Annotated in this window: 69 protein-coding genes, 1 tRNA gene, 1 pseudogene and 2 riboswitches (1 of these 73 cut by a window edge); of the genes and pseudogenes, 42 read left to right on the top strand and 29 right to left on the bottom strand. The window is 70.0% G+C overall.

Translation table 11 applies throughout. From position 1 onward, the window contains the following. Window positions 1-181 precede the first annotated feature (181 nt). From HNR28_RS06885 to HNR28_RS06865, 5 genes are all read left to right on the top strand, one after another. Window positions 182-1,111: a restriction endonuclease gene (locus tag HNR28_RS06885; RefSeq protein ID WP_151025348.1), complete on the top strand. Its 930-nt coding sequence runs from the start codon at window positions 182-184 to the stop codon at window positions 1,109-1,111. Between the two features lie 8 nt (window positions 1,112-1,119). Beyond that, the gene (locus HNR28_RS06880) at window positions 1,120-1,878 is read left to right on the top strand and encodes a sensor histidine kinase (RefSeq protein WP_151025349.1); all 759 of its coding nucleotides are present in this window, start codon (window positions 1,120-1,122) and stop codon (window positions 1,876-1,878) included. Further along, window positions 1,866-2,390, top strand: coding sequence for a response regulator (locus HNR28_RS06875; protein ID WP_151025350.1), 525 nt, complete (start codon window positions 1,866-1,868; stop codon window positions 2,388-2,390). The genes HNR28_RS06880 and HNR28_RS06875 overlap by 13 nt, the downstream gene beginning before the upstream one ends. A 611-nt stretch (window positions 2,391-3,001) precedes the next feature. Next, on the top strand, window positions 3,002-4,276 hold the full coding sequence (locus HNR28_RS06870; protein WP_151025351.1) for a RelA/SpoT domain-containing protein: 1,275 nt from the start codon (window positions 3,002-3,004) through the stop codon (window positions 4,274-4,276). 344 nt (window positions 4,277-4,620) lie between these two features. Next, the gene (locus tag HNR28_RS06865) at window positions 4,621-4,758 is read left to right on the top strand and encodes a hypothetical protein (protein ID WP_170288520.1); all 138 of its coding nucleotides are present in this window, start codon (window positions 4,621-4,623) and stop codon (window positions 4,756-4,758) included. A gap of 165 nt (window positions 4,759-4,923) precedes the next feature. On the opposite strand, the gene HNR28_RS06860 is transcribed toward HNR28_RS06865, so the two are convergent. Beyond that, window positions 4,924-5,202: a hypothetical protein gene (locus tag HNR28_RS06860; RefSeq protein WP_151025352.1), complete on the bottom strand. Its 279-nt coding sequence runs from the start codon at window positions 5,200-5,202 to the stop codon at window positions 4,924-4,926. A 187-nt stretch (window positions 5,203-5,389) separates the two neighbouring features. Here HNR28_RS06860 and apbC point away from each other — a divergent pair, with 187 nt between their 5' ends. The 13 genes from apbC to HNR28_RS06795 all read left to right on the top strand — a co-directional run bounded on the left by apbC (window position 5,390) and on the right by HNR28_RS06795 (window position 23,995). Continuing rightward, the gene (apbC, locus tag HNR28_RS06855; protein WP_151025353.1) at window positions 5,390-6,475 is read left to right on the top strand and encodes an iron-sulfur cluster carrier protein ApbC; all 1,086 of its coding nucleotides are present in this window, start codon (window positions 5,390-5,392) and stop codon (window positions 6,473-6,475) included. Then, window positions 6,475-8,397, top strand: a complete 1,923-nt coding sequence (locus HNR28_RS06850; RefSeq protein WP_151025354.1) for an autotransporter assembly complex protein TamA — start codon at window positions 6,475-6,477, stop codon at window positions 8,395-8,397. The genes apbC and HNR28_RS06850 overlap by 1 nt, the downstream gene beginning before the upstream one ends. Further along, window positions 8,394-12,089, top strand: a complete 3,696-nt coding sequence (locus tag HNR28_RS18365; protein ID WP_244978203.1) for a translocation/assembly module TamB domain-containing protein — start codon at window positions 8,394-8,396, stop codon at window positions 12,087-12,089. The genes HNR28_RS06850 and HNR28_RS18365 overlap by 4 nt, the downstream gene beginning before the upstream one ends. Before the next feature lie 79 nt (window positions 12,090-12,168). Next, the gene (dcd, locus tag HNR28_RS06840) at window positions 12,169-12,732 is read left to right on the top strand and encodes a dCTP deaminase (RefSeq protein WP_151025543.1); all 564 of its coding nucleotides are present in this window, start codon (window positions 12,169-12,171) and stop codon (window positions 12,730-12,732) included. Between the two features lie 5 nt (window positions 12,733-12,737). Beyond that, window positions 12,738-15,002: an arginine/lysine/ornithine decarboxylase gene (locus HNR28_RS06835; protein ID WP_151025542.1), complete on the top strand. Its 2,265-nt coding sequence runs from the start codon at window positions 12,738-12,740 to the stop codon at window positions 15,000-15,002. Window positions 15,003-15,062: 60 nt separating this feature from the next. After that, window positions 15,063-16,466 (top strand): BaiN/RdsA family NAD(P)/FAD-dependent oxidoreductase, encoded by a 1,404-nt coding sequence (locus HNR28_RS06830; protein WP_322789931.1) that lies wholly within the window; start codon window positions 15,063-15,065, stop codon window positions 16,464-16,466. Between the two features lie 168 nt (window positions 16,467-16,634). Beyond that, window positions 16,635-17,819, top strand: a complete 1,185-nt coding sequence (locus HNR28_RS06825) for a CaiB/BaiF CoA transferase family protein (protein WP_151025293.1) — start codon at window positions 16,635-16,637, stop codon at window positions 17,817-17,819. A 140-nt stretch (window positions 17,820-17,959) separates the two neighbouring features. Continuing rightward, a riboswitch (glycine riboswitch) is annotated at window positions 17,960-18,056 on the top strand. A gap of 12 nt (window positions 18,057-18,068) precedes the next feature. Further along, a riboswitch (glycine riboswitch) is annotated at window positions 18,069-18,173 on the top strand. 41 nt (window positions 18,174-18,214) lie between these two features. Continuing rightward, window positions 18,215-19,297 carry a glycine cleavage system aminomethyltransferase GcvT gene (gene gcvT, locus HNR28_RS06820; RefSeq protein ID WP_151025294.1) on the top strand — a complete coding sequence of 361 codons (1,083 nt, stop codon included), beginning with the start codon at window positions 18,215-18,217 and terminating at the stop codon, window positions 19,295-19,297. A 75-nt stretch (window positions 19,298-19,372) separates the two neighbouring features. Beyond that, window positions 19,373-19,744, top strand: a complete 372-nt coding sequence (gcvH, locus tag HNR28_RS06815) for a glycine cleavage system protein GcvH (protein ID WP_043684187.1) — start codon at window positions 19,373-19,375, stop codon at window positions 19,742-19,744. A gap of 66 nt (window positions 19,745-19,810) precedes the next feature. After that, a complete protein-coding gene (gene gcvP, locus HNR28_RS06810) occupies window positions 19,811-22,690 on the top strand; it encodes an aminomethyl-transferring glycine dehydrogenase (protein WP_151025295.1) in 2,880 nt (959 codons plus the stop codon). 167 nt (window positions 22,691-22,857) lie between these two features. Next, window positions 22,858-23,307 carry a MerR family transcriptional regulator gene (locus tag HNR28_RS06805; protein ID WP_151025296.1) on the top strand — a complete coding sequence of 150 codons (450 nt, stop codon included), beginning with the start codon at window positions 22,858-22,860 and terminating at the stop codon, window positions 23,305-23,307. After that, window positions 23,261-23,668: a carboxymuconolactone decarboxylase family protein gene (locus HNR28_RS06800; protein ID WP_151025297.1), complete on the top strand. Its 408-nt coding sequence runs from the start codon at window positions 23,261-23,263 to the stop codon at window positions 23,666-23,668. Before HNR28_RS06805 ends, HNR28_RS06800 begins: the two co-directional genes overlap by 47 nt. A 111-nt stretch (window positions 23,669-23,779) precedes the next feature. Continuing rightward, window positions 23,780-23,995 carry a tautomerase family protein gene (locus HNR28_RS06795; protein ID WP_043684182.1) on the top strand — a complete coding sequence of 72 codons (216 nt, stop codon included), beginning with the start codon at window positions 23,780-23,782 and terminating at the stop codon, window positions 23,993-23,995. An 87-nt stretch (window positions 23,996-24,082) separates the two neighbouring features. Here HNR28_RS06795 and HNR28_RS06790 read toward each other — a convergent pair whose 3' ends face one another. Beyond that, entirely contained in the window at window positions 24,083-24,592 is a 510-nt protein-coding gene (locus HNR28_RS06790; protein WP_043684180.1) for a dihydrofolate reductase, read from the bottom strand. Window positions 24,593-24,754: 162 nt separating this feature from the next. Next, the gene (locus tag HNR28_RS06785; RefSeq protein WP_043684178.1) at window positions 24,755-25,429 is read right to left on the bottom strand and encodes a winged helix-turn-helix transcriptional regulator; all 675 of its coding nucleotides are present in this window, start codon (window positions 25,427-25,429) and stop codon (window positions 24,755-24,757) included. A gap of 80 nt (window positions 25,430-25,509) precedes the next feature. Here HNR28_RS06785 and HNR28_RS18360 point away from each other — a divergent pair. Then, window positions 25,510-25,965: pseudogene (locus HNR28_RS18360) on the top strand (YybH family protein); the annotation flags it as partial. Between the two features lie 36 nt (window positions 25,966-26,001). Continuing rightward, the gene (locus HNR28_RS18355) at window positions 26,002-26,487 is read left to right on the top strand and encodes a VOC family protein (protein WP_244978212.1); all 486 of its coding nucleotides are present in this window, start codon (window positions 26,002-26,004) and stop codon (window positions 26,485-26,487) included. A gap of 18 nt (window positions 26,488-26,505) precedes the next feature. On the opposite strand, the gene HNR28_RS06775 is transcribed toward HNR28_RS18355, so the two are convergent. From HNR28_RS06775 to hda, 7 genes are all read right to left on the bottom strand, one after another. After that, window positions 26,506-29,781: an error-prone DNA polymerase gene (locus HNR28_RS06775; protein ID WP_184142635.1), complete on the bottom strand. Its 3,276-nt coding sequence runs from the start codon at window positions 29,779-29,781 to the stop codon at window positions 26,506-26,508. A gap of 14 nt (window positions 29,782-29,795) precedes the next feature. Next, window positions 29,796-31,103 (bottom strand): Y-family DNA polymerase, encoded by a 1,308-nt coding sequence (locus HNR28_RS06770; protein ID WP_151025549.1) that lies wholly within the window; start codon window positions 31,101-31,103, stop codon window positions 29,796-29,798. Beyond that, window positions 31,045-31,851: a translesion DNA synthesis-associated protein ImuA gene (imuA, locus tag HNR28_RS06765; RefSeq protein WP_148304983.1), complete on the bottom strand. Its 807-nt coding sequence runs from the start codon at window positions 31,849-31,851 to the stop codon at window positions 31,045-31,047. The genes HNR28_RS06770 and imuA overlap by 59 nt, the downstream gene beginning before the upstream one ends. A 258-nt stretch (window positions 31,852-32,109) precedes the next feature. Beyond that, window positions 32,110-32,616 (bottom strand): 2-amino-4-hydroxy-6-hydroxymethyldihydropteridine diphosphokinase, encoded by a 507-nt coding sequence (locus HNR28_RS06760; RefSeq protein ID WP_052355915.1) that lies wholly within the window; start codon window positions 32,614-32,616, stop codon window positions 32,110-32,112. Window positions 32,617-32,678: 62 nt separating this feature from the next. Beyond that, the gene (gene pcnB / locus HNR28_RS06755; RefSeq protein WP_052355914.1) at window positions 32,679-34,091 is read right to left on the bottom strand and encodes a polynucleotide adenylyltransferase PcnB; all 1,413 of its coding nucleotides are present in this window, start codon (window positions 34,089-34,091) and stop codon (window positions 32,679-32,681) included. Between the two features lie 113 nt (window positions 34,092-34,204). After that, window positions 34,205-34,906 carry an HAD family hydrolase gene (locus HNR28_RS06750; RefSeq protein ID WP_043684173.1) on the bottom strand — a complete coding sequence of 234 codons (702 nt, stop codon included), beginning with the start codon at window positions 34,904-34,906 and terminating at the stop codon, window positions 34,205-34,207. Further along, a complete protein-coding gene (gene hda / locus HNR28_RS06745; RefSeq protein ID WP_052355913.1) occupies window positions 34,903-35,637 on the bottom strand; it encodes a DnaA regulatory inactivator Hda in 735 nt (244 codons plus the stop codon). Before hda ends, HNR28_RS06750 begins: the two co-directional genes overlap by 4 nt. Before the next feature lie 140 nt (window positions 35,638-35,777). Here hda and purM point away from each other — a divergent pair, with 140 nt between their 5' ends. Then, complete coding sequence (gene purM / locus HNR28_RS06740; RefSeq protein ID WP_151025470.1) at window positions 35,778-36,827, top strand: phosphoribosylformylglycinamidine cyclo-ligase; 1,050 nt, start codon at window positions 35,778-35,780, stop codon at window positions 36,825-36,827. Between the two features lie 64 nt (window positions 36,828-36,891). On the opposite strand, the gene miaA is transcribed toward purM, so the two are convergent. Together miaA and mutL are read right to left on the bottom strand one after the other, a co-directional pair. Further along, window positions 36,892-37,836: a tRNA (adenosine(37)-N6)-dimethylallyltransferase MiaA gene (gene miaA, locus HNR28_RS06735; RefSeq protein WP_151025471.1), complete on the bottom strand. Its 945-nt coding sequence runs from the start codon at window positions 37,834-37,836 to the stop codon at window positions 36,892-36,894. 126 nt (window positions 37,837-37,962) lie between these two features. After that, window positions 37,963-39,897, bottom strand: coding sequence for a DNA mismatch repair endonuclease MutL (gene mutL, locus HNR28_RS06730; protein ID WP_184142632.1), 1,935 nt, complete (start codon window positions 39,895-39,897; stop codon window positions 37,963-37,965). Window positions 39,898-40,020: 123 nt separating this feature from the next. Between mutL and HNR28_RS06725 the strand changes: the two genes are divergently transcribed. Then, window positions 40,021-40,665, top strand: coding sequence for a VTT domain-containing protein (locus HNR28_RS06725; RefSeq protein WP_043684166.1), 645 nt, complete (start codon window positions 40,021-40,023; stop codon window positions 40,663-40,665). A 49-nt stretch (window positions 40,666-40,714) separates the two neighbouring features. On the opposite strand, the gene HNR28_RS06720 is transcribed toward HNR28_RS06725, so the two are convergent. Genes HNR28_RS06720 through HNR28_RS06710 form a run of 3 tightly spaced genes read right to left on the bottom strand, consistent with a single transcriptional unit; the run spans window position 40,715 to window position 43,467 of the window. After that, window positions 40,715-42,082, bottom strand: coding sequence for an N-acetylmuramoyl-L-alanine amidase (locus HNR28_RS06720; RefSeq protein WP_151025476.1), 1,368 nt, complete (start codon window positions 42,080-42,082; stop codon window positions 40,715-40,717). Beyond that, window positions 42,049-42,555 carry a tRNA (adenosine(37)-N6)-threonylcarbamoyltransferase complex ATPase subunit type 1 TsaE gene (gene tsaE / locus HNR28_RS06715; RefSeq protein WP_151025477.1) on the bottom strand — a complete coding sequence of 169 codons (507 nt, stop codon included), beginning with the start codon at window positions 42,553-42,555 and terminating at the stop codon, window positions 42,049-42,051. The genes HNR28_RS06720 and tsaE overlap by 34 nt, the downstream gene beginning before the upstream one ends. An 18-nt stretch (window positions 42,556-42,573) precedes the next feature. After that, on the bottom strand, window positions 42,574-43,467 hold the full coding sequence (locus HNR28_RS06710) for an AEC family transporter (protein ID WP_043684162.1): 894 nt from the start codon (window positions 43,465-43,467) through the stop codon (window positions 42,574-42,576). A gap of 626 nt (window positions 43,468-44,093) precedes the next feature. On the opposite strand from HNR28_RS06710, the gene bcsD reads away from it, so the two are divergent. The 14 genes from bcsD to HNR28_RS06640 all read left to right on the top strand — a co-directional run bounded on the left by bcsD (window position 44,094) and on the right by HNR28_RS06640 (window position 64,291). Beyond that, window positions 44,094-44,552 (top strand): cellulose biosynthesis protein BcsD, encoded by a 459-nt coding sequence (gene bcsD, locus HNR28_RS06705; protein ID WP_148304982.1) that lies wholly within the window; start codon window positions 44,094-44,096, stop codon window positions 44,550-44,552. A 50-nt stretch (window positions 44,553-44,602) separates the two neighbouring features. Then, window positions 44,603-45,211 carry a BcsR/BcsP family cellulose biosynthesis protein gene (bcsR, locus tag HNR28_RS06700; RefSeq protein ID WP_184142629.1) on the top strand — a complete coding sequence of 203 codons (609 nt, stop codon included), beginning with the start codon at window positions 44,603-44,605 and terminating at the stop codon, window positions 45,209-45,211. Beyond that, window positions 45,208-45,984, top strand: coding sequence for a cellulose biosynthesis protein BcsQ (gene bcsQ, locus HNR28_RS06695; RefSeq protein ID WP_043684158.1), 777 nt, complete (start codon window positions 45,208-45,210; stop codon window positions 45,982-45,984). The genes bcsR and bcsQ overlap by 4 nt, the downstream gene beginning before the upstream one ends. Continuing rightward, complete coding sequence (bcsA, locus tag HNR28_RS06690) at window positions 45,984-48,161, top strand: UDP-forming cellulose synthase catalytic subunit (RefSeq protein ID WP_052355911.1); 2,178 nt, start codon at window positions 45,984-45,986, stop codon at window positions 48,159-48,161. The genes bcsQ and bcsA overlap by 1 nt, the downstream gene beginning before the upstream one ends. 53 nt (window positions 48,162-48,214) lie before the next feature. Then, window positions 48,215-50,593, top strand: coding sequence for a cellulose biosynthesis cyclic di-GMP-binding regulatory protein BcsB (locus tag HNR28_RS06685; protein ID WP_170288535.1), 2,379 nt, complete (start codon window positions 48,215-48,217; stop codon window positions 50,591-50,593). Window positions 50,594-50,616: 23 nt separating this feature from the next. Further along, complete coding sequence (gene bcsB, locus HNR28_RS06680) at window positions 50,617-52,986, top strand: cellulose biosynthesis cyclic di-GMP-binding regulatory protein BcsB (protein ID WP_184142625.1); 2,370 nt, start codon at window positions 50,617-50,619, stop codon at window positions 52,984-52,986. Further along, window positions 52,987-54,231 carry a cellulose synthase complex periplasmic endoglucanase BcsZ gene (gene bcsZ, locus HNR28_RS06675; RefSeq protein ID WP_151025473.1) on the top strand — a complete coding sequence of 415 codons (1,245 nt, stop codon included), beginning with the start codon at window positions 52,987-52,989 and terminating at the stop codon, window positions 54,229-54,231. It begins immediately after the preceding gene. Beyond that, on the top strand, window positions 54,210-58,259 hold the full coding sequence (locus HNR28_RS06670; RefSeq protein WP_184142622.1) for a cellulose biosynthesis protein BcsC: 4,050 nt from the start codon (window positions 54,210-54,212) through the stop codon (window positions 58,257-58,259). Before bcsZ ends, HNR28_RS06670 begins: the two co-directional genes overlap by 22 nt. A 21-nt stretch (window positions 58,260-58,280) precedes the next feature. Next, window positions 58,281-58,943, top strand: a complete 663-nt coding sequence (locus tag HNR28_RS06665; protein ID WP_043684155.1) for an SGNH/GDSL hydrolase family protein — start codon at window positions 58,281-58,283, stop codon at window positions 58,941-58,943. Window positions 58,944-58,953: 10 nt separating this feature from the next. After that, window positions 58,954-59,625, top strand: a complete 672-nt coding sequence (locus tag HNR28_RS06660) for an alginate O-acetyltransferase AlgF (protein ID WP_043684152.1) — start codon at window positions 58,954-58,956, stop codon at window positions 59,623-59,625. Between the two features lie 145 nt (window positions 59,626-59,770). Beyond that, window positions 59,771-60,436 (top strand): SGNH/GDSL hydrolase family protein, encoded by a 666-nt coding sequence (locus HNR28_RS06655; protein WP_043684151.1) that lies wholly within the window; start codon window positions 59,771-59,773, stop codon window positions 60,434-60,436. Window positions 60,437-60,473: 37 nt separating this feature from the next. After that, a complete protein-coding gene (locus HNR28_RS06650; RefSeq protein WP_043684149.1) occupies window positions 60,474-61,922 on the top strand; it encodes an MBOAT family O-acyltransferase in 1,449 nt (482 codons plus the stop codon). Between the two features lie 13 nt (window positions 61,923-61,935). After that, window positions 61,936-63,132, top strand: a complete 1,197-nt coding sequence (locus HNR28_RS06645; protein ID WP_244978202.1) for an alginate O-acetyltransferase AlgX-related protein — start codon at window positions 61,936-61,938, stop codon at window positions 63,130-63,132. Between the two features lie 274 nt (window positions 63,133-63,406). Beyond that, window positions 63,407-64,291 carry a polysaccharide biosynthesis/export family protein gene (locus tag HNR28_RS06640; RefSeq protein WP_244978211.1) on the top strand — a complete coding sequence of 295 codons (885 nt, stop codon included), beginning with the start codon at window positions 63,407-63,409 and terminating at the stop codon, window positions 64,289-64,291. Window positions 64,292-64,331: 40 nt separating this feature from the next. On the opposite strand, the gene HNR28_RS06635 is transcribed toward HNR28_RS06640, so the two are convergent. The 6 genes from HNR28_RS06635 to HNR28_RS06610 all read right to left on the bottom strand — a co-directional run bounded on the left by HNR28_RS06635 (window position 64,332) and on the right by HNR28_RS06610 (window position 71,078). Continuing rightward, a complete protein-coding gene (locus tag HNR28_RS06635; RefSeq protein ID WP_151025037.1) occupies window positions 64,332-65,609 on the bottom strand; it encodes a porin family protein in 1,278 nt (425 codons plus the stop codon). Beyond that, window positions 65,606-66,403: a WecB/TagA/CpsF family glycosyltransferase gene (locus HNR28_RS06630; RefSeq protein WP_151025036.1), complete on the bottom strand. Its 798-nt coding sequence runs from the start codon at window positions 66,401-66,403 to the stop codon at window positions 65,606-65,608. Before HNR28_RS06630 ends, HNR28_RS06635 begins: the two co-directional genes overlap by 4 nt. 62 nt (window positions 66,404-66,465) lie before the next feature. Beyond that, window positions 66,466-67,632 (bottom strand): nucleotide sugar dehydrogenase, encoded by a 1,167-nt coding sequence (locus tag HNR28_RS06625; protein WP_151025039.1) that lies wholly within the window; start codon window positions 67,630-67,632, stop codon window positions 66,466-66,468. Then, entirely contained in the window at window positions 67,632-68,570 is a 939-nt protein-coding gene (locus HNR28_RS06620) for a glycosyltransferase family 2 protein (protein ID WP_043684143.1), read from the bottom strand. The genes HNR28_RS06625 and HNR28_RS06620 overlap by 1 nt, the downstream gene beginning before the upstream one ends. Next, window positions 68,563-69,786, bottom strand: a complete 1,224-nt coding sequence (locus HNR28_RS06615) for a GNAT family N-acetyltransferase (protein ID WP_151025035.1) — start codon at window positions 69,784-69,786, stop codon at window positions 68,563-68,565. Before HNR28_RS06615 ends, HNR28_RS06620 begins: the two co-directional genes overlap by 8 nt. Continuing rightward, entirely contained in the window at window positions 69,783-71,078 is a 1,296-nt protein-coding gene (locus tag HNR28_RS06610; RefSeq protein WP_151025034.1) for a lipopolysaccharide biosynthesis protein, read from the bottom strand. Before HNR28_RS06610 ends, HNR28_RS06615 begins: the two co-directional genes overlap by 4 nt. Window positions 71,079-71,175: 97 nt before the next feature. Here HNR28_RS06610 and HNR28_RS06605 point away from each other — a divergent pair, with 97 nt between their 5' ends. Both HNR28_RS06605 and HNR28_RS06600 read left to right on the top strand, forming a co-directional pair. Further along, a complete protein-coding gene (locus HNR28_RS06605; protein ID WP_052355903.1) occupies window positions 71,176-72,117 on the top strand; it encodes a glycosyltransferase family 2 protein in 942 nt (313 codons plus the stop codon). A gap of 11 nt (window positions 72,118-72,128) precedes the next feature. Continuing rightward, window positions 72,129-72,875, top strand: a complete 747-nt coding sequence (locus HNR28_RS06600) for a polysaccharide deacetylase family protein (protein ID WP_043684139.1) — start codon at window positions 72,129-72,131, stop codon at window positions 72,873-72,875. Here the strand turns inward: HNR28_RS06600 and HNR28_RS06595 are convergent. Genes HNR28_RS06595 through HNR28_RS06570 form a run of 6 tightly spaced genes read right to left on the bottom strand, consistent with a single transcriptional unit; the run spans window position 72,826 to window position 81,805 of the window. Then, window positions 72,826-75,309: a capsular biosynthesis protein gene (locus HNR28_RS06595; protein WP_151024847.1), complete on the bottom strand. Its 2,484-nt coding sequence runs from the start codon at window positions 75,307-75,309 to the stop codon at window positions 72,826-72,828. The two genes, HNR28_RS06600 and HNR28_RS06595, sit on opposite strands and share 50 nt — an antisense overlap. A gap of 33 nt (window positions 75,310-75,342) precedes the next feature. Beyond that, window positions 75,343-76,707: an O-antigen ligase family protein gene (locus HNR28_RS18790; RefSeq protein ID WP_151024846.1), complete on the bottom strand. Its 1,365-nt coding sequence runs from the start codon at window positions 76,705-76,707 to the stop codon at window positions 75,343-75,345. 6 nt (window positions 76,708-76,713) lie between these two features. Next, a complete protein-coding gene (locus HNR28_RS06585; RefSeq protein WP_151024845.1) occupies window positions 76,714-77,688 on the bottom strand; it encodes a CpsD/CapB family tyrosine-protein kinase in 975 nt (324 codons plus the stop codon). Next, window positions 77,685-79,082, bottom strand: coding sequence for a GumC family protein (locus HNR28_RS18785; RefSeq protein WP_151024844.1), 1,398 nt, complete (start codon window positions 79,080-79,082; stop codon window positions 77,685-77,687). The genes HNR28_RS06585 and HNR28_RS18785 overlap by 4 nt, the downstream gene beginning before the upstream one ends. A gap of 57 nt (window positions 79,083-79,139) precedes the next feature. Then, window positions 79,140-80,117 (bottom strand): NAD-dependent epimerase/dehydratase family protein, encoded by a 978-nt coding sequence (locus HNR28_RS06575; protein ID WP_151024843.1) that lies wholly within the window; start codon window positions 80,115-80,117, stop codon window positions 79,140-79,142. Next, window positions 80,114-81,805 (bottom strand): GMC oxidoreductase, encoded by a 1,692-nt coding sequence (locus tag HNR28_RS06570; RefSeq protein WP_151024842.1) that lies wholly within the window; start codon window positions 81,803-81,805, stop codon window positions 80,114-80,116. The genes HNR28_RS06575 and HNR28_RS06570 overlap by 4 nt, the downstream gene beginning before the upstream one ends. Before the next feature lie 150 nt (window positions 81,806-81,955). Here HNR28_RS06570 and HNR28_RS06565 point away from each other — a divergent pair, with 150 nt between their 5' ends. The 4 genes from HNR28_RS06565 to HNR28_RS06550 all read left to right on the top strand — a co-directional run bounded on the left by HNR28_RS06565 (window position 81,956) and on the right by HNR28_RS06550 (window position 86,310). Continuing rightward, complete coding sequence (locus HNR28_RS06565) at window positions 81,956-83,365, top strand: undecaprenyl-phosphate glucose phosphotransferase (protein WP_084330713.1); 1,410 nt, start codon at window positions 81,956-81,958, stop codon at window positions 83,363-83,365. 207 nt (window positions 83,366-83,572) lie between these two features. Then, the gene (locus tag HNR28_RS06560; RefSeq protein WP_244978201.1) at window positions 83,573-84,265 is read left to right on the top strand and encodes a transglutaminase-like cysteine peptidase; all 693 of its coding nucleotides are present in this window, start codon (window positions 83,573-83,575) and stop codon (window positions 84,263-84,265) included. 10 nt (window positions 84,266-84,275) lie between these two features. Next, window positions 84,276-86,174 (top strand): LapD/MoxY N-terminal periplasmic domain-containing protein, encoded by a 1,899-nt coding sequence (locus HNR28_RS06555; RefSeq protein ID WP_151024841.1) that lies wholly within the window; start codon window positions 84,276-84,278, stop codon window positions 86,172-86,174. 61 nt (window positions 86,175-86,235) lie between these two features. Then, window positions 86,236-86,310: transfer RNA gene (locus tag HNR28_RS06550), tRNA-Arg, on the top strand. 5 nt (window positions 86,311-86,315) lie between these two features. Here HNR28_RS06550 and HNR28_RS06545 read toward each other — a convergent pair. After that, the gene (locus HNR28_RS06545) at window positions 86,316-86,807 is read right to left on the bottom strand and encodes an aminoacyl-tRNA deacylase (protein ID WP_151024840.1); all 492 of its coding nucleotides are present in this window, start codon (window positions 86,805-86,807) and stop codon (window positions 86,316-86,318) included. A gap of 23 nt (window positions 86,808-86,830) precedes the next feature. Then, window positions 86,831-86,911: the end of a site-specific tyrosine recombinase XerD gene (gene xerD / locus HNR28_RS06540; RefSeq protein ID WP_148304977.1), read on the bottom strand. It continues 822 nt past the right edge of the window; the window shows 81 of its 903 coding nt (coding positions 823-903); its start codon lies off the right edge, out of view — the gene reads right to left on this strand; its stop codon occupies window positions 86,831-86,833.

Below are 86,911 nucleotides of genomic sequence, written 5' to 3'. Positions count from 1 at the left end.
GTTTCGGGGCAATCTCCCAGAAAATGAGCCCCAGCGGGCTGTTTTTGGGGGATTTGATAGTCTGGAGTGGCTTTATTTTACAATAAAATCAATGAGTTATTTATAATTCAGGGCCGATAAAGTAGCGACTGCAAGTCGTGAGGCAAAGCAAAGAATCGTATAAACAGAAAGGACAGAATCGGTGTCATCTAAAGCCCTCACAGAACGTAAGCTCACCGACCTCACGCCGGGGGAGTTTGAGAATCTGACGTTCGATCTGATGATCGCGCGAGGGATGAAGAACGTGTCATGGAGAACACCGGGTGCAGACGGCGGCCGCGACATTGAAGGACTGATTGTCGCCAGTGACTTTGCGCAGGCACAAACATCAGAGCGATGGTTTGTTGAGTGCAAACGATATACCGGCTCCGTAGATTGGCCGACCATATATTCAAAAATCGCCTATGCCGATTCGAACCAGGCCGATGTGCTGCTCATGTGCACATCGGCACGCTTTACTCCGGCGGCCATCACTCAGGCGGACAATTTCAACGCCAAAAAACGAGGTATTGTGGTCCGGCTTTGGCCTCGTCACCAGATGGAGAGCATCCTTCAGCAACATCCGGATATTTCCATGAAATATGGGCTAACAGACGTCCCACTTGCGCCTACTGGATCCGCACTGCAATTGGCTTTGGCTCTGTCGAAATCGGTCGGTGCGCATTACTCGACTGTCATCTTCAACGATGGTACCCCCGACCCTATGCTCGAGTCAGCGCATGCTTTTGCTCTTTTACTGCAGCGAAGGATAGAAGATGTTGAACGCGAAAGGCGTTTCCGCCCGATTTATTTCGATTCAAAAGAATTTCAGATACACACATGCGACATTCATGCAGGTTTCTACAAAATCGACGAACCGGCTTTGAGCGCGTTTTCCAGTCAATTATCGGCGATCACCCGCGAAAGGCTCGTTATAGCTCAAGATGGGGAATATTCTTGCAAATTGATGGCTAAAATTGATCTAGAGGATACAATCAAGCGATATTCAGAAACATTCAATGCGATCGCATTGTGGGGCAATTTTGAGTATCGCGTCGATAAGTCCAGCATCTTGATTAGCCAAAGAAAATAAGGGCGGTTATGAACCAGGAAGCTATGATAGAAGAAACCCGAGGAAAAGATGTCGGGATGCTTTTTTTGGCCAACTTTGTTCATCAAGTGGTGAATCCACTGAACGGGGTAATAGGCACACTTCACAACATTACCGATGGAACATATAGCGGCACTGTGGTTGCCCAAAAAATTAACGCTTCGCGAGCCCAGCTTGAGCAATGTGTGACCCTGATTCGCAACCTTGCCTATCTTTCAGATTTTTTCTTCGAAGTTTCTGAAAAGGAGGTTTTGAGGCCTACGAGAGAGGTCGTCACCAGCGTTCTCCCCCAGGTTGTTATCGAAGCCTTACAGTTTTTTCAAATTTCCGCAGAACGCAAAGGGATGGAAATTCAACTCTTAGATTCTGCAACCCAGTACAGAATTAAAGCCAGACCGGAACTAATAAAACAGATATTTATTAACCTATTTGACAACTGGTTGAAATACGGACTACCAAACCAGGTGGTCTATGTCGACGTAAAGAAAAATAAAAACCACGACCTCATTATTGAAATAAGAGGCGCAAGCGTTGGCTTTGATAACAACAATGCAGAAAAGCTGTTCGAGATGGGCTTCCGCAGTAAAGAGGCGCAAGAAAAGGTTGCTCAAGGTTCCGGGATTGGCCTATTCATTTGCAAGGAAGTTGCAGAAAAAGTGCTCCACGGCACCATTTCTGCCTCGCACAAACATAAGGGAAGTATGACTACATTTCGATTGGCCATTCCGAGGGAAAAATGGGAACTTTGAAGCTACCAAACAAGTACGATCCCACGAGATTGCTCCTTGTAGACGATGAGCCAGAGTATATTTACTGGCTCATTGACTACATTAATTCCAAAGGACTCGAAGTTGCGCTTGCAACAAATGTAGCCGAAGCAATAGCCGCGGCCGACAAGACTCAATTTCGCGGTTATATAATTGACCTTAATATTCCCATTGGGGCATGGAAGCCGGCATTCTCAGTGTCCAAGGATCTGTACGAAAAATATAAAGGGTTTTATGCAATAAAATATGTTCGCACTCAAGGCAATATAGGAAAGAACGTCATTGCATATTCTGCTCACTATAATGGAGAGATAAAATCAGAAATTGGAACTTTATATTGCAACTATATCGCTAAGGGCCGAGCCGAAGAATTCAAGACTGGCATCAATGAAATATTGACGCGCCCTCTGCCTGAAAAATTTCAATTAGGGAGTACGCGGGAAAAGGTGACAGTGAAGAAAGCACCGAAGAAAAGCATAGCCGTCAAACCGTAGTCTGGCAGACTTTCCGCAGTTTGAACTAGACGTTCGCAGGAGGTCGTTGTGATGAGTGCCTAGTGTCAGGGGCGTCCGATTCCCGAACGGAGCGACGTTAGGCGTAAAGACTGCTTCAACTGAACAGTCGCGGCGCTGCACAGGGTGGCTTGTCGGCGCCTTATTCGAGACATGCTGTGGTCGTGAAGAGCAAACGTGGCCGTTATTGCTAGCGCCTCACCGTTCGCTCGTTCTTTGGGCTGAAAGACTGGAGAACGAGGGCAAGTCAACGGTGACCGAGGGGCTATCGCTTTGGTCACCAATCACGGCAATCAGAACGACGAATGTCCGGTCTGGAGCGACTGCATTGTCGCCTTTGGGTCGGAAGCAGCCTTTTACCTACGACTGCTTTCGACCCTAAAGAGACGTTCATGCATCTGCCACAAAGCTGTCACGAAACCCAGAGCATTCAGCGAGATAGCGGCTTTTATTCATGCGATAATCCGGGTTGCGACAATTAGATTCACCCTCAGACCAAATTATTTCATGAATCACTTGTCTGTCACATCAGAATGGCGACAAGCACGTCGGCGATGGATTTTTGCAAACCTTCCTTAGACATTTCAATCCCCATGAAGCTCACTAAGACAAGAATAGACAGGGTAGGCATTGCACTATCCAAAGGCGAGTTCCGCTCAGAAGAAGAACTACTTGAACTTGAGGGCATATTCGACGAGTACAGAAAGAGCCATCTTCAGCCGTTGTCTGAGACAACGATAGAACTGCAGCACTGGCTTAACTTATATGGCGACAGCTACTACATTGCGCAGCGCCTGAAGCGTAAACCTCAGATAGTCAGAAAACTCAATCGACTCAGCGTGCGGCTTACTCAATTGCAGGATATTGGTGGCTGCCGGATCATCGTCGAGAAAAATCAGGATGTTGACAGACTGAGAAAATATATAGAAGAGAAAATATCTAATCAGTCCAATTTCAATCTCATCCGCACCACCGATTACCGCGAAAAAGGGCGCGACGATACCGGCTACCGATCATTGCACCTAATATTTGAAAAAAACGGCATAAAACTCGAGCTTCAAATTAGAAGCAGAATTCAGCATTATTGGGCGGAGAGCATTGAGCGGACATCAGTGATCTATGGATACCACCTCAAGGAAAAAGAGGGAGATCAAGCCGTAATCGACTATTTCAAAAAATTATCGGATATTTTCTATGAAATCGAGGCAGGAAGAGAACCTCACGCAAGGGAAAAGCTTGAGCTAGATCAGCTTCGCATCAGATCTGAAGGGATTATCGAGTCATCAGATAAAAACAAGATCTTCGACAGCTACATCAATGAAGATATCATAAAAACTCTTGCCCAAAAAGAGGCTAGAAACAAACATGGACTTAACAACTGGATCATCGTTTTCGACTGGAATACTGGGGCATTTGTCAGCTGGGATATCATTAATAGAGACCCAGATGACGCCATATCGGCCTATGTTGAATACGAGAAAATGTTCCCCGCCTCGGAGGGCTATGAGGTAGTCATGATCGGCTCCTCAGATGTGGCCACGGTTCGACAAACCCACAGCCACTATTTCGGAATCGAAAGTTATGACAGCATCCTCGAGAACCTTGATCAGTCCATTATTGGCTTCTCCAAGAGAATAGACATTGACATTGGTGCCCGTCAAATCCTTATTGCGCTTCACAGGAAACGTCACTGGGGAAACAATCGAGTGCCTGCCAACATTCTCAAGAATCATCATTGCGGAAACATGATGACATTTGAATCTTCTTTGCGGGTTTTGCAAGAGAAGGAGCTTGTCACAAGCAAGTCCCCGAACGATCAGCTTTCGCTCAACATCAAGAAGAAGGCTGAAATCGAACAATACATATAAAAATTTCTAACTGTCGATTCAACGTGGACGCCAATATCGGCCATGCCTTCGGCATTTTTTTATGGCTTATGTTGATTCCCTGCGTGCTCTGGCGCTGATTCAGGACACTGACGGCCTCACTCGTATTCGCAGCAGACCGCCTTCGGACGCCGCTGAATTCCGACGCTAAAAGGTCTGCTCATCCTTACCGTCATTGGCCGTTCATGGCCGAAAGCAGCCGCTCACACGTCACTAGATTCACCTCCCACCAGCCCTACAATTTGACATAATCAAATAACACTGATATTTTATACAGCATCAGTGGCGGCGCACACTGCGCTGCCACGTTGCTTTTGGAGGAAACCATGACCACACCTAAACGTGTCGCCTGGAAGGATATCGTCGCGCCGCCGCTTGACTGGACGGCCCCAAAGATATCCGATCAAGACTCCGAATCCGGCGAGAATAAGCAAGACCAGAAAGAGCAGGGCTCCGACAAGTAAGCATCCTGTCGACTTGGCTGTGGGCGCGTTTTGGCGGCACGGCCCCTGAATGCGACGGCCCCTTCAGAAGCATTCTGAAGGGGCCGTTTCGATCACGACAGTGATCGTTCGTCTCAGCCTCTGAATTTGGCGTCTACAGGCAATGACGAGGGAGGCGCCCGTCAATCACGGAATCTCGCGCATCTCGATATCCGTCACATCCCGCTCCCGCGCGGGCTTGCCAGCGGTCCGGGACCAGGCGCCACCGCGCGGCGCCATGGACGGCCGGCGGCGTTCCGCCCAGTAGGCTTTCACGCCGAAGGGCCGGCCCTGCAGCCGGGCGACGATGTACAGCACGCCGATCGCCAGGGCGGTCGAGGCCATGAAGATGAAGGCCATCACCAGGCCGAAGAAGGCGAGGATCAGGAACAGGACGGCGCGCAGGGTTTGCTGGATCAGGTTCATAAGGCTTGGACTCCCGGAGCCGGAAAAGGTTGCGTGCGCGGCGCGGTCGGGCGCCGGGCGGACGAAAGCGGCAGCCGGCCGGATCCGGGAGGCGCGTCCATCACATCCATATTGGGGTCAATCGCCGGATTTCCAGGGGAATCCGCTATGCTTGTGGTTTCGACTGTCTTCACCCCGATCTCTCATCATGGCTACCACGATACAGGACATCCGCTCGATCCTGTCCAGGGTCATCAACCCCGATACCCGGAAAACGCTGGCGGTGACCGAGCCCGAACTGCGGATCGCCCCCGCGGGCGATGCCTTCGACATCACTGTAACCCTGGGCTATCCCTTGTTCAATGGCGAGCAGGCGCTGGCGGCCGCCATCCGTGGCGCGCTGGACGCGGCCGGCGTGCGCCTGGGCAGGCTCGAATTCCAGTCGCGCATCGTCGCCCACGCGGTGCAGCGCGGGCTGCGCACCCTCGACAAGGTGCGCAACATCATCGCCGTGGCCTCCGGCAAGGGGGGGGTGGGCAAGAGCACCACGGCCGTCAACCTGGCGCTGGCGCTGCACAGCCAGGGCGCCCGCGTCGGCCTGCTGGACGCCGACATCTACGGCCCCAGCGTGCCCATCATGCTGGGCCTGTCGGGCAAGCCGAAGAGCGTGGACGGCAAGAGCATGGAACCCATGATCGGCCATGGCCTGCAGGCCAATTCCATCGGTTTCCTGATGGACGACGACGGCCCGGCGATCTGGCGCGGCCCCATGGTGACGCAGGCCCTCACCCAGCTGCTCTCGCTTACGAATTGGAACGATCTGGATTACCTGATCGTGGACATGCCTCCGGGAACGGGCGATATTGCGCTTACCATGGCGCAGAAGGTCCCGCTCACGGGGGCGATCATCGTCACCACCCCCCAGGACCTGGCCCTGGCCGACGCCCGCAAGGGCCTGATCATGTTCCAGAAGGTGGATGTCCCGGTGCTGGGGATCGTCGAAAACATGTCCATACACGTCTGCTCCAACTGCGGGCACGCCGAGCCGATCTTCGGCCAGGACGGCGGCCGCCAGCTGGCGGCGACCTATCACCTGCCCTGGCTGGGCTCGCTGCCGCTGCAGCTCGACATCCGCCAGGAAACCGACTCCGGCCGGCCCAGCGTCGTCGCCTCGCCCCACGGCGAGGCCGCGCGCCGCTACCAGGACATCGCCCGCCAGCTCGCCATCCACGTGGCCGGCCAGCCGCTGGACGACTCCGGCTCACGACCCAGGGTCGTGGCACGCACGAGCTGATGCCCGTCGGGGAGTTTGAACGCACGATCCTCCGGCTGCGCCGGGCCCTGCTCGGCCTGGGGCTCGCGGCCTGCGCCCCGGCGCTGGCCGCGCCCCCGGAAGTGATCATCGATCCGGGCGGCGCTCCGCCCAAGGTGTTACAGGCCATTACCGATGCGGTCGGCGCCATCACGCGCCTGACCGAGGACCAGGACGTGCGCGAGGTCTCGCGCCTGCGCCGGCGGGCCTGGGAGGCGGCCCAGGCCGCCCTGCGGACCCAGGGCTATTTCGACGCGACCGTCACGCTGGACGTGTCGCCCGGCGCCGCGAACGGCGGCGAATTCTGGGACATCACGATCGACACCGGCGAGCGCGCGCGGGTGCGCCAGCTGGGCCTGCGCTTCGACGGCGCGCTCGCCGGCGAGGCCTACGCGGGCCGGCGCCGGTCCTTGCGCGACAGCTGGCTGCTCAAGCCGGGCATGCCCTTCATCAACGACGACTGGAGCCGGGCCAAGACCGAGCTGCTGGACGCGGTCTCGCGCCAGGAATTCTATTACGCCCGCTACGCGCAGACCCGGGCGGCCGTCGAGCCCGAGGCCGCCAAGGCCGATCTGGACGTCGCGCTCGACAGCGGGCCGCCGGTGCGGCTGGGCGAGCTGCAGATCATCGGCCTGAAGCGGGTGCCCGAATCCCTGATCCGGCGCTACGTGCGCTACGAGCCGGGCGAGCCCTACGACCAGACGCGCCTGGAGGACTGGCAGCAGGCGCTGCAGTCCACCACCTTCTTCCGCGGCGCCTTCGTCACCCTGGCCGACGGGACGGCGCCGGCGGCGGATGCGTCCGGCGATGCGGGCGCGGAGGTGAAGACAGGCGCGGAGGCGAAGGCGGGCGCGGAGGCGGAGACGGCCGCGGGAGCCGGGGCCGGCGCCGCCGCGACGCGCGTGCGTCCCGCGGGCGACGACCCCGTCACCCTGCCCGTGCGCGTCCAGGTGACCGAAGGCCCGGCGCGCTACGCCAGCGGCTCGCTGGGCGTGGACAGCGACCACGGCGTGCGGGTGGAAGGCCTGTACCGCCAGAACGTGGTCTACGGCCTGCCGGTCTGGATCGAGACCGGCGCGGGGGTGGACACCAAGCGGCAGCGCGCCTTCTTCGACGTGCACCTGCCGCCCGACATGGACGGCAGGGAGGACAGCTTCGGCCTGCTGTACGACCACTCGGACCTCGAGGGCCTGGAAACCAGCCGCACCGGCCTGGGCTGGAAGCGCAGCCAGACGCGCAAGGCGGCCGGCGACAGCCGCGTCGAATACGAGGTCCGCTGGGGGGCGCTGGTGGCCTACGACAAGACCCGCATTTCCGGCGACTCGCGCTACGAGGTCCCCAGCTGGGCGGCCACCTGGCAATGGCTGCGCCGCGACGTGGACTCGAAATACAACCCGCGCGAAGGCAATCTGGTGGAATTCGGCCTGGGCCTGGGCACGACCCTGGACGACGGCAAGGCCTTCTATCGCAGCAGCCTGCGCGCCCAGCGGTGGTGGCCGGTCGGCGAGCGCGACGTGCTGACCGTGCGCGGCGAGATCGGCAAGGTCTGGGCGCGCACCGACCGCCTGCCGCAGGACTTCTCCTGGCGCACCGGCGGATCGCGCAGCATCCGCGGCTACCGCTACCAGAGCATCGGCCTGGAGCGGGGCGACGCCATCATGGGCGCGCCCGTGCTGGGCGTGGCCAGCGTCGAATATACGCATTATTTCACCGACATCCTGGGCGCCAGCCTGTTCGTCGACGCCGGCGACGCGGCCGAGTCCTTCAGCCAGTTCGACTGGCATCTGGGCTACGGGGCCGGCCTGGCGGTGCGCACCCCGGCCGGGCCGTTCTTCGTGGACCTGGCCTGGGCGCAGAAGGACCGCCGCCTGCGCCTGCAGTTCTCCCTGGGGATCGCGTTTTGAAGACCCGCATCTGGCGCGGCCTGCAGGCCTTCGGACTGTGGGGGCTGCCGCCCATCGTGCTGGCGCTGCTGCTGGCCATGGCCTTCGCCGCCTGGTGCGTCGCCAGCCCGGCGGGCACCCGCTGGCTGCTGCGCACGGCGGCCAGCCAGCTGGGCGGCGAGGCCCATGGCGTGCGCGGCACGCTGGCCCGGGGGCTGTACGTCGAGGGCCTGGCGATCGCCCTGCCGGACGTGGACGTGCGCGTGGTGGGACTGCATCTCAAGGCGCTCTGGCCGGAACTGCTGGATCGCCGCCTGCACGTCAACGACCTGTCGGCCGCGCGCGTGGACGTGGACCTGCGCACCGGGCCGGCCGCCGCGCCCGCCGCCGACGAGCCCTTCCGCATGCCGGCGCTGCCGCTGGGCCTGCGGGTGGACCGGCTGGCGCTGGGCGGGCTGGGCCTGCGCATCGACGGCGAGCCGCTGCCCGTCGATCTGCTGTCCGTATCGACCGCCCTGACGCTGGATGCCCATACCGCGACCGTGACGCTGGACCACCTGCAGGCCGCGCACGAGGACACGCTGCTGCAGCTCGACGGCAGCCTGGCCCTGCGCGGGCTGGCGGCGCCCTGGCCCTTCGAGCTCAACCTGCACGGCTCCGCCCAGGACCGCAGCGCGCAGTCGCCGGTCTGCCTGCGGCGGCTGCTGGCGGCCCGGGGCGGCGCCCGCGAATCGTCCGGCGCCGGGCATCCCGGGGAGGACCCCTCCGGCGCGCACACTACCGCAGCCGAACCGCCCGAGGACGAATGCAGGATCGAGCTGGACCTGCGCCTGGCCGGCACCCTGCAGGCGCTGCACCTGCAGGCCAGCGGACGCGGCGAGGGCCTGGAACTGCGGGCCCGGGCCGAGATCCGGCCCAACCAGTCCTTCCCGCTGGGCGAGGCGCAGGCCGATCTGCGCCTGCCGGGCGGCACCCGCGTGACGCTCGACGTCTCCCCGCAGGCGCGCGGGGCGGACGGCCTGCGGCCGATCCGCGCGCAGTGGTCGGTGCGCGAGCTGCGCCCGGGCCCCTGGCTGCCGCCGGGCCTGGGGCCGGCGCTGCTCAACCTGAAGGGCGAGCTGCGGGCGCGCCTGGACGCCGGCCAGCGGCTGCAGGACCTGGGCCTGGACCTGGCCTTCGACGGCCCCAGCCAGTGGAACGGCCAGCCCCTGTCGGGCAGGATCCGGCTGGAACGGCTGTCGCGGGCGGATGGCGCGCTGTTCGATGCGCGCGCGGCGGCGCCGGCCGATCTCCTCGGCCTGCGGGCCGCGGGCCTGGACGTGGACCTGGCGCTGGGGCCGGACCGCATCCGCGCCGGGGGCGATGCGGCGGCGGACGCCAGCCGGCTCGCGCTGCAGGCCCGGCTGCCGGCCCTGGCGGCGCTGTGGCCCGGCCTGCCGGGCGGCGCGGAACTGGATCTCGACGTCTCCGGCCCGCTGGCCGACCACCGGGGGCGGCTGCAGGCCCGCTATGTGCCGGCCGACGCCCGCGACGGCGTCCCCGGCCGGGCGCCCATGAGCCTGGCGCTGGCCTTTGGCGGCGGCTGGACGCAGGCGCAGGGCTGGCGCGGCCAGCTCACCGCCCTGCGGGCCGAGCACGCCGGCCTGGCCCTGAACAGCCAGGCGGCGGTGCCGCTGGCGCTCGATGCCGCCGGCGGCTGGCAGGTCGGCCAGGCCGTCCTCGGGCTGGCGCTGGACGGCGAATCCCTGCTCAGCCTGCGCCACCAGGCCTCGGCGGGCGGGCAGGGCCATTGGGAGACGCGCGGCCGCATCGATCCCCTGACCATCACGCCGGAGCGCATCACCCGGCTGCAGGCCTGGCTGGGCCGCGCCGCCGCGCGGCAGGGCGGGGTGCGCACGCAGCTGTCCGAGCAGGCGCGGCGCAGCCGCCTGGACGCGAGCCTGGACTGGAACCTGAAATTCGACGACGCCCTGAGCGGCGAGATCCACCTGGCCCGCCAGGGCGGCGACCTGACCGTGCCCGGCGACGTGCCCATCGAACTGGGGCTGGAGGACGCCCGCCTCGACCTCGCCATCCGCCGGCTCGGCCCCGGCCTGAGCCGCGCCGATGCCGACCTGCGGGTGCGCACGCGCGAAATGGGCAGCATGCGCCTGCGCGCCGACACGCCGGTCCACGCGACCCCGGGCGGCGGCCTGGCCCTGCGGCCGCAGGACGAGCGCCACCTGCGCTTCGAGGCCCGTTCCGAGGACCTGGCCTGGGTGAACCTGCTGCTGGGCGGGGAAATGGAAGTCGGCGGCACCCTGCACGCCGACATCCAGGGCCGCAGCCGCCCGGACGGCAGCTGGACGCTGTCCGGCCCGCTGCGCGGCGACGACCTGCGCCTGCTGATCGCCGACCAGGGCGTGCGGCTGCTGGACGGCACCCTGCGGGCGCATTTCGACGGCACCCGGGTGCTGCTGGACCAGCTGCGCTTCCCGGCGGTGCGCCGGGTCGTCCCCAAGGAATGGCGCACCGCCACCTGGATCGCCGAGAATCCGGACGCCCAGGGCGGCGACCTGAACCTCACGGGCGCCTGGGACCTGATCGAGCGCCAGGGCGAGGCGGACGTCGCCTTCCGGCGCTATCCGATCCTGCAGCGCGCCGACCGCTACGCCATGATCAGCGGCAGCCTCCAGATCCGGGCGACCCTGCCGGAAATCCGCATCGGCGGCAAGATCACGGCCGACGCCGGCTGGTTCGACCTGGACATGCTCAACGCCATCCCGTCGCTGGACGGCGACGTGGTGATCCTCAAGCCGGGCGAGACGGCGGCCATGCTGGACTGCCCGGCCGATCCGCCGCCCGCCGCCCCGACGGCCGCCCCGCCGGCGGCCGCGGCCGCGCGCGCCGCGCGCCCCGCTGCGCGGCGCGCGGACGACGCGGCGCGCACCGTGCCGTGCCTGGACGCCTCGCCGCCGCTGGACCTGCGGGCCGACCTGACCGTGGACCTGGGGCCGCGCTTCTACCTGACCGGCTTCGGCCTCGATTCGGGCCTGATCGGCAGCATGGACCTGCACCTGAGCGAAGGCAAGCTGACCGCGCTGGGCCAGCTGCGCACCCGCGGCGGCGCCATCAACACCTACGGCCAGCACCTGCAGCTGCGGCGCGGCACCATCACCTTCCAGGGCGACGTGGCCAACCCCGTGCTCGACATCCAGGCCCTGCGCACCGACGTGGCGGTGCAGGCCGGGGTCCGGGTGGCCGGCACCGCCCGGCGCCCGCGCATCGACCTGATGTCGCGCCCCGAGGTCAGCGAGACCGAGAAACTGTCCTGGCTGCTGCTGGGCCACGGTCCGGACCAGGGCGGCGCGGACATGTCGCTGCTGTTCTCGGTGGGCAGCTCCTTCCTGTCGGGCGGCGAGCCGTTCTACAAGCGCTTCGGCCTGGACGAACTGAGCATGCGTTCGGGCGAGCTGGGCAGCACCGGCAGCGTCCTGCCGGTCGAGAGCGTGGTGAGCGGCCTGGACGCGGGCGCCAGCCCCATCGAGCAGCGTTTCGTCCTGGCCGGCAAGAACCTCACCGAGGACCTGCGGCTGAGCCTGGAGCAGGCGCTGGCGCAGACCGGCACCGTGGCGCGGCTGAGCTACCGGCTGATGCGCAACCTGCAGGCCGAGGTCACCACCGGCACCGTCAGCGGCCTGGCGCTGGTCTACCGCTGGTTCTCGATGGACTGATCGGCGCAGCAGGCGCGCCGGGCGCGCCGCGTGCTGTGGATGTGCCTTAAAATACCGCAACTTTGAACAGAGGGCGCCCATGAGCATCAAGAACGACCGCTGGATCCGGCGCGCCGCGCAGGCCGGCATGATCGAACCTTTCGAGCCCGGCCAGGTGCGCTCGGTCGACGGCCAGCGGATCGTCAGCTACGGCACCAGCAGCTACGGCTACGACGTGCGCTGCGCCGATGAATTCAAGATCTTCACCAACATCAATTCCACCATCGTCGACCCCAAGGCCTTCGACGAGAAGTCCTTCGTGGACTTCGAGGGCGACGTCTGCATCATCCCGCCCAACTCCTTCGCCCTGGCCCGCACGGTCGAATACTTCCGCATCCCGCGCTCCGTGCTGACCGTGTGCCTGGGCAAGAGCACCTATGCCCGCTGCGGCATCATCGTCAACGTCACGCCGCTGGAACCCGAATGGGAAGGCCACGTGACGCTGGAATTCTCCAACACCACCCCCCTGCCGGCGAAGATCTACGCGGGCGAGGGCTGTGCCCAGATGCTGTTCTTTGAAAGCGACGAGGTCTGCGAGACCTCGTACGCCGACCGGGGCGGCAAGTACCAGGGCCAGCAGGGGGTCACGCTGCCGCGCACCTAGCTGCCATGAAATTCCGCTTCCCCATCGTCATCATCGACGAAGACTACCGTTCCGAGAACGCCTCGGGCTTCGGCATCCGCGCCCTGGCGGCCGCCATCGAGGCCGAGGGCGTCGAGGTCCTGGGGGTCACCAGCTATGGCGACCTCAGCTCCTTCGCGCAGCAGCAGAGCCGCGCCAGCGCCTTCATCCTGTCGATCGACGACGAGGAATTCGACGAGGATTCCCCGGAGGACGTCGCCAACGCGATCAAGAACCTGCGCGCCTTCATCGGCGAACTGCGCTTCCGCAACGAGGACATCCCCATCTACCTGTACGGCGAGACGCGCACCTCGCAGCACATCCCCAACGACATCCTGCGCGAGCTGCACGGCTTCATCCACATGTTCGAGGACACGCCGGAGTTCGTCGCGCGCCACATCATCCGCGAGGCGCGCGCCTACCTGGACAGCCTGCCGCCGCCGTTCTTCCGCGAGCTGCTGGAATACGCCTCCGACGGCTCCTATTCCTGGCACTGCCCGGGGCACTCGGGCGGGGTGGCCTTCCTGAAGAGTCCCGTGGGCCAGATGTTCCACCAGTTCTTCGGCGAGAACATGCTGCGCGCCGACGTCTGCAACGCGGTGGACGAGCTGGGCCAGCTGCTGGACCACACCGGCCCGGTGGCCGAGTCCGAGCGCAACGCGGCGCGCATCTTCCACGCCGACCACTGCTTCTTCGTCACCAACGGCACCTCCACGTCCAACAAGATCGTCTGGCACGCCAACGTGGCCGCGGGCGACGTGGTGGTGGTGGACCGCAACTGCCACAAGTCGATCCTGCACGCCATCACCATGACCGGCGCCATCCCGGTGTTCCTGCGCCCCACGCGCAACCACCTGGGCATCATCGGCCCGATCCCGCTGGAGGAATTCGACCCCGAAAGCATCCGCCGGAAGATCGAGGCCAACCCCTTCGCGCGCGAGGCCGCCAACAAGCGCCCGCGCATCCTGACGCTGACCCAGAGCACCTACGACGGCGTGATCTACAACGTCGAGATGATCAAGGAAAAGCTCGGCTCGGAAATCGACACCCTGCATTTCGACGAGGCCTGGCTGCCGCACGCGGCCTTCCACGAGTTCTACGAGGACATGCACGCCATCGGTCCGAACCGGCCGCGCAGCAAGGACACGATGATCTACGCGACGCACTCCACCCACAAGCTGCTGGCCGGCCTGTCGCAGGCCTCGCAGATCGTGGTGCAGGACTGCGAGTCGCGCCAGCTCGACCGCAACATCTTCAACGAGGCGTTCCTGATGCACACCTCGACCTCGCCGCAGTACGCCATCATCGCGTCCTGCGACGTGGCGGCGGCCATGATGGAACCGCCCGGCGGCACGGCCCTGGTCGAGGAATCCATCCGCGAGGCCCTGGATTTCCGCCGCGCGATGCGCAAGGTCGAGTCCGAGTTCGGCAAGAACGACTGGTGGTTCAAGGTCTGGGGCCCCAACCGCCTGGTGTCCGAGGGCATCGGCAACCGCGAGGACTGGGTGCTGGGCTCGGGCGACGAATGGCACGGCTTCGGCGACCTGGCCGAAGGCTTCAACATGCTCGACCCGATCAAGGCCACGGTGGTGACGCCGGGGCTGGACATCTCGGGCACCTTCGCCGATTCCGGGATCCCGGCGGCGCTGGTCTCGCGCTACCTGGTCGAGCACGGCGTGGTGGTCGAAAAGACCGGCCTGTATTCCTTCTTCATCCTGTTCACCATCGGCATCACCAAGGGCCGCTGGAACACCCTGCTGACCGCCCTGCAGCAGTTCAAGGACGACTACGACCGCAACCAGCCCCTGTGGCGCGTGCTGCCCGAGTTCAGCCGCGCGCACAAGCGCTACGAGCGCATGGGCCTGCGCGACCTGTGCCAGAAGATCCACGAGGCCTACCGCCACTACGATTTCGCGCGCCTGACCACGCGGGTGTATCTCAGCGACATGGTGCCGGCCATGCGCCCGGCCGACGCCTACGCGCGCATGGCCCACCGCGAGGTCGAGCGCGTGCCGGTCGACCGGCTCGAAGGCCGCGTCACCGGCGTGCTGCTGACGCCCTATCCGCCGGGCATCCCGCTGTTGATCCCGGGCGAGCGCTTCAACCGCGACATCGTCGATTACCTGAAGTTCACCCAGGAATTCAACCAGCAGTTCCCCGGCTTCGAGACCGACGTCCACGGGCTGGCGTACGAGACCGACGAGCAGGGCCGGCGGCACTACTACGTGGACTGCATCCGCGAAGGCGCCTGATGCGCCGCCGCCCCGGTCCGCGCGTGAGGCGGGTGCCGTCGTGACCGGCGGGGTGGCCGCGTGAGCCGCGGCCGTTTCGACGCGGCCGTCGTGGGTGCCGGCGCGGCCGGCATGATGGCCGCCGCCGTGGCCGCGCAGCGCGGCCTGCGGGTGGTGCTGATCGACCATGCCGGGCGGCTGGCGGAAAAGATCCGCATCTCCGGGGGCGGGCGCTGCAATTTCACCAATCTGGGCGCCAGCCCCGCGCAGTTCCTGTCGCGCAATCCCGATTTCTGCCGGTCGGCCCTGCGGGCCTACGGGCCGGCCGACTTCCTCGACCTGCTGCGCGCGCATCGCGTGTCCTGGCATGAAAAGCACCGGGGCCAGCTGTTCTGCGACGATTCCAGCGAGTCCATCATCCAGGTCCTGCGCCGCGAGTGCGAGGCGGGCGGGGTGCAGTGGCGCATGCCCTGCGCGGTGCGGGCCGTGGGCCGGGAAGCGGACGGCTTCCGGCTGGACACCGACGCGGGGCCGATCCGGGCCGCCCGGCTGGTGCTGGCGACCGGCGGCATGGCGGTCCCGCAGCTGGGCGCCACCGACTTCAGCCTGCGCATCGCGCGCCAGTTCGGCCTGCGCATCGTCGAGCCGCGTCCGGCGCTGGTGCCGCTGACCTTCGACGCGGACCGCTGGCGGCCCTATGCGGCCCTGGCCGGCGTGTCCCTGGAAGTGCGCCTGTCGCACGAGGCCGCCGCGGCCGAAGGCGGCGTGCGGGACGCCGGTCCGGCCGGCGCCGCGGGGCCGGCCGCGTCATCGGGCCGGGGGAAGCGATCCCGCCGGCCGGCGTGCGCCGAGTTCCTGGAGGACCTGCTGTTCACCCATCGCGGCCTGTCGGGGCCGGGCATCCTGCAGATTTCCAGCTACTGGCGCCCGGGCGACCCGATCCGCATCGACCTGGCCCCGGGGCGGGACATGGGCGCCGTCCTGGTGGCGGCCAAGGCCGGCGGCCGCCAGACCGTGGCCGCCGCGCTGGCGCAGGCCTGGCCCCGCCGGCTGGCCGAGGCCTGGCTGGGCGCCGCCGGCGCGGCGGGCGATGGGGCGGGCGCCGGGGGCGGGGCGGGCATGGACGGGAGGTCGGCCGCGGGCGCCGGGGCGGGGCCGGGCGGCGGAACGGACGCGGACGATCTGGCGGGCCTGGGCGGCCTGCGTCTGGCCGACGCGCCCGACCGCCGCCTGCGCGTCCTGGGCGAGCGCATCCACGGCTGGACGCTGCGGCCCACCGGCACCGCCGGCTACAAGAAGGCCGAAGTCATGAGCGGCGGCGTGGACACCGACGAGCTCGACCAGCGCAGCCTGGAAGCGCGCCGCTGTCCCGGCCTGCACGTGGTGGGCGAGGCGGTGGACGTCACCGGCTGGCTGGGCGGCTACAACTTCCAGTGGGCCTGGTCCTCGGGCGTGGCCTGCGGGCGCGCGCTGGCGGCGGGCTGAGCGGGGCGCCCGGCGGGGCCGCCGCAATGCTGGACGGTTCGAGGCGGGTCGCGGCCGGACGGGTCGGGGGGCGGGCGGCCCGCGCCGGAGGGCGATAGAATCGTTCCGGCATCCAATGGATTCATGGTATCCATCGGACATCGCATCCATCGCCATCGGAGGACAGACATGCACAAACCCCTGGACGGCATCCGGGTGCTGGAAATGGGCCAGCTCATCGCCGGGCCGTTTGCCGCCAAGATCCTGGGCGAATTCGGCGCCGAGGTCATCAAGATCGAGCCGCCGGGCCAGGGCGACCCCCTGCGCAACTGGCGGCTGCTGCATCAGGGCACCTCGGTCTGGTGGCAGGTGCAGTCGCGCAACAAGCAGTCCGTGACCCTGGACCTGCGCCAGCCGGAAATCCAGGCCGTCGTGCGCCGCCTGGCGGCCGAATGCGACGTGGTGGTCGAAAACTTCAAGCCCGGCACCCTGGAATCCTGGGGCCTGGGCTGGGACGAGCTGCGCGCGGTCAACCCGCGCCTGGTCATGCTGCGCGTCTCGGGCTACGGCCAGACCGGCCCCTACCGCGACCGGCCCGGCTTCGGCGTGGTGGCCGAGGCCATGGGTGGCCTGCGGCACCTCAGCGGCGAGCCGGGGCGCACGCCGGTGCGCGTGGGCGTGTCCATCGGCGATTCCCTGTCGGCCCTGCACGGCGTCATCGGCGTGCTGCTGGCGCTGCGCGCGCGCGACCGCGACGGCGCGGGCCAGATGATCGACGTGGCGCTGTACGAGTCGGTCTTCAACATGATGGAAAGCCTGCTGCCCGAATACGCCGTGTTCGGCGAGGTCCGCCAGCCGGCCGGCAGCAGCCTGCCGGGCATCGCTCCCAGCAACGCCTACGCTTGCCGCGACGGCTACGTGCTGATCGCCGGCAACGGCGACAGCATCTTCCGCCGCCTGATGCAGGCCATCGGCCGCGAGGACCTCGGCAAGGACCCGGACCTGGCGCACAACGCCGGGCGCGTGGCGCAGGTGGAGGTGATCGACGGCGCCATCGGCGACTGGGCCGCGGCGCGCACCCAGGACGAGGTCCTGGAAATCCTCAACGCGGCGCGCATCCCGGCCGGGCGCATCTACGACATCGCCGACATCGCCGCCGATCCGCACTACCGCGCGCGCGACATGATCCTGGACCAGCCGCTGCCCGACGGCACGCCCTGCCAGGTGCCCGGCATCGTGCCCAAGCTGTCCGCCACCCCGGGCGGCATCCGCTCGCGCGCGCCCGCCCTGGGCGAGCACACCGACGCGGTGCTGGAGCGGCTGGGCGTGGACGCCGGCACGCGCGCCCGCTGGCGGGAGCAGGGGTTCATCTGAAGGTCCGGCGGGGCGTCCCGGGGGGCGCCGAAAGGGCGTTGGCGGGGCGCCCACGGAGCGTCGACAACTGCCAACGGGTGATGTCAACGGGTGATTGTTGAATCGCCCCGTTTCAGAGTATGCTTCACCCTTGCTGTCACCCGATGCGGGTGGGAGAGCGCCGCCCCGCGCATCGGGCGGCCGCCGAAGGCGCAATTCGCCCGGAATCGCTCAGGCACCCCGTACCATCCGCATGATGCCGTCATCGCATCGCAGCATTCTGGAGAGACCCGCTTCCCGATCCGGGCGCGGGCGCCGAAGGTGAACCCCCTGCAGTGCGGGGCAACTCTCAGGCAAAAGGACAGAAGGGCGCTGCCGGCATCCCATGCCGCTCCTTTTCCTCGTCCGGAGTTTCCATGCCCCAGCAAACCCCCCTGTACGAAACCCACGTCGCCCTGGGCGCCAAGATCGTCGATTTCGGCGGCTGGGACATGCCCCTGGCCTACGGCTCCCAGCTCGAAGAGCACCATGCCGTGCGCCACGCCGCCGGCATGTTCGACGTGTCCCACATGCTCAACGTCGACGTCACGGGCGAGCGCGCCCAGGACTACCTGCGCCATCTGCTGGCCAACGACGTGGCGCGCATCGCCGGCCAGCCGGGCAAGGCGCTGTATTCCTGCATGCTGCGCCCCGACGGCGGGGTGATCGACGACCTGATCGTCTATTTCTTCGCTCCCGAGCGCTGGCGCGTGGTGGTCAACGCCGGCACGGCGGACAAGGACCTCGCCTGGATGCGCGAGCAGGCCGGCGCCTACGGCGTGGCCGTCGCCCCCCGGCGCGACCTGGCCATGGTGGCCGTCCAGGGCCCCGCCGCGCGCGAGGCCGTCTGGTCCGTGCATCCGGAATGGAAGCCCGCCACCCAGGACCTCAAGCCCTTCACCGGCACGTTCATCGACGAGAACACCCTGGTGGCGCGCACCGGCTACACCGGCGAGGACGGCTTCGAGATCGTCCTGTCCGCCAGCGCCGTCAAGGCGTTCTGGGACGCCCTGGCGCAGGTCGGCGTGCGGCCCTGCGGCCTGGGCGCGCGCGACACCCTGCGCCTGGAAGCCGGCATGAACCTCTACGGCCAGGACATGGACGAGAGCGTCCATCCCCTGGAATCCGGCCTGGCCTGGACCGTCTCGCTCAAGGACGAATCCCGCGACTTCATCGGCCGCGCCGCCCTGGAATCCGCCTCGAAGGCGCGCGAGCTGGTCGGCCTGAAGCTGCTCGACCGGGGCATCATGCGCGGCCACATGAAGGTCCGCACCGCCCAGGGCGAAGGCGAGCTCACCAGCGGCACCATGGCGCCCACGCTGGGCTTCTCCGTCGGCCTGGCCCGCGTGCCGGCCGGCTCGGCGCCGGGCGACCGGGCCGAGGTCGAGATCCGCGGCAAGTGGCTGCCCGCCGAGATCGTGCGCCCGCCCTTCGTGCGCAACGGCCAGGCCCTGGTCTGAGCGCGCGTGCGCCCGCGATCCCTTTTCCCTTCTTCCATTCTCCACCACTCTCCACCACTGACAACGGGGTACATCATGTCCATTCCCAACGACCGCAAGTACACGGCCTCCCACGAATGGGTCAAGGCTGACGGCGATTGCTTCCTCGTCGGCATCACCGACGACGCCCAGGACCAGCTCGGCGACCTGGTCTTCGTCGGCGACGTCCAGGTCGGCGCGCATCTGGCCGCCGGCGACACCGCCGCCGTGGTCGAATCCGTCAAGGCCGCCTCCGACATCTACGCGCCGGTGGCCGGCGAGATCGTCGCCTTCAACGAGGCCCTGAACGACCAGCCCGCCCTGATCAACGAAGCCGCCTACGACCAGTGGATCTTCAAGATCAAGCCCGACAACGCCGCCGACGTCGACGGCCTGATGGACGCCGCCGCCTACGAGGCCCAGGCCTGATCCCCGGCGCGCCCCGCGGCGCGCCCTTCATTCCCTGATTCACTCGGATCCACCCCGGAGAACCCCATGCTGCGCGATTCCGCCACGCATTCCGAATTCATCGCCCGCCACATCGGGCCGTCCGAAGCCGACCAGCGCGCCATGCTGGCGGCCATCGGCGCTTCCAGCCTGGACGCCCTGATCCGCGAGGTCGTGCCGGAAAACATCCTGTCCGAAGCCCCGTACCTGGATCTGCCGGGTCCCTTGGGCGAGGTGGAGGCGCTGGCGGACCTGAAGGCCGTCGCCGGCCGCAACCAGGTCCTGCGCAGCTACATCGGCCAGGGCTACTACGGCACCTACGTGCCGCACGTGATCCTGCGCAACATCCTGGAGAATCCCGCCTGGTACACCGCCTACACGCCGTACCAGCCGGAGATCTCCCAGGGCCGCCTGGAAGCCCTGCTGATCTTCCAGACCATGATCACCGATCTCACGGGGCTGGACATCGCCAACTCGTCGCTGCTCGACGAGGCCACGGCCGCGGCCGAAGCCATGACCCTGGCGCGCCGCGTCTCGCGCGCCAAGTCCGACCGCTACTTCGTGTCCGTCCACGTCCATCCCCAGACCCTGGAAGTCCTGCGCACGCGCGCGGCCGGGCTGGGCATCGAGCTGGTGGTCGGCGACGAGGCCGACGGCCTGCCCGACTGCTTCGGCGTGCTGCTGCAGTATCCGCACAGCCTGGGCGGCGTGGCCGACTACCGCGCCCTGGCCGAGCAGGCGCATGCCGCCGGCGCCATCGTCGCCGTGGCCACGGACCTGCTGGCCCTGGCGCTGCTGGCGCCGCCGGGGGAATGGGGCGCCGACATCGCGGTGGGCTCGGCCCAGCGCTTCGGCGTGCCCATGGGCTACGGCGGTCCGCACGCCGGCTTCATGGCGTGCAAGGACGCCTACAAGCGCAACCTGCCGGGCCGCCTGGTGGGCGTCTCCCAGGATGCGCGCGGCGAACAGGCCCTGCGGCTGGCGCTGCAGACGCGCGAGCAGCACATCCGCCGCGAGAAGGCCACGTCCAACATCTGCACCGCGCAGGTGCTGCTGGCCGTGATGGCCGCCATGTATGCCGTCTGGCACGGCCCCCAGGGCATTGCGCGCATCGCCCGGCGCGTGGCGGCGCACACCGCCCGACTGGCCGGCGCCCTGCGCGCCATGGGGCTGACGGTCTGCAACGATACTTTTTTCGACACCCTGCATCTGGAAACCGGCGCCCGCACGCAGGCGGTGCTGGACGCGGCAGTCGACGGCGGCATGAACCTGCGCCGTGTGGACGACACCCACGTCGCCCTGTCGCTGGATGAAACCGTCGATGCCCAGGACATCGAGACCCTGATCGGCGCCCTGGCGGCCGGCATGGGCGTGTCGCGCGTCGCCCCCGACTTCTCGGCCGAAGCCGACGGCATCCCGGCGGCCCTGCGCCGCCAGGGCGCCATCCTGGCGCATCCCGCCTTCTCGCGCGTGAAATCCGAGACCGACATGCTGCGTTATCTGCGCGCCCTGGCCGACAAGGACCTGGCCCTGGACCGCACCATGATTCCGCTGGGCTCCTGCACCATGAAGCTCAACGCCACGGCGGAAATGATTCCCATCACCTGGCCTGAATTCAGCCACATGCACCCGTTCGCTCCCGCCGGCCAGGCGCAGGGCTACCAGGAAATGATCGAGCGGCTGTGCGCCGCGCTGTGCGAGATCACCGGCTACGACCGCGTCAGCCTGCAGCCCAATTCCGGCGCCCAGGGCGAATTCGCCGGCCTGCTGGCGATTCGCGGCTATCACCAGGCCAACGGCGAGCACCAGCGCAACGTCTGCCTGATTCCCGCGTCGGCGCACGGAACCAATCCGGCCTCGGCCCATCTGGCGGGCATGGACGTGGTGGTGGTGGCGTCCGATGACAACGGCAACATCGACATGGCCGATCTGCGCGCCCGCATCGCCGAGGTGGGCGACCGGCTGGCCGCGCTGATGATCACCTATCCGTCCACGCACGGCGTGTTCGAGACCACGGTCACGGAAATCTGCGACCTGGTCCACGAGGCCGGCGGCCAGGTCTACCTGGACGGCGCCAACATGAACGCCATGGTGGGCGTCGCCCAGCCGGGCCGCTTCGGCTCGGACGTGTCGCACCTGAACCTGCACAAGACCTTTTGCATCCCGCACGGCGGCGGCGGCCCGGGCGTCGGCCCGGTGGCGGTGCGTGCGCATCTGGCGCCCTACCTGCCCGGGCTGGTGGGCGAGGACGGCCGCCTGCCGGCGGGCCAGTCCGGCCCGGTGTCGGCCGCGCCCTACGGCTCGGCCAGCATCCTGCCGATCTCGACCCTGTACATCATGATGATGGGGGCTGAAGGCCTGCGCCGCGCCACCCAGGTCGCGATCCTGAACGCGAACTACCTGGCCGCGCGCCTGGCGCCGCACTATCCGATCCTGTACGCCGGGGCCAACGGCCGGGTGGCGCACGAGTGCATCCTGGACATCCGCCCGATCAAGGACGCCAGCGGCATCGGCGCCGAGGACATCGCCAAGCGCCTGATGGACTACGGCTTCCACGCCCCCACCATGAGCTTCCCGGTGGCCGGCACGCTGATGGTCGAGCCCACCGAGTCCGAGGGCCTGGACGAGCTGGACCGCTTCGTGGACGCGATGATCGCCATCCGCCAGGAAATCGCCGCGATCGAACGCGGCGAGCAGCCGGCCGACGACAACCTGCTGGTCAACGCGCCGCATCCCGCGGCCACGCTGCTGGTGCAGGACTGGACGCACCCGTATACCCGCGAGCAGGCGGCCTTCCCGCTGCCCGGCATGGCGGCGCGCAAGTACTGGCCGCCGGTCGCGCGGGTGGATAATGCCTGGGGGGACCGCAACCTCAGCTGCGCCTGCCCGCCGGTGGAAGCCTACGCCGCCGAGCCCGTGACGGCCTGAGCGCCGTTCCCGGCCCGGCCTTCACAGGCTGGGGCCGATCGCATTGCCCCACCCGGCGAGTTCCGCATTGCGCGGATCGCCGGGTTTTTTTGCCGCTGATCCGGGGCTCGATCTTTTCGATGCAAAGTGCTTGACTTAGAGTGCACTCAAACTTCTAGGATCTCTCCATGGAATCCCATCTGACCATTGACGATGTTGCCAAGCGCACGGGCCTGACGGCCCACACCTTGCGCTACTACGAGCGTGTCGGACTCATCGCACCGATCGGCCGCGCGTCTGGAGGACAGCGGCGCTATGTGGCATCGGACATGGCCTGGATCGAATTCCTGCTGCGGTTGCGGACGACGCACATGCCCATCGGCAAGATGCAGGCGTTCGCGAAACTACGTGGCGTTGGGGACGCGACGGTGCCGGATCGTCGCCGGATGCTGGAAGATCACTTGACGGAGGTTCTTTCGGAAATCGAGCTGATGCGCCGGTCCGCGGATGCCTTGCAGGCAAAGATCGAATACTACCGCTCGGTCGAACAGTCCCTGGCGTCGAATTCACTTTCCGATGAAGGACATGCTGATGAACATCGAAAACCGATACGAGCGCGGACTCGCCAAACTGCGTGAGATCGATGGCGCGGCCGGGCAACGTGTGCTGGACAGTCTGGAAGACATTGCCCCTGACTTCGCACGCTACCTGATCGAATTTCCTTTCGGGGACGTCTATTCCAGGCCCGGCCTCGATCTGAAAAGCCGGGAAATCGCGGTCGTGGCCGCGCTCACCGCGCTCGGCAATGCCGCGTCTCAGCTCAAGGTGCACATCCAGGGCGCGCTCAATGTCGGGGTCAGCCGCACGGAGCTGGTCGAAATCATCATGCAGATGGCGGTTTATGCCGGCTTCCCGGCCGCCCTGAACGGGTTGGCGGCGGCCAAGGAAGTGTTTGCGCAAGAGCGCGAGCCGGACGCGGTCCTGTCGCACACGGCCTGACGCGGGAGGGTACGGAAAGTGGCCTATCATGCTCATGTCCGGTACCGGGCCGCGCACGATTCGCGTGTGCGATCCGGCCCGTTTTTGTCACATCGTCACGGAGACCATGCCATGCCCTACGTCAACATCAAGATCACCCGCGAAGGCGCCACCGCCGAGCAGAAGGCCCGCCTGATCGAGGGCGCCACGCAACTGCTGGTGGACGTGCTGGGCAAGAACCCCAAGACCACCTTCGTGGTGATCGAGGAAGTCGATACCGACAGCTGGGGGATCGCGGGCGAGACGGTGACGACGATCCGGGCGCGCGCCAAAGCCTCCGGGCAGTGAATTCCCGGGCGGGGCGCAAGGCCCCGCGCGCCGGCCCGTATCCGGCGAATCCGAGCGGCATGCGGGCCGCGCGCGGGCGCTCGCCGCTCAGGCGGCCTGGGTCCCCGGGACGCGCCGGTAGGTGACGAAATCGTAGGCCAGGCCGTTTTCCGGCGGCTGCGGCAGGCGCTCGGTTTCCCGCCACTGCCCGGCGGGCAGGGGGGGGAACCAGGTGTCGCCGTCCAGGTCGGCATGGATTTCCGTGGCGATCAGCTCGTCGGCCAGCGGCAGGGCCAGGCGGAAGACCTGCTCGCCGCCGATGACGCAGACGAGATCGGCCTGCGCGCAGCTGGCCAGGGCGGCTTCCAGGGTGGCGTGGTGCTCGGCGCCGGGCGCGGCGAACGCCGGGTCGCGGCTCAGCACCAGGTTGCGGCGGCCGGGCAGCGGGCGCCCCAGCGACAGCCAGGTCTTGCGCCCCATGATGATGGGGTGGCCCAGGGTGCTGCGCTTGAAATGCGCCAGATCGGCGGGCAGGCGCCAGGGCATGGCGCCATCGCGGCCGATCACGCGGTTGTCGGTGTAGGCGACGACCAGGCGGATGGGAGGGCCTGGAGGCATGGCGGGGATTCTCCGTGTGGGCATGCGCGCCAGTGTAAACCACGCGCCTGAACGCCGCCGTCGCGGTTGATCCTTGCGCCTGAGCCAAGCCTGTGCGCCCGAATCATGCGTCTGGACCACGCGCGTGAACGGGCGCCGGCCCGCCGCGCGCCGGCGCGGCTGTCACCGGTCCGTGTCCGCGGGCTCCGGCACCCGGAAGCAGCCCAGGAAACGATCCAGCGCGGCCCGCCGGCCGGAGATCCGCGCCAGCCCCGCCTCGACGGCGTCGTCGGGATCCGCGGCGCCGTAGGCCAGGTGCAGCAGGGTGGTGGGGGACGTTTCCAGCGTCGCCTCGGCCGCCGGCTCCGCCGGCCCCTGGCGATGCACGTCCAGCCGGCCCGAGGCCACCCGGGCGGAGAAAGGCTGGCCGTCCAGGACCAGCAGGATCCGGGCATCCCGGCCCGAGGCCGCGTCGGGCGAGAACAGGGCGCGCATCGACAGCACCATGGCGTCCACGTTCAGGGGGGCGCCGCGCGCGAAGCCGGGCGAGCGCACGCCCCAGCGGACCAGCTGCAGCAGGATGGGTTCGAGTTCCCTGCCCCAGGGGCTGAGGTCGTAGGCCATGCCGCCGCCCGGCGGCGGCAGCCTGCGCCGGACGACGATGCCGGCCGCTTCCAGTTCGGCCAGCCGCTGGGTGAGCACGTTGGCGCTGATGCGGCCCAGGCCGGCCCGCAGATCGGTGAAGCGCTTCGGGCCGAGCATCAGCTCGCGCACGATCAGCAGCGCCCAGCGTTCGCCGATCAGGTCCAGGGCGTGGGCGGCGGCGCAGCCGTCGGCATAGCTTCTCTTGGTGCTCATGATCCTGGATTGTATCATGTAGTCCTAAAAAACAATTTATTAGTTATTTTTTAGGATTAAACAGTGATATAGTGCGCCGGATGGATAAGCCCTCGCCCGCGAGCCGCGATCCCCGCGGCCGTCGGACAGGCGACGGGCAACAGGAGACGGGAATGGAAGACAGGACGAAGAAGGACGAGGCGCAGGCCGGCATCCGGCGGGTGCTGGACGACTGGACCGCGGCCGTGGGCCGGCACGATCTGGAGGCGCTCGCGGCCTGCTACGCGCCGGACGTGGTCGGCTACGACGCCATCAAGACGCTGTGCTTCGCCGGGCGGGACCGCTACATGGCGCACTGGGAAGAATGCCTGCGGACGTGCCCGAACAGCGTGCGCTTCGCGTTCAGGGACCTGGACGTCCAGGCGGAGGGCGATCTGGGCTACGCGCACGCGCTGCTGGCCTGCATGGCCGAGGGAGACGCGGGCGGGGCCTGGAGCCGCATGACCACGGGCTTCCGGCGCGAGGCCGGCCGCTGGCGCATCGTCCACGAGCATTTCTCCTTCCCCTGCGATATGAAGTCCGGCAAGGCGCTCATGGGCCTGTCCCCCGACGCGGCTGCGGGACCGTCGCCGGTGCCCCCCGACATGCACGCCGTGACGCCGCACCTGATCTGCCGGGACGCGGCCGGCGCGATGGACTTCTACCAGCGGGCCTTCGGGGCGCGGGAGGCCATCCGGCTGGACGGGCCGGACGGCAAGCTGGTGCACGGCTGCCTGTGGATCGGCGGTTCCGCCGTGATGCTGATGGAGGAATCGTCGGTCTGCCAGGCCGACAGTCCCGACACGCTGGGCGGCACGCCGGTGTCCCTGCATCTGTACGTGCCCGACGCGGACGCGGCGTTCGAGCGGGCGGTGAAGGCGGGCGCCTCGGTGATGATGCCGCCGTCCGACATGTTCTGGGGCGATCGCTACGGCGTGGTCCGGGACCCCTACGGCCACCGCTGGTCCATCGCCTCCCATGTGCGGGACGTGAACCCCGAGGACATGCGGGCGGCGATGGCCCGGTCCGCCGGCGCCTGAGCCGGTCCGCTCAGTGGCTCAGTGGAAATCCCGGCTGCGGTTCGTGACCTCGGCCAGGCGCCCGAGCAGCGGCGTCAGGTCCACCAGACGCGCGGCGATCACGTTGCACGCCTCGCCCTCGCGCTGCCAGCGGCCGTACACCGCCAGCAGCCGGGATCTCACCAGGGCCGCGCGCTGGCGCTCGCGCACGTGTTTCCACACGATCACCTGCACCGTGCCGGTCTCGTCCTCCAGCGAGACGAAGACCACGCCCTTGGCGGTCTGGGGCTGCTGGCGCAGCGTGACGATGCCGCAGCAGCGCACCAGACGGCCGTCGGGCAGGTCCCGCAGTTCCTGCGCGCTGTGCAGCCGGCGCTGGCGCAGCAGGGGCCGCAGCAGCGCCAGCGGATGGCGCCGCAGCGTCAGCCCCGTGCTGGCGTAATCGAAGACGATCTCCTCGCCCTCGGGGGCGGGCGGCAGCGCCAGGCGGTCCTCGCGGATCGGCGCCGCGCGCAGCAGCCGCGGCGCGGTCTTGAGCGCCGCGGCCTCCCAGACCTGCTGGCGCCGGTGGCCGGCCAGGCCCGCCAGTGCGTCGGCGCCGGCCAGCCGGCGCATGTCGCGCTCGTCCAGCGCCGCGCGCCGCGCCAGGTCCCCGGCGTCGCCGAACGGCCCCTGCGCCCGCGCGGCCACGATGCGTTCGGCCGCCGCGCGCGGCAGGCCCGCGATCATGCGCAGGCCCAGCCGCACCGCCGGCGGCCGGGCCCGCCCTTCGATCTGGCCTTCGATCTGTCCTGCGGCCGGTTCTTCGGCCGGTTCTTCCAGCGTGCAGTCCCAGGCGCTCGCCAGCACGTCGGCCGGGCGCACCCGCACGCCGTGGCGGCGCGCGTCCTGCACCAGCTGCGCGGGCGAATAGAAGCCCAGCGGCTGGCTGTTGAGCATGGCCGCCAGGAACGCGGCCGGGTGGTGGCGCTTGATCCAGCATGAGGCGTAGACCAGCAGCGCGAAGCTGGCCGCGTGGCTTTCCGGGAAGCCGTATTCCGAGAAGCCCCGGATCTGCTCGAAGATGGACTGCGCGAAGGCCGGTTCGTAGCCGCGCGCCGTCATGCCGTCCACCAGCTTGGCGTGGTATTTCTCCAGGCCGCCCTTGCGTTTCCAGGCCGCCATCGAGCGCCGGAGCTGGTCGGCCTCGCCCGGGGTGAACCCAGCCGCGAGCACGGCGATCTGCATCACCTGCTCCTGGAAGATCGGCACGCCCAGGGTGCGGCCCAGGGCCTCGCGCAGCGCCTCGCTCGGGTAGCTCACCGGCTCGATCCCCTGGCGGCGGTTGAGATACGGGTGCAGCATGCCGCCCTGGATCGGGCCGGGGCGGATGATCGCCACCTCGATCACCAGGTCGTAGTAGCAGCGCGGCCGCAGGCGCGGCAGCATGCTCATCTGCGCCCGGCTCTCGATCTGGAACACGCCGATGGTGTCGGCCCGGCCGATCATCTCGTAGGTCCCGGCGTCCTCGGCCGGGATGTCCTGCATGGCGAAGTCGCGCCCCTGGCGCTCGCCGATGAACGCCAGCGCCTTGCGCAGGGCGGTGAGCATGCCCAGCGCCAGCACGTCCACCTTGAGCAGCCCCATGGCGTCCAGGTCGTCCTTGTCCCATTCGATGACCGTGCGGTCCTCCATCGCCGCGTTCTCGATCGGCACCATGCGCGACAGGGGACCGCGCGTGAGCACGAAGCCGCCCACGTGCTGGCTCAGGTGGCGGGGAAAGCCGATCAGCTGCCCGACCAGGCGCAGCAGCTGGCGCACCTTCAGGCTGTCCGGGGACAGGCCGGCCTCGGCCAGCCGCTCGGGGGAGATCTCGCGGCCGTCCCACCAGCGGTGGCCCTGGGCGAGCGCGTCCAGGGCGCCGGGCTCGAAGCCCAGGGCGCGGCCGACGTCGCGCAGCGCGCTCTTGAGCCGGTAGGTGATCACCACCGCCGTCAGAGCCGCGCGCTCGCGGCCGTACTTGCGGTACAGGTACTGGATGACTTCTTCGCGCCGCTCGTGCTCGAAATCCACGTCGATGTCCGGCGGCTCGTTGCGTTCCCGGCTGATGAAGCGCTCGAACAGCACCGCCATGCGGGCCGGGTCCACCTCGGTGACGCCGGTGCAGTAGCAGACCACGGAATTGGCCGCGCTGCCCCGGCCCTGGCAGAGGATGCGCCGCGAGCGGGCGAAGGCCACGATGTCCGCGACGGTGAGGAAGTACGGCTCGTAGTTCAGTTCCGAGATCAGCGCCAGTTCGTGCTCGATCTGCGCCCGGACCTTGGCCGGGATGCCGTCCGGCCAGCGCCGCCGCGCGCCTTCGTAGGTGATGCGGCGCAGGTGGCTGGCCGGGGTCTCGCCCGGCGGGACGACTTCCTCCGGGTACTGGTAGCGCAGTTCGTCCAGGCTGAAGCGGCAGCGCGCCGCCACGCGCAGGGTCTCGGCCAGCAGATCGGGCGGGTAGATCTGCGCCAGGCGCAGGCGCGAGCGCAGGTGGCGCTCCGCGTTGGGCTGCAGGCCGTGCCCGCACTGCGCGAGCGGCTTGCCCAGGCGCGTGGCGGTGAGCACGTCCTGCAGCATCTTGCGCGAGCGCAGGTGCATGTGCACGTCGCCGCAGGCGACCAGCGGAATGGCGGTCAGCTCGCTCACCTCGCGCAGCCGGTGCAGCCACATCTCGTCGTCCAGGCGGCGCAGCAGTTCCACGGCCAGCCAGCAGCGTCCCATGAAGCGGTCCAGCACCCAGCGCGCGACGGCGCGCAGCTGCGCGGGCGTGGCGGACCGGTGCGGCGAGGCCAGCACCACGCAGCCGGCCAGCGCTCGCGGGTCGAGGTCGGCCGCGCGCAGGCGGTAGGCGCCCTTGGTGGGGGATGCGCGCCGCAGGCGGGTGATGAATTCGCACAGATTGCCGTAGCCCTGGCCGTCGCAGGCGATCACGACCAGGGTGAACGGCGCCAGGGAAGCGTTGGCCGGTGCGTCGGCTCGTGCGCCGGTCGGCGGGTCCGGCCGCGCATCGGGCTGCAGATCGGGCTGCGAATCGGGCCGTGTCCCGGCTGGTGCGTCGGGCTCGACCTCGAACTGGCTGCCGGCCAGCAGCGTCAGGCCGTGCTCCTTGGCCGCGACGTGCGCGCGCACGATGCCGGCCATGGAGCATTCGTCGGCGATCGCCAGCGCCGTGTAGCCGAGCTGCCTGGCGCGTTCGACCAGTTCTTCCGGGTGGCTCGCGCCACGCAGGAAGGAGAAGTTGGTGAGGCAGCGGAGTTCGGCGTAGTCCGGCAGGGCGGGGGAGGCGCTGGCCATGGTTTCCTCGGGTGTCAGGCGAACATGCCGTGCAGATACCAGGCGGCGGCGTCCCCTGCCAGGCGCGTCTGGTAGATCCACAGCACCCCGGCCCGCCGGCTGAGCGCCACCCAGTAGTCGCGCTCGACGTGGTGGGTGGACGCATCGTCCTCGCCGCGGTGCCACCAGCCGCCTTCGACGCGGTGGGGGCCGGCCAGCAGCATCAGCGGCCCCTGGTGGACCGGCCGGTTTGCGCGCACCGCGAGCCGCAGCGGTTCGGGCAGGAGGAAGGTCGGCTGCGGCACGTCGGGCGGCGCCATGCGTTGCCGGGGCAGGGGGCGCGGCGCCGGCTGCCAGTGCTGCGCCCATTCGGCGCGGTGGTCCTCGCACAGCACGGGCCGACGTACGCGCTCGGGCCCCAGGCGCGCGGCGATGCGCTCCAGCACCAGGGCCAGCGATTCGCGCTGGCTGCCGGCGTCCGGCAGCAGCGAGTCGCTGCGCCCGGGCAGCGGCACGGCCTCGACCGCCTCCAGGGCCAGTTCGCCCACCGGGGCCTGCAGCGTCACGCGGGCCAGGTGTTCGGCCAGCAGCCGGCACAGGTGCTCGACCTCGCGCATCGGCTGCGCGGTGCGGATGGTCAGTTCGCCGCCGTCGCCGGCATCGCGCGCGCGCACGAAATCGTGCGCCCAGCGCAGCGTGAACGCGGTGATGCCCGCGTGCCGCGCGGCCAGCCAGCCGCACAGCTGCAACAGCAGGCGGCGCGCCCCGAACAGCAGCACCGGGGCCGTCTCCACCCGCGCCATCAGTTCCAGGCGCGCGTGGAAGGTCTCGGGCAGCGTGATCCAGCGGTGCGTCTCGGGCCGCAGGCCGTAGGCCTGGTCGAGCGCGTCCAGCAGGCCCTGGCCGAAGCGCCGGTTGAGGCCGCCGCGCGGCAGGCGCCGCACGTCGCCCAGGGTGCGGCAGCCGAGCTGGGCCAGCGTGAGATGGTGTGGCGCGACGGCCGACAGGACCGCCATCGGCAAGGCGTCCAGGACCTCGGGCAGGGGCCGGCGCACCCCGTTGAGCACCCCGGCGCGCACGCAGGCCAGCGCGGCCAGGCTGTTGGGCGCCCAGGCGATCGCGGCCATGCCGAGCGTGCGGCCTTCGGCGTCGATGCGCTCGTGCAGCGCCCGGCGCCCGCCGAACAGGCGCGTGCTGGCCTCCGCCTCCAGGACGACGGCTTCATCGGCGAGGGCGACGCGGGGGGTGAACTGCAGGGCCCAGGTCGCCAGCCCGTGAAGCGCCTCACTGGACGGCGGCGTTCCGTCGGGTGCGCAGGGCAATGACAGTGCCGCCCACAGCATCGGCGGGGTCCTCGCGGGTCAGCAGCCGGCTCGGATGCCGCAGCCGGGGCGTGATGAGGGCGGCCAGGCCGCCGGGCATCGAAGGCAGGACGAGCGGTTCGTCCTGCAGGGGGCCGCGGCGCTTGAGGATGTGCAGGCGCAGTTCCCAGTCGGGCCCCGGGTCCGCCTGCACGCGCAGCGGCGCGGCCGAGGATTCGTGCCGCGCCGCCGCGGGGCGGCACAGGAACGCGAGCCCTTCGCAGGATTGCGCGCAGACCTGCAGGCGCCGGACCTGCTCGGGCCGCGCCTGCGGCAGCCAGGCGACGACCGCGCCGCAGGCGTTGGCCTTGAGCAGCTGCTCGGCCGTCCACAGCCGCTCGGCCGGCGTGCGGGCATCGATCCACACGAAACAGCGTTCGTCCAGGCCTTCCTGCCGCAGGCCGGGCAGGTAGGGCGGGTGGGGCGGCCCGACGGCGACGATCTGCCCGCCGCGCGCGGCGACCTGGCGCAGCGCGGGCGCCAGCAGGCGCCATTCGACGGCGGCGGGCTGCGCGGCCAGCACTTCGGTGAGCGACTGCGTGGGCCAGCCGCCGCCGGGCAGCTCGCGGTCCAGCGGCGCCCAGCCGGTGGGGACCACCGCCGTGGCCTGGCGGCCGATCTCGGTGCCGCGCCACACGCCCCGCACGGCCAGCTCCGGCCGCACGGCGCCGGCCGCGTCCGGGGGCGGCGCGGTGGATGGGGCAGGCAGGAGGGCGGCGGAAGCGTTCATGGCGAAAATACTGATGGTATGTACAGTATTTTGCCATAAATCCGCGGCGGGCGTCTGGCCCGGGGAAGGGGGCCGTGGCCCGGCGCGTCGGCGTTCAGGCATGCCGGCGTTCGGGCGGTCCGGCGACATTCAGGCGGCCCGGCGACGTTCGGGCGGTCCGGCGACGTTCAGGCGGTCCGGCGGCGTTCGGGCGGTCCGGCGCGGCGGCGAGCGGCGGCCTGGGCGGCCGGGATTCCCGGCGAGGCGCCGCCGGCCGGATCAGTCCAGGCGCCGGATGGGCTGGTCCGCGCAGCGGGCCAGCAGGGCGGCCAGTCCGCCCTGGGCCAGCGTCAGGCCGGGCGCCAGGTCCATCAGGGGCCGCAGGACGAAGGCGCGTTCGTGCATGCGGGGATGGGGCACCGTCAGGGTGGGCAGGTCGATGGACTGGCCGCCGTACAGCAGCAGGTCCAGGTCCAGGGTGCGCGGGGCGTTGCGGTAGGGGCGCTCGCGGCCGTGGCGCTGCTCGATGGCCTGCAGCGCCGCCAGCAGCGCCAGCGGGGGCAGCGTCGTCTCCAGGGCCGCCACGGCGTTGACGTAGTCGGGGCCGGAGGAATCCACCGGCGCGGTGCCGTACAGGGGCGAGAGCCGCAGGCCGGCCACGCCCGGCACGGCGGCCAGCTCGGCGGCCGCCCGCCGCACGGTGCCGGCGGCGTCGCCCAGGTTGGCGCCCAGGCCGACGCAGGCCAGGACGGGCGCGGCGGGTTGGGACGGGGCGGAGGGGCTCATGGCGGCGGAGGCGCCGCGGCCGGCATGCGGGCCGGACCGGGCGTCGGGACGGCGGGGAGCGTTCAGGCGGCGCCGTCCGGCGCCACGGAGGCGGCCGGGGCGGACGCCGCGGACTGGCCGTCCACGCCCGCGCCCTGGGACGGGCTGCGCCGGCGGCGGCGCTTGCGGGCCGCGCCCGTGCCGGCGCGGCGGGCGCCCGCGTGGCCGGCCTGCCAGGCGTCGATCATCTGCGAGCGGCGCTCGTCGTTGCTGTCGGACAGGTCCATCCACCATTGGGCCAGGACGCTGTCGACCTCGCGCGCCTCGGCGCGCAGCTGCAGGAAGTCCACCGCGGCGCGGAAGCGCGGCTGTTCCATCATGCGCCAGATCGAGCGCACGGTGGCGCGCTCGAAGCGGGCCTGCATCAGCCAGATCTCGCGCATGTCGGCCTGGTGGCGGCGCTGGATGGCGAGCTTGTCCATCTGTTCCTCGATCACCGAATCGGCGGCGCGGATCAGGGCCTCGTTGCGCTGCATGCCCTGGGCGGCCAGGGCGGACCAGCGCTTCTGCACCAGCCGCCACAGCAGGGCGGCGAACAGGAAACTGGGGCTGACGGGCTTGCCCGCCCGCACCCGGGCGTCGGTGCGCGACAGGGCGATCTCCACGAAGGCCTCGCCGCCGTCTTCCTCGAAGATGCGGTCGATCAGCGGGATCAGGCTTTTCATCAGGCCCGAGCGGCGCAGCTCGTGCACACAGTCCATGGCGTGGCCGCAGGTCAGCAGCTTCAGCGTCTCGTCGAACAGGCGCGAGGCCGGGACGTGCTCGATGAGCGGCGCCAGCCGGCTGATCGGGGCCTCGGTGGCCGGGTCGATGCGCGCGCCCAGCTTGGCCTGGAAGCGCAGCGCGCGCAGCATGCGCACCGGGTCCTCGCGGAAGCGTGTTTCCGGGTCGCCGATCATGCGCACCACGCGGTTCTTCAGGTCCGCCACGCCCTGGTGGAAGTCGATGACTTCTTCCTTCAGGGGATCGTAGTACAGGGCGTTGATGGTGAAGTCCCGGCGCGCGGCGTCTTCCTCGTGCGTGCCGAATTCGTTGTCGCGCAGGATGCGGCCGTGCTCGTCGGTTTCCTGGTTGCCGGAGGACGGCGCGCGGAAGGTCGAGGTCTCGATGATTTCCTGGCCGAACACCACGTGCACCAGCTGGAAGCGCCGGCCGATGATGCGGGCGCGCCGGAACAGCGGGCGGACCTGGTTGGGCGTGGCGTTGGTGGCGACGTCGAAGTCCTTGGGTTCCAGGCCGACGATCAGGTCGCGCACCGCGCCGCCCACGATATAGGCGTCGAAGCCGTGCTGGTTCAGGACTTCGCAGACTTTGATGGCGTGCCGCGACACCAGGCGCCGGTCGATGCCGTGCTTGTCGCGCGACAGGCGCACCGGGCCGCTGGGCGGGGTCGCGAACAGGCGCGCGACGAAATTCTTGATGGTCTGCTTGAGCATGGCGCGTATTTTAAGGCTTTGTATCGCCGGTGTCCCCCGGCGGGGGAGATTCTGGGCGAACCGCCGCCGGCGGCCGCATCCCTCCCGGAATCCCTGGAAACCTCCAGGAACCCCTAGGATTTCGCATCCTTCAGGCCGCCGAACAGGTCGAGGATGCGCCAGCCCCGGACGGCGGCGGTCTCGCGCAGCGCCGGGCTGGGGTTGGTGGCCACCGGATGGGTCACGGCCTCCAGCAGGGGCAGGTCGTTCATGGAGTCGCTGTAGAACCAGGACTCGTCGAAGTCCTCCAGCTGCCGGCCCTGGTCCCGCAGCCACTGGCGCACCCGCAGGACTTTGCCCGCCTTGAAGCTGGGCGTGCCCTCGATGCGGCCGGTGTAGCCGCCCAGCGCGTCGCGCTGCGGAATGGTGGCGATCAGGTGTTCGATGCCCAGCGCGCGGGCGATGGGGGTGGTGACGAAGGCGTTGGTGGCGGTGACGATGGCGCACAGCCCGCCGCGGTCCTGGTGTTCCGCGACCAGTTCGCGCGCGGCGCGCGGGATGCCCGGCTCGACGATCTCGGCCATGTAGTCCAGGTGCCAGCGGTCGAGTTCGTCGGGCCGGCCCAGGCGCAGCAGGCCCAGCATGAAATCGGCGGCCTCCTCGGCCGACAGCGTGCCTTCGTTGTAGCGGCGCATCAGTTCGTCGTTGCGGCGGCGGGCCTCCGCTGGATCGCCGGCGCGGCCGGTGCGCGCCAGGAATTCGGCCCACTGATAGTCGCTGTCGAAGGGCAGCAGGGTGTGGTCCAGGTCGAACAGGGCCAGATGGGTCGGGGTCATGGGGTCCTCGGGAGGGCCGGCGCGTCGGCCAGCAGGTCTTTCAGCAGGGGCAGGGTGATGGGGCGGTGGCGCGCCAGGGAATACTGGTCCAGGCTGTCGATCAGCGCCGTCAGGCGGTCCATGTCGCGGTCGCAGCGGGTCAGGATCCAGTGCAGGACCTCGTCGGACAGCTGCAGCCCGCGTTCCCGGGCGCGGTCGCGCAGGGCCTGGGCGCGGTCCTCGTCGGACAGCTGCTCCAGGCGGTAGACCAGGTCCCAGCCCAGGCGGGTGCGCAGGTCCTCGCGCAGCGGCATGGCCAGGGGCGCGCGGTCGCCTGCCGTCAGCAGGGCGAAGGCGCCCGGCGTGCCGGCGGCGGTGCGCCAGCGGTTGAACAGGGCGAACAGCGCGGCCTGGGCGGCGGAATTGAGGTCGGCCACGTCGTCCACCGCCACCAGGGACAGGGCCTGGTCCTCGTCGGTGGCCAGGGCGTGCAGCCGCTGCGCCGGGGAGCGCGCGTCCAGGTAATGGCAGCCCGCGCCCTGCGCGCGGGCGCGCAGCAGGTGGCTGCGTCCCGAACCCACGCCGCCCCACAGGTACACGGCGCGCCCGGGCGCAAGCCCGCGCACGGCTTCGAGCGCGGCCAGGTTCGCGCCGGCCACGAAGCCGTCCAGCGACGGCATCGTGCCCGGCAGGATGTCGAGCAGCAGCTGCTGCGCCTGGGGCTGGGCGGGAGCGGAAGGGGTGGAAGGCATCGGGGCGTGCGTCGCAAGATGGCGTCCGGGCCCGCATCCGGGCCTGCGCCGTGCAGGCCCGATCATGCGAAGCGGAACTTCATCGTAAAATCAGGCGAATATCCAAACTTGCAATTCTTGCACATTCGGCGGTTTTTCTCATGACACAAGGCACCTCCCCCTCCATGACCTACCGCGACGCCGGGGTCGACATCGATGCCGGCGACGCGCTGGTCGACCGCATCAAGCCCCTGGCGGCCCGCACGATGCGGCCCGGCGTGATGGCGGGGATCGGCGGCTTCGGCGCCCTGTTCGAGGTGCCGCGCCACTTGCGCGAGCCGGTGCTGGTGTCCGGCACCGACGGCGTGGGCACCAAGCTGCGCCTGGCCTTCGAGTGGCAGCGCCACGACACGGTCGGCATCGACCTGGTCGCCATGAGCGTCAACGACATCCTGGTCCAGGGCGCCGAGCCCCTGTATTTCCTGGACTACTTCGCCTGCGGCAAGCTGTCCGTGGACACGGCGGCCCGCGTCGTGGGCGGCATCGCGCGCGGCTGCGAGCTGGCCGGCTGCGCCCTGATCGGCGGCGAGACGGCGGAAATGCCCGGCATGTACCCGGACGGCGAATACGACCTGGCGGGCTTCGCCGTGGGCGTGGTCGAGAAATCCGCGATCATCGACGGCGCCGGCATCCGGGCGGGCGACACGGTGCTGGGCCTGGCCTCCAGCGGCGCGCACTCCAACGGCTATTCCCTGGTGCGCAAGATCCTGCGGCACGCCGGCGCGCGCCCCGACCAGGACCTGGACGGCCGCCCCCTGGGCGACGTGGTCATGGAACCCACCCGCATCTACGTCAAGTCCGTGCTGGCCGCCCTGGCGGCCCACGGCGCGGCGATCAAGGGCCTGGCGCACATCACCGGCGGCGGCCTGCTGGAAAACGTGCCGCGCATCCTCAAGCCGGGCCTGTGCGCCCGCCTGCACCGCGACGCCTGGCAGTGGCCGGCGCTGTTCCAGTGGCTGCAGGCCCAGGGCGGCGTGGCTGACCAGGAAATGGCGCGCGTGTTCAACTGCGGCATCGGCATGGTGCTGGTGGTGGACCCGGCCCAGGCCGATGCCATCGCCGCCACCCTGCGCGCCCAGGGCGAAACCGTCCATGCGCTGGGCGCGATCGAAGCCCGGGCCGAAGGCGGCGCGCAGACGATCGTGGACTGATCCGGGGCGGGCCTTGCGCCCGTCCTTTAGGCGCCGGAGCCGGATGCCGGCTTCGGGTGCGCCTTCAATCCCCCAGCATTCGGGCGAAGTGCCGCGCTGTTTCCGCCACGGCACGGTCCGACAGGCAGTCCACGCCGGTCCGTTGCGGCAGGGACCGCAGCCAGGTGATCTGGCGCTTGGCCAGCTGGCGGGTGGCGGCAATGGCCTGGTCGATGGCCCGGTCCAGGGAGATGCGCCCGTCCAGATGGTCCCAGAGCTGGCGGTAGCCCACGCAGCGGATCGAGGGCAAGCCCGGATGCAGGTCGGCGCGGGCGTGCAGGGCGCGGACCTCGTCCAGCAGGCCCGCGCCGATCATGGCCTGGTAGCGCTGCGCGATGCGCGCGTGCAGGACGGCGCGGTCGGAGGGCTCCAGGCTGATGGTCTCGAAGCGCCAGCCGGGCAGCGCGGGCCGCGGCGGTTCGGCCAGCCAGTCGCTCAGGGTCCGGCCGCTGCCGCGCCAGACTTCCAGCGCGCGCTGCAGGCGCTGGCTGTCGTTGGGCGCCAGCCGGGCGGCCGTGGCGGGATCCACGCGCGCCAGTTCGGCGTGCAGGGCCGGCCAGCCGCGCGTCCGGGCTTCCTCGTCCAGGGCCAGGCGGATGGCCGGGTCCGCGCGGGGCAGGTCGTTCAGCCCCTCGCGCAGGGCCTTGTAGTACAGCATGGTGCCCCCGCACAGCAGCGGGATGCGGCCGCGCGCGCGGATCTCCTGCGCCAGCGCCGCCGCGTCGCGCGCGAATTCCGCCGCCGAATACGACTGCGCCGGGTCGCGGATGTCCAGCAGGTGGTGCGGCACCCGCGCCCGTTCCTCGGCCGTGGGCTTGGCCGTGCCGATGTCCATGCCGCGATAGATCGTGGCCGAATCCATCACGATGATTTCGATGGGCCAGCGCCCGGCCAGGGCCAGGGCGGCGGCGGACTTGCCGGAGGCCGTGGGGCCGGCCAGGCAGATCAGGACGGGGGCATTCGTGGACATGGGGGCATTATCGCCGACCCGCCGGGGCGGGCGCGGTGCTCGGGGCGGGGCAGGGGCGGGCAGGGGCGTGTCCCCCCGGCCGGGGGCGTCCGGCGCGCGGCATCCGTTGTCCGCTGTTCGCGTCGCCTACTGCCCGCGCATGAACAGCCGGTCCAGGTCGGCCAGGCTCCACTGGAACCAGGTCGGGCGGCCGTGGTTGCACTGGTCGGCGCGCTCGGTGCGTTCCATCTGGCGCAGCAGGGCGTTCATCTCGTCCAGCGTCAGCCGCCGGTGGGCGCGCACCGCGCCGTGGCAGGCCATGGTGGACAGCAGCTCGTTGCGCTGCTCGGTCAGCCGGGCCGAATGGCCGATGCGTTCGATGTCGGCCAGCACCCCGCGCGCCAGGGCTTCGATGTCGCCCCGGGCCAGCAGGGCCGGCACGGCGCGCACGGCCAGCGAGGCCGGGCCGGTGGCGCGGATCCGCAGGCCCAGGCCGTCGAGCGTGTCCTGGTGCGCCTGGGCGGTGGCCACCTGGATCTCCGTGGCGGTGAACACCACCGGGACCAGCAGTTCCTGCGCCGGCAGGGGCGCCTGGTCCAGGGCCTGCTTCAGGGCTTCGTAGACGACGCGCTCGTGCGCGGCGTGCATGTCCACCAGGACCAGGCCGCGCGCGTTCTGGGCCAGGATGTAGATGCCGTGCAGCTGCCCCAGGGCCATGCCCAGGGGCAGGTCGGGGGCGTGCGGGGCGACGCCTCCGGAGAGGCCGGCGTCTCCGGAGTCTCGCGTGTTTCCGGCGTCCTCCCCTCCAGCGCCTTCCCGTCCCGGAACGGCGGCATCGGCCGCGTCCAGCGGCTGGTACAGCTTGCGCCAGTCCTGGACCGGGACCCGGTCGTTCAGCGGGAAACGCTGCTGGACGGGAATCCGGGCGGGGTAGGGGGAGGCGGGACGGGCGGCGTGCGCGGCCCCGGAGAAGGCCGCGGGCGCGCCGCCGGACCGGGATGCCGCGGGGGCCGCGGCGCCCGGGGCCGTGCCCGGCCGCCATGCGGCGTCGCCCTCCGTCGGCGTGGGCGGCGCCTCGGCCGGGCCGTCCACGGCGGCGCCGCCGCGGCCCGCCAGGGTCTCGCCCAGCGCCTGGGCGACGTAGCGGTGCACCGCGCCGCTGTCGCGGAAGCGCACCTCGTGCTTGGCCGGGTGCACGTTCACGTCCACCCCGGCCGGGTCCAGTGTCAGGAACAGCACGAAGGCCGGCTGGCGGTCGCCGTGCAGCACGTCGGCGTAGGCCTGGCGCACCGCATGGGACACCGTGCGGTCGCGCACGTAGCGGCCGTTGACGTACAGGTACTGGCGGTCGGCCCGGCTGCGGGCGAAGGTCGGGCGCGTGATGCAGCCTTCCAGCGAGACCAGTCCCTGCTCGGTCGATACCGGCAGGCTCTGGGCCGTGAATTCGTCGCCCAGCACGTCGCGGATGCGGCCGTGGATGTCGGTCGCCGGCCAGTTGCGCTGGGGCTTGTCGTTGTGGAACACGCGCAGCGCCATGCCGGGATGCGCCAGCGCGATGCGTTCCACGGCGTCCAGGCAATGGGCGTATTCGGTCTGCTCGCTGCGCAGGAACTTGCGCCGCGCGGGGATGTGGTCGAACAGCTGGCGCACGTCCACGCGCGTGCCCACGGCGCCCGCCGCCGGCACGGGCCGCGCCTGGCCGGCGGCGAGCTGCCAGGCCTGCGTGTCCCCGGCGGTGCGCGAGGTCAGGGTCAGCTGGGCGACCGAGGCGATGGAGGCCAGGGCCTCGCCCCGGAATCCCAGGGTGGCCACCGATTCCAGCTCCGCCAGGGAGGCGATCTTGCTGGTGGCGTGGCGCTGCAGGGCCAGGGGCATCTGGTCGGGCGGGATGCCGTGGCCGTCGTCGGCCACCAGGATGCGGCGGATGCCGCCGCCATCCAGGCGGATCTCGATGGCCCGCGCGCCGGCGTCCAGGGCGTTTTCCAGCAGTTCCTTCAGCACGGAGGCGGGGCGTTCGATGACTTCGCCCGCGGCGATCTGGCTGATGAGGATGTCGGGCAGGGCGGCAATGGTTCGCATCATGAAAACGATTATAGTGAGCGCTGGCCCGGGGTTTCGCCCGGCCGGCCGGGCCGCGGGCGCGCCGCGTTCCGGTATGATCCCCGGCACGCCCTTTCCCATCATCTTTCGAGGTCTCGCGGCCAAATGGCTGAACTGTTCCAACTCGTCCTGCACATCGACCAGTACCTGGGGGTCTGGGTGGCGCAATACGGTGCCTGGATCTACCTGATCCTGGCGCTCATCATTTTCGGCGAAACGGGGCTGGTGGTGCTGCCGTTCCTGCCCGGGGATTCGCTGCTGTTCATCGCCGGGGCCTTCGGCGCCTCCGGCCTGCTGGACCCGGTCCTGCTGGGCGGCATCCTGATCGCGGCCGCGATCCTGGGCAACACCGTCAATTACCAGGTGGGGCGCTTCATCGGCCCGAAGGTCTTTTCGCGCGACTACCGCTTCCTGGACCGCAAGGCCCTGATCAAGACCCACGCCTTCTACGAAAGGCACGGCGGCAAGACCATCGTGCTGTCGCGCTTCCTGCCGCTGTTCCGGACCTTCGCGCCCTTCGTGGCCGGGGTCGCGGGCATGCGCTGGCTGACCTTCCAGCTGTACAACGCGCTGGGCGCCGTCGCCTGGATCGCCGGCCTGATCACCCTGGGCTATTTCTTCGGCAACGTCCCCATCATCAAGGAACACCTCAACACCATCGTGCTGATCGGCGTGGGGGCGGCCGCCGTGCCGGCCGCCGGCGGGGTGCTGTGGAAGCTGCTGCGCGGCCGCAAGACGGGCTCGGCCTGACGCCACGCCCGGCCGGGGCGCCGCCGGCGTCGGCGGGCCCCGGACGGTATCAGGCGCGCCGCGCCAGCGCGGGGTGCGCCGAGAAATAATCCTGGATCCCGCTCAGCACCGCGTTGGCGATGCGCTGCTGGTGCGCCGAGGTGCGCAGCAGCTGTTCTTCTTGGGGATTGCTGATGAAGGCGGTCTCGATCAGGATCGAGGGGATGTCCGGCGCCTTCAGCACGGCGAAGCCGGCGCGCTCGATGCGGTTCTTGTGCAGCTGGTTGATCTTGCCGATCTCGTTCAGGACCTGGGTCCCGACCCGGATGGAATCGTTGATCTGCGCCCCGGTGGACAGGTCCAGCAGCACCTTGGCCACCTGGGCGTTGTGCGCGCCCAGGTTCACGCCGCCGATCAGGTCGGCGTCGTTTTCCTTCTTCGCCAGCCAGCGGGCGGCGGCGCTGGTGGCGCCGTGCTGCGACAGCGCCCAGACCGACGAGCCGCGCGCCGAGGGCTTGATCCAGGCGTCGGCGTGGATGGAGATGAACAGGTCGGCCTGGACGCGGCGGGCTTTCTGCACGCGCACGTTCAGCGGCACGAAATAGTCGCGGTCGCGCGTCAGGTAGGCGCGCATGTTCGGCTGGGCGTCGATGAGCTTCTTCAGGCGGTGCGCGATCTGCAGGACGATGTCCTTCTCGCGCGTGCCGCGTTTGCCGATGGCGCCCGGGTCCTCGCCGCCGTGGCCGGGATCCAGTGCGATCAGGATCGGGCGGCCCGGGCGGGCGCCGGGCGTCGCGCGCGGCAGAGGCGGCGCGACGTCTTCGTCCGGCTGCTTGCGGGCGACCGGCGGCAGCTTCTGGCCTTCCACGGAGGGAATGGGCGCCTCCGTGGGGCTGTCCTGGGCGAGGTTTTCCAGGATGCCGGCGAGCGGGTCGTTTTCCGCGTCCTTCAGCAGCGCCATCAGCGGATCCTGCGCGACCTTTGGATACAGGTCGAGCACCAGGCGGTACTTGTACTCGCCGATGGGCTTCAGGGTGAAGACCTGGGGGGCGACGTCCTGCTTGAGGTCGAACACCAGGCGCACCACGCCGGGGCGGTTCTGGCCCACGCGCACGGTGCCGATGTAGGGGTCGTTGGGCCGGATCTTGGAGACCAGGTCGTTGATGGCGGCGCTCAGCCGCACGCCCTCGATGTCCACCACCAGCCGGTGCGGATGGTCGAGCGTGAAGTGCTCGGCCTTCAGCTCGGTGTCCATTTCCAGGGTCACGCGCGTGTATTCGTCGGCCGGCCAGGTCCGCACCGCCAGGATGGTGGCGGCCTGCGCCAGGCGCGGTACGACGGGCAGCAGCAACAGGGCGCAGCCGCCCGCGATCATCTTGCGCCGCAGGGGGGCGGCGGGGGCGCTCATCGGCGCGGCGGGTCCAGGTGCGTCAGCCATTGCTGTCCTTTTTCGCTGCAGGCGGTCAGTCGGGCATGCCGGCCGGCGCCGTCATATTCCAGGCGGATGTCGAGGTCCGGGGGCGGCAGCCGCGTGCCGGCCTGCTCGGGCCATTCGATCAGGACGACCGCGTGTTCGTCGAGCAGTTCGTCGAAGCCCGCGTCCCGCCATTCGTGTGCATCGCTAAATCTATAGAAATCAAAGTGATAGAAGTATAAGTTAGAAACGTTATAGCTTTCAAGAAGCGCGTAGCTGGGACTCTTGATCCGGCCGGTCACGCCGGCGGCCCGCAGCAGGGCGCGGGCCAGGGTGGTCTTGCCCGTGCCCAGCTCGCCGCGCAGGTGGATGCGTCCCCCGGCGGCGGGGCCGCCCGGGGCGCGGCCGCAGGCCAGTCCGGCCAGCCGTTGCGCCAGGGCAACGGTGGCGTCTTCGTCCGGCAGGGGCCAGTCGATGGAAGGAAGCGGGGGAGTCATGGTGGGGGCCTCCGGGATTCAGGTTGCGGCATCCAGCCACAGTGGCAGGGTCAGGGCCGACAGCAGCGTGCCGATCGACATGGTGACCGCCACCAGCCGGCCGTCGCCGCCCATGCGGGCGGCCAGCACGTGGGCCGAGGAAGCGGTGGGCAGGGCGCTGAACAGCAGCAGGACCAGCCGTTCGCCGGCCGACAGGCCCAGCGCCCAGGCCAGCGCCAGCGCGACCGGCGGCAGCAGGACCAGCTTGGCCGCCACCATCCAGGCCATCAGCGGCGCATGCGCGCGGCCGCCCTGCAGCGACAGGGTGGCGCCCACGCACAGCAGGCCGACGGCGATGGCGCAGGCGCCCAGGCGTCCCAGGGTGACGTCGAGCACGGGCGGGATGGGCACGCGCAGGAAGTTGCAGGCCAGCGCGGCCAGGGTGGCGAGGATGAAGGGGTTGCGCGCGATCTCGCGCAGGGCGCGCCCGCCGTGGCGGCTGGCCAGGGCATGCACCGCGCCGATGTTGCTGATGGGCACGGCGAAGCCCACGATCACCGCCATGGTCGTCTGCGCGCCGGGCCAGCCCAGGCCGCCGGCCAGGGACAGGGCGAGGTAGGTGTTGAAGCGGAAGGCGCACTGGGCGACCGAGGCGTGCGCCGCCGGATCCGGGCGCACCGCCAGGCGGCCCAGCCAGGCCAGGGCGATGCCGCCGAGCATCACGCCGACGGTGGCGGCCAGCAGCACCGAGGTGTTGCCCGGTTCCAACGGTGTGCGGGTGATCGAGTGGAACAGCAGGGCGGGGAACAGGATGAAATAGACCAGTTTTTCCGCGCCGGCGAAGAAGGCCTGGTCGAATCCCAGCCGGTGCAGCAGGACCCAGCCCAGGGCGATCAGCAGGAAGTCGGGCAGGATGAGCGGGATGACGGACATGGGCGGCGGTCGGGCGGGGCTGGTGTGAGATTGTACGTGGCCGGTGGAGCGGGGGTCCGATCGAGGAGGGATCGGGAATTGCTCGGGGTCCGCTCCAGGGCCGGTCGAGAGTGGATCGGGGTCCGCTCCGGGGCCGATCGAGGTCCGCTCCAGGCCTGAATGCGGGCTCGGGTCCGGGCTGCGATTCGCGGCTTCGATCCAGGTTTCAATCGGGGTTTCAATTGTCAGGGGTGGTCACACATTCTTCAAATGTGTAGAATCTGTATCGGTTCCTGATGCATTCAGGGATTTAGGACGCAAGTTCATGCTTCAAGAACACCGGCCGGAAACCGGTGGCTCCGACTTGCCGAGTAACGCTTCCACCATGATCCGAAGTCGCGATTGGGAAAGCTTACCGATCCACCGTACCTGCCCCCTTCCTGGCCGCCTGGCCGGACCTCGCCCAGCCCCCCACGGTAGCCGCTTCGCCGGTTCGCCGCTCCTGCCGTCCCCTGCCGTTCCTCCGGGATGCGGCGTGCTGCCGCCTTCCGGCGCCGCGGCCTCCATCCGGCCGTCGGCCCGCGCACGGACGCCCGCCCGTCCGGCCTCCGGCCGTGTTCCCGCCCGTCATTTCCATCGAGTCCACCATGTCCAATGATCCCCGCTACACCGCGTATCTCGAAAGCCAGCGCCGCGCCGCGCAGTGGACCGTGTTCCTGAGGGCGGTGGCGCAGGCCCTGCAGTCGAGGCTGGACGTCGACGAGCTGCGCCAGACGATGCGCGCCGCCGGCATGCAGGCGGCGCAGGAACTGGCCCTGCCGGAATGCGAGACCCTGGCCGACATCGAAGCGGCCGCCAACCGGCACTGGTCGCAGATGGGCTGGGGGTGCGTCGCGCTGTCCGAGCAGCCCGACTGCCTGCGCATTTCGCACGCCTACGCGCCCTTCGCCGAGGCCTTCGGCGCCGAGCCGCCCGACTGGCTGGGCAGCTTTCTCGAAGGCGTCTACCAGCAGTGGTTCCTGCTGCTGGGGGCCGGCAATGCGCTGCTGGTGCGTTTCGAGGGCCGGGACGAGAACGGAATATTGAACTATCGCTTCGGGAGATGACACTCATGCGGGAATCTCATGCGGGAATCGCGCGCCGTCCGGAGGACACCATGAAAGAATCGACCGATGACATCGACAAGCTGTTCGCCTTCTTCGAGCCCTCGGCGGCCAGCCAGTACCAGGAGCTCGGCAGCCTGGACGCGCGCCACGACATGACCGAACGCTGGCCGCTGCTGGGCGCCATGCCCCTGGCGGGCACGGCGCCCCCGCCGGCGCCGCCCGCCGAGCCGCGCGACCGCTCGGTCTGGCAATCGCACGTGCCCGATCTGCCGCCCCCGTCCGAGGCGCCGGCGCCCGCGGCGCCGCCCGCCGCCGAGGGCACCGGCGCGCCCGCCATGGCGCCCGCGTTCGCATCGGCCCCGACCGCCATGCCCGCGCCCGCGTCCGCTGCGCCCGCCGTTTCTACCGCGTCCACGCCCTTCGCCGCTCCCGCGCCTGCGCCGATCGCCGCCGTGCTTGCGGCCGCCGCCGCCGGCACGGCCGCCATCGTTGCCGCGGCGCCGGCAAGCCCCGCGCCCGCGGGACGCCTGAGCGGCCTGTTCTCGCGCCTCGCGCAGGAGGACTCGCCCGTCGTGCCCGAGGCCGCCGCGGAGGCCGCCGCGCCGCCGCCCCCGCCGGCGCGGCTCGATGCGCTCTTCCGGCGCCTGGACGGACGATGAAAGTCGTTGCCGTCGTTTCGGCCAAGGGGGGTGTCGGCAAGACGACGCTCACCGCCAATCTGGCCGATGCCCTGCGGCTGTCGGGACATCCGGTGCTGGCCGTCGACCTCGATCCGCAGAACAGCCTGCAGCATTACTTCGGCCTGCCCCTGCGCGAGGGCCTGGGGCTGGCCTGGGCCGCGGAGGCCCCGGTCGGGCTGCGGGACGCCCTGCTGACGACGGCGCGGGGCGTGTCGCTCGTGCCCTACGGGCTGTGCGACGAGCCGCGGCGGCTGGCCTTCGAGCGCCGGCTGGCCGAGCGCGCCGACTGGCTGGCGCGGGCGCTCGACGGCCTCGGGCTGCCCGAGGAGCAGATCGTGCTGCTGGACACGCCGCCCGGGCCCAGCCCCTACCTGGCGCAAGCCCTGTCGGCGGCGGATCTGGCCGTCGCCGTGGTGCTGCCCGACGCGGGTTCCTACATGACGGTGCCGCAGCTGCAGCGCCTGATCCAGACCTACGGCGCCGCCAACCCCCGCTTCCAGGGGTACGGCTTCGTGCTCAATCAGCTCGACCAGGAGCGCCGGCTGAACCAGGACGTCGCGCGGATGCTGCGCGACGCCTTTGAACCCCACATGATGGGCGGAGTGCATCGGGATGAATCGCTGAGCGAGGCGCTGGCCTTCGGCCAGACCATCTTCCAGTACGCCCCCCACAGCGAAGCGGCCCACGACATCGCGGCATGTTCCCGATGGCTTGGCGACCGCCTGCACTACAGCCGAGCGGAGGTGTCGTGATGGTCGATAAAGTCGGAGCGTGGTGGACGGGCCTGCCCGTGTGGCGTCCGGGCTGGGTCCAGCTGCTGGCGCTGATGCTGGTGGCCGTCCTGGGCTGGTTCGTCGTCACCACCTACCTCGACCTGGTCGAGCAGGCGGTCTTCGGGATCCTGGTCTTCTGCGTGGCCTTCGTGCTCAACCGCGCCTCGCAGTCGCGCCTGATCACGCTGGCGATGATGTCGATCTCGGTGGCGGCTTCGCTGCGCTACATGTACTGGCGCGTGACGCAGTCCCTCGGCTTCGAGTCCTGGTGGGACGCGAGTTTCGGCTACGGCCTGCTGCTGGCCGAATTCTATGCGCTGACCGTGCTGCTGCTGAGCTACTTCCAGTCGGCCTGGCCGCTGCACCGCAAGCCGGTCATGCTGCCGGCCGACACCCGCCTGTGGCCCAGCGTCGATGTGTACATCCCCACCTACAACGAATCGCTGTCGGTGGTGCGCCAGACGGTGCTGGCCGCCCTGTCCATGGACTGGCCCGCGGACCGCATGAACGTCTACGTGCTCGACGACGGCCGCCGCCCCGAGTTCCGCGATTTCTGCGCGCGGGTGCGGGTCGGCTACCTGACGCGCGAGGACAACCGCCACGCCAAGGCCGGCAACATCAACGCCGCGCTGCCGCGCACCGACGGGGAATTCATCGCCGTGTTCGACTGCGACCACGTGCCGACCCGTTCGTTCCTGCAGGTGTGCATGGGCTGGTTCCTGAAGGACCCCAAGCTGGCCATGCTGCAGACGCCGCACGTGTTCTTCTCGCCCGATCCGCTCGAAAACAACCTGGAGGTCTTCCACAACGTGCCCAACGAAGGGCAGCTGTTCTACGGCCTGACCCAGGACGGCAACGACCTGTGGAACGCCACCTTCTACTGCGGGTCGTGCGCGGTGCTGCGCCGCGAGCATCTGCTGGCCGTGGGCGGCATGGCGGTCGAAAGCGTGACCGAGGATGCGCTGACGGCCCTCAAGATGAACAAGCTGGATCTGAACACGGCCTACCTGGCCATTCCGCAGGCGGCCGGGCTGGCCACCGAGAACCTGTCGCGGCACATCAACCAGCGGATCCGCTGGGCGCGCGGCATGGCGCAGATCTTCCGCCGCTACAACCCCCTGTTCAGCAAGGGCCTGTCGATCAGCCAGCGCGTCTGCTACGCGAGCGCGGCCCTGCACTTTTTCTACAGCCTGCCGCGCCTGGTCTTCCTGACGGCGCCCCTGGCCTACCTGTTCTTCGGGGCGCGGGTCTTCGACGCCTCCGCCCTGATGGTGGTGGTCTATGCCGGGCCGCACATCCTGCATGCCCAGCTGACCAACTACCGCGTCCAGGGCAAGTTCCGCCATTCGTTCTGGAACGAGGTCTACGAATCGGTGCTGGCCTGGTACCTGATGCGCCCCACGCTGGCGGCGGTGATCGATCCGGCCTCGCCGGTGTTCAACGTCACCGCCAAGGGCGGCACGTCCGAGCGCGCCTATTTCGACTGGCGCCTGGCCCGCCCCTACATCATCCTGCTGCTGCTCAATGCGGCCGGGATGATCGTGGGCACCGTCATGCTGGTGCAGCACGTCGGCGACGCCGGGGTGTTCCAGACCATCCTCCTCAACATGGGCTGGACCTTCCTCAACCTCGTGGTCTGCAGCGCCAGCGTGGCGGTCGCCGGCGAACGCCGCCAGATCCGCAGTTCGCCGCGCGTCCTGCAGACGCTCGACGCCACCGTGGCGCTGCCGGGCGGCCACCGGATCCGCTGCCAGACCAGCGATTTCTCCCAGGACGGCCTGGGGCTGGTCCTGCCCCAGGAACTGCCGCTGTCGCCCGGGCAGGCCATCAAAGTCTCGCTCTATCGGGGCCGGGAGGAACGGGTGTTTCCCGCCATCGTGCGCTTCTGCCGGGGGCAGCGGCTGGGCCTGTACTTCGAGGGCCTGTCCATCGCCCAGCAGGTCGAGCTTGTGCAGCTGACCTTCGCCCGCGCCAACATCTGGGCCGAGGCCTGGCATGCCTCGGCGCCCGATTCCCCGCTCGAAGCCATCCGCCAGATCGGCCGCATCGGCGGGCGCGGCTTCGGCGTGCTGCTGCGCGAGTCGGGGCGCGAACTGGGCCGCCTCTTGCGCCGCCGTCCGGGTCCGATGGCCGAAACGCCGGCTGCGCAATCATGAGGGTGGCGTGCCCGGGGCGCCGGACCGCCTCCAGGACGTGCCGCTGGCTGGGCATGCTCGCGCTGCTGGCCCTGGCCGCGGCGGCGGGCGCCCAGCCGCTTGCCGCCGACGCCCTCCAGCCGGGCGCCGGGCCGGGCGTGGCGCAGGGCGTCGGCCAGAACGCCGGTCAGGGCGCCGGATCCGATGCCGGCCAGAGCGCCGGTCAGGGCATCGAGCAGGACATCGGACCCGGCATCGAACCCACCGCCGCCGCGGACGCCGGGCAGCCCATGGCGGGCACCGAACAGTACGTCCTGCCGTTCAGCCTGCTGGGCGAACGCAGGAACCTGGAACTGCGCGGCGTCGACGGGCACCGCGAGCTGGTCTTCGGCGTGCGTGCCGACCAGCGGGTGGCGCGGGCGCGGATCGATCTGCGGTACAGCCGTTCGCAGGCGCTGCTGCAGAAGCTCTCGCATCTGAAGATCATGCTCAACGGCGAGCTGGCCGCCACGGTGCCGCTGGAAACGGCCTCGCCCGAAACGGCCTCGCCCGAAACGGCCGCATCCGCAACGGCCGCGCCCGGCCCGCAGGACGAAGCGCATGCCTGGCTCGACCTGCCGGTGCGGTTCTTCCGGCCGGACAATCTGCTGAGCCTGCAGCTCATCGGGCATTACACCCTGCAGTGCGAGAATCCCGTGCACCCCGACCTCTGGGCCGACATCGACCAGTCCAGCCGGCTGGTGCTCGACGTCGAGCCCCTCGTCCTGCCCGACGACCTGAGCCTGCTGCCCGCGCCGTTCTTCGACCGGCACGATCCGCGCCGCCTGCACCTGCCGTTCCTCGTCGCCGGCGCCAGCGACGCCCGGATCGAGGCCGCCGGCATGATCGCCTCCTGGATGGGCGCGCTGGCCAGCTACCGCGGCGCCGATTTTTCCGTCGGCACGCGGGATCTGCCCGCGCACGGCCACGGCGTGGTGGTCGCCGGCGCGGCCGACCTCCCGCCCGGCCTCGATCTGCCGGCCCTCGAAGGCCCCACCGTCGCCCTGCGGACCAACCCCAACGATCCCGCCGGCAAGCTGCTCGTCGTCACGGGGCGCACGGACCAGGAGATCCGCACCGCGGCGCGCATGCTGGTGCTGGGAGGCCAGGTGCTCGCCGGCCCGACGGCGCTGCTGAAGAACCTCGAAACGCGGCCGCGCAAGCCCTACGACGCGCCCAACTGGATCCCGACGGACCGCCCGGTGGCGCTGGGCGAGCTGGGCGCCGTGGGCGGATTCACGCGCTCGGGCCGCGTACCCGAGCCCATCACGGTCGATTTCCGCCTGCCGCCCGACCTGTCCGACTGGCAGACCAGGGACGTGCCGCTGTCGCTGCGCTACCGGCATTCGGCGCAGTCCCCGGCCGACGAGGGGCGGCTCGATGTGCTGCTGAACCGCGCCACGATCCGCCAGGAACTGCTGGAAGGCCGCGACGAGCGCCTGCGCCGCTGGACCGGCGACGATCCTTCCGTCCAGCAGGATACGGTGCGCATCCCCTTGGGCAGCCTGAGCGCCTTGTCCAGCCTGCAGTTCCAGTTCCGCTACAAGATGCCCGAGCGGCCCGAATGCAGCGGCGGCCAGGTGGACAACTGGCGCAGCGGCATCGATCCCGAATCCACGCTCGACCTGTCGGGCGTCGCGCATCACAAGGCCATGCCCGATCTGGCGGCTTTCAGCACCGTGGGCTTTCCCTTCACGCGCATGGCCGACCTGTCGGAAACCGTCGCGGTGCTGCCCGACCAGGCCGGGGACGAGGAATACGGCGCCCTGCTGACCTGGCTGGGGGCGGCGGGGCGGTCCACCGGCCTGCCCGCCAGCGGCATCCGGGTGCTGCGGGCCGCCGAGGCCAAGGCTCCGGCCCTGGCCGGCAAGGACGTGCTGCTGGTCGAATCCGGCCCGCCCTCGGCGCTGCTGCGCCAGTGGGCGGGGCATGTCTCCGCGGCCGGCGCGCCGGCCGCGGAGACGGAGTGGTCGGTCGGCGCCCTGATCCGGCAGGCGTACCGCTGGGTGGCCGGCGCGGACGAGGCGGCCGGCGGCCGTGCGCGCGCGGGCAGCGACTGGCTGGCCGGGTTCGAGTCGCCGGTGACGGCCGGCCGCAGCGTGGTGGTGCTGGCCGCGGGCGATGGCGCCCGCCTGGCCCAGCTCGTGGAGGCCTTCGCCCTGGATCCGGTCCAGGGAGGGCAGGTCCAGGGCGGCCTGGCGGCCTGGCAGGGCGATCGCTTCCAGGTCCTGTCGCGCGCCAGCAGCTATTACGTCGGCAGCCTGGGCGCGGTCCGGACCGTGGCCTGGTTCCTCAGCCGCCATCCGCTGCTGATGCTGCTGGCGCTGCTGCTGGGCGTGGCGCTGGCCGCGGCCGTCTTCTACCTGCATCTGCGCACGCGCGCCCGGCGCCGCCTGCAGATGGATTCCGAATGAAACGCATCGATAGAGGGCATCTGATGAAAAAGTCTACTTGGTCCATGCAATCCCGCTGGCTGTGGGCGCCGATGCTGATGCTGGCGCTGGCCTCGGGGAGCGTACAGGCACAGGGCTCGACTTCGGGCGCTCCCGCGGGCGCGCCGGCGCAGGAACGGCCGGCGGACGACGGCGGCGTGGCGCCCGCGGACGCCGCCGTGCCGCCGGCCGCCGACGCTGGACTGCTGCCCGAGGCGCCCGCCGCCGCGCCCGACTATCAGTACAAGCTCTCGCTGGAGCAGCTGGGCGCCCGGTTCCCGCTCAATCTGCGCGGAGTGGACGGCAGCGACGACGTGCCCTTCAGCATCCGCGCCGACGAACTGGTGACGGCGGCCCGCCTGAACCTCACCTACGCCTATTCGCCGGCGCTGCTCAGCGACCTTTCGCACATCAACGTCCTGGTGAACAACCAGGTGGCCTACAGCATTCCCGTACCCAAGGACACGGCGGGCCGCAGCCTGCTGCGGTCGATCGACCTGCCGCCGCGCCTGATCACCGAATTCAACCACCTGCGCCTGCAGCTGATCGGGCACTACACCCTGGACTGCGAGGATCCGCTGCATTCCAGCCTGTGGGCCAACGTCAGCAACCAGAGCCAGCTGGAGCTGGCCGTGCAGCGCCTGTCCCTGCCCGAGGACCTGTCGATCCTGCCGCTGCCCTTCTATGACCGCCGCGACACCCGCCGGCTCGTCCTGCCCTTCGTCTTCGCCAGCGGGCGCGACGCCGCCGTGCTGCGCTCGGCGGGCATGGTGGCCTCCTGGTTCGGCGCGCTGGCCGAATACCGCGGCGCGGAATTCCCGGCGTCCTTCGACCTGCGCTATCCCGACAAGGGCAACGCCGTCGTCTTCGTGAAGGGCCAGGCCGCCGGCATGGCGGGCCTGGACAAGCTCACCGGCCCGACGGTGGCCGTGGCCACCAATCCCAACGACGCCAACGGCCGGCTGCTGGTGGTCGCCGGCCGCTCCGACGAGGAACTCGTGCAGGCGGCCCAGGCGCTGGTGACGGGCAGCAAGGCCCTGGTCGGCCGCCAGGCGGTGATCACGCAGCTCGACCCGCTGGCCGCGCGCAAGCCCTACGATGCGCCGCGCTGGATTCCGTCCGACCGGCCGGTGAAGTTCGGCGAGATCCTGTCCGGCGCCGACCTGGACGTCGCGGGCTACGACAGCGCGCCGGTCCGCCTGCCCCTGCGGGTGGCGCCGGACCTGTTCGGCTGGCACGAGGGGCCGGTGCCCATCGACCTGCGCTACCGCTACACGCCGCAGACCGGCTCGGTCAATTCCTCGCTGCTGATCAGCGCGCGCGACCAGTTCCTCAAGTCCTATCCCCTGCTGTCGATCGACCAGCTGGCGGACAAGAGCGTGGCCGATACGCTGGGCGAGGGCGAGATGCTGCCCGTCGAGGTCCGGACCACCGTTCCCCTGGCCCGCCTGGTGGCGAAGTCCGAGCTTGAATTCAAGTTCATGTACGACTACATCAAGGAAGGCCAGTGCCGCGACATCATCATCGACAACGTCCGCGGCCGCATCGAGCCCGAGTCGTCGCTCGACCTGTCGCAATATCCGCACTTCATGCCGATGCCGAATCTGGCGGCCTTCAGCGGCAGCGGCTTCCCCTACACCCGCATGGCCGACCTGTCCGAGACCGCCGTGGTGCTGGCGGACCGGCCGACCGAGGCCGACGTCGGCACCTACCTGGTGCTGATGGGCCGCTTCGGCGAGTCCACCGGCCTGCCGGGCACCGGCGTCCAGGTGGCGTTCGGCGCCGCAGGCCTGCAGCAGGCCGACAAGGACATCGTGGTCATCGCCTCGGGCCAGCAGGCCTGGCTGGAGGGCTGGGTCAAGTCCATGCCCGCCCTGGTGGCGGGGCAGGGCAAGCACGCCGACACCTCGGACCGGGTCTACAAATCGCACCTGTGGCCCACGCCCGATCCGCGCGAAAGCCAGGATGCGCCGCGCACCGACCTGGCGTATTCCAGCGAGGGAGTCGAGACGATCTTCGCCGGCTTTGAATCCCCCGTCACCTCGGGCCGCAGCGTGGTCCTGATCGCCAGCAGCGCGCCCGAAGGGCAGGCCTACGCCGTCAGCGCGCTGCTCGACGAGTCCGATTACGAGCAGGGCCTCAGCGGCAGCCTGGCGGCCGTGGACGCGCACAAGATCAGCCCCCTGGTGAACCAGTACACCTATTCCGTCGGCGAGCTGGGCTGGTGGCGGCGGATCGAATGGACGCTGGCCCGGTACTGGAACGGCCTGCCCGCCTTCGGCCGGATCTGGGACTGGGTGGGCGTGCTGCTGCTGGTGATCCTGGCGCTGGCCCTCTGGCGGATGATGCGCCGCCGTCCGGCGGCGGCGGACTGAATGCGGCCCGCACCGTCCCTGGCGCACGCATGGCGCGGCGCGGCCCGGCAGGCCTGGGTGCTGCGCGCCTGCCTGGCCTGCTGCGTCTGCCTGATGCTGGCGCCGGCGGCGGTGCGCGCGCAAGGAGACTGCATGGCCGACTGGCCGTTGTGGCAGCAGTTCAAGGAGCACTTCGTCGAGCCCGACGGGCGCGTGCTCAACGCGCGCGCGGGCAAGCAGCAGAGCACCTCCGAGGGCCAGTCCTACGCCATGTTCTTCGCCCTGGTGGCCGGCGACCGGAAGACCTTCGACCAGCTCTGGCGCTGGACGGTCGACAACCTGGCGCATGGCCAGGCGGAGCGCCGCCTGCCCGCCTGGATCTGGGGGCAGGACCCGGACAGCAAGGCCTGGGGCGTGATGGATGCCAATTCGGCGGCCGACGCCGATCTCTGGTTCGTCTACGCCCTGCTGGAGGCCGGGCGGCTGTGGGACGATCCCGCATACGTCCGCCAGGCGCAGGCGCTGCTGGTGCTGATCCAGGCGCAAGAGGTGTCCGAACTGCCCGACCTGGGCACCATGCTGCTGCCCGGCCGCGAGTTCTTCTATACGCCCGAGCAGGGCACCTGGCGGCTGAACCCGAGCTATCTGCCCGTTTTCCTGCTGCGCCGGCTGCAGCAGGCATCGCCGCGCGGCCCCTGGGACCGGATCGCCGACAATACGCTGCGCATGCTGCGGGACGTCGCGCCGCACGGCCTGGCGCCCGACTGGACGGTCTATCGCTATGCCGACCAGGCGGCCGGCTTCGTCCCCGATGCCCAGAGCGGCGCCACCGGCAGCTACGACGCCATCCGCGTGTATCTCTGGGCCGGGATGACCGCGGCGCAGGACCCGCTGCGCGACGCACTGCTGGCCGCGCTGGGCGGCATGGCGCGGATCGTGGGCGCCGCGCCGCAGGGCGAGCCCCCCGAGTCCGTCGATGCCCGGACCGGCGAGGCGCGCGGCGCGGGGCCGTTCGGCTTTTCCGCCGCCCTGGTGCCGTACTTCGATGCGCTGGGCCTGGCGCCGCTGCGGGAGGCGCAGCAGGCCCGCGCGCGGGCGCTGCTGCCCCAGGCCGTGCAGGCCGGGGCCCTGCAGGATTTTCTGCCTTACTACGATTTCATGCTCAGCCTGTTCGGCCTGGGCTGGTCCGAAGGGCGTTTCCAATTTGGGCCTGATGGCCGCCTATCCGTTTCGTGGGAGAAAGCATGTTCCGGTACAAGCAAATAGCGCTGGGCGGCCTGTGCGCCGTGTTGCTGAGCCAGCCTGTCTGGGCGGAGGACGCGGTGCAGGCGCTGATCGAACAGGGCCATTACTGGCAGGGCAGGCAGAACGACGACCGCGCCGCCGAGGTCTGGAACAAGCTGCTGCTCATCAGCCCGGGCAATCCCCAGGCGCTCGACGGACTCGCGCGGGTGGCCCTGAACCAGAAACGGCTGGCCGAGGCGAAGAAATACCTGCAGCAGCTCAAGGCCTCCTACCCGAACGACCCCGCCACGGCCCTGCTCGAACAGGACGTCGGCCTGCACGAGGCCAGCAAGGCGGCCCTGCTGAACCAGGCGCGCCAGTTCGCCGCCGCGGGCCAGTTCGACCAGGCGGCGGCCACCTACAGGAAGATCTTCGCCGGGCGCGCGCCGCTGGGGGCCCTGGGGCGTGAATACTACATGTACCTGGGATACACCGACGGCGGCCTGCCCGAGGCCATCGCCGGCCTGCAGCGGCTGGCGGCCCAGCATCCCGACGACGCGCAGATCAAGCTGATCCTGGGCCGCCACCTGGCGCGCAACGAGGCCACCCGGGTCCAGGGCATCCAGCAGCTCGCGGCGCTGTCCGGACGCAGCGACGTCGGCAGCCAGGCCACCGAAAGCTGGCGCGACGCCCTGATCTGGATGGGCCCCCCGGGACCGCAGTACCGGGCCGTGTTCGAGCAGTATCTGGCCAAGCATCCGGACGACACCGAGATCCGCGACCAGCTCGCGCAGGGCGGCAAGGTCCAGGCGCAGTCCCAGGCGCGGGAGCGCGCCCAGGCGCAGGCGCAGGACCGGGCGCAGGCCCAGGCCCAGGCACGCGCGGCGGCCGCGGCGGCGCGCGCCAGCGCCCTGAGCAGCCAGGTGGCGCAGGCGGCCAAGCTCGTCGACCAGGGCGAACTGGCGCAGGCCGAGGCGCAGCTGAAGGCCATCCTGGACAGGAATCCCAACGACAACCAGGCCCTGGGCGCCATGGGGATCCTGCGGATGCGCCAGGGCGAATGGACCCAGGCCCGCCAGTACCTGCAGCGGGCGCGCCGCGGCGGCAAGGCCTGGCAGGGCGCCCTGGACGCGGCCGATTACTGGGCCGACATCGAACGCGCCGGCTCCCTGCAGCAGGCCGGCAAGCTGGCCGAGGCGCAGCAGGTGCTGGAAAAGGCCGCCAAGCGCCAGCCCCGGGAAACGGCGGCCACGGTGAAGCTGGCCGACATCCTGTTCGAGCAGGGCAAGACCGAGGCGGCGCGGGCGGCCTATCAGCGGGTGCTCGGGCAGCATCCCGACGACCCCGGCGCCCTGGCCGGCATGGCCCAGGTGGCGCGGGCCTCGGGCGACGTCCGCGCCGCCCGGCAGTCGCTGGAGGACGCCCTGGCGAAGAATCCCGACGACCCCTGGCTGCGCTATCAGCTGGCCCAGATCTACCAGGACGCGGGGCGCGACAAGGACGCCCGCAAGCTGGTCGACGGCCTGCTGGCGATCCATCCCGACGATCCCCAGGCGCTTTACGCCAGCGCGATGCTGGCCCAGCAGCAGGGCCGCCCGGATGCGGCGCGCGAGGCCCTGGCCCGCATCCCCCAGGGACGGCGCACGGCGCCCATGCGCGCCTTTGCCGCCGACCTCGAACGCAATGCCCTGGTGCAGCAGGCCGGGCAGCTGGCGCGGCAGGGGCGCAAGGCCGAGGCCGTCGCCCTGCTCGATCGGGTGCGCGGCCAGACCCGGCCCGACGACGTGCAGACGCTGGGCGCCCTGGCGCGCGGATATGCCGACGTCGGCGAACTGGGCCGGGGCCTGGACCTGCTGCGCCCCCTGCGCGACCAGGGGGGCAGCCGGGGCATGGACGCCACGCTGGTCTACGCGGAACTGCTGCTGCGTTCCGACCAGACCATCGAGGCGGGCGCCATCCTGCGCCAGGCCGCCCGCCAGCCGCTCAGCGGCGCCCAGCGCCAGGCGCTCGAGGACCTGTCCGACAGCTACCGCATCCACGAAGCCGATTCCCTGCGGGAAAGCGGCGATCTCGTGGCCGCCTACGACATGATCGCGCCGGTGCTCAAGCGCAAGCCCAAGGACCCTGTGGCCGTGGGCGCGCTGGCGCGCATGTACGCCGCCGCGGGCAAGGGGGACCAGGCCCTCGAACTGTACGAAAACCTGCTCCAGACCGATCCCGACAATGCCGCGCTGCACCTGGGGACCGCCCAGGTCGCCCAGCAGCTGCGCAACGAACGGCGCGCCGCCCGCGAGGCGGGGATCGCCGTGTCGCTGGCGCCGAACGACATCGACATCCTGACCAGCGCCGCCCGCGTCTACCGCGCCCAGGGCAAGACTTCGGAAGCCCAGGACCTGCTCGAAAAGGCGGTGGCCCTGGAAAGCAGCCGGCCGGTCGCGGTGGCGGCCGCGCCCGGCTCCGAGACCCTGGTGCGTTCCGACAATCCTTTCGTGGGCCTGCCGGGCCAGCGCATGGCCCCGGTCCGCCCGGTGGCGGTGCCGCTGGCGCAGGAAACCCTGGCGGCCGACCTGCCGCCGGCCGACGCCTCGCTGCCCGGCGCGCCGGCCGAGGTCCTGGCGGTCGATGTGCCCGCGGCGCCCGCCCTGCCCGGCGCGGCCGGCGGGTATCCGGCCGGCGCCGCGGCCCGGCAGGCGGCGCTGCCGCCGGCCTCGCCCGCGCCGGCCTACGCCGCCGCGGCCCCTGCCTACGCCGCCGCTGCGGTGCCGGCCGACCCGGCGCCGGCCTTCGCCGGCGGCGCCGCCGCGGCGCGGTCCGCCAATCCCTTCGATACGGCTGCGTCCGCGCGCGGCATGACGGCGGCGGCCCGCGAGCTCGACGAGGTCCGCCAGGAACGCAGCCCCGAGATCCGCGCCGGGGTCGAGTTCCGCAACCGCGAGGGCGATTCCGGCACCAGCCAGCTGGTCGAGGCGCAGACGCCCATCGAGGTGCGCATGCCGGCGGGCAACGGCAAGATCGCCGTCCAGGTCACGCCCACGGTGATCAGCACGGGTTCGCTGGGCTCGGCGGGCTATGCCCTGGGCACCTTCGGCGGCGGGCCGCTGTCCATGGTGGCCAGCTCCGCCGTGCCCGACACGGGCCGCCAGACCGGGGTCGGCCTGGCGCTGGGCTACGAGACGCGCGGCATGAAGTTCGACGCCGGCGTCACGCCCCTGGGATTCAAGGAGCAGAATTTCGTGGGCGGGGCGCTGTTCGACGGGGTGCTCGACGATGCCGGCACGGTCACCTACCGGCTCGACGTGTCGCGCCGCGCCGTCACGGACAGCGTCCTGTCGTTCGCCGGCATGGAGGATTCGCGCCTGGGCCTGAAGTGGGGCGGCGTCACGGCAAGCGGGGCCCGGTTCACGCTCAGCAAGGACTTCGGCGGCGGCGGGATCTACGGCAATGCCGCCTGGCACAGCCTGCGGGGGCACAACGTGGCTTCCAACCAGCGCAAGGAATTCAACCTCGGCACCTATTTCCGCCTGATCGACGAGCCCGACGCCCAGCTGCTGGCCGGCCTGAACCTGAACGCCACGTTCTACGACAAGGACCTGAGCTACTTCACCTACGGCCACGGCGGCTACTTCAGCCCGAAGCATTACTACTCCGTCGGCCTGCCGATCACCTGGGCGCAGCGCAACGGCCCGCTCAGCTGGCGCATCGACGGCTCCGTCGGGGTGCAGCGCATCAAGCAGGGCGACGCGCCGCTCTTCCCGAACGACGGCGGCATGCAGAACGCGGCCCTGGCCGCCATCGCGGCGCTCGAACGGCCGGAGCTGTCGGGCGTGAGCGGCGGCTACTACCCGGGCTCCAGCAAGACCGGCGTGGGCTACAACCTGAGCGCGGCGGCCGAATACCGCATGGCGCCGCAGTGGGTGCTGGGCGCGCGCCTGGGGGCCGACAACGCCAGCGACTACCGCCAGTGGTCCGGCGGCCTGTACCTGCGCTATTTCTTCTACCCGCAGTCGGGCCTGATGTCGCTGCCCGTCGAGCCCTACCGTTCGCCTTTCAGCCAGGCCTATGGCCGATAAGGACATCCGGGAGACCTTTCTATGCTGACTTCCCTGCTGGCGGGCCTGTCCATCCTCGTCATCGGCGACAGCCACCTGACCGCGCGCAACTACCTCATCGAATCCCTGCACATGGACCTGGTCCGGCAGGGCGCCCGGGTGCACAGCTTCGGGGTCTGCGGCGCCGATGCCGCCGACTGGCTCAAGGCCACGCCCGGCACCTGCGGCGGCGCCGAACGGCGCGATGCGGGCCCGGTCGCCCTGCTGGGCAGCGGGGCCGCCACGGTGCCGGTGACGCAGCTGCTGTCCCGCGACAAGCCCGACCTGCTGGTGATCGTCATGGGCGACACCATGGCGGGCTACGGCAAGGACGTCTTTCCCAAGGCCTGGATCTGGCAGCAGGTCACCTCCCTGACCAAGGCGGTCGGCCAGTCGGGCACGGCCTGCGTCTGGGTCGGGCCGGCCTGGGGCACCGAAGGCGGCAAGTTCCACAAGACCTTCGCGCGCGTGGAACAGATGTCGGCCTTCCTGAAACACAACGTGGCGCCTTGCGCCTACATCGATTCCCTGGGCTTTTCCAAGCCCGGGGCCTGGGCCACCACCGATGGCCAGCACTTCACCGAAGCGGGGTACCGGCAGTGGGGCGACGCCATCGCCAAGGCGCTGGCCCAGTCACCCGCCGTCCAGGCATTGCGTAAAAAATGAAGCCATCCACATGAAGAAATTCCTCCTGCCCATCGCGCTGGCCGCCGGCCTGGCGCTGGCCGCGCCGGCGGGCGCGGTCGACATCCCGCTGTACCCCACCGGCCCGGCCCAGGACGCGGCCTTTCTGCGCTTTGCCGACGGCCTGGACGAGGCCCTGCGGGTGACGGCCTCCGATTCGGCATCGGCGCTCGAACTGGACGCGCAGCGGCGCGTCAGCGACTACCAGATGGTGCCGGGGGGCACCGAGCTCAGCGGCACGCTGACGGCGGGCGGCGAGCATGCCCCGGTCAGGCTCACGCTGGCGCCCGGCGAATTCGTCACCGTGGTCGGCGTGCGCGACCAGGGCGGGCTCGCACCGCTGCTGCTGCGCGAGACCCCCGAGGACTTCAGCGCCGTCAAGGCCTCGGTCGCGTTCTACAACCGCAATGCCCGGTGCCAGCCCGCCAGCGTGCGGGTGGCGGGGCGCCAGGTGGACCTGTTCCAGGACGTGGCCGCCGGCGGCCAGGCCCGCCGCCAGGTCAATCCGGTGGCGCTGCGCGTCCAGCTGCTGTGTGCGGGCCAGCCCGCCGGCGGCCCGCTCGACCTGGGCGTGCTGGAGGCGGGCGAACGCTACACCCTGTTTCTGGTCCCCGGCGATCCGGCGCATCGCTTCTTTCAGGTGAAGGATGCCGTGGCCCATTGATTCCCGAACGATTCCTGATCGATTCCCCATTGATTTCCGATCGATCCCCGCTTGCTTCCCGGTGGATTCCCGCTCGATCCCCGATCGATGCGCAGTTGATTCCCCATTGATTCCCAGTTGATCCTCCCTTCCTGGAACCTTGACGATGGCAGTGACCGCAGCCCTGGCCGGCTTGAGCTTTCTGATCATTGGCGAAAGCCACATGCTCTACAAATTTCCCGATTTCCTGCATCAGGACCTGTATGCCCAGGGAGCCGCCCACGTGCATACGATCGGCGCCTGCGGCGCCAGCGCGGGCGACTGGATCAAGCCGCGCACGGTCGATTGCGGCGCCGAGAAGAAGGACAAGGAGCCGACCAAGGCCTACGGCCCCACCATGCGCACGCAGCCGATCCGGCAGCTGCTCGACGCCGACAAGCCCGACGTGATCGTGGTCATCATCGGCGACACCATGGGCTCCTACGCCAACGAGCTCTTCCCCAAGGCCTGGGCCTGGCAAAGCATCACCAGCCTGACCAAGGCCATCGCCGCGAGCAAGACGACCTGCGTCTGGGTCGGCCCCGCCTGGGGACAGCCCGGCGGCAAGTACGACAAGAAGAACGACCGGGTCGAGCGGGCCGTGCAGTTCCTGTCGCGCAACGTGGCGCCCTGCACCTACGTGAACTCGCTCGATTTCGCCAAGCCGGGGCAGTGGCGCACCTTCGACGGCCAGCACTTCAAGGACGAAGGCTACGAGGCCTGGAGCAAGGCCATCGTCGGCGCGATCGGGGCGCTGCCGTCGATCCGCCAGCTGGAACAGCGCAAAAAATGAGGCCGGCCCCCGGCGGCGCGTGTCGAGGAGTGCCGGCATGATCTTCTCCTCCTTCGAGTTCCTGTCGCTGTTCCTGCCCGCCTTTCTGCTCGTCTATGCCCTGGCGCCGGCCGGCTGGCGCAACGGCGTCCTGCTGCTGGCGAGCTGGATCTTCTACGGCTGGTGGAGCCCCACCTTCCTGCTGCTGCTGATCGCCCTGACCATCGTCACCTGGCTGGGCGGCCTGGCGCTCGACGCCCTGCCGCACGGCGCGCCGGCGGCCGGCGGCCCGCGGGGCGGGCTCCTGGCCCGGCACGGCCGCGTCTGGCTGCTGGCGGCGCTGATCGTGCTCAACGCCTCGATCCTGTTCTGGTTCAAGTACATCAACATCCTGGTCCAGACCTACAACGGCCTGGCCCCGCTGGCCGGCGCCATGCCGGTCCAGTGGCAGCGCGTGGCCCTGCCCATCGGGCTGTCCTTCATCATCCTGCAGGCGATTTCCTACCTGGTGGACGTCTACCGCGGCCTGTGCCGCCCGGCGCGCAGCTTCATCCGGCTGGGGGCCTACAAGGCCATGTTCGGCCAGCTGATCGCGGGCCCCATCGTCCGCTACGTCTGGGTCGAGCACGAGCTGGTCTCGCGCCCCTTCTCCTGGGAGAATTTTTCCGCCGGCGCGCGCAAGTTCATGGTCGGCCTGTGCATGAAGGTGCTCATCGCCGACACGCTCTCGCCCCTGGTGGGCGCGGCCTTCGCCCTGCCCGAGCCCACCTTCGCCGACGCCTGGCTGGGCTGCCTCGCCTATTCCCTGCAGCTGTTCTTCGATTTCGCGGGCTACAGCGCCATGGCCATCGGCCTGGGCCAGATGCAGGGCTTCCGCATCCCGGAAAACTTCAACCATCCCTACCTGGCGACCAGCATCCAGGATTTCTGGCGGCGCTGGCACATCTCCCTGTCCACCTGGATCCGCGACTACCTGTACATCCCCCTGGGCGGCAACCGCAAGGGGCCCGTGCGCACCTACGTCAACCTGCTGATCACCATGGCCATCGCCGGGATGTGGCATGGCAGCGACAGCTGGAATTTCCTGCTCTGGGGCCTGGCCCACGGCGTGGCGCTGGCGCTGGCGCGCGCCTGGCGGGCCTGGCGGCTGCCGGCCGTGCCGGTGCTGCTGTCGCGCTGCCTGACCCTGCTGTTCGTCTGGCTCGCCTGGACCATCTTCCGCGCGCCCGATTTCGACACCGCCCTGCTCATGTACCGCGCCCAGCTGGGCCTGAGCGGCTGGGCGCTGGGCGACGCCCTGCGGGTCGATTTCCAGGCGTCCCACCTGGTCGGGCTGCTGCTGGGCCTGGCCTGCGTCGTCCTGCCCCATTACCGGGACCGCATCCGCGGCCGCCTGCCGGCCGGAGTGCTGGCATTCATCGACCTGTGGCCGGTGGCGGGCTTCCTGCTGGCCTTTGCGCTGGTGGCGAGCCGCGACGCGGTTCCCTTCCTGTATTTCCAGTTCTGAGCGGGAGAGCGACATGAACGCACCGGCACCGGATCGAGACCCGCTTGGCGGCTACCTGTACGCGGAAAAGCCGCCCCGCCTGGCGCGCCAGGCGGCCGGGGCGGTCTTTCTGGCCGTGCTCGTGCTGGCGGCCCTTTCGGCCCTGCGCGACTGGGGCGACGGCCGGATCGCCGTGCCGCCCGCCCAGCGGACCTTCGAGCGCTTCGCCGACGGCGGCACGGCGCAGTACCTGGCGGGGCAGCTCGCGCGCGGTGCCTTTCCCACCGCCCTGGCCGATGCCGAACGGGGCGCCGGCTGGCTGCTGACCGGCAGTCTGGGGCCCCGGGTGCGGCAGGGCTGCCCCGGCTGGCTGTTCCTGGTCGACGAACTGGCCGTGCATCCGCACGCCCGGGCCGACGCGGCCGCGCGCCTCGACGCGGTCGCGCGGGTGCGCGACCGTCTGAGCCGCCAGGGGATCGGGCTGCTGGTGGCCGTCGTGCCCGACAAGAGCCGGGTCGAGCGGGCGCAGCTGTGCGATCTGTACCGGCCCGTGTCCAGCGCCGGGCGGCTCGACGACTGGATGGCCGGCCTGCGGCAGCGGCAGGTGCCGCTGGTCGATCTCTTCCCGGTGCTCGACCAGGCCGCCCGCGCGGGGCAGCCGCCGTTCCTGCGTACCGACACCCACTGGTCCGAGCACGGCGCCCGCCTGGCGGCCGAGGCCGTGGCCCAGGCCGTGCGCCGCACCGGCGTGGCGGCGGCCCCGCCGCGCCATTTCACGCTGAGCGCTGGGCCGGAGCACGAGCGCGAAGGCGATCTCGTCCGCCTGGCGGGCATCGACTGGCTGCCGGCGCGCTGGAAGCCGGCCCCCGACCGGGTCCGGACGACCACGTTGACCGCGGCCGCCGAGCCCTCGGCCAGCGCCGATTCGGCCGACGACCTGTTCGGCGACGCCGGCAATCCGACCCTGGCGCTGCTGGGCACCTCGTTCTCGCGGACGTCCAATTTCACGCCGTTCCTCGAAAACGGCCTGCAGGCCGTCGTGCCCAGCTTCGCGCGCGACGGCGGCGATTTCTGGGGGTCCGCGCAGCAGTATTTCGCCAGCCCGTCGTTTCGCCAGACGCCGCCGAAACTGGTGATCTGGGAAATCCCCGAACGGGTGCTGCAAATGCCCGTGGCGCCCGCGGAGCGGGCCTGGATGGAGGATCCGGTCCCGCGCGGACCCGGCGGATGACCGGGCCCCGTCCCGCGCAGGCCGGAAGGGCCGTGCGCCTGCGCGCCGGTGCGGGAGCGATCCGGCCCGGCCGCGGGCCGCGTGCGGCCGGGGCCGCCGTGGCGCATGTCTTATAATTTCGGATTGCGCGCGTCTTCCCGGCCGGAGGCTTGCGGCCGCGCGCCCGCGCGGACACTTTCGCGCACGGGGTGGGGCTTCGATGCCTGCCGGAGACGCCGGATCTGATCCAGGGTCGCCTCGCCGACCCGCACTGGCGGAGAATCACGTGTTGCCGATGCATGGGGCGTTGCGGAAGTTCCTGGGCCTGTTCCTGTCCATGGCGTGCTGGGGCGCATTCGCCCAGGCCGTGGTGCCGCCCGCGACGGTGCAGGCGCCGCCCGCCCTGACGCAGGCCGCGACCGTCGCCGCGCCGCTCAACGGCGCCGCCGTGAGCACCATCGGCCCGGGCGACGTGCTGCAGCTGCTGGTCTACGGCCAGCCCGACCTCACCTCCCGCATCACCGTCACGCAGGACGGCGAGATCACGGTGCCCTTCCTGGGCGTGCTGCGGGTGGACGGCCAGTCGCCTTCCGCCGTCGCCCGCCGCATCGAAAAAGGCCTGCGCGACGGCGGCTTCCTGCGCGATCCCCAGGTCTCCATCGAGGTGGCCCAGGTCCGCAGCCGGGTGGTATCGGTGCTGGGGCAGGTCGAGCGTGCCGGGCGCTACGCCATCGAGGGGCACCTGTCGCTGCTCGAATTGCTGGCGCAGGCCGGCGGGCTCAGGAACGACGCGGCGGAAACCCTGGTGGTCATGCGCCAGCCGGCCGCCCCCGGCGCCGAGCGCCAGCGGATCGAGGTGGCGCTGGGCAGCCGCACGGTGCCGTCCCCCGCGGTGCAGGATCTCCAGCTCCAGCCCGGCGACGTGGTGTACGTGCCGCTGGCGCCGCGTTTCTTCGTCTACGGCGAAGTCGGCCATCCCGGCGCCTATCCCATGGAAAAGGACATGAACGTCATGCGCGCCGTTTCCCTGGCGGGGGGGCTCAACCCGCGGGCCTCGGACAGCCGCATCTCCATCAGCCGCAACGACGAAAAGTCCGGCAAACTGGATACTTTCAAGGTGGACATGGGCGACCCGGTGCTGCCGGGCGACGTGATCCACGTGGACGAGCGCTGGTTCTGAATGAACGCCGGCGCTCCGGACGGGTGCCAAGGAACGGGCCCTAAGGGCAGAGCTCGGATTCCACGTAGGTCCAGCGGCATTCGGCGGGGCTGAACATCCGCTCCACCTCGGGGTTGCCGCTGCCGGTGGTGAGATTGATGCCGAAGCGCACCACGTTCTGCCGATAGCGGTTCCAGGGGGCGTCGCTGTCCAGGTCGACGCGAAAGCCGTCCAGGCTCAGGCTGAGGTTCGGATTCACCTGCCAGCTCAGGCGCGAGCCGTACTGCGTGCGATGGTTCAGGACATCGTTGCCCGTCAGGCTCTTGTCGTTCTGCCGCTCGTAGTCGGCCAGCAGGCTCAGGCTCGTCTTCACGGTGGGCCGCCAGCGGACGCTCAGGCCGATCCCGCGCCGGATCGAATACAGGATGTCGGGATCCTGGTCGTCGCTGTACGGGTGCTGCCATGTCTTCAGGTGCAGGTAGGTCTTGGGCGAGTATTGCCAGGTGACCTGGGCATCCAGCGTCAGCAGGCGGGTATTGCGCTCGGGATAATGGGCGTAGTCGCGCTGCAGCAGGCCCAGGCGGGCGTACACGCCCGTCTTGACGCTGTACTGCCAGTTGGTCTCGGCGTACAGTTCGCGGTCCCGGTACTCGTCGTCCAGGCCGCTGCGCTCCAGCTGGTAGCGCAGGGGATAGCGGGTGTCCGCCTGCCGGAAGCCGAGGGCGGCGGTGGTGCCGGTCGTCCGCTGGTAGCGGGCCGAAATTTCCCAGCCGCGCGTATTCCGGTCGAAGAGCGTCCGGTTGCCCGTCGTTTCGTAGCGTGCCTTCTGGTCGAAGACGCGCAGCACCGGCAGGGTCAGGTCTTCCGACGGCCGCAGGCCGATTTCCGCGTCCAGGCCGCGGTCGTCCACCGTATCGCTGTCGGGCCAGATGCGGTTGGCGTCGTAGCGCGTGCGCCGGTATTGGTAGCCCAGCCGGCCCGCCAGCAGCCGGCCGGCGCGCCAGTGCAGGGCCGCGTTCAGCATCCGCGGCTGGTAGTCCAGCCGGGGCTGGTCGGTGAAGCGGGCGTCGCCCGTGACGCCCGCGATATCCAGGCGGGTGTCGTCCGACAGCAGCGGGATGCGGGCCGCCAGCCCGATGGTGTTGACCAGGGTGGCGCCCGATCCCGCCTGCGGGCCGTTGCTGGCGAGCTTGGCGGGGTTGCTGTTGGTCTGGACGCTGCTTTGCGCGCGCAGGGTGTAGTCCAGGGCCTTGGGAAAGAGGACCTGGGCGGGTGCGGACGGCGAGCACGCCAGCAGCAGGAGCAGGGCGGGGAGACGGCGCACGCCCGCCGGGCTCATGGGTCCCTCCGGCCGGCGCGCAGGCGGCGCCACTGCCGCCAGCAGATCACCAGGAAATAGGGGTCGTCGATCAGGTAGCGGCGCCACAGGCGGGCCGGGTCGGAGAGCAGGCGCCAGAGCCATTCCAGGCCCAGGCGGCGCATCCAGAGGGGCGCGCGCGATTTCAGGCCCAGGGCGAATTCCATGGCCGCGCCCACGCACAGCAGCACGCCGCCCGGCAGGTTGGGGGCGTGATGCAGGGCCCATTGTTCCTGCTTGGGCAGGCCCAGGCAGACGAAGACCAGGTGGGGCGCGCGTTCGCGCACCTGGCGGGCGATCCCCCGGCCTTCCTCGCCCAGCGGGTCGAAGCCCATGGAGGGGCTGACGATGCGGATGTCGAGCCCGGGGAAATGCCGCTGGAAGCCGCCGGCCAGCGCATCCTCGGCACCGGGCTGGCCGCCGATCAGCATGACGCGCCAGCGTTCCGCGGCCGCCTGGCGGCACAGGGCCGGAAACAGATCCGCGCCGGTGACCCGCTCGGGCAGCGGCTGCCCCAGCAGGCGGCTGGCCCAGACCAGGGGCATGCCGTCGGCGAAGATGAAGTCGGCCCGGGCGTAGTCCCGCTTGAATCCGGGCCGCCGTTCGAGCTTGACGATGTGGTCCGTGTTGGGGGTGACGACGACCCGCGCCGCGCCGGCGTCCAGCCGGCGGCAGGCCTGGGCGATCGCCTGGACGGCCTCGTCGAAGCGCACCGCCATGATCTCCAGGCCGAAGATCGGCCGGGTGGGGATTGCGGGTCGGGAGTCGCGCGGCATGGGCATTCGGGAGGGGGGTGGACGTGCGGGCCCATCTTAGCATTGGCGCCCGGCGCGCCGGCTCAGTCGCTGCCGAAGAGGTCGCGGGAATAGATCCGCTCGGCGGCGTCGCGGATTTCCGCCGTGATGCGGTTGGCGACGATCACGTCGCTTTCGGCCTTGAAGGCCTGCAGGTCGCGGATCACGCGCGAGCCGTAGAAGGTGTCTTCCTCCAGCGTGGGTTCGTAGACGATGACCTCGATGCCCTTGCCCTTGAGGCGCTTCATGACCCCCTGGACCGCCGAGGCGCGGAAGTTGTCCGAGCCGCTCTTCATGACCAGGCGGTAGATGCCGGCCACTTTCGGCTTGCGCGCGAGGATGGATTCGGCGATGAAATCCTTGCGCGTCCGGTTGGCGTCGACGATGGCCTGGATCAGGTTGCTGGGCACTTCGCTGTAGTTGGCCAGCAGCTGCTTGGTGTCCTTGGGCAGGCAGTAGCCGCCATAGCCGAACGAGGGATTGTTGTAGTGGCTGCCGATGCGCGGGTCGAGGCAGACCCCGTCGATGATCTGGCGGGTGTCCAGCCCGAAGGTCTGGGCATAGCTGTCCAGTTCGTTGAAATAGGCCACCCGCATGGCGAGGTAGGTGTTGGCGAACAGCTTGATGGCTTCGGCCTCGGTCGAGTCCGTCAGCAGCACGGGGATGTCCTGGCGGATCGCGCCCTGCTGCAGCAGCCCGGCGAACCGGCGCGCCCGGTCGGAGCGCTCGCCCACGATGATGCGCGAGGGGTGCAGGTTGTCGTAGAGGGCCCGGCCTTCGCGCAGGAACTCGGGCGAGAAGATCAGGCGGTCGGTGCCCAGGGCGCGGCGGGTGCGGGCGGTGAAGCCGACCGGCACGGTGGACTTGATCACCATCACGGCCTGCGGGTTGATCGCCATCACGTCCCGGATGACCGCTTCGACGCTGCCGGTGTCGAAGCGGCTGGTGCGCGGATCGTAGTCGGTGGGCGTGGCGATGAGGACGAAGTCGGCGTCCCGGTAGGCGGCCTGCCTGTCCAGCGTCGCGCTCAGGTCCAGCGGGCGCTCGCTCAGGTAGGCCTCGATCTCGGGGTCGTGCAGGGGCGAGCGGCGGGCGTTGATGCTCTCGACCCGGTCCGCGCGGATGTCCAGGGCCACGACCCGGTGGTGCTGGGCGAGCAGGATGGCGTTCGAGAGCCCCACGTAGCCGGTGCCGGCGATGGCGATTTTCATCATGTCCTTGGTCGGTATTCCTGATAGTGCAGCCCCACGGCTGCGCCGAGTTTGCCGCATTGCGCGCTGGCCAGCCGCAGGTAGTGGATGGCCCGGACGGGGTTCCAGGGCCAGCAGCCCAGGGCCAGGACCAGGGCCACCGGCAGCTGCAGCGCCGCGCGCCCCAGCAGCCAGGCCAGCCGCAGCGGCTTGCGCCAGCCCGGCGTGGTCAGCGCGCTGACGCGGATGAAGCTCTGGCCGCCGCGATAGGCGCGTTTCAGCAGCCAGCGCAGCGTGGCCCGGCCCGGCTCGACCGGCTCGTGGACCACGGCCTCGTCGCACCACAGGAAGCGGGCCCGCCGGTCGAGCAGGCGGCAGAAGAGCAGGGTGTCGCTCCCCCCGGTGAGGCCGAAGGCGGGATCGAAGGGGCCGGGCTCCTGCAGCAGCAGGCTGCGGCGCAGCAGCACGTTGCCGCTGCGGACGTCGGTCCGGGGGACGAGGGCGCCGGTGGGCAGGCGGCGGCGCTCGAAGTAGCGGCCTTCGATGATCCAGGCGGGCGTCGCGTCCGGATACACCGGCACGACCGGCCCGAAGACCCCGTCGGCGGCCTGCGCCTGCGCCAGTTCGATCAGGTGCTGCAGCCATCCGGCCACCGGGGTCTCGTCGTCGTCGATGATGGCGATCCAGTCGCCCGACGCCTGGCGGATGGCGGTGTTGCGCGCCAGGGAGATGTTCGGTTCGGGGCAGTGGGCGGCCACCAGCGGCACGGGGCAGGACGCCGCATGCCGTTCGAGGACGGGCGCGGCCGAGCGGCCGGGGTCGTTGTCCACCACGATGATCTCCCGCACCCGCCGCAGGGCGGTCTGGCGGTACAGCGCGTGCAGCAGGGCGTCGATCCGGGCGGGGCGGCGGAAAGTGCAGATGCACAGGCTGATGTCCGCCGCGCGTGGGTCAGTCATGGGGGCCTCCGGGGCGCTGGATGTGTCTGAGCTGCTCGATCTGCTCGATCTGCTTGAACCGCCTGAGCTGCCTGAGCCGCCGGATGCCGCGGCGCAGCCAGCGGATGTTGCGGGCCGCCTCCTTCAGGCGGCCGGCGCACAGAAAGAGATGCCCCTTGAACGTGCGGGCCTGGCGCCAGCGGTACAGGGGCAGGCTGTCGCCGGCCCAGGCTTTCTTGTAGGCTTCTTCGCCCACGGTCAGGTCGAAGACCTCGAAGCCCTGCCCGATGGCCCATTCGATCTGGGCCTGCAGCAGCAGGCGGCCGGGGGAATAGCGGGCCAGCTCGCCGCCGGTGTAGCCGGGCAGGATCCAGTAATAGCGGCCCCGGAACGCCAGTCCCCAGTGCGTGGCGACCAGCGCCCGGCCGGCCCGCAGGCTGCACAGGCTCACCAGGCCGCCGGCCAGCTCGTCGCGCGTCAGGGTGCCGTAGAAAGCCCGGTAGGCGGGGTCGGCGAACAGGTCGCGGCTGCCGGTTTCGCGCCAGCGGCGGGATTTCTGCCGGAACAGTTCGGCCAGGACGGCATCGGCGGCATCGGGCGCGTGCGCCGGCGTGTGGCTGCAGGCGCCCTGGTCCTGCAGCCTGCGCATGTTGCGCCGGTTGTCGGCCAGCATCTTCCTGGAGCGCTGCGCCCGGTACGCTTCGGCGCTGGCGGGCAGCCGGGCCAGCCAGGCGTTTTCCACGTGCTCGGCGCCCGCCAGGGCGGCCATCGGATTGGGCCGCCCGTCGAATCCGGCCGGCATGCGCTCCAGCAGCACCACGTCGGCCTCGGCGATCAGGGCCAGGCATTCGCGCCACAGGCCGGCGAAGGCGCCGGCCGGGACGCCCGCGATCCAGTCGCGCGCCAGCAGGGGCATGCGATAGTCGGACACCACGTCGCCCAGGAAGGCCAGCACCCGCAGGCCGCCGCGGCGGTAGAGCCCCAGGGGAAAGAGTCCCAGCACCCGTCCGTCGGCGTCGCGCAGCAGGAGGATGCGGGGCCGCACGCCCTGGGCCTCGCCGATGCAGTCCTGCCAGGCGCGGTTCCAGGCCCAGGTCTGGAATGCGGAGCAGTCGCATCGGGGCAGCAGGGCCCGCCAGGCGGACTCCAGGGGCGCCAGATCCGCGTGCAGCGCGATCCGCAGCCCGGGCAGGCTGCGCGAGGCCGTGTCGCGGAGAGGGGACGGATCGGGATTCATGACCGGTTCTGGTACCAATACCTGCCCCACGTCATGGCCAGGCTGAAGAGTTCGACGGCGATCAGCGCGATGATGGCGCCGGGCAGGCCATGGCGGTCCACGGCCACCTTGAGGGCGACGAAGATGGCGATGAAGCTGAGGATGGATTCGATCAGCATGTAGCCGTACGCATCCTGGCCCATCAGCGCCATGGTGCCGACCCACCGGGCCGTGTAGACGACGAAGTATAGGCCCCACCACAGCAGCAGTGGCTGCACCGTGTCGTACTTGCCGGCCAGCACATGCACCTGCAGCCAGGGGAACAGCCCTTGCAGCAGGGCGATGTAGAGCAGCGCCAGCGCGACGAGCGCGGCCACCGAACGCAGCAGCAGGCGGTGGATGCGCCCCGCGTCCGGCTGGGCGAGCAGCTGGCCGATGCGGGGCCGGGCGACGCGGGACCAGGCGACCACGCACAGGGAAATGGGCATCAGCAGCAGGCGCGAGGCCGTCAGTTCGGCGGGCGCCTGCGGCCCCAGCCACAGGGCCGCCAGGTACAGGTAGCTGTAGTTGACCCCCCAGGCCAGCCCGGCGCCCGGGACGCCCAGGCGGCCGCGTTTCCAGGCCTGGCCGACGGTCTCGGCGTAATCCGCCCGGGCGGGGCGGGACCGCCCGATCCATGCGCCGCCCCGCCCGGGCGGGGCCGGGGCGCGGGCCGGCCCGGGGGCGAGGACGTCCGCCAGGACATGGGCCAGGACGTTGGCCAGGGCGAAGACCAGGAACAGGGCTTCGAGGCCGAGCCGGTCGAAGCGGGCCAGCAGCAGGGTGCCCAGCAGGACGCAGGCGGCGTAGAGCAGGTCGATGCGCAGCACCCGGACCGGCTTGAAATCCAGGAAGGCCACGCTGCGGGCGTATTCGCGCAGCGCATTGGCCTTGACGAACAGGCCGAAGGCCAGGCCCAGCAGCAGCGGGTGGGCCTGGTCCGCGGCCGCGGCCGACCACCCGGCGCACAGCGCGCCCAGGATCACGGCCAGCCCGGTGCTGATGCGCCCCTGGTAGCGGCCCATGTTCTCGATCAGGCCGCCCAGCCGCGCGCCCGAGCGCCCCGAGGCCAGGTTGACCATGGGATTGGACACCAGTGCTTCGAGCATGCTGGTGGCGAACAGCCCCGCGGCGAAGATCTGCGAGTACACGCCGTAGGCGTCCTTGCTGACCAGGCGGATGAGGATCAGGCCCAGCGCGAGGTTCAGGGCGCTGAGGCAGGCCTGGTCGAGCATGGACAGGGCGGCTTGGCCCAGCAGGCGGGGAGGCGGCACATGGAGTTCCTGGAATGTTGTAGGATGATTTTAATTGTGTCCGCGCTCTTCGGCCGGACGAAGCCCGCCACCCCGGAAATCCCAAGCCCGCGCCTCCATGCCTGCCGATTCGCACGTCCTGCATCCCATCACCCGTACCCCCGCAGAAAACCCGCTCGTCATCCCCCTGGTGGTCATCTCGCCGGTGCGCGACGAGTCGCGCTACCTGCGCCATACGCTCGATTCCATGGTGGCGCAGACCTGGCGGCCGATGGAATGGATCCTGGTCGACGACGGCTCCAGCGACGCCACGCCCGACATCGTGCGCGAATACGCGGAAAAGCATCCCTTCATCCGCCTGGTGGTCCGCAACGACCGGGGGTTCCGCAAGCTGGGCGGCGGCGTCGTGGCCGCCTTCGATTTCGGCAAGGAACGGATCCGGCGCCAGGACTACGAATACATCGCCAAGCTCGATGGCGACATGTCCTTCGGCCCGCGCTACCTGGAAATCATGATCGGGCGGCTGCAGTCCGATCCGAAGCTGGCGGCGGTGTCCGGCAAGGTCTACCACGAATCCGGCGGGCGTTTCGTCAAGGAACGGCACATCGAAGAACAGGTGGCCGGCCAGTTCAAGCTCTACAGGCGCACGGCTTTCGAGGCCATCGGCGGCTTCGTGCAGCACCTGGCCTGGGACGGCATCGACGTGCACCAGGCCCGCCTGCTGGGCTGGAAGACCCTCAGTTTCCTGCACCCCGACGCCTGGCTCTGGCACCACCGCATCATGGGTTCCTCGGACCGCAATCTGTACGTGGGCCGGCTGCGCTGGGGGCGGGGCAACTGGTACATGGGCTACCACCCGCTGTACGCCCTGGCCACGGGGCTCAACCGCATGCGCGAAAAGCCGTACGTCATCGGCGGCCTGCTGATGATCGCCGGCTACGCCTATGCCGCCCTGCGCGGCCTGCCCCAGTTCGAGGACGCCCATTTCCGCCGCGAGCTGAAAAAGTGGCAGCTGGCCCGGCTGGCCCGGGTGCTGCGGCTGGGCGGCGGGGCGCGCTAGGGCCGGCCGCCATGGGCAGCCCGCCGCTCGAACGCCTCGGCCGCCTGGCCGCCCGCCACGGCCTGCGGCGCTGGCTGCCGCTCGCGCCGGAGGCGGCGGTGGTCAGCGTCACCTTCGACGACATCCTGGGATCCGCCGCCCGCACGGGCGCCCGCATCCTCGAAGACCACGGCGGCCGGGGCACCTTCTATGCGGCCGGTTCGCTGACCGGGGGCCAGGAGGATGGGCGGGCCGCCCATACGCTCGATGCCTTGCTCTCCCTGCAGGCGGCCGGCCACGAGATCGGCAGCCACGGCTGGGCGCACCAGGCCTATGCCCGCGCCCCGGCCGGCCGGATCCGCGACGATCTCGACCGCAACCTGGCCTACCTGCGCCGGCACCTGGGGCCGCGGGCGGGCGAACACTTCGCCTACCCCTTCGGGCGCTACGGCCTGCGGTCCAAGCGGCTGGTGGCGGCGCGCCACGCGTCGGCCCGCATCCTGGGCGGCGGCCTGCACCAGGGGCGCGCCGACCTGAACCTGCTGGGATGCCACCGCTTCTATGGCGAGGGCCGGCAGCCGGCCGCCTGGCGGGGCTGGCTGGACGCCCTGGCGCCGGGCGGATGGCTGCTGCTCAACACCCACGAGGTCGAGCCGGACTGCGGCCCCTACGGCTGCCGGCCCGGCGAGCTGGACGCGTTCGTGGCCGCCGCGTGCCGGCGCGGCTGCCTCATCCTGCCGGTGGGCGAGGCGATCGCGTACTGGCGGGCGCGGGCCTGAGCCCCGGCGCGATCTCGATCTCGTACCAGGGGCTGGCGGTGCGCGCCGTGGCCTGCAGGCGGACCCAGGTGAACCCGCCCGAGGCGTCGGCCCGATAGGCCTCGGGGGGCAGCGCCGCCCGGCGCGCGCCGGTCCCGTCCAGGGGATGGATGCGGATGTCGCCGGTGGGCAGCGGGATGCCCAGCTCGACGTCGCTGCGCGCCAGCCAGGCCGGGGCGCGGGTGCCGAGCTGGCCCGAAGGCCCCTTGGACAGCGGCCCGGGCTCCAGGGTCAGCCAGCCGGACTTGCCCGGATACGGAATGAGCGCGGTGGGGCGCGGCGGCATCGAGCCCGGCTGCGTGCCGCGGGTGGCGCTGCCCAGGCTGAGCAGGATGTGTTGCGACCGTTCCAGGCCGGCCGCGTCCAGCGGAGTTGCCAGGACCTGGACGGGCTGGTTCTTCGGGCCGCCGGCCAGGCGCAGCCCGAAGAACCGGCCGGACAGGCTTTCTCCGGGCTCCAGCAGGCCGAACACGCCCCAGATCTGGTCGGTGTCCAGGATGACCCGCTCGCGCGCCGCGTCATGGCGCACCGAGCCGTCGGGGGTGGCGTCCGCGGCCGCATCGGCCAGGGCGGGTTGCGGCGCGTCGCCGGCGGCGGGATCCTGCAGGATCTTTTCCGCGATCTGGCGGCTCCAGGCCAGCCGGGGGGTGGCCCCGTAGCGGGCTTCGAGGTCGGCCGCCAGGGTGCCCGAATTGATGGTGCCGCGGCGCGCCAGCGCCAGCCGCCGGGCATGGGTCAGCGGCAGGACGGCCTGCCCGGCCAGGGGCTCGATCAGGGTTTGGCGGAAGAGGCGGGCGCTCTGGCCCATCAGCGCGTACTGCCCCCAGTTGCCGCTCAGGGAAAAATACCAGGGCGCGCGGCGCGGCTGCGGCTCGTCGGCATAGTCGAAGAAGAACAGGCCGTCCCAATCCTGCAGGGTGGCCACGGTGGCCATCAGCGGCGGGATTTCGCCGCCGCGCGGCGCGGGGAACGAGTGGTTGTATTCGCTGATGACGAAGGGCTTGCCGGCTTCACGCCGCAGCGACAGCGCCAGCAGGTTCCCGATGCCCGCGCCTGCGGTGGACGTGTCGGGAATGCGCCAGTCCTCGGACTGCCAGGAATTGCCGTTGGCATAGCTGGGATGGCCGATATAGATGTGATCGTCCAGGTAATCCATGGCGGCCTGGGAATCGAAGTTCAGCACGCCGCCGTAGCTCATCTGCGTGCCCGTGACCGGGACGGGCGCCTGCGCGGCCGCCTGCACGGTCTGGCGCATCCGCTCGAAGTAGCGGCGGTCCATCTGGGTCAGGAATTCCAGGAAGTCCTGGGCGTAGCGGCCGTCCGGGTCGGGTTCCGCCGAGTCGCCGCGCGCCCGCGGCAGCCATTGTTCCAGGCCGCGCTCCAGCCGGTTGCCGAGCCGCTGCATCAGGGAGGGGCTGGCCGCATGGGCGCCGAACAGGGAGGCCGCGGGCAAGGCCGCGACGTCGGGGTCGCCGCAGCGGTCCCAGGCCCGGCAGGCGGCCTCCAGGGAGCCGTAGCGCCGTCCGATCCAGGCTTCCCATTGCGCGCGCAGGATGCCGCGGTAGGCCTGGGGGATGGTTCTCGGCCAGTCATTTCCGTGCCAGATGTCGCTTTGCCAGGCGCTGAGCAGCGAGGATTCGTTGTTGATTTCCACCAGCGCCAGCGCCGGATTGCCGGCCAGACCGAGCGACTGGATCAGCGTCGTGGCGTAGCGGGCCTGCAGTTCGATCAGCCGGGGCTCATAGACGTAAATGGGCGTGTCGACGTCGGCGAGCTGGCTCCGGCCCTCGTCCAGCGGGGGCAGGCCGTCGATGGCGGGCCGGAAGCGGTAGCCGGCGCGCAGATTGAGGTCGATGTAGAGGCCTTCCTTCGACAGCGCCTGGATGAAGGTGCGCAGGCGTTCCACGGCCCGGGGATCGAAGCTGGGGTAGGGCCCGGTCGTGAGGATCCCCTTGGGCTCGGCATCGGCGCTTGCCTGCGGGTCGTTCAGGTGGAAGTCGAGGTGGTGCAGGCGCACGGCATTGAAGCCCAGCGCGCGCAGCCGGCGGGCCAGGGCCGGGGCTTCGGCGGCCGAGGGGAAGTTGGCGGCGAAGCTCAGATTGATGCCGAACAGGCGGACGCGGACGTCGTCTCCGGTGTCCGGCACGCCGTCCGGCCCCACGGCGTAGAAATGGCCCTGCTTGACGAAGAGCCGGTCCTGCGGGCCGAGCGGGTGGTTCAGCGCCGTCTGCGCCGGTGGGCCGGCCAGGCGGTCTTCGTCGATGGCGAAGGGGTAGAAGTCCGTGCCGTCCGATGCCTGGGTGAACGCGGCCGGGGGCTCGTCCGCCTGCGCGGCCGGGACGAAGGGCAAGAGCCAGGCCAGCAGGCAGCAGGCCAGTACGGAGCGTGGGTTCATGGTCGGAGGCTCGTTCAAGGGCGTCTCGCGCCGTCAGGGGCGTCCCGCTGCCGCCGCGTCCCGCGGGGGCGGTGCGTGCCGGTGCGGCGGCGCGCGGCGCGCCCGCGCCAGCCGGGCCGAGACGTGCATCATGGAATACAGCAGCATCAGGTTCTGGAACAGCGTGCCGCTCAGGAAATCGGTTTCCGTCAGGTTGCTGACGGCGATGATGGAGAAGATCGCCAGATGCAGGGTGGCTTCGCGCCGGTCGTGGCGCATGAGCCGCAGGAGGCAGCCCAGATGCCAGAGCAGGGCCAGCATGAACAGGACGAGGCCCACCACGCCCAGTTCGTTGAGGATGTCCAGATAGCCGTTGTGGGCATGGTTCGGCATCCAGAACAGGGCGTCGCCGATGTATTGCGCCGGGCCTCCGACGCCCAGCCAGAAGGCGCCGTAGCCGATGCCCAGCAGGAAATGCTGCTGGACCGAGAACCAGACCAGGTGCCAGATGTTGGTGCGGCCGGTCAGGTCGGTGCTCTTGCCGAACAGGCCGGCGATGGGACCGGTCAGGTCCTGCCAGGTCGGCATCCGGCCCGTGGCGATGAAATGGAAGTGCAGGAACAGGATCAGCAGCACCAGCCCGCCCAGCATCAGGACGAGGTCGATGCGGGTCTTGCGCAGCCAGCTCCAGTTGCCGTACAGGTAGACGGCGCAGGACAGCGCCGTCATCAGCAGGGCGGTGGAACTGCGGGCCATGACCAGGATGAACAGGCTGAGCAGCATGCCGGCGGCGCACAGCCGGCGGTCGAGATCCCTGCGCGTCCATTCGTAGAGCCAGAGCAGCATGGCATAGGCGGCGGCATTGCCCAGCTGGTTCTTGTGCCAGGTGATCCCGCGCCAGGCGTGGTCCAGCACGGGGTCGGTGCCGACGTCGGGGAAGGCCAGGGCGACCAGCAGGGAAAGGAAGCAGAGCAGGCTCAGGGTGGTCAGCAGGGTGCGGACCAGTTGCCGGGAGCCGCCGAGCGGCGGCGGGGTGGCGAGCCCGATGACGATCAGGATGCCCAGGACGATGCCGCGCTTGAGGGTGACGAAGGGGTAGGGCGACCAGAGCGTCGAAGCCAGGCAGTACAGCAGCACCAGCAGCAGGAAGGGATTGCTGTGCTTCAGGGTGTCCAGGCTGACGGCCGGATGCCGCAGGCATTGCCAGACGGCCAGCAGCAGCAGGAAAAGAAGCTGCAGCTGACGCCCGAGGGATCCGTTCGCCAGGCTGTTTTGCAGGGGAAAGTCCGGATTCAGGTAGTCCGGGGACATGGGCACCAGAGCGATGATGAAGCTCCAGGCCAGCAGGAATCCGGCCACGACGTGGGGCTGGAGCAGCAGGCCGGGCCAGCCCGCCCTGGATGCGTGCGGGGAATGCACGGGCGTTCAGTCCCGCGTCGGGGTCCCGCGCAGCCGGCGCAGCCAGCCGGCCGGCCGGGCCTTGGACGCGGGCTCGGCGGGCGGCTTGCGTGGACTGGCGTTCAGCGCCGTGCCCAGCAGCCGCCCGCCCGCGGACAGGATCAGGTGCTGGCTGCGGCGGACGTCGCGGATCAGGGTCTGGTGCTGCCGGGTCACGATGACGCAGGCATCGACCTGGCGGGCGATCAGCTGGGCGTCGGGGTAGCGCAGGGCCGGCGGGGTGTTCAGGATGAGGACGTCGAAATGCTCGGCGGCCTGGGCCAGCATGTTGCTCAGGGCCGGGGCCAGCAGCAGTTCGGTGGGGTTGGGCGGCAGCGGCCCGGCGTCGAGGACGCGCAGGCGGGCGAAGTCGGGCGTGATCAGGCTCTGGGACAGGCTGTGGCGCCCGGACAGCACGGAGGACAGGCCTTGCGGGCGCTGGCTGTCCAGCAGCCCCGAGTGGCGGGCCTGGCGCAGGTCGGCGTTGACCAGCAGGGTGCGCTGGCCGTTCTGGGCGAAGGCCAGCGCCAGGCTGGCCGCCACGTAGGCCTTGCCCTCGCCGCCCACGGGGCTCATCAGGGCGATGGAGCGGGCCTGCGTCATGTCCAGCTTCAGGATGATCTGCGTGCGCAGGTGGCGGATGGCCTCGGCTTCGGGGCCGTGCGGCGCGTGGGCCACCGGATAGCCGGCCAGCACGGCGTCGAGCGCGGCGGTCGGGTAGTGGTACTGCCGGGCGAGCGCCTGCTCGACTTCGGCGATGCTCAGCAGGCCGAGCGCCACCGCCGCGTCGCCGAAGCGCAGGCGGGATTCCTCCTGCTTGCGGGCGATGCGCTGGATGTCGGCCTCGCTCAGGCGGCCCGATTGCAGGAAATGGTCGCCGATGCGCCCGGCCGTCGGTTCGAGGCCGTCGGCGCCCGACGTCCGGGCGTCGAGCCGGCTCAGGAGTTCCTTGGCCGGCGTCATGCCAGGCGCTCCGTCAGCCCGACCTGGCCCAGCAGCGGCAGTTCGGGGTCGTACAGCAGGTCGTCGGCCGTGCGCACGCGCCGCTGCAGCAGTTCGAGCAGCAGGGCGAGCAGCACCCCGACGAGCAGGCCGGCCAGCAGGCCCAGCGCCAGATTGAGGCCGATGCGGGGTCTGCTGGGGGTGGCGGGCAGCTCGGCGGCCCGCAGGATGGTCACGTTGGGGGAGAGGACGTTGCTGGCCATGCTGAGGGTGTCGTAACTTTTGAGGGCGGCGCTGTAGATCTGCTGGGCGCTGGCCAGCTGGCGCTCGTAGGTGGCGATCTGGTTGCGCGCCTTCATGAGGGCCAGCACCTTGCCGCGCTGCTGGTCGATGTCGGATTGCAGCAGATCGGCGCGTGCCGCGAGCTGGGCGACGCGGCTGTCGGCGCCCGTGAGCAGGGCATCGGCCTCGCGCCGGATGCGGGTCAGGAGCTTCTGCCGTTCGGCCGCCAGGCCGCGTATGGTCGGGTGCCGGGGCCCCAGGCGGCCCTGGACGTCGCCCAGCTGGCGGTCCACGATGCTGAGTTGCTCTTTCAGCATGTGAATGATGGGCGACTGGGCCGCCAGCGGGGTTTCGTCCGGCGCGATGCCCGATGCCAGCAGCGCGCGCGTGCCGGCCTGGGCGGAGCGGGCGTCCTGCAGCTCGGTCTGCAGGGCGAGCAGGGTCTTGTTCAGTTCGGTGAGCCGGGCGCTTTCCTGGTCGCCGTGCTCCTGGACGCTGAGGATGTCGTGCTGCTGCTGGTAGCGGGTGAGCTCGTCCTGGATGCGGTCGACCTCGTTGCGCAGCTGTTCGAGCTGGGCGTTGTACTGCTCGAACCGGCTGCGCGCGCGCGACGAGGTCATCTGCTCGCCCAGTTCGATGTAGCTGCGGACCATGGCATCGGCCAGATCGCGCGCCGCCAGGGGGGAATCGGCGTCGAAATTGATCGTGACGACCCGGCTGCCCCGCGAGTGTTCGATGCGGCTGCTGTCGAGGAGGTCCTTGACCAGCAGCTGCTCGGCCCGGTCCTTGCCGTGGCGCGCCACGGACGTGCGGTACTCCGGCGTGTCGTGCAGGCGCAGGCGTTCGATCATCAGCTCGGCCACGCGCTGGCTGTGGATGAGTTCCAGCTGCGTCTGCATGTAGCTGTCGTCGAGCAGGGCCGACAGGCCCTGGCCGCCCAGGGGATCGTCTTCCCGGTAGTTGATGTACAGGCTGCTGGACGCCGTCCAGGTCCTGGGCAGCAGCAGGGTCAGCATCACCGTGAGGAAGAAGAGGCTGCCCGCGACATTCAGGATGAGCGCCCGGCGGGCGGCCAGCATGGCGTGGATCTGCCGCAGGGAGAGGAAGCCGGGTTCGCTGGAGACGTTCTGCACGGGGTCTGGGGTATCCGATGAGGGGGCTCAGGCCGACTATTCTAAGTGCTGGCGGGGTCAGGGTCCATCGAACGGCCCCGGCGGCGGCGATGCGGCGGCGGCGCATTGCCGCAGGCCTTCTTCCAGGGGCGTCCAGCACAGGTCCCACGCCTGGCTCGCGCGTCGGCTGTCCAGGCGGATGTCCTGGCCCCAGAGCCGCAGGAGCGAGGGCGGCAGGGGGGCGGGCAGCCCGCGCACGCCGAGCCGGCGGCCGGCGAGTTCGGCGATCTTCAGCGCGGGGGCCAGCAGGCGCGTTTCCAGGCGCAGGCGCCGCGCGCCGATGCGCCGCAGCGGCACGTGGCCCAGGTGGCGGGCGTAGCGCTCGAAGTACAGATTCCAGCTGGGGCTGTCCGGCATGGCCAGATTGTAGGCCCGGCAGCCCGCGGCCGGCGCGCGCAGCGCCGCCTGCACGGCCCGGCAGACGTCGTCGATGTACACCAGGTTGCTGCAGCCGTCGCCCAGGGGGCCCAGGTCGCCGATGCGCCCGGCCCGCAGCCAGGCGCCGATGCGTTCGGTCCATTGGGGGCTGCCCGGGCCGTAGATGCAGCCGGGGCGCAGGATGGTGGCGGCGCGCGTGCCGCGCAGCGCCTGTTCCGCCTGGACCTTGGCGCGGGCGTAGGCGCTCACGTCGCCGTTGAGCGGGCAGCTTTCGTCGACCTCGCCGCGGACCGAGCCGTAGACGGCCATGGAGCTGAAGTGGATCAGGTGGGCCGCGCATCCCGGGCTGCCCAGCGCCTGCGCCAGCGCGCGGGCGCCGCCGGCGATGACGGCCGGCGGGCCGCCGACGCAGTTGACCACGGCGTCGAAGCCCGTGGACAACGCGCTTCGCAGGGCCTCGGCATCCGTGGCGTCGAGCGTCAGGAAAGAGGCCGGCGCGCCGGCGGGGCGGCTGCGGCCCGCGCCGACGGCTTCGAGGCCTTCGGTGTCCGCGAGGCGGCGCAGCAGCCGGGCGCCCACGTATCCTTTCGCGCCGAGTATCAGTATCCGGGACGTCACATCCTGCTCCTCAGGTGGTCGGCCAGCCGCAGGGCCAGGGCGACGATGGTCAGGGTGGGGTTGGCCTGGCCCGAGGTCGGGAAGACCGCGGAACCCGCCAGGAAGAGGTTGTCGGCCTCGTGCAGGCGGCAGTCGGCATCGACCACGCTGGTGCGGGGGTCCCCGCCCATGCGCGCGGTGCCGATGTGGTGCCCGCCGTAGGCGCCGTAGCGCGTCATTTCGGCTTCGACGCGTTCGGGGTCGTAGTCGAAGCGGCCCACGCCGCTGTGCCGCAGGGCCGCGTCCAGGCGGGCCAGGGCGGTGGCGACGGTGTGCACGTCGCGGGGCTGGTAGCGCCAGTCCACGTGCAGCTTCGGCACGCCCAGGGCGTCCAGCCCGCCGCCCAGCGTCACGCGGCTGTCGCGGCCGGGCGCCTGTTCGGCGTGGAAGTCGAGCGTGTAGCGCCGGTTGCGCGGCGAGACGACGATGGAGGGAAACTTGCGCTCGGCCAGGGTGCGCCGGCGCAGCCAGTGCCACAGGAAGGCGGCGGTGCCGGGCAGGTCGCGCACCACGTTGGCCAGGTGCGCGCGCCGGTTGCCGCGCGCCGCGCCGCCCCCTGCGCCGTCCTCTTCGTAGAGCCGGCGGGCATATTCGTAGGGGATGGCCGGCCGCGCCAGGTAGAGCAGCGAAAGAATGCCGATGCCGTGGCCCGGGTCGGGAATGCGGGGGTGGTGGAGCCGGGCGATGAAATTGCCCGCGCCGAGCCTGCGCTGGGCCGGTGCGCTCAGGGCCAGGCGCCGCCGGCAGTACACGCCGTCGGCGCCGCGCTGGTAGCCGTGCCAGACCGCGGCGGCGGCCGACAGGTCGACCGTGCCGATGGTGCCGGCGATGTGGCACATGTAATAGCGGCCCACGGCGTCGTGCCGGTTGCCCAGGCCCCGTCCGCCGTTGCCGGGCGAAGCGAGCAGCAGGCGCGCCGTCTCCAGCCCGCCGGTCGCCAGCACGTACGTGCGGGCCTCCACCGTGAAGGCGGTGGACCGCAGGGTGCGCACGATGGCCGCGCCGACCCGCGCGGCCCGCCCGCCGCCCGCGTCCGTGGCCGTGCCGCCGGCCGGGGAAGGCTCGAAGCCGCAGCAGTTGGCGTGGGTGAGGACCCGGATGGCCGAGTCGGCCAGCAGGTGCCGGTAGCGCCGGCCGAAGTCGGTCGGGCAGCTGAACCGTTCGAGGAAGTCGGTGGAAAACTCGTCGCTCTCGAAGCCCTGGATCATCGGCTTCATGCCGCCGGGGAAGGCGTCCTGCGCCCGGTAGGCGAAATCGCCCGCCTCGCAGAGCCGGTTCGCCCGCGGGTAGTAGGGCGCCAATGCGTCCGCGCCGAACGGCCAGCCGCTGTCGGGGATGTAGTCGCGGCGCTCGAAGTCGATGGGATCCAGGGGCATGCAGCGTCCGCCCCAGAGCGTGGACGAACCGCCGAACCGGCGCACGCGGTAGGTGTCCGGCGCGCTGTGCAGGCGGGCGTCCTGCACCGTGCCCTCGTACAGCGCCTGGGTGGCCGCGTGCTTTTCCTCGCCGCCGCTTTCCAGCAGCACGATGTCCAGTCCCGCCCGGCGCAGCGCCAGGGCGAGGGTGATGCCGGCGGGGCCTGCGCCGATGATGCAGAGGTCCGTGCGCAGGCGGCTGCCCTGCGGGATGTGGTTGGCGTCCGTGATCATGAGGGTCCGATGGGCCTGTCGGGGCGGGCTCCATTCTAAGAGGCGCCGCCGCCCCGGTCCATGGTTACTCCTGGTTTACAATCGCACGGGTTGGCAACAGATGCTCGCATCAGGATTGGAATCCCGACTCCCGGGCTCGAATCCCACGACATGGATCCTTTGAACCCCGGCAAGCCGTTTTCCTGGCCACAGGCGACACGGCCCCTGATCACCGATCAGTATCCCATGGGCCTGCTGGCGGCCCTGGCCGAACTGGTCCTGGTCTTCCTGTCGGCGCACGAGGCGCACTGGCTGCGCTTCGATTCCTGGAAGCTCTCCGCCGACTATCTCATCGCCAGCCTGGGGATGGCGCTGCTGTTCGTGCTGGTGCAGGCCCTGCTGGGGTCCTACGCCTCGTGGCGCGGGCGCAGCCTGGTGGACCAGCTGTCGCGCGTCTGCCTGGGCTGGCTGATCGTGATCGGCCTGCTGGCGCTGCTGGGCTTCGCCTTCAAGCTGTCCTCCGAATATTCGCGCCTGTGGTTCGTCTATACCGTCGGCCTGGTGCTCGCCCAGAGCCTGGGCCTGCGCATCGCCTGGGCCCTGCTGCTGCGCCACCAGCGGCGGCTGGGCCGCAACCTCAAGCGCGTGGTGGTGCTCGAACCGTTCGGCGGTTCGGGCCAGATCGACGCCGTGGCCCCCGAACTGGCGCGCCACGGCTACGCCGTCCATGCGCGCCTGAGGGTCGCCGGCGGCACCGGCTGGCTCAAGGAGATCCGCGAGCGGATCCTGGACACGCAGGCGCACGAGATCTGGATCTGCCTGCCCATCGAGGAAGCGCTGTTCGTCAAGCCCATCACCTATGCCCTGCGCGACCTGATGGTGGAAATCCGCTTCTTCCCCGAATTCGGCGACATCCCGCTGCTCAATTACCGGGTCCGCAATCTGGCGGGGATGTACGGGATCGACATCAGCAGCAGCCCCATGGCGGGGACCAACCGCCTGGTCAAGCGCCTCGAGGACCTGCTGATCGGCGGCCTCATCGTGCTGGCGATCCTGCCCCTGTGCGGGCTCATCGCGCTGGCCATCCGCTGCACTTCGCCCGGCCCGGTCCTCTTCCGGCAGCGGCGCCTGGGGCTCAACGGCGAGCCGTTCAACGTCTACAAGTTCCGCTCCATGGAGGTCCACGACGAGGCCGACGGGCAGGTCACCCAGGCGGCGCCCGACGACCCGCGCATCACGCGCCTGGGCCGCATCCTGCGGCGCACGAGCCTGGACGAGCTGCCGCAGTTCTTCAACGTGCTGCGCGGCGAGATGTCCATCGTCGGCCCCCGGCCGCACGCGCTGGTCCACAACGAACAGTACAAGTGGCTGGTCGAGTCGTACATGAAGCGCCACAAGGTCAAGCCCGGCATCACCGGCTGGGCGCAGATCAACGGGTTCCGTGGGCGCACGGACACGCTCGACAAGATGCAGGGCCGGGTGGACCATGACCTGTGGTACATCAACAACTGGTCGCTGGCGCTCGACCTGCGGATCATCTTCCTGACGGTCGTCAGGGGCTTCATGAACCGCCAGCCCTGAGGTCGCGGGGCTGCGCGGCCCCGGCGCGGCGGCTTCCGGGCGGCCGCGTGCGGCGTGCCGCCTCGCATCCCGTCCGCATTCCGTCCGCATTCCGGAACTGGACGCCGATTCCGGACACTCAGGGAAGAATGTGTGTAATTCCGACAGTATCCTCGTGATAAGTACGGGAATTTTGCGTTGTTTCCCGGTTTGTATCAAAATCTGCGGATGCCCTATCGTCAGCCGACCGCTGCCAGGGTCCGGGCCCTGTCGTGGGGGCTGACGGCGCTGGCCCTGTGCCTGGCGCTGGCCTGGGGGCCGGCGCCCGCCGTCACGTTCGACCCGATCCTGCTGACCTCCTATGCCCGCCGGCAGTACGGGGCCAGGACGGTCCGCGCGGCCGAGTCCTGGCAGGTCATGCAGGCCCGGGCCGCCGCCCTGGACGAACAGGGGCGGCTGCGCATGGTCAATGCCTTCTGGAACGACGCCCTGGTCGCCGGCGAGGATCTCGCCCTCTGGGGGCAGGTGGATTACTGGGCCACGCCGCTGGAATCCCTCGCCAAGGGGGCCGGGGATGCCGAAGACTATGTGATCGGCAAGTATTTTTCCCTGCTGTCCCTGGGGGTCCCGCCCGACAGGCTGCGCTTCGTCTATGCGCGCGCCCGGGTCGGCGGACGCAGCGTCGCCCATATGGTGCTGGGCTATTACCCGCAGCCCCGCTCCGAGCCCCTGGTGCTCGACAATCTGGTGGACCGGGTCCTGCCGGCGAGCGCCCGGCCGGACCTGATGCCGGTGTTCAGTTTCGATGCCCGCAAGGGGATATACGCCTGGTGGGAAACGGTGCGCGGCGGCGCGGCGCGCCTTCCTGCCGGATTCGACGTCTCGCGCGTGGCGCGGCTGTTTTCGGCCGTGATGGAATGAAAGGAAAGTCATGTCCCTCTTGAGACAGCTCCTGCTGAGCGTGACCCTGGCGATCCTGGTGATCCTGGCCGGGGCCATCATCGTCAGCGTCGGCTCCGCGCGCCAGTACCTGGACGCCCAGCTCCAGGGGCAGAGCGACGCCACCGCCACGTCCCTGGCCCTGACCCTGTCGCAGCCGTCCAATCAGGACCCCACGGTGCGCGAACTGCTGATCTCCGTGCTGTTCGACAGCGGCCAGTTCCGGGTGATCGAGTTCCTCGATCCCACGGGCCGGATCCTGACCCGCCGCCAGAAAGAGGACGGCCGCGACAGCCGGATCGCCGCGCCGGACTGGTTCAGCCACCTGCTGCCGCTGGAGCGGCACGAGGCCCAGCGCCAGGTGACCAACGGCTGGACCCAGCTGGGCGTGGTGCGGCTGCAGGCCGACGACGCCTATGCGCGCAATGCGCTGTGGGCCAACACGGTGCGCATCGTGCTGCTGACGCTGGGCGCCGGCGTGCTGTGGGGACTGTTCGTGCTCGTGCTGATGCGCTGGCTGCGCCAGGCGCTGCAGGATGACGTGACGGCGCGGGTGCAGGCCATGGCGGACGCGGCGGCGGGCGACGACCTGCCGCCGGTGCGCCACCCGGCCATGGTCGAACTGCGGGAGGTCGCGCGCATCATCACGCGCACCCACGAGCAGGTGCGGGCGACGGCGGCGGAGCGCCAGTCGCGCATCGAGTCGCTGGAGCTCGAACTGAACCAGGACGAGGTCACGGGCCTGGCCAACCGCAAGTATTTCATCAACGAACTGCGCCGGATGCTGGAGCCGTCCGCGCCGGACCAGGGCGTGGACGGCCACGTGATGCTGTTCCGCCAGTGCGACCTGCAGGCGGTCAACCAGACCATGAGCCGCCAGGTCGTGGACCGGTGGCTGCGCAACATGGGCCGGCTGGTGCTGGAGGTGCTGCGCGAACGGCTGGGGCCGCAGGCCTGGCTGGCGCGCCTGAACGGCTCGGACTTCGCCTTCGTCCTGCCGATGATGCCCGGCCCGATGGCGGTGCGCGTGGCGCAGGCCGTGGGCGAGATCCTGCAGGCCCAGCGCATCCAGCTGGGCCAGGCCGGGCTGTGCCGCTGGCGCATGGTGCTGACGGACTTCGAGCCGGGCGAACCGCTCGGCGACGTGCTGTCGCGCCTGGACGAGGCCCTGATGCGGGCGGAAAGCGCCGGCCACACGGACGTGGAATACCTGCCGGGGGAGGACCTGCGCAGCCTCACGGGCGGCCGGGGCGGCGGCGAGCAGGCCTGGCGCACGCTGCTGCGCAATGCTCTGGACGAGGACTGGTTCGCCCTGGCCACCCGGCGCGATCCATCCGCCGCCTCCGAGGGCCGCACGCTGGGCCTGCTGACCCTGCACGAGCCCGGCGCCTCGGAGCCCCTGTCGGGCTACCTGTTCATGCCGCCGGCGGTGCGCCTGGGGCTGTCGGCGGCCTGCGACCTCCAGGCCGTCGGCCTGGGGCTGGGCTGGCTGCGCACCCATCCGGGCGACCTGGTGCTGCGCGTATCGCTGGCCTCGATCCTGCACGAGGAGTTCCGCGGCGAACTCGCCGGCCTGCTGGCGGAGATGCCCGACCAGAGCGCCCGCCTGCTGATCGACCTGGATGCCTACGGGCTGGTGGCGCAGCGCGCGCAGGTGGTGGCGTTCGCCGCGATGCTGCGCGAACATGGCGTGCGCCTGGGCCTGCGGCGGTTCGCCGAACAGCCCGAGGCGCTGCTGTACCTGCACGAGATCCGGCCCGAATACCTCCGCGTGTCGGGCACGCTGCTGGCCGCCCAGGCCGACAGCCCGGGCGCCCGCCGCCTGCTGGCGGCCGTCCTGGATACCGCCCGGGAGATCGGCGCGGTGGCGGACCTGTCGGCCGGGTCGTAGACTATAATCGCCAGCTTGCATCCGTGCGGCCGTCCGTTCCCCGGGCGGCCGTTCCCGCTGCGCCTCTGTAGTTAAATGGATATAACTTTCCCCTCCTAAGGGAAGATTGCAGGTTCGATTCCTGCCGGAGGCGCCAGAAATCTATTCTTCCAATGCCACCGACACGGGTTTCGCGCCCAGCGCGCCGGTCAGCACGCTCGACGCCACGCTGATCAGGTAGCCGCGCCGGCCGCCGTTGAGGTACACCGTGTCGTAGCCCAGCAGGCCGGCCTCGACCCAGACCGGCATGCGCTTGCGCGTGGCGAAGGGCGAGGTGCCGCCCACCTGGTAGCCTGAATGGCGCTGCGCGGTTTCCGGCGCGCAGGGCGCGATCTTCTTGGCCCCGGTCTGGCGGGCCAGGTTCTTGGTCGAGACTTCGCAGTCGCCGTGCATCAGCACGACCAGCGGCCGGGCCTGCTCGTCTTCCATGATCAGGGTCTTGGCGACCTGATGCAGGGGCACGCCCAGCTGGCGCGCGGCCTCGCGCGCGCCACCGTGGTCGACGTAGTCGTAGGGATGCTCGCCGAAGGGAATCTTCTGCTGCCGCAGCCAGTGGGTGGCGGGGGTCTCGGAGGTGTGCTTGGTCTTGGACATGGGGAATCCTGGCGGCCGCGGTCTTACGCGCGTGGATGGTGCTGCGCGTGCAGGGTCTTGAGCCGTTCGCGGGCGACATGGGTGTAGATCTGGGTGGTGGAGAT

The organism is Castellaniella defragrans, assembly GCF_014203015.1.
In the GTDB taxonomy this organism is placed as follows: Bacteria; Pseudomonadota; Gammaproteobacteria; order Burkholderiales; family Burkholderiaceae_B; genus Castellaniella; species Castellaniella defragrans.
The sequence above is the reverse complement of the archived record's forward strand: the minus strand, read 5'-3'. Positions and strand labels throughout refer to the sequence as shown.

Coding starts and splice junctions, on each gene's coding strand:
- HNR28_RS06725 (WP_043684166.1), top strand. CDS start 40,021: ATGGCTGAACTGTTCCAACTCGTCCTGCACATCGACCAGTACCTGGGG.
- HNR28_RS06555 (WP_151024841.1), top strand. CDS start 84,276: ATGTCCCTCTTGAGACAGCTCCTGCTGAGCGTGACCCTGGCGATCCTG.
- gcvT (WP_151025294.1), top strand. CDS start 18,215: ATGCCCCAGCAAACCCCCCTGTACGAAACCCACGTCGCCCTGGGCGCC.
- HNR28_RS06640 (WP_244978211.1), top strand. CDS start 63,407: ATGCATGGGGCGTTGCGGAAGTTCCTGGGCCTGTTCCTGTCCATGGCG.
- HNR28_RS06605 (WP_052355903.1), top strand. CDS start 71,176: ATGCCTGCCGATTCGCACGTCCTGCATCCCATCACCCGTACCCCCGCA.
- HNR28_RS06835 (WP_151025542.1), top strand. CDS start 12,738: ATGAAATTCCGCTTCCCCATCGTCATCATCGACGAAGACTACCGTTCC.
- bcsZ (WP_151025473.1), top strand. CDS start 52,987: ATGCGGCCCGCACCGTCCCTGGCGCACGCATGGCGCGGCGCGGCCCGG.
- HNR28_RS06615 (WP_151025035.1), bottom strand. CDS start 69,786: ATGAATCCCGATCCGTCCCCTCTCCGCGACACGGCCTCGCGCAGCCTG.
- HNR28_RS06825 (WP_151025293.1), top strand. CDS start 16,635: ATGCACAAACCCCTGGACGGCATCCGGGTGCTGGAAATGGGCCAGCTC.
- HNR28_RS18355 (WP_244978212.1), top strand. CDS start 26,002: ATGGGCCTGTCCCCCGACGCGGCTGCGGGACCGTCGCCGGTGCCCCCC.
- HNR28_RS06750 (WP_043684173.1), bottom strand. CDS start 34,906: ATGACCCCGACCCATCTGGCCCTGTTCGACCTGGACCACACCCTGCTG.
- HNR28_RS06710 (WP_043684162.1), bottom strand. CDS start 43,467: ATGTCCGTCATCCCGCTCATCCTGCCCGACTTCCTGCTGATCGCCCTG.
- HNR28_RS06720 (WP_151025476.1), bottom strand. CDS start 42,082: ATGGCTGACGCACCTGGACCCGCCGCGCCGATGAGCGCCCCCGCCGCC.
- HNR28_RS06595 (WP_151024847.1), bottom strand. CDS start 75,309: ATGAACCCACGCTCCGTACTGGCCTGCTGCCTGCTGGCCTGGCTCTTG.
- HNR28_RS06660 (WP_043684152.1), top strand. CDS start 58,954: ATGAAGAAATTCCTCCTGCCCATCGCGCTGGCCGCCGGCCTGGCGCTG.
- HNR28_RS06790 (WP_043684180.1), bottom strand. CDS start 24,592: ATGCCTCCAGGCCCTCCCATCCGCCTGGTCGTCGCCTACACCGACAAC.
- HNR28_RS06785 (WP_043684178.1), bottom strand. CDS start 25,429: ATGAGCACCAAGAGAAGCTATGCCGACGGCTGCGCCGCCGCCCACGCC.
- HNR28_RS06545 (WP_151024840.1), bottom strand. CDS start 86,807: ATGTCCAAGACCAAGCACACCTCCGAGACCCCCGCCACCCACTGGCTG.
- apbC (WP_151025353.1), top strand. CDS start 5,390: ATGGCTACCACGATACAGGACATCCGCTCGATCCTGTCCAGGGTCATC.
- HNR28_RS06620 (WP_043684143.1), bottom strand. CDS start 68,570: ATGACTGACCCACGCGCGGCGGACATCAGCCTGTGCATCTGCACTTTC.
- gcvH (WP_043684187.1), top strand. CDS start 19,373: ATGTCCATTCCCAACGACCGCAAGTACACGGCCTCCCACGAATGGGTC.
- HNR28_RS06760 (WP_052355915.1), bottom strand. CDS start 32,616: ATGAGCCCCTCCGCCCCGTCCCAACCCGCCGCGCCCGTCCTGGCCTGC.
- HNR28_RS06645 (WP_244978202.1), top strand. CDS start 61,936: ATGAACGCACCGGCACCGGATCGAGACCCGCTTGGCGGCTACCTGTAC.
- HNR28_RS06775 (WP_184142635.1), bottom strand. CDS start 29,781: ATGGCCAGCGCCTCCCCCGCCCTGCCGGACTACGCCGAACTCCGCTGC.
- bcsD (WP_148304982.1), top strand. CDS start 44,094: ATGTCCAATGATCCCCGCTACACCGCGTATCTCGAAAGCCAGCGCCGC.
- HNR28_RS06880 (WP_151025349.1), top strand. CDS start 1,120: ATGAACCAGGAAGCTATGATAGAAGAAACCCGAGGAAAAGATGTCGGG.
- purM (WP_151025470.1), top strand. CDS start 35,778: ATGACACAAGGCACCTCCCCCTCCATGACCTACCGCGACGCCGGGGTC.
- HNR28_RS06805 (WP_151025296.1), top strand. CDS start 22,858: ATGGAATCCCATCTGACCATTGACGATGTTGCCAAGCGCACGGGCCTG.
- HNR28_RS06585 (WP_151024845.1), bottom strand. CDS start 77,688: ATGACGCCGGCCAAGGAACTCCTGAGCCGGCTCGACGCCCGGACGTCG.
- tsaE (WP_151025477.1), bottom strand. CDS start 42,555: ATGACTCCCCCGCTTCCTTCCATCGACTGGCCCCTGCCGGACGAAGAC.
- HNR28_RS06795 (WP_043684182.1), top strand. CDS start 23,780: ATGCCCTACGTCAACATCAAGATCACCCGCGAAGGCGCCACCGCCGAG.
- miaA (WP_151025471.1), bottom strand. CDS start 37,836: ATGTCCACGAATGCCCCCGTCCTGATCTGCCTGGCCGGCCCCACGGCC.
- bcsA (WP_052355911.1), top strand. CDS start 45,984: ATGGTCGATAAAGTCGGAGCGTGGTGGACGGGCCTGCCCGTGTGGCGT.
- HNR28_RS06655 (WP_043684151.1), top strand. CDS start 59,771: ATGGCAGTGACCGCAGCCCTGGCCGGCTTGAGCTTTCTGATCATTGGC.
- bcsB (WP_184142625.1), top strand. CDS start 50,617: ATGAAAAAGTCTACTTGGTCCATGCAATCCCGCTGGCTGTGGGCGCCG.
- HNR28_RS06770 (WP_151025549.1), bottom strand. CDS start 31,103: ATGCTGTGGGCGGCACTGTCATTGCCCTGCGCACCCGACGGAACGCCG.
- HNR28_RS06635 (WP_151025037.1), bottom strand. CDS start 65,609: ATGAGCCCGGCGGGCGTGCGCCGTCTCCCCGCCCTGCTCCTGCTGCTG.
- HNR28_RS06565 (WP_084330713.1), top strand. CDS start 81,956: ATGGATCCTTTGAACCCCGGCAAGCCGTTTTCCTGGCCACAGGCGACA.
- HNR28_RS06600 (WP_043684139.1), top strand. CDS start 72,129: ATGGGCAGCCCGCCGCTCGAACGCCTCGGCCGCCTGGCCGCCCGCCAC.
- hda (WP_052355913.1), bottom strand. CDS start 35,637: ATGCCTTCCACCCCTTCCGCTCCCGCCCAGCCCCAGGCGCAGCAGCTG.
- imuA (WP_148304983.1), bottom strand. CDS start 31,851: ATGAACGCTTCCGCCGCCCTCCTGCCTGCCCCATCCACCGCGCCGCCC.
- HNR28_RS06800 (WP_151025297.1), top strand. CDS start 23,261: ATGAACATCGAAAACCGATACGAGCGCGGACTCGCCAAACTGCGTGAG.
- HNR28_RS06570 (WP_151024842.1), bottom strand. CDS start 81,805: ATGATCACGGACGCCAACCACATCCCGCAGGGCAGCCGCCTGCGCACG.
- HNR28_RS06860 (WP_151025352.1), bottom strand. CDS start 5,202: ATGAACCTGATCCAGCAAACCCTGCGCGCCGTCCTGTTCCTGATCCTC.
- HNR28_RS06560 (WP_244978201.1), top strand. CDS start 83,573: ATGCCCTATCGTCAGCCGACCGCTGCCAGGGTCCGGGCCCTGTCGTGG.
- mutL (WP_184142632.1), bottom strand. CDS start 39,897: ATGATGCGAACCATTGCCGCCCTGCCCGACATCCTCATCAGCCAGATC.
- HNR28_RS06870 (WP_151025351.1), top strand. CDS start 3,002: ATGAAGCTCACTAAGACAAGAATAGACAGGGTAGGCATTGCACTATCC.
- dcd (WP_151025543.1), top strand. CDS start 12,169: ATGAGCATCAAGAACGACCGCTGGATCCGGCGCGCCGCGCAGGCCGGC.
- HNR28_RS06670 (WP_184142622.1), top strand. CDS start 54,210: ATGTTCCGGTACAAGCAAATAGCGCTGGGCGGCCTGTGCGCCGTGTTG.
- HNR28_RS06630 (WP_151025036.1), bottom strand. CDS start 66,403: ATGCCGCGCGACTCCCGACCCGCAATCCCCACCCGGCCGATCTTCGGC.
- pcnB (WP_052355914.1), bottom strand. CDS start 34,091: ATGCTCAAGCAGACCATCAAGAATTTCGTCGCGCGCCTGTTCGCGACC.
- HNR28_RS06850 (WP_151025354.1), top strand. CDS start 6,475: ATGCCCGTCGGGGAGTTTGAACGCACGATCCTCCGGCTGCGCCGGGCC.
- HNR28_RS06685 (WP_170288535.1), top strand. CDS start 48,215: ATGCTCGCGCTGCTGGCCCTGGCCGCGGCGGCGGGCGCCCAGCCGCTT.
- HNR28_RS06875 (WP_151025350.1), top strand. CDS start 1,866: ATGGGAACTTTGAAGCTACCAAACAAGTACGATCCCACGAGATTGCTC.
- HNR28_RS06625 (WP_151025039.1), bottom strand. CDS start 67,632: ATGAAAATCGCCATCGCCGGCACCGGCTACGTGGGGCTCTCGAACGCC.
- gcvP (WP_151025295.1), top strand. CDS start 19,811: ATGCTGCGCGATTCCGCCACGCATTCCGAATTCATCGCCCGCCACATC.
- HNR28_RS06650 (WP_043684149.1), top strand. CDS start 60,474: ATGATCTTCTCCTCCTTCGAGTTCCTGTCGCTGTTCCTGCCCGCCTTT.
- HNR28_RS06865 (WP_170288520.1), top strand. CDS start 4,621: ATGACCACACCTAAACGTGTCGCCTGGAAGGATATCGTCGCGCCGCCG.
- bcsR (WP_184142629.1), top strand. CDS start 44,603: ATGAAAGAATCGACCGATGACATCGACAAGCTGTTCGCCTTCTTCGAG.
- bcsQ (WP_043684158.1), top strand. CDS start 45,208: ATGAAAGTCGTTGCCGTCGTTTCGGCCAAGGGGGGTGTCGGCAAGACG.
- HNR28_RS06665 (WP_043684155.1), top strand. CDS start 58,281: ATGCTGACTTCCCTGCTGGCGGGCCTGTCCATCCTCGTCATCGGCGAC.